This window comes from Deinococcus betulae (assembly GCF_020166395.1).
In the GTDB taxonomy this organism is placed as follows: domain Bacteria; phylum Deinococcota; class Deinococci; order Deinococcales; family Deinococcaceae; genus Deinococcus; species Deinococcus betulae.
Map to the genome: position 1 here is coordinate 1 of NZ_JAIQXU010000012.1, position 111,254 is coordinate 111,254.

Genomic DNA, 111,254 nt, shown 5'->3' on the forward strand with positions numbered 1-111,254 from the left:
GAGCGTGTACGTGCTCTCGAAGGATGAAGGCGGGCGTCACAGCGCGTTCTTCGGCGGGTACCGTCCCCAGTTCTACTTCCGCACGACGGACGTGACGGGTGTGGTGGAACTGCCTGAAGGCGTGGAAATGGTGATGCCGGGCGACAACATCACGTTCATCGTGGAACTGATCAAGCCCATCGCCATGGAAGAAGGCCTGCGCTTCGCCATCCGCGAAGGTGGCCGCACCGTCGGCGCTGGCGTCGTTGCTAAGGTTCTGGAGTAATAGACATGGTTGCCCCGAAAATCCGCATTAAACTGCGTGGCTTCGACCACAAGGCGCTGGACCAGTCCGCCAGCAAGATCGTGGACACCGTGCGCCGCACCGGCGCCGATGTGAGCGGCCCTGTGCCCCTCCCCACCCGCATCCGCCGCTTCTGCGTGCTGCGTAGCCCCTTTGTCAACAAAGACAGCCGCGAGCACTTTGAAATCCGCACCCACAACCGTCTGGTGGACATCATGAACCCCACCAAGAAGACGATTGACAGCCTCATGACCCTCGACCTGCCCACTGGTGTGGACATCGAGATCAAGACGGTGGGAGGCCGCGCATGAAGGGCATCCTCGGCACCAAGATCGGCATGACCCAGATCTGGAAGGGCGACCGCGCCATTCCCGTGACGGTGGTGCTGGCGGGTCCCTGCCCTGTGGTGCAGCGCAAGACCTCGGTTGTGGACGGCTACGAAGCTGTGCAGATCGGTTACGCCCCCAAGCGCGAAAAGAGCGTCACCAAGCCCCAGGCCGGCCACTTCAAGAAGTACGGCGTGTCGCCTGTGCGCTTCCTGCGTGAATTCCGCGGCTTTGCCCCCGAAGGCGACACCGTGAGCGTGGAGATTTTCGCTGAAGGCGAGAAGATCGACGCCACCGGCACCAGCAAGGGCAAGGGCTTCCAGGGCGTCATGAAGCGCTGGAACTTCAAGGGTGGTCCCGCGAGCCACGGGTCCAAGAAGTGGCACCGCCGCCCCGGTTCGATCGGCCAGCGCAAGACGCCCGGCCGCGTGTACAAGGGCAAGCGCATGGCTGGCCACATGGGCATGGAGCGCATCACCGTGCAGAACCTCGAAGTGGTCGAGATTCGCGCCGAAGAGAACATCATCCTGGTCAAGGGTGCAATTCCCGGCGCCAACGGTGGCCTCGTCGTGCTGCGTCAGGCTGCCAAGGGAGGCAAGTAAGACATGGCGCAGATCAACGTCATCGGCCAGAACGGGGGGCGCACCATTGACCTCGAACTGCCGGAAGTGAATAAGGGCGTGCTGCACGACGTGGTGACCTGGCAACTCGCCAGCCGCCGCCGCGGCACCGCCAGCACCAAGACCCGCGCGCAGGTCAGCGCCACGGGCAAGAAGATGTTCTCCCAGAAGGGCACGGGCAACGCCCGTCACGGCGACCGCAGCGTCCCCACCTTCGTGGGCGGCGGCGTGGCCTTCGGGCCCAAGCCCCGCAGCTACAGCTACACCCTGCCCCGCAAGGTGCGTCAGCTGGGCCTGGCGATGGCCCTGGCCGCGCGCCAGGAAGACGGCAAGCTGACCGCTGTGGACGGCTTTGGCCTTGACGGCAAGACCAAGGGCTTTGTGAGCTGGGCCAAGGACAACGGCATGGACGGCAGCGAGCGCGTGCTGATCGTGACCGACGACGCGCAGGCCCGTCAGGCCGCGCGCAACGTCGCCTGGGCCACCGTGCTGCCCGTGGCCGGCCTGAACGCCTACGACATCCTGCGTCACGACCGCCTGGTCATTGACGCCGTGGTGCTGGAGCCCGCGCAGGAAGAAGGGGAAGAGGCATGAGCCACTACGACATCATTCAGGCGCCGGTGGTCAGCGAGAAGGCTTACGCCGGCATGGAGCGCGGCGTCTACAGCTTCTGGGTCAGCCCCAAAGCCACCAAGACGGACATCAAGAGCGCCATTCAGAAGGCGTTCGGCGTTCAGGTCGTTGGCATCAGCACCATGAATGTGCCCGGCAAGCGTAAGCGCGTGGGCAAGTTCATCGGTCAGCGCGCCGACCGCAAGAAGGCCATCGTTCGCCTCGCCGAAGGCCAGACCATTGCCGCCCTTGAGGGCCAGGCCTAAGGAGAGCTGAAGACATGGCCGTCAAGAAATACCGTCCCTATACCCCCAGCCGTCGCCAGATGACGACTGCGGACTTCAGTGGACTGACCAAGAAGCGCCCCGAGAAGGCGCTGACCGAAGCCCTGCCCAAGAGCGGTGGCCGCAACAACCGTGGCCGCATCACCAGCCGCTTTATCGGCGGCGGGCACAAGCGCCTGTACCGCGTCATCGACTTCAAGCGCCGCGGCAAGGCGGGCGTGCCGGCCAAAGTGGCCGCCATCGAGTACGATCCCAACCGCAGCGCGCGCATCGCCCTGCTGCACTACGTGGACGGCGAGAAGCGCTACATCCTGGCCCCTGAAGGTCTGACCGTTGGCCAGATGGTCAACGCTGGCCCCGAGGCCGAGCCCAAGCTGGGCAACGCCCTGCCGCTGCGCTTCGTACCGGTGGGCGCCGTCGTGCACAGCGTGGAACTGGTCCCCGGCAAGGGTGCCCAGATCGCCCGCAGTGCTGGCACCAGCATTCAGGTGCAGGGCAAGGAAAGCGACTACGTGATCCTGCGCCTGCCCAGCGGCGAACTGCGCCGCATCCACAGCGAGTGCTACGCGACCATCGGCACGGTGGGTAACGCCGAGCACAAGAACATCAACCTGGGTAAGGCCGGGCGCAGCCGCTGGCTGGGCCGCAAGCCACACCAGCGCGGCAGCGCCATGAACCCCGTGGATCACCCCCACGGCGGTGGTGAAGGCCGTACCGGCGCCGGCCGCGTGCCGGTCAGCCCCTGGGGCCAGCCTGCCAAGGGCCTGAAGACCCGCAAGAAGCGCAAGAACAGCGACCGCTTCATCATCACCCGCCGCGGCGGGAAGTAAGGAGGGTAGAGCATGCCCCGCAGCCTCAAGAAAGGCCCGTTCGTGGATGACCACCTCCTGAAAAAGGTGGACGCTCAGAACGACAAGAAAGACAAGCGCGTCATCAAGACGTGGAGCCGCCGCAGCACCATCGTGCCTGAAATGATTGGTCACACCATCGCTGTCCACAACGGCAAGCAGCATGTGCCGGTGTTCGTCAACGAGCAGATGATCGGCCACAAGCTTGGCGAGTTCAGCCCCACCCGCAGCTACCGCGGCCACGGCGCGGACAAGAACGCCAAGGGGAGCAAGAAGAAATGACCGCCCCCGCCTCTGAATTCCGCAACAAGAAGCAGCGCAAGCAGCAAGTCAAGCTGCGCCGCCCCGGCTACGCCGTGGCCAAGTACGTGCGCATCAGCCCCCGCAAGGTGCGTCTGGTCGTGGACGTGATCCGCGGCAAGAGCGTTCGTGACGCCGAGGACCTGCTGCGCTTTATCCCCCGCGCCGCCAGCGAGCCGGTGGCCAAGGTGCTGAACAGCGCCAAGCACAACGCGCTGCACAACGACGAGATGCTGGAAGACCGTCTGGTCATCACGGCGGCCTACGTAGACGCCGGCCCGACCCTCAAGCGCCTGATTCCCCGGGCGCGCGGCAGCGCCAACATCATCAAGAAGCGCACCAGCCACATCACCATCATCGTGGGCGAGAAGGGAGCCAAATAATGGGCAACAAGATCAACCCCAACGGCTTCCGCCTGGGCATCACGCGTGGCTGGAACAGCCGCTGGTACGCTGGTAAGAAGCAGTACGCCGGCCTGCTGAAAGAAGACGAGAAGATCCGCAAGCTCGTCGGCAAAAAGCTCAGCGCCGCTGGCATTGCCCGCGTAGAGATTGAGCGCGCTGGCCAGCAGGTCAACGTGATCATCAGCGCGGCCAAGCCGGGCATCGTGATCGGCAAGGGCGGCGAGAGCATCAAGGAGCTGCGCCAGGACATCGAGCGCCTGGTGTCGGCCGGCACCGTTGCGGTGAACGTGGGCGAAATCCCCAACCCCAACATCAGCGCGCCCCTGGTCGCCCTGCGCATCGCCGAGCAGATCGAGCGCCGCTTTGCCTTCCGCCGCGCCATGAAGCAGGCCGCGCAGCGCGTGATGGAATCGGGCGCCCGTGGCGTCAAGATCATCCTGTCAGGCCGCCTGGGCGGAGCCGAGCAGGCCCGCACCGAGATGGTGCGCGAAGGCCGCGTGCCCCTGCACACCCTGCGCGCCGACATCGACTACGGCACTGCCCGCGCCGAGACCACCTACGGCAGCCTGGGCATCAAGGTCATGGTCTTTACCGGTGAAGTTATCGGTGGCCGCACCGAGACCTTCGCGCGTCCCCAGCGCCGCAACGACGAGCGCCGCCGCGAAGACGGTGACCGTCCCAACCGCCGCCGCCCCGCCGCGCGGCGCCGCCCCGGAGGTGAGTGATGCTTCTTCCCAAGCGCACCAAGTTCCGTAAACAGCACCGCGGCCGGATGACCGGTGACGCCAAGGGCGGCGACTACGTCGCGTTCGGCGACTTCGGCCTGATCGCCCTGGAACCTGCCTGGATCAAGAGCAACCAGATTGAGGCCTGCCGCATCGTCATGAGCCGTCACTTCCGCCGTGGGGGCAAGATCTACATCCGCATCTTCCCCGACAAGCCCGTGACGAAAAAGCCCGCCGAAACCCGAATGGGTAAGGGGAAAGGGGCCGTGGAGTACTGGGTGAGCGTCGTCAAGCCCGGCCGCGTGATGTTCGAAGTGTCCGGCGTGACCGAGGAGCAGGCCAAGGAAGCCTTCCGCCTGGCCGGTCACAAGCTGCCCATCCAGACCAAGATGGTCAAGCGCGAGGTTTACGATGAAGCCCAGTGAGATGCGTAACCTGGGAGCTGACGATTTCGCGCGTGAAATCGAGTCCCGCAAGAAAGAACTGATGGAACTGCGCTTCCAGGCGGCCATGGGCACCCTGGCCCAGCCGCACCGCGTCCAGCAGCTTCGCCGTGAAGTCGCTCAGCTCAACACCATCCGCACCGAGCTGAGCCAGAAGCAGGGAGAGCAGGCATGAAAAAGACCTTTACCGGCGTCGTCGTCAGCGACAAAGCCGACAAGACGGTCAGCGTCAAGGTCGAGCGCAAGTTTGCTCACCCGCTGTACGGCAAGGTCGTGACCCGCAGCCACAAGTACGCGGCCCACGACGAGAACAACGAGTACAAGATTGGTGACCGCGTCGAGATCATCGCCGTGCGTCCCATCAGCAAGACCAAGACCTGGAAAGTCACCAAGCTGGTCGAGCGTCCCCGCGGCATTGAAACCACCGCCGTGGAGACTGAAGGCGGTGCCGCATGATCATGCCCCAGTCCCGCCTGGACGTGGCGGACAACAGCGGCGCACGTGAAATCATGTGCATCCGCGTGCTGAACAGCGGCATTGGCGGTAAGGGTCTGACCACCGGGGGCGGCGGCAACAAGCGCTACGCCCACGTGGGGGACATTATTGTCGCCAGCGTCAAGGACGCCGCGCCCCGCGGCACCGTCAAGGCGGGCGACGTGGTCAAGGCCGTGGTCGTGCGTACGTCACACGCCATCAAGCGTGCCGACGGCAGCACCATCCGCTTTGACAAGAACGCCGCCGTCATCATCAACAACCAGGGCGAGCCCCGCGGCACCCGCGTCTTCGGGCCAGTGGCCCGCGAGCTGCGTGACCGCCGCTTTATGAAGATTGTGTCCCTGGCCCCGGAGGTGCTGTAATGCCCCGTCCCAGCGCTGGTAGCCACCACAACGACAAGCTGCACGTCAAGAAGGGTGACACCGTCATCGTTCTGAGCGGCAAGCACAAAGGCCAGACCGGTAAGGTGCTGCTCGCCCTGCCGCGCGACCAGAAGGTCGTCGTGGAAGGCGTGAATCTCGTCACCAAGAACGTCAAGCCCAGCCCCGCTAGCCCCCAGGGCGGCCAGGAACAGCGCGAGCTGGCCCTGCACGCCAGCAAGGTCGCTATCGTCGACCCTGAAACTGGCAAGGCGACCCGCATCCGCAAGGCGATTGTGGACGGCAAGAAAGTCCGCGTGGCTGTGGCCAGCGGCAAGAACATCGACTGACTTTCAGGGGCACCCGCCTAATGGGTGCCCTGCGCGGCCTTTTTCCGCGCGAAGCGAGGCAACATGCAGACCCTCAAGACCAAATACAACGAACAGGTGCGCCCCAGCTTGGTGCAGCAGTTCGGTTACACCTCGGTGATGGCGGCGCCACGCATCGAGAAAATCGTGATTAACGAGGGCCTTGGCTCCAGCAAGGAAGACAGCAAGGCCATCGACAAGGCGGCCAAAGAGCTGGGCCTGATCACCCTGCAAAAGCCCATCGTGACCAAGGCGAAGAAGAGCATCAGCAACTTCAAGCTGCGTCAGGGCATGCCGGTCGGCATCAAGGTCACGCTGCGCGGCGAGCGCATGTACGTGTTCCTGGAAAAGCTGATCAACATCGGCCTGCCCCGTATCCGTGACTTCAAGGGCGTCAACCCCAACGCCTTTGACGGCCGTGGCAACTACAACCTGGGCATCAAAGAGCAGCTGATTTTCCCCGAAATCACCTACGACATGGTGGACAAGGTGCGCGGCATGGACATCACCATCGTGACCACCGCCAAGACCGACGAGGAAGCCCGCGCGCTGCTGCAGGCGATGGGCCTCCCGTTCCGGAAATAAGGAAGCGTTATGGCGAACACCTCGAAAGTTGTCAAAGCAGCGCGCGGCCATAAATTTGCCGTGCAGAACTATAACCGTTGCAGCCGCTGTGGCCGCGCGCGCGGTTACTACCGCTTCTTCGGCATGTGCCGCATCTGCATCCGCGAGATGGCGCACAAGGGCGAACTGCCCGGCGTGAAGAAGAGCAGCTGGTAAGCCCCAGCAATATAAAGCCCCCTCGCATTGGAGGGGGCTTTTGAGTTTCGGACCTGGCTTTCTATTTCAATAGGTCTTTGAAATCATCGATATAGGGCCGGGCGCTGTAATTGCCACGCTCGTAGTAGGCGGTGATGAGGCCCGCCTTGTCGGTTCTGAAAATATCCCAACCGCAGACCCGCTCCGCTTCAGAGAAGTAGCGGCCTGAATAGTCCTGGGTGGTGATTGTTCGGCCGGTCTGACCACAGTATTCGATAAAGTATTCAGTGTAGCCCAGCGTGTGCTCAATGCGCTCAGCGCGGAAACGTGAAGTGACGACTGCGATGTTTTGCCCCACCAACTGCACGAAGGGTTCGTTCTTCCAGGGATTGCCGAATACCTTTCGGAGCGGGCCGGGAGCACACGCCGTAAGGGCGCTGGCTAAAGCAGCAAAGCAGAGTAGAGAAGTCATTTTTTTCATAGGCCTAATCCTCCAGGGTGCCAGTTCAGCTGAACCACCCTAGGCGCCCGTACAGCCAAAGGCTCCAATTGCTTTTTAAGGGCCGCTGCATTACACTCTCCAATTGCCGTGTCTTGACTTCTGTCTTGGCCCGGCGCTGTGCCCCCCGGATACGAACTGGCCCCTTTGGCCTGTCATCGTCTGGTGGAGGAGAAGACCCAACAGGAGAAGGCGCTGCCCAGCAGCCCACATTCGACTTGGGGAGAAGCGTGCCCGTCCGCCAGCCTTGTCTGGGGCCGGGCCACCTGCCGGGAGCAGGCCTGTGTACAGGAACCAGCCCGGATCAACACAAGCCCTGGAGGCTCCATGTTGAGTGACCCTATCGCCGATATGCTCACGCGCATCCGCAACGCGACGCGCACCCACAAGGAGACCGTGGATGTCCCGGCCTCCAAGTTCAAGGAAGAGCTCGCCAAGCTGCTCGTGGCCGAAGGCTACGTGGCGTCTTACGAGCGCACCCTGCCCGAAGGTCAGAAGTTCGACGTGCTGCGCCTGACCCTGAAGTACGGTGCCAAGCGCGAGCAGGTCATCAAGCACATTGAGCGCATCAGCCGCCCAGGCCGCCGCGCCTACGTGAGCGCCGAGAACCTGCCCCGCATCCAGCGCGGCCTGGGCCTGGCCGTGGTGTCCACGAGCAAGGGGCTGCTGCCCGACCGCGAAGCCCGCAAGCAGGGCGTCGGCGGCGAAGTTATCTGCGTTCTCTGGTAATCCCAGCAGGCGCACCTCACCTGACCTCGCGCAAGCGAATTTAAGGCATAAGGAGGACAGCTATGTCCCGTATCGGAAGACAACCCATTGCCGTGCCCAGCGGCGTGACCCTGAGTGCCGAAGGCGGCCTCTTTAAGGTCAAAGGCCCCAAGGGCGAGCTGACCGTTCCCTACAACCAGGAACTGACCATCACGCGCGACGGCGACACCCTGCTCGTGGAGCGGCCCAGTGACCAGCAGCGTCACCGCGCCCTGCACGGCCTGACCCGCACCCTGGTGGCCAATGCCGTCAAGGGCGTCAGCGAGGGCTACACCATCAACCTGGAACTCAAGGGCGTGGGTTTCCGCGCCAAGCTGAGCGGCAAGGCGCTGGAGATGACCATCGGCTACAGCCACCCCGTCATCATTGAGCCTCCGGCCGGCGTGAGCTTCACCGTGCCCGAGCCCACCAAGATTGACGTGAGTGGCATTGACAAGCAGCTGGTCGGTCAGGTGGCCGCCAACGTGCGTAAAGTCCGTAAGCCTGACGCCTACCACGGCAAGGGCGTGCGCTTCGCAGGCGAGAAGATCAGCCTCAAGGCCGGTAAGGCTGGTGCCACCGGCGGCAAAGGGAAGAAATAATGGCGACCCAGACGACCACGCGCCGCAAGCTGCGCGCCCGCCGCAAGGTGCGGCAGGCCGCCGGCGAGCGCCTGCGCCTCAGCGTGTACCGCTCCAGCAAGCACATTTACGCCCAGATTATCGACGACAGCAAGGGCATCACCCTCGCTGCGGCTTCCTCGGCCGCTGTCAAGACGGGCACCAAGACCGACACCGCCGCCGCCGTGGGCAAGGCCCTGGCCGAAGCAGCCGCCGCCAAAGGCGTCAAGACGGTGGTTTTTGACCGTGGTCAGTTCCGCTACCACGGACGCGTGAAGGCGCTGGCAGACGCGGCGCGGGAGGGTGGCCTTGACTTTTAATCGTCGTAATGACCGGAACGCCGAGCGCGAGAGCAGCGAATTCGAAGAGAAGATGCTGTTTGTCAACCGCACCTCCAAGACCTACCAGGGGGGCCGCCGCTTCCGTTTCGCCGCGCTCGTCATCCTGGGCGACCGCAACGGCCGCGTGGGCATGGGGATTGGCAAGGCCAAGGAAGTGCCCGTGGCCATTGAAAAGGCCAAGAGCATCGCCCGCAAGAACATGATCAGCGTGCCCGTGGAAAACGGCACCATTCCCCACGACATCGTGGGCGAAAACAGCACCAGCCGCGTGCTGCTCAAGCCTGCCGGCCCCGGTACCGGCGTGATTGCGGGCACCGTACCCCGCAGCATCGCCGAACTGGCCGGCATCACCAACCTGCTGTCCAAGGAACTGGGCAGCCGCAACAAGGTGAACGTGGCCTACGCCGTGTTCGACGGCCTCAAGAACCTCCGCACCGCCAAGCAGGTTCGTGCCCTGCGCGGCGAGGTGCAGCCCACCGGAGGCGCCCAATGAAAGTTACCCTCAAGCGCAGCGTCATCGGTCGCCCTGGCTACCAGGTCAAGACCGTGCAGGCGCTGGGCCTCAAGAAGATCGGCGACAGCCGTGAACTGCATGACACGCCCGCCGTGCGCGGCATGGTGAACACCGTCAAGCACCTGCTGGAGGTGCAAGAATGAAACTTCACGAACTGACGCCCCACGCGGGCAGCCGCAAGAACCGTAAGCGCGTGGGCCGTGGCCCCGGCGGCACCGACAAGACGGCCGGCCGTGGTCACAAGGGCCAGAAGTCGCGCAGCGGCGCGGGCAAGGGCAGCTTTTTTGAGGGTGGCCGCAGCCGCCTGATCGCCCGCCTGCCCAAGAAGGGCTTTAACAATGTGGGCATCACCTTTGAAGTGGTGAACCTGGCCCAACTGGCCAACATTGAAGACGGCACCATTGACCGCAATGTGCTGGAACTCGCGGGCCTGGTGCGCCGCAAGAACCGCGCCGTCAAACTGCTGGGCGGCGGCGAAATCAGCCGCGCCGTGACCATCCATGTGGACGCGGCCAGCGAAGGTGCCATCAAGGCCGTGGAAGCGGCTGGCGGCAAGGTCATCCTGCCCGAAGCGAACGAAGCCGAGAAGGCAGAGTAAATGCTGCGCGCCTTCCGCGACGCATTCCGGATTCCGGAGCTTCGGCGGAAGATTGTCTTCACCCTGCTGCTCCTCGCCGTGTACCGGCTGGGGAGCAGCATTCCCACACCAGGGGTGAACGGGGCCGCGCTGAGTAACGCAGACTCAGCCGGCCTTTTTGGCCTGATCAGCATGATTTCGGGCGGCAATCTTTCGCAGTTCTCGATCTTCGCGCTGGGCGTGCTGCCGTACATCACGGCCAGCATCGTCATTCAGCTGATGACGACCACCATCCCGGCCCTGGAGAAACTCTCCAAGGAAGGGGAAGAAGGCCGCAAGAAAATCAACCAGTACACCCGCTACGCGGCGGTGGGGCTGGGCGCGGTGCAGGCGCTGTTTTTCGCGCTGTACATCAATGCCAACCCCAGCTTTATTGCTGTGGGCTGGACGCCAGGGCTGTTTACCATCATCGTGATGGTGCTGACCCAGGTGGCGGGCGTGGCCTTTACCATGTGGCTCGGCGAGCGCATGACCGAAGTCGGCGTGGGCAACGGCATCAGCCTGATTATCACCGCCGGGATTATCGCCATGTACCCCGGCGAGATTGCCAATACGGCGGCGCTGGTGCGCGCTGATCCGGACGGCAACTGGCTGCTGCGCCTGCTGGCCTTTGGCGCCGTGGTGCTGGTGACCATTGCGGGCATCGTGTACGTGTACCAGGCCGAGCGCCGGGTGCCCGTCACCTACGCCCGCGCCCGTGGCGGTGCAGCCGGTCAGGCGCGCGGCGCCGGTCAGGCCACCTGGTTGCCGATCAAGGTCAACCAGGCGGGCGTGATTCCGGTCATCTTTGCCAGCGCCATGCTGATTATCCCCAACCTGATTGCCAGCGCCACGGCGGAGCGTGCGCCTCAGGTCAATGCGTTTATCCAGACGTACCTGACTTTTGGACAGCCCGGCTATATCGCGCTGGAAGCCCTGCTGATTTTCGGCTTCACGTACCTGTACAACAGCGTGCAGTTTGACCCCAAACGCATTGCCGAACAGCTGCGCGAAGCAGGCGGGTTCATTCCGGGCGTTCGTCCGGGGACGCCTACCGCCGAATTTCTGGGCACCATCAGCAGCCGCCTGAGCCTGTGGGGCGCCATCTTCCTGGTGGTGCTGACGGTGCTGCCGCAGCTGGTGCAGAGTGCCACGAACATCACGACCTTCCAGTTCAGTGGCACGGGCCTGCTGATCATTGTGGGTGTGGCGCTCGAAACCCTGAAGCAGCTTGAAGCCCAGCTGACCGTGCGCCGCTACGACGGCTTTATTTCGAAAGGCCGCATTCGTGGCCGCATGAACCGCGACAACTGAAGGTGCTGCGTGCGGGCCGTCCCTCCCGGTGGGGGACGGTTTTTTTGGCCTCGTCACCCCTGTGGGAACAGGGGCCAGGCAGATGGGGAGTGGCCCAAACGTGCCCTTTAGACACTATGCTGGAACAGAATGGAGGACGCAGAAGTGACTCAATCCAAACACAACGTCGTTATCTTCCTGGGGCCGCCCGGCGCGGGCAAAGGCACGCAGGCGGAGCGGCTGGCGCAGGACAAGGGCCTGGTAAAAATCAGCACCGGGGACATTCTGCGCGACCATGTGGTGCGCGGCACCGATCTGGGCCAGCAGGTCAAGCCCATTCTGGACGCCGGTACCCTGGTGCCCGACGAGATTCTGATTGCCCTGATTCGGGACAAGCTCGCCGATATGGAGCATGTGCGCGTGATTTTTGACGGGTTCCCGCGAACCACGGCCCAGGCGCAGGCCCTGGACATGCTGCTGGAAGAATTGGGCGCGCCGGTCAGTGCGGTGCCCCTGCTGGAGGTGCCCGATGAGGTGCTGGTCGGCCGCATCGTGGAGCGGGGCCGGCAGGCAGCGGCGCGCGGCGAGGCAGTGCGCAGCGACGACACCGAGGAGGTCGCCCGCAGGCGCCAGCAGGTTTACCGCGAGCAGACCCAGCCGCTGATTGACTATTACTCTGGGCGCGGGCACCTGTACCGGGTGGACGGCGTGGGCGGCCTGGATGAGGTGTACGGCCGCATTCAGACGGGCATGAAGTAAAACCAACCCGGCAGGGACCGGCCGCTGTGGGCAGATGCCCAGGCGGCCGGTTTCATTTGCCCCTGACGGAGAAGCAGAGCCCTTAAAGTAAGAATGCGGTGGGAGAACCCTGCTAGTCTCTTGAGGAGACCTTATGTTTTCTCATTGTGGATGGCTCTTGCGCCGCGCTCTGTCCCTACGTCTGCTGCTCGGTCTGGCGCTGGTGCTGAGCCTCTCGGGGCCGGTGCAGGCCAAGCCGATGGTGCTTGTGTTTCACCAGGTAGGCGCTGGGGGCGGCGCGTCGCTGGGCATTGCTCCAGATGCGCTGCGGCGCCGTGTCGAAACGCTGCGGCGCCTGGGCTACCGCTTTGTGACCTCCAGTGAAGCGGCCCGCGCGCCCGCAGCTGAACGGGTGGCGGTCATCCAGTTTGACGACGGCTTCGAGAGTGTGTACCGCCTGGCCTTTCCGGTGCTGCGCGAGCTGGGGGTGCCCGGCACGACCTATATCATCTGGTCGCGGCTGGGCCAGGCAGGGAGCCTGACCCCTGCCCAGGTCAAGGAGCTGCGCGCGGCCGGCTGGGAGGTCGGCACCCACTCCCAGTCTCACGCGGCGCTGGCCGACCTTAGCCCGCGTGGCCTGCGGCGCGAGCTGGGGCCCGCTGGTGGGGAAGGGCCGGCCCGTGACCCCGCCGCCTCTCCTGAAGCTGGGGTGCGCTGCGTCGCCTATCCGCTTAACCGCCACGACGCGCGGGTGCGCCGTGAAGCCCAGCGGCAAGGGCTGACCTGCGGGGTGGCGGGTGGCCCAGCGCCCCTGACCCGCACCGACCCGATGGCGCTGCCGGCCCCAGCGATTACTCCCTGGGACGACACCCTGCTGCCCATGCGCGCCCGCTGGGGCGTGGACGCGCGCACGCCTTTGCTGGTGGCCGGGGTGCTGGGGCCGGCCCTGGACGGGCTGGGCCGCCCTCACCCGTCGGCGCTGCCCCCACGCACCTGGAATCTGGCCCACCACGAGCTGCTGGGCAACGGTCTGGTCAGTGCGGGCGTGCGGGCTGGCGGGGGTGGTCTGGAACGCGACACCCGCCTGGCCTGGCGAGAGGGCGCCTGGAGTGTCAATCTGGCTGCGCGCCGGGGGGTTGGGCCGGACGGGGGCAGCTACGCAGGCCTGGGCGCGGCCCTGAACCTGGGAGCGCTGAATCTGGCGCCGGTCACGCTGGCCGCCGGGCTGGATTCGGGCGGGCCGCTGCTGGGCGGGGCCGTGGCGCTGGGAGGCTACGGCGAGGTCTGGGGACGGGCCAGCCGCGTGCCGGACGGCTGGACCTGGGCCTGGGGGGCCACCCTGATTCCCGCCGACTACGTGCAGGTGTCGGGCGCACAGGACCGCGCGGGAGCGCAGCTGGGGCTGCGCGCGGCGCTGCCCTGGCAGAGCGGCGAGGGCCGGCCGCTGCGGCTGGGCGGCGGCTACCGCTGGGGCGAGGGCGCCGGTCCCTATGCCGAGCTGGAATACCGGGTGGGCAGTTACAGCGTGACAGCGGAGGTCAGCGGCGCCCGGCGCTTTGGGGTCAAATTCGTCGCGGTCTGGTAAGGGCAGACCTGCTACCGTCAGCAGAGGCGATGAATCAACCGGCCACAGCACAGACCGGGGAGACGGGGCGTGCGGCCCCGGCGCTCCCGCACGCGGCGGGCACCCTCTGGACCACCCTGGGCGGCATTCTGCTGGGGCATACGCTCTCCCTGTGGCAAGGGGCGCTGCTGCCGGACCTGGTCACGCCACTGGACTGGCTGCTGGGGGGCGCAACCCTGATGATCATGCTGGGGCTGGCGCTGCTGGGGGCACTGGGCCAGGCAGGGCGCCGAACGCTGGTGTCGCTCCTGATCGTGGTCAACGCCGTCTTTCTGCTGGGGCGGCTGAGCGTGGCCCTCTTTGTGGTGGCGACGCCCGAACGGGTGGTGCTGGACCTGGCCACGCTGATGGCCTGGACCCTGACGGTGCCCATGCTGGAGGCCAGCATGCGGACCAGTGCCGCTGCGCGCGCGGCCGGCGCTGGCATGCCACTGGCGCTGCTGGTGTTGGCGGTCACGTTTGCCCTGACCCCGCAGGGCGCGCGGGCCGGGCCGGTGGTGTGGTTTGGGCTGGCCCAGCTGTGCCTGGTGTGCGGCACGGTGTACCTGTCGGCGCGCGTGACGCTCCGGCTGCGCCGGGCGCTGCGGTCCACACAGGCCAGCAATCAGGAACTGGCGCGCCTGGCCCTGACAGACCCGCTGACGGGCCTGGGCAACCGCGCGGCGCTGGACGCTGCCCTAGAGGCCAGGGTCGAGACAGGCGTGCCGTTCGTGACCCTGTTTCTGGACCTCGACGGATTCAAAGCCGTTAACGACGCGCATGGCCACGCGGTCGGCGACCAGTTACTCGGGCTGGTGGCTGAGCGCCTGCGGCCCCTGGCAGCGGGCGGCGACCTGACGCGCGTCAGTGGGGACGAATTCGTGCTGCTGCTGCCCCTGTGGCCAGGCGCCGACTCGGTGGCCGAGGCCGCGCAGGCAGCCGCGCGCGTGGTGGCGGCGCTGGGCAGTCCCTTTGTCCTGCGCACGGAGCCGCTGCACCTGAGTGTCAGTGTGGGGGTCAGCCGCTTTCCCGAGGACGGGGCCGATGGCCGGGCGCTGCTACTGCGCGCTGACCAGGCCATGTATCGCGTCAAGCGCCGGGGCCGGGGGGGCCTGCATCTGGCGGGCGACACCGAGGAGCATCCGGGCCTGTTGCCGGGCGCCGCACCCGTGCTGGAGCGCCCGGTCCTGGAGCGTGACCTGCGGCTGGCCCTGGCGCGGGGTGAACTGCAGCTGGCCTTTCAGCCCATCTGTGACCTGCGCAGTGGCCGTCCCCTGGCGGCCGAGGCGCTGGCGCGCTGGGTGCATCCAGCGTCCGGGTCAATTGGGCCGGACATGTTTGTGCCGCTGGCCGAAGCCTGTGGGCTGTCCGGGCCTCTGGGAGACTGGGTCCTGCGCACCGCCCTGGCCGAAGCGGCGCGCTGGCCCGCAGCGGGGCTTGCGGGCCTGACCCTGTGCGTCAATGTGTCGCCAGGCCAGCTGACGCAACCGGGGTGGCCCGAGGCTGTAGGCCGCGCCCTGGCCGAGTCAGGCCTGACGCCGGGCCAGCTTCAGCTGGACCTCACAGGGGATCTGGCTGATTCCAGCCCCGCCCTAAGTGCGCAGGTCATGGCGCTGCGCAGCCTGGGCGTCCGGGTTGGTCTTGACGATTTTGGGGCTGGGCTGGCCGCGCTGGCCCACCTGGGCGAAGTGGCCCTGAGTGACCTCAAGATTGACCGGGCCTATGTACGGGGGTTAGAGGCGTCGGGCGGACGGCCCCCGCTCGGGCAAACGGTGCTGCAAGCGGTCGTGGCACTGGCCGCTGAGCATGGCCTGACCCTGACCGCCGAGGGCGTCGAGACCCCGGCGCAGCGCGCCGCTCTCCTGGCGCTGGGCTGCCAGCGCAGCCAGGGGTTTCTCTTCTCGCCGCCGGTGGATGCCACGCAGCTGGCGGCGACCCTCAGGCGCTTGCAGCAAACGGCGGCCGGGCCACCCTGAAGCCCAGGGAAGTGTATGGCGGGTCATTAACACAGAGGTGCCCTTTCAATCCAGTCGGCCCCTCTGAAGCGTGATCTCATGGAGAGCTGACTTCCCTTAGAGAAGCTGAAGGCGTGAAGACTCTGATTGGACTGAGCGCTGTTCTGGGCAGCGTGGCACTCGCGGCCGCCGCTTACACGCAGGTGGACATCACCATCAAGACCGAGATGTCAGATGGCCAGCTGGGCGCGTCGGCCACCGCGTCGCCTGTGCTGGGGGTGCGCAATCCCACCGTCAAAAATGGGGTGGCCTACGTCGGCATGACGCGCCAGATGGGGGAATACAGCGCAGTGCTGGGCACCAAACTGCCGGTGAACCTCCACCTGAATCTGACGCAGGGGAGTCTGAAAGGGCAACTGACCGGGGTGCCGCTGCGGGGCCTGACCATGACCACCCAGCAAACGGACGTCGCCCTGACCTTGCCCGCCGGCACCTACAGCGGCACCCTGAAGACCCAGCAGGGCGAGGTTCAACTTCGTGTTCCGGCCGGCACCGGCGTGCAGTTCACCCTGCAAAAATTCAGCATGGGCAGCCTCAGCATCAACAACAAGACCGTGGTGGACACGATGGAGGCCTCCGGCACCTACGCCACGCCCAACTTTGAGGCGGCCAAGAACAAGATTCGTCTGACGGTCACCAGCGATCAAACCGACCTCAGTGTCGTGAATCAGTAAAGCCACTGACGCTCAAAGGCGCCGGGTGAACCTAAGAGGTAGGCGCAACAGCGAAGGTGCCCCAGGCTCTTGAAAGACAAGCCAGCGGTCGTCCGAACTTGGACAATGGGTGCCTGACCAGTCCCCTCGCTGCCATCAGGTCTTGCCGATTCCTTGAGCTGCGTGATACCTTTACGTTTGGCTTGTATCAGGCCTGGAGGTTGCGTGGCGAGACGAAAGATGCCGGAACAGCGGGAAAAGCGTAAGAAAGAAGAGTCCGATACCGTGCGGGCTGAGGGCGTGGTGGAAGAGGCGCTGCCGAACACCACGTTCCGCGTGAAGCTGGATACGGGACACGACATTCTGGCTTACATTAGCGGCAAGATGAGGATTCACTACATCCGCATTCTGCCGGGCGACCGTGTGGTTCTGGAAATCAGTCCCTACGACACGACGCGTGGGCGCATCGTCTACCGCAAGTAAGCCCAGGGCCGAAGTACCCAACAGATTCCCTGCCCGCAGACGGCAGACCGGGGGTCGAGCGCTGCCAGCAGCTCCTCATGATGGAGGAGCGGCGCGGCGGCGCGAGGAGGACGCAATGAAAGTTCGCAGCAGTGTCAAAAAGATGTGCGACAACTGCAAAGTGATCCGCCGCCATGGGCGCGTGCTGGTCATTTGCTCTAACGTCAAGCACAAGCAGAGGCAGGGTTAATCATGGCGCGTATTGCTGGCGTTGACCTGCCGCGCGAAAAGCGCATTGAAATTGGCCTGACCTACATCTACGGCATCGGCCTGACCCGCAGCAAGGAAATTCTCGCCCGGACCGGTATTAACCCCGACACCCGCGTGAAGGCCCTGACTGAAGCCGAGCAGAGCACCCTGCGCGAAGCCGTCGAGAAGACCTACAAGGTCGAAGGCGACCTGCGCAGCGAAGTCGGCCAGAACATCAAGCGCTTGATGGACATTGGCGCTTACCGTGGCCTGCGTCACCGCCGCGGCCTGCCCGTGCGCGGCCAGCGCACCAAGACGAACGCCCGCACCCGTAAGGGCCCGCGCAAGACCGTCGCCGGCAAGAAAAAGGCCACGAGGAAGTAAGCCATGGCGAAGAGCACCAAAGGCAAGACCCCGCGCCGCGCCCGGCGCAACATCAGCGCTGGCCGCGCGTACGTGCACGCCAGCTACAACAACACCATCGTGACCATCACGGATCTGGACGGCAACTCTGTCGCCTGGTCCAGTGGCGGCACGATTGGGTACAAAGGCAGCAAGAAGGGTACGCCCTACGCTGCCCAGCTGGCCGCAGCCGACGCCGTGAAAAAGGCTCAGCAGACGTTCGGCATGAACATCGTGGACGTGATTGTGCGCGGCTCGGGTTCCGGCCGCGAGCAGGCCATCCGCGCCATTCAGGCCTCGGGCATTGAAGTGAAGTCCATCATGGACGACACCCCCGTGCCCCACAACGGCTGCCGCCCCAAGAAGAAGTTCCGCGCCTAAAGCGCCAAGCCGCTGCCCACCTGCCCCGCTTCCGCTGCCCCCTTACGGGCATAAGCCTCACCACAGGCGAGGAAGCGGGCTCCAGAGGGCCGCAGACCCGGTGGCCCGCCAAATAAGGCTGACACCGTAAGGAGAGTTTGAACATGGGTCGTTTCCGTGGTTCCATTACCAAGCAGAGCCGCCGCGAAGGCATCAACCTCGCGGAGACTGAAAAAGTCCAGAAGTACCTGGACAAGCGTCCCTACGCGCCCGGCCAGCACGGCCAGCGCCGTGGCCGCACCCGTCCCAGCGACTACTCGGTGCGCCTGCGTGAAAAGCAGAAGCTCGCCCGCCTCTACGGCATTGGCGAAAAGCAGTTCCGCAACCTCTTTGAGGAAGCCAGCAACGTCCCCGGCGTGACCGGCACCGTGTTCCTGCAGCTGCTGGAACGCCGCCTGGACAACGTCGTGTTCCGCATGGGCTTTGCCAGCACCCGCCGTCAGGCCCGCCAGTTCGTGGGCCACGGCCACATTTTTGTCAACGGCAAGAAAGTGGACATTGCCAGCTACCGCGTCAAGATTGGCGACGAGATCAGCGTCTCGGAAGTCAGCCGCAAAATCGGCTTTATTCAGGAAAACATGGAAGCGCAAAAGCGCCGCCGCGTGTCCCCCTGGGTGGAACTGGACGCCGAGAACTTCAAGGGCACCTTCTCCCGCCTGCCCGCGCGTGAAGACCTCGCCCTGCCCATCAACGAGAACTTCATCATCGAGTACTACTCGCGCTAAATCAGGAGGCCCCAGTGGATCAAAAGCGCCCTCAACTCAAGGCCCGCGTGGACGGCGACTACGGCGAATTCGTCCTGGAGCCGCTCACGCGCGGTTACGGCGTCACCATCGGGAACCCCATCCGGCGCATCCTGATGTCCTCGATCCCCGGTACGGCTGTCACCAGCGTGTACATCGAGGACGTCTTGCACGAGTTCTCCACCATTCCTGGCGTCAAGGAAGATGTCATTCAGATCATCCTGAACCTCAAGGAACTGGTCGTGAAGTTTCACGCCTCTGGTCCCAAAACCCTGACGCTGCGCGCGCAGGGTGAAGGGGCGGTGCGCGCCAGCGCCTTTGAAGTGCCCAGCGACGCCGAGATTGTCAACCCCGATCTCGTGATTGCCAACCTCGCCGAGGACGGCAAGCTGGTCATGGAAGTGCGCGTGGAAGAAGGCGAAGGCTACGTGCCCGCCGACAAACACGCCACCAAGGACCGCATCAACTCCATTCCGGTGGACGCGGTGTTCTCGCCGGTGCGCCGCGTGGCCTACCACGTGGAAAACACCCGCGTGGGCCAGCAGACCGACCTGGACCGCCTGATTCTGCGCGTCTGGACCGATGGCAGCACCGGGCCCCAGGACGCGGTGGACAAAGCGGTCGAGATTCTGCGTGACGAACTGACCGTGTTCGGCAACGTCGAAACCCTGCCGCCGGTTGTGCCCGAGTACCAGCAGCCGGTCTATACCCCTGCGCTCAGTGCGCCCAGCGTGTATGACCTGCCGCCGGCGACCAGCAGCGTGAACCTGAATCCCGGTGATTACCCCGCCGAGCTGGACACGCCCCGCGTGACCCTCGAAGGGCTGGGCCTGACCACCCGCGTGCTGCACTCTCTGAAGGAAGAAGGCATCGACAGCGTGGACGCCCTGTGCGCGCTGAGTGACCGCGACCTGAAGAAAGTGCCGGGCATTGGTGAGCGCAGCCTAGACGAAATCAAACAGCAACTTGCCCAGTTCGGCCTCGCTCTGCGCGATTAAGCCGCTGCTGGATCTTTAAGGAGATTTCCTATGCGTCACGGTAAAGCCGGTCGCAAGCTCAACCGCAACAGTAGTGCCCGCACCGCCCTGGCCCGTGCCCAGGCGACGGCGCTGCTGCGCGAGGGCCGCATTCAGACGACCCTGACTAAGGCCAAAGAGCTGCGCCCCTATGTTGAGAAACTCATCACCACTGCCAAGGGCGGCGACCTGCACGCCCGCCGTCTGGTGGCCCGCGACATCCAAGACAACGCCGTGGTGCGCAAAGTCATGGATGAAGTGGCCCCCAAGTACGCTGACCGTCCCGGTGGCTACACCCGCATCCTGCGCGTGGGCACCCGCCGCGGCGACGGCGTGACGATGGCCCTGATCGAACTCGTCTAAAGCCTGTTAAGGCGTGTGGCCCTGCCCTCGTGGCGGGGCCATATTTTTTTGATATGAGAGACTCTTTTGAATCCTCTGGCGTTGCTCTGGTGCGGCCTGGCAGAAGGGTGTCGTTTGAAGGGGAGAACTGCGCATCTCTCAAGTCTATGTGGGGTCGCGGTCTGTGACGGCCAGGCGCTCTGTTCGCCTCAGCGTGATGAAGGGTTGCCTCACTCGGCTTGAGGACCACTCTCAAAACTGACAGGCGCTCTGATGAGTCAGGATGACTTGCCCTCAGCTCGAAGTTGCGGAGAGACACCTGCGGCTCTGACCCGCTGTCAGCCCAGTGGCACGGCAGCCCAGGAAAAGTGGCGCGAGGGTGGGCTGAACTTCGTATGATGAGGCCATGCACGTGCCCCGGCTGCCGCGTGGCCCCTTTGACCCGGCAGAGCTGTCTCTCAGAGAGCGCCGACTGTTTACCCGCCTGATTTTGCCGGGCGGCGCCTTGGCTTTGGCCGTGCCCCTCTGGCTGCATGCCCAGACCCCTTACCTGTGTATCTACGATCAGCAGCTGCTGCCAGTCATGATGGTCGCGCTGCTCCTACTGGGTCTGCTGAGCTGGACGCGGCTGCCCCTGTTTTGGATAGAAATTGCAATGGTGGCGGTGCTGAACAGCTTTATCGTCTCGCGTCTGGGCTATATGCTGGCGGTGCCGACGCTGCATGACCGCGCCGCGCTGCTGTCCCCCACCTTGCCCTGGACCCTGGTGACGCTGCTGCTGAATGCCTGGGTGTTTCCGGGTTCATTGGCGGTGCGCCTGAACTTTGCCCTGCTGTGCAGCCTGGTGCTCTGCATGCTGGCTTGGTGGCCCGCCGAGGCCACTTCAGAGCAGCCGTATCTGATTAGCGCCCTGGTGCAACTGGTGCTGGCGGTGCTGGCCGTGCTGGCGGCGCAGGTGGTGGTCAACCGTCACACCTCGCTGGTCAGCCGCCTGACCCGGCAGGCCCTGCAAGAAGCGCACACCGACGCCCTGACTGGCCTGCCCAACCGCCGCGCGCTGCTGCACGCCCTGGACGGGCTGACCCGTCCGATGACGATGGTGGGGCCGCGGCTGGCGGCGGCGCTGGTGGATGTGGACCATTTCAAGCGCGTCAACGACGAACACGGCCACCCACGAGGCGACGAGGTGCTGCGCGCCCTGGCTGTGCATCTGCGTGCCCAGCAGCCGGCCGGCGGCGTGGTGGGGCGCTACGGCGGCGAGGAGTTTCTGTGTCTGCTGATGGTGCCCGACGAAGCGGCGGCCCTGGAATTCTGCGAGCGCCTGCGCAGCCGCATGACCCGTGAGCCGCTGGCCGGACTGCCCATCACGGTCAGCGTGGGCCTGGCGGTGGTAGGTGCGCCGGTGCATGTGCCGACGCTGCTGGACGCGGCCGACGAGGCGCTGTATCAGGCCAAGCATGCTGGGCGTAACCGCGTGCATCTGGCCGGGTCTGTGCAGAGCCGCGCGGCCGATCTGCCTTTTTTGACCAGCAGCTAAGGCAGATGCAGGTGGCAGGTCCACCACTGGGCGTCAAGCGAATGTGGAGGGTGGTGGCTCCGGATATGGCGTGAGTCAACTGCTGCTCTGGCGTTTTCGTCACGATCCAGATGGCACTTCAGCTTCAGGAGAAGGCCAGTCTAGTAGTCCCTAGCTGAGAGGCCTACTCCAGTTGCCAGAAGTCCAAAAGGGGCGCAGAGCTTGCTATCTGCGCCCCTTTTCTTCTCTTGGCCCTGCTATGGCCCTTCGGTATAGATGCGGCTGGGAAAGTAGTAGCGGTGCAGGGCCAGTTTGCCCAGGGCCACTGTGGGGACTGCCAGCAGCGCCCCGGCAAAGCCCAGCAGAGAGGCGCCGATCAGAATGGCCACCAGGACGGTGATGGGGTGTAGGTCGGTGGTCTTGCTAAGGATGTATGGGCTCAGGAAATTGCCCTCAATCTGGTTGGCGGCCACGAAGACCACAATCACAAAGACAATTTTGAGTAGGGCGCCGGGCATGGTCAGGGCCAGCAAGATGGCTGGTGTGGCCCCAATGACCGGCCCCAGGTACGGCACGATGTTAAACACGCCCGCCAGAAAGCCAATGGCCGCTGCGCTGGGAATGCCCACCAGCGTCAGACCCAGCCACACGAACACGCCGATAAACAGGGCAATCAGCAGCTGCCCGCGCACGTAGCCGCCCACTGCCGTGCCGGTCAGTTCACTGAATTCCAGGACGCGCGGCTGCCAGGGGCGCGGGAAGATGCCCAGCAGCGCGGCGTTAACGCGGCTGTAGTCCAGCATCAGGTAGATGCTCATCAGCAGAATCAGGAGCAGCTGGCCCACCACGCCGCCGATGGACAGCAGGCTGTTCAGGACCGTGCCTGTCGAGTTCAGCGCCCGCTGCAAGATAGGCACGATGTTCTGGCCGATATTCTGCACGTAGGCTTGGGAAGCGGTAATCAGCCGCTCACGGGCATCGTCCAGGCCCGGTACGCCCCGGTCGGTCAGCCAAGAGGTCAGGCGGTCCAGCGAGTCGCCCAGCGTCCCGATCTGTTCGGGCAGGCGCTGAATCAGCGTAATCAGCTGGGCCGAAATGGTCGCCAGCAGCACCCCGGCCAGACTGAGCAGAGCCACAAAGATAAGAATCACAAAAAAGACGCCCAGGCCCCGCTTGACCCGGCCTCTTTCCAGCCAGTTGAGCAGCGGATTGGCCAGGTAGGCGATTAAAAAGGCCACTGCGAAGTCCACCAGGATGCTGCGGACCTGACCTGCAAATCGGTAGAGCAGGTAGAGGGCCATCCCAAACACCACCAGCCGGACCCAGGGGTTGCGCCAGGCGTACTGAAAGGCGTTGAGAGGCGGCGAGGAGGTCAGGGGAGGGGGGCGCCGGGTCACAGTGTGTTCACTGTACGGCAGCTGAGGCCCTGAAGCCGGCTGAGTCTGAGGCCGCCAGCATTAGGGTGATCTTGATGAGTCACCTGCTTCATCGGCCGCGCTGATTTTCGTGCCTATGTCAGTCTTCCATTGCATTGGTAGGAGGACAGCGTCACCGGCTATTTCACGATAGGTGCTGTCTGGTCGCACAGACTCTCTCCGTCCCCAACGCCCCTGAGGATTGGCTCTGCTGCCTCCTGCGGTCACCCCTTCGTTTACCCCAGAGCCGTTGAGTACAGCGGTCCCCTCCACGGCTCTGATGCCCACTCTCAGAACCTGCGGGTCACGACCTGTCCGGTCTGTCCCATCGGGGCTGCTTTGGCGCCTGCCACACTTACCTGCACCGCCGCCGCATTTCCGGTGCGAATGGTCACGCCAGAGGCAAAGCCCTTGACCGTGCCGGCCGCCGGAATGCCCTCAAACACTACGCGCCCCTGCGCGTCGGTCACGCGGGTCCATGACGCGCCGGAAAAGGTCACGGTCACGGCGGCGGTGGGGGCCGGCTTGGACGACGCGCCAGCCTCTGCAGCAGGGGGAGCCGCCTGAGCGGTGGCCTGAGGTTTCGGGACGCTCAGATCAGTCAGCGTGCTGCGGCCGGCGTTGCCTGGGGCCAGGGTGGCCCGCAGGTTGCGGCTGCGGGTGAGCGTCACCGCCTCTTTGAGGGGGGCGCGGCCGGTGTACTCGACCCGGAGCTGCGCCCGCTCGCGCGCCTGCACCGGGAAGGAGCGCACAGGGGTGGGTCCCAGGTCGCGGTTGTCCAGGTAGACACGCGCTCCGCTGGGCACACTGCTGACCGTGAGGCGCACCAGAACGGAGGTTTGAACGGCGGGTTGAGGGGGCGCCGTGACGGTCACCGTGGGGGCCGGCCGCAAGGCCAGATAGGCGGTCACCCCGCCGGCCAGCAGCGCCGCCCCGGCCAGCCCGATCAGCGCCCAGCGCCTCACGGGGGACGGGCGGCGCTGGGCCAGCACGGGGGGCCGCTCCGGCCGGTTGATGGCCGGGGCCTGCCGGTCAAAGTCGGCCAGCAGTGGGGCAGCATCCAGAACCAGCTCGCGGGCGTAGCGTTGCAGGTAGGAGCGCACGAAGGGCCGCTCGGGCAGCAGGTGAAACTGGCCGTCTTCCAGAGCGCGCAGGTAATCGCCGCGAATCTTGGTGGCCAGCGCCAGCTCCTGCACGGTGCGGCCCTGGGCCTCTCTGGCCTGTTTCAGTGCGCTGCCAAACCCCATGCGCCTACCCTACACGCTGCGCGCAGGGCGTGTCTGTGCCCGATTCTGCGTCGGGCCGGTAAAGCACGACCCCCCGCCCTGTGGAGGCGGGGGCTCAGGCGTAGGGGTGAATCTTAGCCGTCGTAGGGGCGGCCCAGCGCCTTGGGCGCGCGGCTGCGGCCTGTAAAGATGAGGGCCAGAATCGTAATCAGGTAGGGCAGGGCGCTGACCAGCGTAGGGGGGAGCAGGTCGGTGCCGCCCAGCGCGATAGACAGCGCCTGCAAGAAGCCGAACAGGAGGGTGGCGGCCAACACGCCAAGCGGTTTCCACTGCCCGAAAATCAGGGCGGCCAGGGCGATGAAGCCCGCCCCCGCGCTGATGTTGCGCACATACGAATCTAGGTTGCCGATGCTAAGGAAGGCGCCGGCCGTGCCTGCCAGCATCCCCGAAAGAATGACGGCGCTGTAGCGCATGCGGGCCACGTTGACGCCCATGCTGGCGGCGGCGCCTGGCTGCTCACCCGTGGCGCGCAGGCGCAGGCCGTAAGGCGTGCGGTAGACGACGTACCATGTCAGCGCGACTGCCAGGAAGGCGAAGTACACAGGGGGCGAGAAACGCAGCTCGCCAAAGCCCCAGAGCGGCAGGGCGCTGGCAACTTTGGGACTCTCGTTGGACACGCCGTACAGCGCGGTGAGCAGCACGGCGGGCACGCCCGTCGCCAGCAGGTTAATGGCCGTGCCGCTGATGACCTGGTCGGCGCGGTAGCGGATGCTCAGGACGGCGTGAATCCAGGCAATCAGGCCGCCGGTCAGGAGGCCAGCCACCCAGCCCAGCCACGGCGCGGCGGCGCCCACACTGCCTTCTAACAACTGCGTGGTGACGGCCGCCGCCAGGGCGCCGAAGATAATCAGACCTTCCAGAGCGATGTTGACCACGCCGGCGCGCTCGCTGAACAGGCCGCCCAGGGCCGTCAGCAGCAGCGGGACCACGCTGCGGATAAAAGTGGCCAGAAAGGCCGTCGTCAGAAGCTGTGCGAACAGGCCGTCCATTACTTGCCCCCTTCACGCGTGTTGTCTTCGCTGGCCTGCCCTACGTTGGGCAGCGGGGTGCCGCGCTCTAAGTGAGCGGCCGAGGGAGAAAGGGCGGCGGCAGCGGGTGCCGTGCCCGTCTCGGCGGCGGCCACCAGGGCCGGCGGGGGTGGGTCGGTCACCCGGCGACTCAGGAAGCCGCCCGCCGCAATAAACAGCACGATCAGGGCCTTGAGGACAGTCACGATGTCGCTGTTGACCTTTTCCAGCTTGGTGGTGACATTCACGCCGCCGGTGTCGATGGTGCCGAACAGCACGCTGGCCGCGACCACGCCGGCCGGGGTGCTCTGGCCCATCAGCGCCACGGCAATGCCGTCAAAGCCCACGTTGACGGGCATGTTGCCGCGCAGACGGTACTGGTCCAGCGCCCCACCGTTGACGTAGTGGGTGCCCGCCAGACCGGCAAACATGCCGGCAATCGTCATGGCCAGGATGGTGTTGCGGGCCACGCTGATGCCGCCGTATTCGGCCGCTTTGGGCGACAGGCCCACCGCGCGCAGGGCGTAGCCCGCCGAGGTGCGCCACATCAGGGTGCCGAACAGGGCCACACACACCAGTGCGATCAGGAAGGCGCCGTTGAGCTGACTGCCCACGATGTTCACCGGAATGCCGATGCGCCAGGTCACGGCTCCCAGCAGCAGCGCGGCGCCGGCCGCAATCAGGCTGCGGTTCTTGTTGCGCCGCAAGGCCAGGCGCGCGCCCACAAAGGCGGCCAGCGCGACCAGCAGCCCAATGCTTAGGGCCACCGTGCCGTTCTGGCCCACATTCAGCACCTCCAGCAGAGGGCGCAGCTGGGCCTGCGACTGAATTAGTTCGCTTTCGGGATTGGAGCCCTCGGCCTTGAAGGGCAGCGAGTAGGTCTTGCCCAGGAACGGAAAGGAATCGTTGCCGATCATGAAGATGAAAATCGCTGAGGCGATGTAATTCAGCATGATGGTGTTGATGACTTCGCTGGAGCCGAAGCGCGCCTTGAGCAGGCCTGGAATGGCCCCCCACAGCGCCCCGCCGGCGGCGGCGGCCAGCACGCTCAGGGCCAGCAGGAAAAAGCCCAGCTCGGCCGGACCGTAGACGCCCACCAGCATGGCGGCGATGGCGCCCATCGTCAGCTGCCCCGGCGCGCCGATGTTAAAGAGGCCAGTGCGGAAGGCAAAGGCCACCGAGAGGCCCGTGAAGATGAGCGGGGTGGCCAGCTTCAAGCTGTCCAGCAGGGGATTGAGGGAGGTCACGGGTGCAAACAGCGAGGAGTACACGAAGTAGATCAGGTCGCTCTTGGCCAGCCAGCCGCCCCACAGGCTCAGGGGCGCGCCGCTGATGTTGACCGCCGGCTGCACCCCCAGCACCACCAGGGCGCCCACCACGATGGCCAGGCCAATGGCGGTCAGGGGCACCAGCAGGCTGCGCAGGCGGTTAAAGGCTTCCCACCACCAGCGCTGGGCGCTCAGGCCGGCGCCCGCCGCAATCAGGCCGGCCAGGGCCGGCAGAAACAGCCCCAGGTTCATGCCGCCGCTGGCGTAGAAGTTGCGCAGCTGCCGCTTGGCCCCGGCGCGCAGGGCGGTGTCGTTCAGGACGCGCGCGGTTTCGTTGTCCAGGGCGCCGCCCAGCGTGACCACCGCCGCCACGACAGTCACCACGCTGAGCAGCGCGGTGATCCAGAACCAGCGGGCGCGGCGCCACGCGCCGAACAGGGTGGCGGCCAGCAGGATCAGTGTGGCCCAGGCCAGGGGAAGGACGGTGCCGGTGGGGGGCAAAGGGGCCTGCTGGTTTCCCGTCAGGTTCAGGACCGAGCCGCTCAGATGAAGCAGGATGGCGTCGGCGTTAAAGCCCCGGCCCAGCGTGGCCAGTGGGGTCAGCAGCAGCCCCAGAATGGCGGCCGTGCAGGCGACCAGGGCAATGCGGGCCGCCACGCCGGACGGGTGAGAAGGAGAATCGTGCGTCACTTTCTTAGTGTACCGGGTGCCGGCACGCTTCCGGTCACGGCCAGCGGGGGCGTCTGGGGGAAAGAAGGGGCGCGGGCGTTTGCTATGCTGCGCGGTGCTATGGAACGAACTTTTGCCATGATTAAGCCCGACGGCGTGCGCCGTGGCCTGACCCCCGAGATCCTGAAGCGCCTTCAGCACAAGGGCTACCGCATCGTGGGCCTCAAGCAGATGACCATCGCCCGCGAAACCGCCGAGGCCCACTACGGCGAACACAAGGAGCGCCCCTTCTTCGGGGAACTGGTGGATTTCATCACGGGTGGCCCCGTGGTCGCCATCGCCCTGGAAGGCGAGAATGCCATCGCCGGCTGGCGCGCCATGATGGGTGCCACCAACCCCGCCAACGCCGCGCCCGGCACCATTCGCGCCGACTTTGCCACCACCACCGGCGAGAACGTGACCCACGGCAGCGACAGCAGTGACAGCGCCGCGCGCGAACTGGCCCTGTTCTTCAAAGACGGCGAACTGCTCGCCTAAGGCTCCCATTGTCTGCCGCCGCGCCGGGCCTGTGTGCCGGGCGCGGCGGTCTTGTGTCTGGCCGCCCCCATCAGGGGCAGGGGGATGGGCGGTTCTGGCGGCTGGCCAGATGCACTACTATGCAGGGCACAGACATTGAGGATTGGGCAGGGCGCGGAGCAGGACACCACTCGGAGCGTGATGGGCAGAGAAGAGCAACAGCCTCAGGCAGACGGTGCGCGGCCGGTGTGGCCTGGCGTGGGCGCGTGACGGCGGATTCACTGCCCCGGCGCCTGCACCGCAGCCGGCTTTTTGCCGTCACGACCGTCAGCCTGGCGTACATGGCCTACGCGCTGCTGACGGCGGTCATTGACCCGCCCGGCGCCTTTCCAGCGGCGTTCGACGTGCCCAAATACTGGGCGGCGCTGCTGGCGCTGGCCACCCTGGTGGGCGTGCTGCTGTTCACGGCTTACCTGCGGCGCATCTACATGGTGACTTCACTGGGTTACCTGCTGGTGGCGCTGGTCGAGATTCCGCGCGCCGTGGCCTGGGGCGAGATGCCCATGCACCTGACCCTGTGGCTGATGATGAACGTGCTGGTGTCGTACGTGGTGTTCGGCTCTCGCTACGGCACCTGGCTCAACGGCATGGCCATTACGGTCATGCTGGTCAGTGTGGTGGTCAACGGCCCGATTGCGGCGCCCAATCTGGTGGACTGGGTGACCGCCAGTATCGTCATGGCCTCCACGGGACTGATCGGCTTTGTGCTGGTTTCGTTTATCGAGAACAACCTGGTGCGTCACCGGGAAGACAACGAGCGGCTGCGCGCCGCGCGGATGGACGCCGTCACTGAGGTCCTGGGCCGGGGCGCCATCGAGGAAGAACTGGAGCGCGCCGCCCAGCACGCCGCGCAGGCCCGCACGCCCCTGAGTATCATCATGACCGATATAGACCACTTCAAGCGGGTCAATGACGATCATGGCCACGCCACAGGCGACGATGTGCTGCGCGCCACGGCCAAACGCCTGCGCCGCAGCGTCAGCGGGTCAGGCGGCTTGGTGGGCCGCTGGGGCGGCGAGGAATTTATTGTCCTGCTGCCGGGCGTGGCCAGAACCGACGCCATGAAGGTCGCCGAGCGGCTGCGCAGTGAGGTCAGCGCCGAGGCAGTGGCTGGGCTGCATATCACCGCCAGCTTTGGCGTGGCGGCCATGCGCGGAGCGCACGACTCGATAGACGAGCTGTTCAGCCGCGCCGACAGCGCCCTGTATCACGCCAAACGCGCGGGCCGGAACGTGGTGCGCTGATAAGCCAGGGGGCTTTACCTGCCTGGCCCACTTCTTTTATCGCCGCTGAAAGGCCGGCAGCAGCGCGGGCTCGTTCTGGGTGACGTAGCCGCGGGTCAGGACGCGCATTCCCTCCTTGGCCGGAAGAATGAGGGCGTCGGCCAGGCGAGAGGTCGCGGCTGGGCGCAGCGCCTCACCGCTGGGGGTCTGGACATGCACGGCGTCCTCACCGGCCAGCGCCTGCGCGGTAAACCGGGGCGCGCGAATCTCCAGCATCCAGCTCAAGGGGCGGGCGTCGCTGTCGTAAATCACCACCACCTGTTCCGCATCCAGCGGGGGCCGCTCGGTCCAGGTGGTGCGCCGCTGACCCGCCGGAATCCGTTCACGCTGGTCGGCCTGGGCGTCGTAAGCCCCGGTGGCGGTAAACAATGTGCGCGACACCAGGTCGCGGCCGCCGGCCGTGTCCGGGCGACAGGCGCTGAGGCTTAGCAGCGCGGCCAGGGCGCAGGTCAGGCGGGCAGAGGCGGGGCGCATGGCATTCAAGGTACAGCGGCGCCCTGAGGGCATCTGTCATGGCCTACCCTGGAGCCATGACCCTGGGGCTTAGGCGCGGCTTGGTGCAATTACGGCCCTCCTCACCGGCATACCCAACACTGTTTGCGGCCGAGCGGGAGCGGGTGGCGCAGGCCCTGGGCCCTCTGGCGCTGGAGACTAAGTATGTGGGCAGAACCAGTGTGCCGGGTATGGTCGCCAAGCCGGTGCTGGACCTCGCGGTGGCCGTTGCTAGGGCAGGCCAGATGCCGCAGTGCCGAGGCTCTCTGACCCGGTTGGGCTCCACCTTCCGGGGCGACCCAGCCGGCCAGGGGGAAGCCTTCTACGCCCTGGGGCCAGACGACGCGCGCACCCACTATCTGCACCTTCTGCCCATCACGCACCTGCACTGGCGGGCGTATCTGGTCTTCCGGAGCGCCCTGCGGGCCGATCCGGAGCTGCGGGGCGCCTACGCCGACCTCAAGCAGGCGCTGGCCAGGGCGCACCCAGAGGCGCGCACCGAGTACACCGCGCGCAAAGGGGAATTCATTGAAGGGGTGTTGCGGCAGGCGGAGACAACTGCGGCCCCCTGACGTGCCACCATGCCTGTCATGTCGCCCCACCACCTGGCCCTGCTGCTGACCGGCGCGCTGCTGCTGGCGCTGCTGGCCCTCGGGGTACAGCTGCAACGGGGTCACCGTCTGGGCCGGGCGCGCTGGCTGCACCACGCGCTGTTTTTTGCGGTGTGCGTGGGCACGGCTCTGAGTGGGACGCTGGCGGTCCTCTCTGGGGCCTTTGGCTGGGCCTTGCTGCCGGCGCTGGCCCTGCTGCTGACCATGCCGCGCACCCGGCCAGGGCGCGCCGACCACTGGCAGCGGGCGCTGGCCTGTGCCGCCGCGTTTGCTGTGGGCGTCTGGGGGGCGTGGGGCTAGACGGGTCTTTTCTATGTTAACCGTCCGAGCAAGTATTAGTTGGCTTCCTCGGCATCGGGCTGCCGCTTGGCCCACGTTGCTGCGCATCCAGATCAGTTCCAGGCAGGGTCAGCTTGTCAGGCGTGATGTCTGGCAGCGGTCGAAAAGAAAAGATGCCTCCCCAACGGCCTCAGCCATCGTTTGCGGCCTCATCCTGAAGGGCTGCCTTGGTCTTTAGTGGCCGCACTGGACTCAGGACCTCCTCACCGGCCACCCCGTAGGCCTCTGTCAGCGGCTGACCGATGCTGTGGGCAAACCAGATGCGCATGGCCGCCTTGGCTTCGGCCAGGTCCCGCTCGCCTCTCTCTGCCTGATCGAGCAGCGGCATCAGCGGCTGGGTGGTCTGCAAAAAGCGGGCCAGCTGGATTTCCACGAAGGCGCTCATATTCATTTCCATCGCGGTGAACACACGCCGGGCTTCCCGGTACAGGTCGGGGTCAATCGTCAGGTTCAGGCGGGCCTTGGTGGTCTTTCCCATCTGTATATTATACAGATAGCATCTGTATGCTTGGATGAGAGCAATGGGTTTTGGCTGGCCGGTAGAGTAGGGAAGTGGCTGCTAGCCTGACCCGCATGAACCTGATAGACGGCATGCTGGCCCGGCGCACCACCAACGGCCCCTTTCGGCCGGACCCGGTGAGCCACGACCACCAGCACCTGCTGATGCGCGTGGCGCAGGCTGCACCCAGCCACTTCAACAGTCAGCCCTGGCGCTTTGTGCTGATTGAGGACCCCCAAACCATCGCCCAGGTAGCGGCGCTGGCGGGCCAGAGCATGACCGAACTGATCGAGGCCGGGGTGTTCTTCGAGCGCTACCGCCGCTACTTCCGCTTTTCCGAGGTCGAGATGCAGACGCGGCGCGACGGCATTCATATTGACCACCTGCCCGGGCCTCTGCGGCCCTTTACCCGTCAGGTTTTCAGCGACGCGGGTCTGAAGCTGATGCGGCAGCTGGGCGTGCCCAAAAAGCTGGGCGAGGACAACCGCAAACTGGTGGCCGGAAGTCCGCTGCTGCTGGCCGCCCTGCTGGACCGCGGCGAGTACCGCCCCGGCGAACTGAGTGGGTTTTACTCGGTGTTTGGCCTGGGGGCCGCGGTGGAAAATGTCTGGAATGCGGTGGGCGAACTGGGCATGGGGATTCAGTTTGTCAGCACCCCTATGGAGATCCCGCGCCACTGGCAGGCGCTAGGCGAGCTGCTGCGCGTGCCGGACGACCTGGAGCTGATGGCAGTCTACCGCCTGGGCTACCTGCCCCAGGAGCAAGCGCGCCCCAGCATTGACTGGAGCAGCCGTCACCGCAAGCGCCTGGACCAGTTCGTGTACCGGGACACCTGTGCCCAACCAGAGCAGGAGACTGCGGCTCCTTAAAGCAAACTCCAGCGACGTTCAGAGGGGTCAGCCCCTCGGCGGCGCCGGAGCAAGTGGCCTGGCTGGCCAGGCTCTGGGCTCAGGCCGCAGGCGACGTGGCCTTGATGGTTGTGCGTTCCGGTCATCCTTGCAGTGAAGGACCGCTCTCAAAGCTGCTCCGCAGGGAGTAGCTCCAATCTCTGCCTTGTCCAAAGCTCAATGAAGGTCGGCGGCCCGGCCTTTTAGTGAGGTGTCATCTGGCGCTCTGAACTGGTGGTCATCATCGGAGATGTCAACGTAAGCCAGCGGCCGCCCGGTCCGCCAGATGGAATCCCCCACGGGGGACCTGGACTGCTGCGTTTCTTCCCCACCGGAGGAGAGCTATGACCCGTTTCCGTGATGACCGTTTTGATGACCGCCGTGACGACCGTCAGCCGATGTACCGGGCAGATGGAGGCCGGGACCAACAAGACTCTGGCGACAACTTCCGCTCGGAGCGTTCCCGCCAGGACACCTACGCCGACCAGTCGGGGCGCGCCTACGAGGGCCGCCTGAGCAGCGGGGCGCAGGGTTACCGCGACCAGGGCACACAGGGGTACATGGACCGTGGTCAGGATGACCGCTTTGGCTCCGGCCATGACCGCTACGGCAGCCAGGGCGAGTACGGCGCGCAGAGCGGTTACGGCGGCCAGGGCCAAGGCGCACAGGGCTACGGCCAGCAGGGGCAGTACGGTATGGCCCGCTCGGGCGACCTGTACGGCCAGCAGAGTGGCGGCCAGTTTGGGCAGTACGGTTCTCAGGGCAACTGGCGCGGCGCCAGCGACATGGGGCAGACCAGCGGCGGCTACCTCCAGTACGGGCGTGACCCGTCTCGCCAGGACCTCTACCGTCAGGATCAGGGCTTCATGGGTGGCCGTGACAGTTATCAGTCCGGCATGGCCTACAGCGGCCGTGACGGAGGCTTAGGTCAGCAGGGCCGGGGCGGCTGGAGTAACGATCAGGGCCAGATGGGCAGCGACCGCCTGGGCAATGACCGCAGCAGTGGTCAGCTGTGGGGGCAGGGCGCCGATTATGGCGGCGCAGGCATGAGTGGTGGGTCTGGAGGCCAGCAGAGCTACCGTGGCCGTGGCCCCAAAGGCTACACCCGCAGCGACGACCGCATCAGGGAAGCCGTGAATGACGCTCTTGAAGACCATCACGGACTGGACGCCAGTGAGATTGAGGTGCAGGTCAAAGACGGTGAGGTGACCCTCACGGGCACGGTGTCTGACCGCATGCAAAAGCGGATTGCCGAGGACTGTCTGGACGGCCTGCGCGGCGTGAAGGATATTCACAACCAGCTGCGCGTGCAGGCGCCAACGGGTCAGGGCCACCAGCGTGATCAGCCCCAGGGCAATCAGACCCAGAGTGCTCAGACGCAAGGCACGAATGCGACTTCGGGCACCACCGCCATCAGCGCCCAGACCAAGCCGGGCACCGACACCACGTCTGGAACGCACCGCAGCTGAAACGGAACTAGAGTTGGGCTGAGTCAAGACGACTATGTGTAGAACCCGGAGAGCTTTTGCCTCCGGGTTCTCGCTCTGAATTGAATTGAGGCTGCTCGAAAGGCCGCCTTCATGCCCTCGCGGTGCCGCCAGCAACTCCCACCTAACGGGGTAGGGCCATCTGGCGCCTGAAGGCTTTACTGCCGCTCAGGCGCGCTTTCCGTCTGTGCAGCGCTGTGGCCGCGGTACTGCTCGCGCAGTTCCCGTTTCAGGAATTTACCGGTGGCCCCAATGGGCAGGCTCTCGGCCATCACGGTGGCGTCGGGGAGCCACCAGCGGGCAAACTTCGGGGCAATAAAATCCACTAGTTCGGCGTGGGTCACGCTCTGGCCCTCTCTGGGCACCACCACGGCCAGGGGCCGTTCGTCCCATTTGGGGTGGTCCATGGCAATCACGGCGCACTGTGCCACGGCGGGGTGGGCCATGATGGCGTTTTCCAGGTCCACCGAGCTGATCCACTCGCCGCCCGACTTGATCAGGTCCTTGGCGCGGTCCTGAATGTGCATGTAGCCGCGGTCATCCAGCGTGGCGATGTCGCCCGTGTCAAACCACAGCTGCCCGTCTATCTCGAAGAAATTGCTCTGGCCCTCGCCCTTGAAGTAGGCGTTGGCCACCCAGGGGCCACGAATAATCAGGCGGCCCATCGTCTGGCCGTCGTGGGGCAATGGCTGACCGGCCTCGTCAATCAGGCCCAGTTCAATCAGGGGCACAGGGCGGCCCTGCTTGGCGCGCAGGGCAAAGCCCTCGTCGCTGGTGGGGTCTACCCCCACGGGCACGCCGCTGGCCGTGCCCAGCGGGTGGGTTTCGGTCATGCCCCAGGCCTGAAGCATATCCAGCTTGTGCCGCTGGAAAGCGCGAATCATGCTCTCGGGCGCGGCGCTGCCGCCCACGACCAGGCGCTCCAGCCCTGACAGCTGGTACGGCTCGCCGGCCGCTGCGGCGCGGTCCAGTTCGGCCAGCAGACCCATCCAGATGGTCGGCACGCCCGCCGTGATGGTCACGGCCTCGTCCTGCAGCAGCGTGGCCACCGTGCGGCCGTCGCTAAAGACCCCGGCGTAGACCTGCTTGGCGCCATACAGCGCGCAGGTGTATGGCAGACCCCAGGCGTTCACATGGAACATCGGCACAATCGGCAGCACGCTGTCGCGCTCGCCGACGTTCAGGGCGTCTTTGGGCGCGCTGACAATCGAGTGCAGCACCGTCGAGCGGTGGGTGTAGATCACGCCCTTGGGGTTCCCGGTGGTGCCGCTGGTGTAACACATGGCCGCCGCGTCGTGTTCGTTCAGGTCGGGGTAGCGCGCCAGCGGCTCGCTGCCCATCACAAAGGTGTCGTAATCCTGCACACCAGGCAGCGGAATCGGCTGCGGCGTCGGCCCCAGAATCAGGATGTGTTCCAGGCGGGGGCAGGCGGCCTTGATGGTCGGAATCATGGCCGCAAAGACGTTCTCAATGAGCAGCACCCGGTCCTCGGCGTGGTTCAGAATCCAGCCAATCTGCTCGGGGTGCAGGCGGATGTTGACGGTGTGCAGCACCAGTCCGGCGCTGGGCACGCCCAGGTAGGCTTCCAGGTGCCGGAACGAGTTCACGGCCAGCGTGGCCACCCGGTCACCCTTTTGGAGCCCCAGACCCAGCAGGCCGCCCGCCAGACGCCGCGCGCGGTCGGCCACCTGGCCGTAGGTGGTGCGGTGCTTGTGGGCAATGGGGTTGCCAGCCTCGTCGCGGCCCGCCACCAGCAGGCTCACGACCTCGCGCGGGGCGTACTGGGTGCGAATGCGCTCCAGAATGGTGGGAACGGTCAGCTGCGTGTCCATCATGGTGCCGTGCATGGGTCTCCTTTGGGGGCGGGCGGCGGCGCCAGCCGGGGTGGCTGGGCCGGTGGACCGCTCGACTGTGAATGCGGGAAGTATAGGCAATAGAGGCCCTGCGCTGGGGCCAAAGAGGCCAGGGGCGGCGCAGAGCGGCGGGCGGCTGTGACGGGAAGGGCTGCCCGGCGACAGGCGAGCCAGCATAGGTCAAATCCATGCTGACAGTGACCCAGGCGCCGGAACTCAGGCCAACGGAGAGGCGTGAAGTGGATTCCCTGGCCACCTGCTGGGGCGCGGTCGTCTGAATAGGTCGTGGCCGCCACGACCAGCATCAGCCTGGAAGCGAGAGCCGCCAGCGCTTCAGGCTCGTCCTGCCCTAGACTCCGGGCATGACCTCCCGAAGTCTGGCCGCGCTGGCCCTGGTGCTGGTCCCTGCCTTAAGTGGCTGCGCGGACCTGGCGTATCTGACCCAGGCGGCGGGCGGGCAGCTGGACCTGCTGCGCCGCGCCCGCCCGCTGGAGACAGCGCTGGCCGACCCCAGCCTCAGTGCGGCCACCCGGCGCAAGTTGCAACTGGCGGCCGACGCGCGCGCCTTTGCCGTGCGCCCTGAAGACGAGGGCGGGCTGGGCCTCCCTGACCACGGCAGTTTCCGCAAGTATGTGGATGTGGGGCGGCCCGCTGTCGTCTGGAATGTCTTTTCGGCTTCGGAGTTCAGCGTGGTGCTCGACACCGCCTGCTTTCCGGTGGCGGGCTGCGTGGCCTACCGGGGGTACTTCCGCGAAGCCGATGCCCAGGCCGACGCCAGCAGGCGGCGCGCGGCAGGCCGCGACGTGAGTGTGGGAGGTGTCAGCGCCTATTCCACCCTGGGTTACCTGAAAGACCCGCTGCTCTCCACCATGCTGGTTTACCCCGACCACACCCTGATTCGCACGGTGATTCATGAACTGTCGCATCCCAGCGTGTACGTGCCGGGCGACACGGTGTTTAACGAGTCATATGCCACGGCCGTCGAAGAAGAAGGCATGCGGCGCTGGCTGGCGGCCCACGGCACCCCCGAGCTGCGGGAGGCCGACCGCCTGGCTGGGCAGCGGCAGGAGGGCTTCGAGACCCTGCTGCTGGCCGCCCGCGCCGACCTGGAGCGGCTGTATGCTGCGAGTGACCTGACCGACGAGCAGCGGCGTGCCCGCAAAGCCGAGGTGCTGCGCGGCCTGAACGAACGGTACGCGGCCCTGAAAACCGAGTGGGGCGGCTACGCCGGTTACGACGCCTACTTTGCGCGGGGCGTCAACAACGCTTCTCTGGGGGCTGTGGCCGCCTACGCGACCCTGGTGCCGGATTTTCAGGCGCTGCTGGCGAGGGTCGGGGGACATCTTCCGGCCTTCGTGGAAGCGGCGCGGGCCTGCGGGAAGCGCCCTCAGCCCGAGCGGGCACCCTGCCTGCGCGGCGAGACGACGGCCCCGTGATTGAACAGAGGTCATTCCTACTCAGGCACGGTTCAGACGACGGCCAAGGCTAGAGTTGAAGCGGCTGGTAGACAATGCATTCTTTCTCGCTGGTGGCAGGCTGCACGGCGATAACGGCAGGCTTCTCGCGTTGTATAGGTGCTCCTATTGATCACGACAGAAGTTGGAGCTGGTCCTACAGAGCTGGAATCCTCACCAGCCGGGTTAACCTCTGTCTTGGAAGGCTCGTAGGCCACCCAGCGGACGCCGGTGGAAGGGATGTCCCCCTACACTCGCCCCGTGACCCTCAAACCTGAATACACGCCCTCGGAGGCTGCCGCCATCCTGCAGACCACCTGCGGGTTGACCGTGACTGACGTCCAGCCACTTGCAGGCGGTCACTTCTCGCAAGCATTCGGGTTCGAGGCAGACGGCCGACGCCTGGTGGCCCGCTTCGGGACTCAGGACGCCGCCTACCGGAAAGATGCGTACGCTGGAGCAACGTTCGCCAGGGTTCTCCCCGTTCCCCGCGTACTTCAGATCAGTGCATTCCAGGGCGGGACCGTCGCCGTCAGCGAGCGAGCCCCGGGCCGGATGATGTCCGAATATTCGAATGACTTTCTCGCGCAGTTCCAGCCAGCCCGGCTGGAACTGCTGGCCTCCCTCGCACAGGTAGACGTATCCACCACGACCGGCTACGGCTGGTTTGACCACCAGGGGCAGGGCGGATTTTCCTCCTGGCACGCGTTTCTCGCGGCCATCATGGACCCCTGCGAGGACGGCTTCTACGCCGACTGGCACAGCCTGTTCGGTGGACCCCTGCTCGACCGCGTCTTCTTTGAGCAGGTGTACGCCCAGGTCATGCGCATGGCCCGCTACCTGCCCGAAGTGCGCGGTCTCGTTCACAACGACCTCAGCCGGGAGAACGTCCTCATGGACGGCACGCACATCACGGGCGTGATCGATTGGGCCAATGCCCTCTACGGCGATCCGGTCTACGAGGCGGCCAAAGCCAACTGGCGGTCCGGCGGCGAATGGGCCGGGGCCCTCCAGCTCCGGTTCAGCGCCTGGCCCGACTACAAGTGGCGCTTACTGACGTATACCCTGCATGTTGGGCTGGATGACCTGCGCTTCTACGCTCGGATCGGCGAGGCTGGTGGCGCAGCACGAACGGCAGACTACCTGCGCCACTTCTCGGTCCTCGCGACCCAACTGGAGGAAGAGCGGGCCTCCTGGTCCTGGGACACCGTCTCAACGGGAGGCGAGCGCGCCGATGCGGACCACGACGCAGCGCTGGGAGATCTAGTGTTCATACGTACCGCCCTTGCTGTGCAACTCGCAGAGGTGGCTCTGGCGGCCCCTGTGTCCGGACACGCCGTGTTGGTCAACCGGAGCGACCGCACGGTGGTCCGAGTGGAGTCTGCCCGAGGCCCTTTCGTGGTCAAACTGGACACGGTCGGTGACGGCCTCACCCGGGAGGCGGAGGCGCGCGAGTACTTGCGGACCTATGGCGTCCTCATAAATCCCCCTACGGCCGGGCCGTCCGGTGAACCGGCTTGGGTGGTGCTGCCCTGGGTGGAGGGTGAGGCGCTGAGCTCGTCCACGCCCGTGCAGGCCCAGCGGAAGGTCGGCGCCCTGCTGGCCCGGATCCATGCCCTGCCTGGAGGCCGCCCCCCACCGCAAAACCAGACCTGGGCCGAGTGGATGCTGGGGTGGGTGCGACACGCGCTGGCGTACTGGCAGGCCTCGGGTGCGGCGCCCGAGAACGTGGGGGGCCGCTTGAGTCGCTGGTGGCAGGGGATTGAGCCTCTGCTGCGCGCTCGCGGTCACCACCTGATCCTGTTCGACGGCAAACCGGAGCACCTGATCGTCACGTCGGCGGGAGAGCTGGAGCTGATCGATGTCGAGGACCTGCGTGCGGGAGACGGGCTGATGGACCTCGCGGTCATTGCCCTTCACGAACCGGAGGTGCTCCAGGGTGTCCTGGAGGGCTACGCGTCCCTCTCTACGGATGAGAAGGCCGTGTTGGCGTTCTACCAGGTACTTCGGGCGCTCGCCGCCGCCGAGTGGGATGAATCGAGGCTCACGGGCGAACGTCGCGATCACTTTCTACAGCTGGCGTCACGGTACCTGCCCACCTGAGGGAGAAGCACCGAGGGCAGCGACAGCTCATATGTAAGGTCGTGCCCTGGTCACCGGGGCCCATCGTGGTTAAGGAAGCAGGTGCGATTGGTTACTGCGGCCTGTGGTTTGCACTGGTCAAGCCATTCTGTTTCGTATATCAGGCCGGACTTATGTCGTTATCAATAAATCGTAGTGCCACTGGGTCTGACCCAGTGCAGCCTCTTAGAGCAGGCCCGAACCCTACAGGCCTAGAGCTGGCTTTTCTCAAGGTCTCTCTGGCGCTGCACCGCTTTTCCGACAAAGATAAATAATTTCTAAGATCGCTTGATGGACCTCGCTCAACGGCACGGCATTAGATTGTGAGGGCATCACAAAGAAGAGCTCCAGGTGCGGTCGGCGGGAACTCTGCCCGCTGCTTGGCTTCTCTTGCCGTTGTTCAGACCAGCAGAACAGGTCCATCAGCCTGGGTCGTCATCTTGAAAGGAGTCACTATGGTTCGTCTCAATGTGGGCTGCGGCCGCACCATTTTACCCGGCTGGCTGAATCTGGATATTCAACACCTCCCTGGTGTGGACGTGGTTGCTGACCTTGAAGCTTGCCGCACCACGCCTCTGCCCCTGGAAGACGAGTCCGTGGATGAATTCCTGCTCTCGCACGTCATCGAACACATCCGCGATTCGCTGGCCATGATGCAGGAGCTGTACCGGGTGGCCACGCCAGGAGCCCGGATGGTCATTCGCGTTCCCCATGGGGCCAGCGATGACGCCTTTGAAGACCCGACCCACGTGCGCCAGTTCTTCCAGCAGAGCTTCGGGTATTTTTCTCAGCCGTATTACTGGCGGGCGGACTACGGCTACTGTGGAGACTGGGAAGTCGAGCAAATCCAGCTGTTTGTCAGGCAAGCAGACTGGCCAGACACCACGCGAGTGTCGCCCACCGACATGCTCCACAGAATCAACCGGGAACGGAATCTGGTGACTGAGATGGTGGCCACCCTGTACCCTGTCAAACCCATGCGGCAACCGCTGCGCGACTTGCAGCAGGTGCCCACCATCATCATCCAGCACACAGAATGATGCCTGACTAGGGTTTGCATGTGATTGACCACCTGCTCTGGCCTGTGTGTGCCGTCTGCCAGGCGACTTCCCCTCTTAGCTTGAGCTGCTCAGCATCAACAGCATAGAGGCTTGCACCTTTAAGAGGATTCAGCCGGAAAGGGCCATTGTTCTTGGCAGCAGAAGGCGTTCATAGTTCTCTGTGAACGTCTTCACTGCCTCTGCTTGCTGGTGCTAGAGGCGTTATCAATTCCACTGATTGACACGGCAGCCCCACCTCTCTGGAGGCTGGTTCCAATACCCCCAGCCATCACATCGCTCCCTTTGAGTGGAGTGTTTGCCGGTAGGGACAGGGTCTCTGTCTTTCTCCACAACTCGTCACATCTGCTGTGGTGTACCTACGAACAACTTGGCCATTTGGGGTATAGCCCCAAAGCGGCAAATCCCCTCATTCACCCCATGAGGTCCGTGAGAACCTTCTTGACCGTCACTTGGCTTTGTGCCGATGTTCTGGAGTCACCTGCGCCCCATCTGGTAGCGTTTCCAGCATCCAGAGCGGTGCAAGTGGCCCCGTTGAACTTGGCCCACCGCTTTACCCTGCCCTCACCTCACGCCGCCCCCTGACAAGGAGTCTGTCTTTTCATGACCACCCTGATTGCGCCGCCCACCCCTGTGCCCATGCGCCCTGGCCGCCCCTACCCGCTGGGCGCCACCTGGGACGGCAAGGGCACCAACTTTGCCCTGTACTCCGAGAACGCTTCTGGCGTGGAACTCTGCCTGTTTGATGCGGAGGGCACGGAAACCCGCGTGCCTTTGCGGGAGCAGACTGCCTTTGTGTGGCACGCCTACCTGCCCGCCGTGAGCCCAGGCCAGCACTACGGGTACCGCGTCCACGGCGAGTACGCCCCAGAGCGCGGCCTGCGCTTTAACCCCAACGTGGTGCTGCTGGACCCCTACGCCCGCGCGCTGGACGGCACCGAGCAGTTTGACCGGGGCGTGTTTGGGTATGTCATGGGCGGCGACGACAGTGTGCAAGAAGAGCAGGAGCAGCGCGGCGCGCCCCTGGGCATCGTGACAAATGACAGAGCCTTTGACTGGCAGGGCGACGAGCGGCCCGGCGTCCCCTTTCACCAATCGGTGATTTACGAGGCGCATGTCAAGGGCCTGACCATGACCCACCCAGGGGTTCCCGAAGAGCTGCGCGGCACCTACGCAGGCGTGGCCACCGAGCCAGTGCTGACCTACCTAAAAGACCTGGGCATCACGGCCATCGAGTTCATGCCGGTGCATCAGCATGTAGACGACCCTTTCTTGCTGGACAAGGGTCTGACGAACTACTGGGGCTACTCCACACTGTCCTTTTTCGCGCCGGACGTGCGCTACTCCGCTGAGGCCCGCAAAGGTAACCCAGCTGGCGCTGTAGACGAATTCAAGGCCATGGTGCGGGCGCTGCACGCCGCCGGCATCGAGGTCATTCTGGACGTGGTCTACAACCACACCGCTGAGGGCAACCATCTGGGGCCCACCATGTCCTTTAAGGGCATTGACAACCCCACCTATTACCGCCTGGTGGCCGAAGACCCCCGCTTTTACTTTGACTACACCGGCACGGGCAACAGCCTGAACGTGCGGCACCCCCAGACGCTGCAGCTCATTATGGATTCGCTGCGCTACTGGGTCACCGACATGCACGTGGACGGCTTCCGCTTTGACCTGGCCTCCACGCTGGCGCGCGGCCTGCACGAGGTCGACCAGCTCTCGGGGTTCTTCACGATCATTCACCAGGACCCGGTTATCGGCCAGGTCAAGCTGATTGCCGAACCCTGGGACGTGGGTGAGGGCGGCTATCAGGTGGGCAACTTCCCGGTGAACTGGGCCGAGTGGAACGGCATCTACCGCGACGACATGCGCGCCTTCTGGAAAGGGGAGGGCGGCCTGGCCAGCGAAATCGGTTACCGCCTGACCGGCTCGTCGGACCTCTACCAGAGTGACGGGCGTAAGCCCTCTGCCAGCATCAACTTTGTCACCGCCCACGACGGCTTTACCCTGCGTGACACCGTGACCTACGAGGGCAAGCACAACGAGGCCAACGGCGAGGGCAACAACGACGGTCACAACCACAACATCACTTGGAACTGTGGCGTCGAGGGCGAAACCGACGACGAGGCCATCAACAAGCTGCGCCAGCAGCAGATGCGCAATTTCCTGGCCACCCTCTTGCTGGGGCAGGGCACACCCATGCTGCTGGGCGGCGACGAATTTGGGCGCACCCAGGGCGGCAACAACAACGCCTACTGTCAGGACAACGCCATCAGCTGGTACGACTGGACCGCCATTGACGAAGACCTGCTGGCCTTCACCAAAAAGGCGATTGCGCTGCGTAAAGCCCATCCGAGCCTGCACCGCCGCAAGTTTTTCAGTGGGCGCAACATCCGTGGCGAAGACGTCCGCGACATCGTCTGGCTGCGCTTTGACGGTCAGGAAATGACCGATGAGGACTGGGGTAACCCCCAGACCCAGAGCATGGGCATCTTTCTGGACGGCGGCGGCCTGGACGACACCGACGAGAAAGGGCGGCCCCTGGTGGACGACCACCTGCTGCTGCTGCTCAGCGCCTCGCACGTTGATCTGGACTTCCGCCTGCCAGAGCTGGCCGGCTGCGAACAGTGGGAACTGCTGCTGGACACCACCGACGACCACGCAGGCGGCGCCGAAGCGGCGAGCACGGCGACCACCCTCGCGGCCCGCAGCGTCAAGCTGTACCGCTGTCAGAAGGTCGAAGAGTAGGGGAGAGTGGGTCTTGGGAAGTGGAGACCATCTGATGGGGTGAAGTGAGCCGTACGCGGAGCCCCTCTGGAAAGGTTCTGTTCAAAGCGCTTAACCCTTTGCTGACACTCAAAAAGAGCGGCGCCTGAGGTCCTGTCCCCTCGGCGCCGCATTATGCTGCCGGGCATGGACATCGCAGAGCGGTACATCCGGCTGGCCCACGCCATTGACGCGCATTCGGACGGCTTTATTGACGGGTATGCGGGGCCCGCCGAGTGGGCGGTGCGGGAAGCGCGGGAACCGCACGCCCTGCAAGACGAGGCCGCCGCCCTGCTGGATGCGGTGGCGGGCGTGGCCGACAAGGCTCGCCGCGCCTGGCTGACCGTTCAGGGGCGCGCCATGCACACCATGACTCGCTTGCTCGCTGGCGAGGCGCTGCCCTACGCCGATGAAGTGCGTGGTCTCTACGACATCGAGCCGCGCCGCGCTGACGAGGGCGAGTTACGCGCTGCCCTGGCTGAACTGGACGCGGCGCTGCCGGGCAGCGGCACCCTGCTGGAACGTGACGAGGCGCTGCGTGCCCGCGTGGCCGTCCCCAGAGACGACATTCTGCGCGTGGCCGACCCCATTCTGAACGAGCTGCGCGCCCGCGTTCAGGCGCAGTTTGGGCTGCCTGCCGGCGAGAATTTCCAGATCGGTCTGGTGCAGGACAAACCCTGGAGCGGCTACAACTGGCCACTGGGCAACCTGCAAAGCCGCATTGACATCAATACCGACCTGCCGGTGCTGCTGCCGGCCCTGCCTGACCTGATGGCCCATGAGGGCTATCCCGGCCACCACACCGAACACGCCACCAAAGAGCAGCGGCTGGTGAGGGAGCGCGGCTGGCACGAGCACGCCATTCAGCTCATCAATGCGCCCGAATGCGTGGTGTCAGAAGGCATCGCAGTGAACGCCCTGCGCGCGGTCATGTCGCGTGAGGAGGTCGAGGCGTGGCTGACCGGCGACCTGGCGGCGGTGGCTGGCCTGGACCCGGACGACGTGCGCGCCTTTCTGGCCGCCACCCGCGCCCGTGAGGGCCTGCGTGGGGTGAGCGGTGAGGCCGCCATGCGCCTGCACGCCGACGGGCAAAGCGAAGCCGAGGTGCTGGCGTTCCTGCAGGCCCACGTGCCGGCCAGCGAGGCCCGCGCTCGCCAGAGCCTGCGCTTTATCTCGCAGCCCAACTTCCGGGCTTATATCTTCACCTACAGCGTGGGCGGCGACCTGGTGCGCGGGGCCCTGAAGCGGGGCGGCGCCGAGGAGTACGTCCGCCTGCTGAGAGAACCGGTGACACCGGGGCAGCTGCGCGCGGCCGGGACCGCTGAGGGCTAAACTGCCCGCAGATGCCGCTGGACACCGGGTCACAGCTTGCTGGGCGCTACGACCTCCTGACCCTGCTGGGTGAGGGGGGCAGCGCCCGCGTGTTCCGCGCCAGCGACACCCTGCTTTCGCGCGACGTGGCCGTCAAGGTGCAGCACGCGCATGTGCCGCCCTCTGACCGCGAGCGCTTTTTGCGTGAGGTCCGCACCCTGGCCCGCCTGACCCACCCCGGCGTGGTGCCCGTGCTGGACCTGGGCATAGAACCCGAGGGGGGCCGGCCCTTTTTCACCATGCCGCTGATGACGGGCGGCCCGGTGACCGCACTGGGGCCTCTGGAAGACGCCCCGGCGCCGCTGGCCCGCTTCCTGACAGCGGCCGCCTTCGCCTCGCGGGCGCTGCACTTTGTCCACGAGCAGGGCATCACCCACCGCGACCTGACGCCGGGCAACATCCTGCTCGACGACGCGGGGCTGCCGCGCATCATGGATTTCGGGCTGGTGGCCCTGTCAGAGCAGACCCGGCACCTCACGCGCAGCGGCGTGACCCTGGGCACCCCGGCGTACATGGCCCCGGAACAGGCGCGCGGCATCGGGGTGGGGCCGCAAAGTGACCTGTACGCGCTGGGTGCTGTGCTGTACCGCGTCGCCTGCGGCAGTCCGCCCTTCATGGGCGACAGCGACCAGAGCGTGCTGTACCAGCATGTCTACGAGGCCCCCACCGACCCGCGCGACCTGAACCCAGCGGTGCCGGACGCGGTGGCGCGCGTGCTGCTGGCGCTGCTGGCCAAACGTGCGGAAGACCGCCCCGAAAGCGGCGAGGCCCTGGCCCACCTGTGGGCGCTGGCCCGGCGCGACGTGTGGACGGCCCACGCGCGCGGCCAGTACCGGGGTGGCCGGGCGCGCAGCGGCGAACACCCGGACGGCCCGGCCCAGGTCTCGCGCCTGCGCGAAGCCTGGAGCGTGCCCCTGCCCGGTGAGGTGACCTGGCCCGCCGCCGTGATGGGCGAGGGCGACCTGGTCGCCGTGGGAACGCGCGGCGGCCAGCTGGTGCTGACCCACGCCTCTGGGCGGCCCTTTGCCACCTACGCGGCGCGCGACGAGGTCACGGCCCCGCCCACCTTCCAGGGCGGGCACGTGCTGTTTGGGGCCTGGGACGGCACCTTGCGGCGGGTCAACCTGCACACGGGCGCCCAGGTGTGGCAGCATCAGGCCCGCGCCGAATTTACGGGCGCCCCGACCCTGTGGGGGGGGCAGGTGCTGGCCAGCAGCCGCGACGGTCACCTGTACGCCCTGGGGGCCCACAGCGGCGAACTGCGCTGGGCCTACCGCGCCGGCGGTCCGGTGGCCGCCAGTCCGGTGTTGTGGGCCGGCGCGGCCCTGATTTGCGATGAAAACGGCTGGCTGCACGCCCTGGACGCCCGCAGCGGCCACGCGCTCTGGAAGGTCGAGGTCGGCACGGTTCACGGCACCCCGGCCCTCTACCCTACCGCTCCCGGCGAGGCCACGCTGGTCGTGGCGACCTGGGAAGGTGAGGTGCATGCCCTCGCCCTCAGCGCCGCGTCGGGCCGCGTGGCGCTGCAGCCCGAGCCGACCCTCTGGTCCTACGATCTGGAAGATGAGGTCTGGGCCTCCCCGGCGCTCTCGGGTGGGGTAGCGGTGCTGGCCGGCTGGGGCGGCGAGGTCCGCGCGCTGCGCCTGGCGGACGGGGAAGACCTGTGGTCGCACCGGCTGGCGGGCCGCGTGACTGCCAGCCCGGTCATCAGCGCGGGCCTGGTCTTCCTGGCCTCGGAGGAAGGGCAGCTGTGCGCGCTGGACCTCCGCAGCGGCGCCGCGCGCTGGCAGCACCGCGAGGCGACGGGCGTGCAGGCCACCCCGCTGGCCGCCGACGGCACGCTGTACGTAGCCTTTATGAATGGGACTCTCCGGGCCTACCGAGCTGGGCCGGAGAGCACAGAAAGGGTCTGAAGGAAGGCGCAGCGGGACGAGAGGCTTCTTAAGTTGAGAGAAGGTCCCTGCTGCTTCTGTCACTGACACAGGAGATTCAAGCAGATTTGGCGGCAAGGCCCCGAAGTCAACAGTAGAAATAAGAGGATTTGCTCCTAGAGGCAGCCTCCCGGCCCTCCCGCTGTGGGTCTGTCCTCCCTGCCGTCGGTGCGATCTGGGGTGCCTGTTCCAACTCGCCTTTGCCCCCTCACTGACATTTCGTTTAACCCACGCGCCTACACTGGGGGCGTCCGGCTCCGTGCCCTGCGGCGCCCCACCCAAGGAGGAAGTCTCATGCCAAATATTGGCCCCGCTGAACTGATTGTGATTTTGCTGGTCGCCCTGGTGGTCTTCGGGCCGCGCAAACTGCCTGAACTGGGCAAGAGCCTGGGCGCGGGCCTGCGCGAATTTCGCCGCAGCACCCAGAACCTGAAAGAGGACTTTGAAGGCAGTGTGCGCGACACGCCCCCCGCCCCGGTGCAGACCATTGCGCCGGCCCCGGCCGCCAGTCAGGCCGCGCAACCTGCTGCTCAGGCTGCCGTGCCCGCTGACGCGGTGGCGGTGCCCACCAGCAGCGACCCCCGCTAAGGGCTCTCCCGCTTCGCCGTCTCTGTCAGCCGCACTTGCGGCGGCAGGGGCGGCGATCAGCTGTTAGCCTGCCAGCTGTGAAGTGTCTGACGATCTTGGGGCGCCCCTGATGCTGGCCCGCGCCCGCAGCGTGGCCCTGATTGGCGTGGACGCCGTGCCCGTCGAGGTTGAGGTCGATGTATCGCCGGGCCTGCCGGCTTTTGCCATCGTGGGGTTGCCGGACCAGGCTGTCAGCGAGGCCAGAGAGCGGGTGCGGGCGGCCATTCGCAATGCGGGCCTGCCTTTTCCAGCGGCCCGCATCACCGTCAATCTGGCGCCCGCTGATCTGAGGAAAGAGGGGCCGCTGTACGACCTGCCCATCGCCCTGGGGCTGCTGGCGGCTCAGGAGCTGTTACCGGCGGCCGCGCTGGACCGCACCCTGATGGCCGGCGAACTCGCCCTGGACGGCAGCCTGCGCCCCATCGCCGGAGCGGTCAATCTCGCCTTACTGGCAAGCGACCTGAACCTCAGTGCCCTGCTGCCAGCAGGCAATGCCCCGGAAGCCGCGCTCATTGAGGGCGTGCCGATTTTTGGCGCCCGTCACCTCATGGACGCGGTGCGGCACCTCAGCGGCGAGGCCGTCCTGACGCCCGCCGATCCCCCAGCCCCGGACGCCCCCGAGACAGCCCACCTGGACCTGGCCGACCTCAAAGGCCAGGCGGGGGCCCGCCGCGCGCTGGAGATTGCGCTGGCAGGGGGCCATAACCTCCTGCTGGTGGGGTCTCCAGGCAGCGGCAAGACCATGCTGGCGCGGCGGGCGCCGGGACTTCTGCCGCCCCTGACCCGCGCCGAGGCGCTGGAAGTCACGCGCATTCACTCGGCGGCGGGCCTGCTGACGGCGCGGGGCCGCCTGAATCTGGCTGCGCCGTACCGCTCGCCTCACCACACCGTTTCGGACGTGGGCCTGATTGGCGGAGGCAGCGTGCCGCGCCCCGGTGAGGTCAGCCTGGCCCACCGCGGCCTCCTCTTTCTCGACGAATTCCCAGAATTCTCGCGCAAGGCGCTGGAAAGTCTCCGCCAGCCTCTTGAGGACGGCACGGTCTCTATCAGCCGGGCGCGGGCCAGCGTGCAGTATCCGGCGCGGTTTCAGCTGATCGGGGCCATGAACCCGTGCCCCTGCGGCTTTCAGTCTGACCCTGAAAAGCCGTGTGTCTGTACGCCCGCCCAGCGAACCCGCTACGCCGCGCGCCTGAGTGGGCCGCTGCTGGACCGCCTGGACCTGCTGGTGAGGGTTCCCCGGCTGACGGTGGACGAACTGACCCGCGCCCCGGAGCCCGAGCCTTCGGCGCCAGTGCGGGCGCGCATTCTGGCGGCGCGGGACCGGATGCAGGGCCGTCAGGGCGGGCGCAACGCCGATTTGACCGGGCAGGCCTTGCGGCAGGCAGCGCCACTGGCCCCTGGGCCCCAGGCGTTTGCCCAAGCCGCCGCGCGGCAACTGGGCCTGACCGGACGCGGCTTTGACCGGGTGCTGCGTGTGGCGCGCACCGTGGCTGACCTAGCTGGCAGCGACGACATCCGGGAAGCACACCTCGCCGAAGCGGTGACCTATCGGCCCCGCGACCTGATGGCTGGCTAGGGGTCTGCTGACGGGCAACGTTGACAGCTCAGAGCGGCGGCCGATCCCTCCCTGAAGCCAGAAACATCCCTCAAGGTCGCCTACGCCGCTGTCTCTAGCTGGCCCTTAGGGCGTTCCCCCAGAGTGATGGAGGGTCGTCACCATCGGCTGCTCTGGGTTCCGCAGTGAGCTGGTGCATCTGGGCATTCGCCTGAGCAGTCAGTGCGTAGGCCACCCGACAGATTCGCGGCGCCCAGCGCCCCTCTAGGCTGCTGCTCATGCCGAGCAAGCGACGAACAGCACAGCGCCAGACCAATCTCGTGAGGTCGTGGCGAGAAGCCTGGGCGAAAGTTGGGCAGGGGCTGGGGAATGTTGGCGTCGCTCTGAATGGCTTGTTCGGTCAGGGCACACTGCCGCCACCACTCACACCACCTGTCCATCGCTGGAGTGCGCCGCCCCTGCCTGAAGACGAGCTGAGCAGCGCTTTCCGCCGCGTTCAACAGGGAGATCACCCGAGGCCGGAACAGGCTGCGGCTCCGGAAGAATCAGGTCCATCGTCTGAAGAGCGTCAGCCCACGCCTCAATCAGGCCATTAGTAGCGAGGGGTCATCGGTCATTTACTGGCAGCAAGTCAGATGGGCCACCCTCTAGGCCAGAGCGTCCCAGGGAAGTGGCCGACACGGTGACCGGGGCTGGGCAGCACCATGAGACAGCTATAGATATAGAACACAGAGGCGTCAGAGGCTCTCTCGCCTGACGCCTCCGTGTCCTGGACATAAGAAGGACCGGGCAGTTCAAGGCCCAGTCCTGCGGTCACGTGTGCCTACACTTCTTCGCTGCTGTCGCGGTTGGTGACGGTGCGGCCGTCGTCGGCGCCGCCGCTCTGGTCAATCAGAACGTCGGGGCGAATCACGGCGGGCACCCCCGAGGTCGTGCCGTTGACCACGGCCGGCACCACCGCCGCCTCGGCCCGGCGCACCGCCTCGCCCTCGCGGGGGTCGTTGGTCAGGTTGCCGCTTTCCTGCTCGATTTCCTCCACGCTTTTGCCAAGGGGTGCAGCGCCGTACCGGGCGTCGTCTGTCATGAGGGCAGTGTGCGTCTCCTTGGGGCGCAGCGGGGTGAGAGGGCCGGCGAATTCTCTTCATGCCGCCCATGAGACGCGCCTCCAGCCGCTGTTCATGCGCGTGCCCAGCGTGGGCACGCGGGGGCCGGGGGCAGGTATGCTGTGCGGGTTAAACGGCGTGTGGCGGCCCGCTTCCGGCATCCAGCTGAGAAGAGGCCGCGCCGCGCCGGGGAGGACTTCATGACCCAGCGTGTCCCAAGTGAGCGCGCCCTGCAAGCCGTGCAGGCCGCCGGAATGACCGAGCCGCCCCTGTCGGCCCTAGAACGCGACGACGCGCTGTTTGCCCTGACGGCCGCCACACTGCTGTATCAGGACGGCGCCGGCACCCGCCGCGTGACCCTGCGCGACCTGACCCGCATTCACAGCGACCAGGAAGGCCTGCTGCGGGTCGAAACCCCGGCCGGGACCGCCCTGACAGCCAGTCTGCTGGGCTTTGATCCGGCGGGCGTGCAGGCGTTTTTCGGGCAGGTGCGCGACGCCACCGCCCGCGCCAAGGAGCAGCCGACCACGCCGCTGCCCCAGGCGGGCGGCGCCAAGACCTTTGCGCCCAAATCGGTGACATCGGCGGCGCAGGTGGCGCCCACGCCTGCGCCGGTCCGGCCCGCTCCCCCTGAGCCGGCGCCCACCCTGTCTAAAGCGCCTCAGCCTGAACCTGCCGCGTCTCCCAAGACGGCGCCGGTGCCAGCGGTGGCCCCCGCAGACCCTGCACCGGCCGAGCGCCCAGCCACGCCGGTCGTGATTTCCTCGTCGGGGTTCAGTCCCAGCCGCACCGAGCCGCGTCCGGCCACCACCGCTGCCCCAACCACCGAGCCGGTCCCGTCGCCGGGGCTGCTCCTGCGTGGGTCGGCGGGGGCGGCGGCGGCCCTGTTCCGGCAGGCCGAGGTGGTGGCTGGCCTGACCGGGCGCCTGCGCGTGCTGGGGGCCTTGCTGTTTTTGGGCGCGGTGGCGTTGGCGTTTTTTCAATTTCAGGCGGGCGAGCGGCTGGGCGGGTTGTGGACCCTGCTGGCCGGCGGTGTGGGCACCATCGCCCTGATGGCCCTGGCGGACCTGGCGCGGCTGCTGGCCCTGCTGGCGCGCGCCTCGGGTGAGGGGGCCGGCGTGATGGACGTTGAGTGACCCGCTAACCGCCGCTGCCCGCGAGTTGGTCACGCAGGCAGTGGCCATTCCCTCGCTGTCCGGGCAGGAAGTTGCGCTGGCCGAATACCTGCGTGACTGGATGACGGCGCGCGGCTTCACCGCCCACATTGATGAGGCCGGCAACGCCGTGGGTGAACGGGGGCAGGGGCCGCTGACCGTGGCGCTTTTAGGCCACATGGACACCGTGCCGGGTGACATTCCGGTGCGGGTCGAAGGGAACGTGCTGCACGGGCGCGGCAGTGTGGACGCCAAGGGGTCGCTGTGTGCCTTTCTGGCGGCGGTGGCGGCCCTGCCCGCCGAGGCCCTGGCGGCGGCGCGTTTCGTGGTGGTGGGCGCCACCGAGGAAGAGGCCCCAAGCAGCCGCGGCGCTCATCACATCGCGCGCCGCCTGACGCCAGATGTGGTCCTTATTGGTGAACCCAGCGGCTGGGAAGGGCTGACCCTGGGTTACAAGGGGCGGCTGGTGGTCCGGGCGTCGGCGGAATGCGGCAACTTCCATACGGCGGGCGAGGGCCACAGCGCCGGGGATGACCTGACCGAAGCGTGGTTTCGGGTGCGGGCCTGGGCGGCGCAGGCCGGCGAGCCGGGCAGCATTTACGGCAGCGTGCAGGCCACGGTGCAGGCGCTGCACTCTGACAGCGACGGGCTGACCCAGCGCGCCGAGGGCACCTTCGGTCTGCGGTTGCCGCCTGCTGTGCCGCCGGCCGAGGCCGAGGCGGACCTCCGCACGCTGCTGGCCGACCTCAGCAGGGTGTCGCTGACATTTGTGGGTCACGAGAGTGCCGTGCGTTACCCCAAAGACAACGCCCTGACCCGCGCCCTGCGGGTGGCGATCCGGGCGCAGGGCGGTTCGCCCGTCTTTAAGGTCAAGACCGGCACCAGCGACATGAACGTGGTGGCCCCGCACTGGCCGGTGCCCACCCTGGCGTATGGCCCCGGCGACAGCGCCCTGGACCATACGCCCGACGAGCACCTGGACCTGGCTGAATATGACCGCGCTGTGGCGGTGCTGACCACCGCCCTGACCCGGCTGGCCCTGGGAGCGGCGCCGCTGCCCAGCTGATCCTTGAAGTGGGGAGAAAACTTCGGGGGGTGTCTTCCTGCGTTCGCCTCAGGCCGGACCAGAGCTGCAAAAGAGAATGATGCTGGCTCTGATGCAGCTCAGCTGGGCGCCTATTCTCTAGTTTCAGGTTGAGTTCGTCTCGCTCGTTCACACTAGGAAAACGCCGTTTTGCGGAATTCGCTCTGCTGCTGTTCGCTCTCCGACGAAGTTCTCCCAGGTTGCAGCGCCACTTCTTGGGTCTATTCGGTTTGAACCGGCGGGCTGACCGCTTTGGTCAGTGTTGGTCACATGCCTGCTCAACAACACGCCGCCGCTGAAGAATTGGACTTCAGCGGCGGCGTGGGCCGGTGGGGAAGACCCCTGGCTCAGATAAACAGGGGTGCGTCAGGGTCGTCGGGCAGGGGGCGGTCTTTGCGGGCCAGCAGCGCGGCGGTCGTACCAATCCCGATGATCGCGCCCAGGGCAATCACGAAGAGCGCCCAGGTGATGCGGGCGTGCGAATCAGGGCGGCGGTCTGAAACCATAACGGCAGAATATCAGCCTCCCTTGTCACGCGGCCTTTGCACCCTGTTCAGACTGCCGGGCGTCCCTGAGCGGCGTCTGTGCCGGTCAGACGGCGCGGCAGGCGTCCCCACAGCGCCAGCAGGGCAAGGAGCCCCAGCCCGGTCAGCACCAGGAGACCCCAGCGCGGTCCCAGGAGGCCTTCCCGGCTAATCAGGGTGCTGGCGATCAGGGCGCCGGGCGGGCCCATGCCCACCAGCACAAAGGAATACAGGCTCATGACGCGCCCGCGCAGGGCGTCGGGGATGGTCAGCTGCACAGTGCTATTGGCGCTGACCAGCAGGCTCAGCATGCCAAAGCCGCAGGCGGCCAGCACTGGAAAGGCCAGCACCGGCCCCGGTGTCAGGGCCAGAAGTGCGGCGCTGACCAGCAAGATGGCGGCCCCCACCCGCAGGTTGCGCAGGGGATTGGGCCGGCTGGCCTGCCACAGTGCCCCGGCCATCGCGCCGATCCCAAAGGCGGCGGACAGCGCCCCGAAGGTGGCTTCCCGCGCGTTAAACACCACACGGGCGTAATAGGGAATGATGACATTAAAGTTGATGATGGTCAGGCTCAGTGCCCCCACCAGCAGCATCACGTCACGCACGGCGGGGGTGCCGCGTACGTAGCGCAGTCCCTCTTTGATGTCGTCGGTCATGCGGCCACGCACGCCCTGTTCGCGCTCGGGAAAGGGCAGGGTGGCAATGACATACAGCACCACGAAAAACGAAGCCACATTCAGGTAAAAGGGCAGCGCCAGCCGGGCCACATTGTCGGTGTTGCCCCCAGCCAGCAGACTGACGCCCAGCGCCGCCACCACCCCAAACAGCGCCTGGCCCAGGGTGCGGCTCACGTTAAACGACAGGCTGTTCAGCGCCACCGCGTTGGGCACGTCGCTGCGCGGCACAAAGTCCACGACCATGCTCTGGCGGGCCGGCATGTCAAAGGCGTTGGCCACGCCGCCCACGAAGGCAATCAGCATGACCAGCGGTAAGGTCACGACGCCCAGGTGCGTGGTGACCGCCAGCGCCGTGGCCGTCAGCAGCAGGGTGATCTGTGTGGCCAGCAGCACCTGCCGCCGGGGCACCCGGTCAATCACGGCTCCGGCGAACAGCGACAGCAGCAGGCTGGGGGTAAACTGCGCCACCGTCACCCAGCCCAGCGCCGCGCTGGACCCGCCCGACAGTTCCAGCACCAGATACTGCTGCGCGGTGGCCTGCATCCACGACCCCACCAGCGACAGCAGCTGCGAAAACCAGTAGCGCCGATAGTTCGGGTGCTGCAGCGCACTGAAGGTCCGGGAGCGCCAGGCCTGAAAGCCAGCCGTCACGCGCCCAGGTCCAGCAGGGGCCAGGCGCGCGCCACCGGGGCCACCTTGATGCCTGGCCCTGCCGCCTGCCCTCTGGGGGTCACACGCGGCCCCTCGGCCGACCTCTGTTTCAGACGTTCACTGCCTGCCCGGCGCCTTTTTCTCACGCGCCCACCATACGCCTGCGGCTGGCGGCAACCGTGTGCGGGGTTCCACCCACTGGCCTAGTGTCCGGGAGGCTTGCACCGGTCAGGGGCGCGTGTTACGGTGCTCTGGTTACGTTCCTGTGATTGTCTTGATGCGCCTCTCATGGGCGCCCTGTGCTTCTGTGCCCTGACCTGATGAGCCTGCCTTCCTGTCCCTTGCCTGCCCTGCGCGCCGCCCTGCTGGCGGGCTTGCTGCTGGGCGCTGGGGCCCAGGCGCAGGGAACTGGCAGCGCCGACCTGCGCGGTCAGGCCAGCGTCACAGTGCAGGCAGGAGACACGGCTTATGGCCTCGCGCGCCGCGCGGGCCTGACCCTGGACGCCCTACTAACCCTGAACAACCTGAGCAGTTCCGCCCTGAAGGTGGGGCAGGTGCTGCGCCTGCGGCCTCCAGAGGCGCCTGCGCTAACGCCGCCGCCCCTGCTGTCGGCGCAGGCACTGCCCACCCAGATCAGCGCCGCGCCGGCCCTGGCCAGTCAGGCCCATCTGGTGCAACCCGGCGACACCCTGTATGCCCTGGCCCGCCGCTATGGGGTCACAGTGGACAGCCTGCTGGCAGCGAACGCCCTGCCCGTCGGCGCCACGCTGAAGGCCGGGCAGGTGCTGAAATTGCCGCTGGCGTCAGCCAGTCCTGCTCCGGCGGCGGGCCCAGGCGTCTCTGGCATCGGCGGCTCGCCGTTCTTGCCGGGTGCCCCTGTCCCCGCCGCGCCGACCGTGCAGCCCGGCGCACCCATGCCCCGCGCTGGCCTACCCGGCGAGCCGGGACATGACGTAGTAGCGGCCCCGGCGCTGGTGGACCCGCCAGCCCTGTCATCCCCTTTCCCGCTCCCCGAGTGGCGCCGCGCCGCGCTGGCCCTGCTGGACACTCCCTATGCGTACGGCGGCACGACCCGCACCGGCACCGATTGCAGCGGCTTTGTGCTGCAGGTCTTTACGCCTCTGGGTTTTGCCCTGCCGCGCACCAGCGCCGAGCAGGCGCGCGTGGGGACTGCCGTGGCCTCCAGCGACCTGCAACCCGGCGACCTGGTGTTTTTTGACACCGAAGGCGGCGGCCGTGTGTCGCATGTGGGCATCTACCTGGGAGACGATCAGTTTGTCAGTGCCAACAGCTATCAGGGCCGCGTCACGGTGGACAGCTTGCTGACCGACCGGTACTGGGCCCCGCGTTTTCTGCAAGGCCGCCGGATTCTGGACGCCCCACTGGCATCCGCTCGTCCCTGACCGATCAATGGAAAAGGCGGCCTGCTCTGGCCTGGCCGCCCTATAAATCCTTATGTTTTGCCGTTCACCGAATGGGCTTAGACGAACTTCGGTCAATCTGCCTGGCTTCACCAGATACAAGTGAGACTTAGACGCCCTTAAGGCTCGTCACTCAGGTCTTCGGTCTCTAGAATGGCCCGGTATTCCTCGATGTTCTCGCCCTCACCCAGTTCGCGGGCAATTTTCTCGATGGCCAGGCGCACCACTTCACTTTTGCTAATCAGTCGTTCGGGGCTGGACAGTTCGTAAGCGGTGCGGGTCAGCAGAGCGTCCTGCTCGTCGCTAATCACCACCTGCAACCGTTTGCGTTCCTTCTTGGGCATGACTCTCCTGAAGAGTGGGACGCGGACACCTGCTCACCGGCAGAAAGTGAAGTGCTGGGGCGGGCTTCGCAGCGGCAGCGTATCACGCACGGTGAGGCGCCTCAACATGAGCCTCATGGTCAGCGCCGGCGCATGGCCCGCCTCATCCGCCGGGCAGGCCCAGCCTGTATGGTCGCTCTGGACACACGTTGAGGTAGATGTGTAACATGCACCAGTACTGCGCACGCCTCTCGGCGCTGGTCCGCGACTTCTCCCACCCAAGGATGACCCCACCCATGCAATTGACCCCACTGCACCTTCAGGGAGGCCGCGAACTGCGCGGCGAAATCGCCGTTCAGGGCAGCAAGAATGCCGCGCTGCCCATTATTGTTGCCAGCCTCCTGAGCCGCGAAAAGGTCACGCTGCACGGCGTGCCGCGCCTGAGCGACGTTCACACCATTCTGGAACTGCTGGCGCACCTGGGCACCCAGCACGTCTGGGCCGGCGACAACACCCTGGAACTGCACACCCCCGAGATTCTGAACACCGACGCGCCCTACGCCCTGGTGAGCAAGATGCGCGCCAGTTTTATCGTGCTGGGCGCCATTCTGGCACGCGCTGGACAGGCCACGGTGTCTATGCCGGGCGGCTGCGCCTGGGGCCCGCGCCCAGTGGACCAGCACGTCAAGGCGCTGCGGGCGCTGGGCGCCGAGATCACCGAAGACGCCGGCAACTTTGACGCCCGGCGCAGCGGGAGCCTGAGCGGTCACTTCATTTTCGAGCTGCTGACGGTGGGCGGCACCCACAACGCCATCCTGGCGAGCGTGCTGGGTGACGGCGTGGTCACGCTGGAAAACGCCTCGATTGACACCGATGTCGTGGAACTGGTGGGCTTCCTGAACAGCATGGGCGCCGATATTCAGGGCGCGGGCACCAATATCCTGACCATCCGGGGCGTGCCCAGCCTGCGCGGCGGCGAATACACGGTGATTCCCGACCGTATCGAGGCCGGCACGTTCATGATGCTGGCGGCAGCCACCCGCAGCCGCCTGACGGTGACCAACGTGCGCCCGGAGCACCTGCGCGCCGTCACCGGCAAGTTGCAGGAAATGGGCGTGGAGATTCTGGAAAGCGGCACCAGCCTGGTGGTGGACGCGCGCGGCCGCGACCTGAAGCCGGTCAATATCACCACCCAGAGCTACCCCGGCTTTCCCACCGACCTTCAGCCGCAGATGAGCGCCCTGCTGGCGACCGTCGCCGGCACCAGCGTGGTGCAGGACCCGGTGTATCCCGACCGCCTGACCCATGTGGCCGAACTGCACCGGATGGGGGCCAACATCACCGTCAGCGGCTACACCCAGGTGATTCAGGGTGGACCGCTGCGCGCCGCGCCGGTCAAGGCTGCCGACCTGCGTGCTGGTGCCGCCCTGTTCATCGCCGGCCTGACCTGCGAGGGCGAGACCGTCATTGACGGCGTGCAGTACCTCAACCGGGGGTACGAGCGCCTGGCCGACCGCCTGCGCGGCGTGGGAGCCAACGTGGCCCAGAACGACCTCGCGCTGGCGATGGACTAAAGCCCAACGGGCAAGGGCGCCCCGGCAAATCAGCCAGGGGCGCTTTCGTTTGGTTCTGATACGGACCCCGACCCTTCTCAAGCAAACTGCCGGGTGGAATCCGAGCGGACTTGGAAAGCCGCGCAGCAGGGCGAACAGGAGAGGGTACGGATTGCCACGAGATGGAAGCGCAGAGGTGCCTTTCCTTGCTGTGCTTCAACTCAGCGGAAGGCGTACTACGCGCTGATGCCCTTGCTGCCGTGCAGCGTCCGTTCCACGGCGTCCGTGACCTCGCGCTCAAAGCGGCGCAGATGTTCGCGCAGGCGGTCCAGTTCGGGGGCGCCCAGGTCGGGCAGCCACAGCACGCTCCGGCCCAGCACGGCAAAGGTCAGCGGCGCGCCCTCGTCCAGGTCATCTTCATCCACGGGGTCCAGGTTCAGGGCGCCGTAATCCAGGCCCTGGTTGAGCAGGTTCATGCCCATCAGGATGTCTGGGAGGCTATCTTCCTCGACATACAGGTCAAGGTCAAGGTGCAGGCGCACCACCACGCCGCCCTGCGGGTCGGCCTCGGCAAACAGGGCCACGCGCGTCTCACCGTCCTGCACCAGAGCGCCGTCCTCGACCGCTTCGACGGTCAGACCACTCTGTTGCAGCGCCGTCATGATGCGCCGCAGTTCCGTTGAAGCTGTCATGCGCCGGAGTATAGAGCGCCCCTGCGCTGGGTCATGGTCAGGTGCGCACGGTCAGCCGGAGCGGTCAGAGGCATCTGGGGCACGAACGAGCTGTGCGTCAGGCGGTGTTGTGGCCCACGCCGCTGTTCAGCCCTACAGCAATCGAATGAAGGTAACCAGGGCTGAAGTTGATGCCGTGCTCAGCGCAGCAGCGCGGCTCAGGGACAACACCAATGAGCCGAAGAGACTCCTCAAGCGGCAAAATGGGCCAGCCAAGGTCATGCTTCTGCACTGACCCAGAAGAACAAAGGGCGTATGTTCCTTTAAGCGTGGTAGACCCAGGCGCCCTGGTCTTCCTGCCAGGTGCGGTAGAGCTGCCCCAGCAGCCGCAGATGTTCGAGGTGGGCCAGGGTTTCGGCCAGGGCAAAGCGGCGCCCACTGATGTTCAGGTCGCGTGGAAACATGGCCAGCGACAGGTCATACGCGGTGCGCGGCGCACTGGCGGCCTGGGCCGCCATAAAGTCCAGGCGCTCGTGGTGATGGGCGCGCAGTTCGCGGGCGCGGGCCTGCACGCCGATCATCAGCGGGCCGTGGTGACCCACCACCGCGCGGGCCGGGTTCAGGGCTTCCAGTTTGCCCAACGTTTGCAGGTAGTCGCCCAGGGGGTCAGGGCGGGTGTAGGCGTACAGGCCCACATTCGGGCTGATGCGCGGCAGGATGGCGTCTCCGGCAATCAGGACGCTGTCCTGTTCGCTCCAGAGCCCCAGGTGCCCGTCAGCGTGGCCGGGCAGCCACAGCACCTCCCAGGGGCGGCCAGAGAGCGTGACCTCCTGGCCCTCACGCAGCGGCTGCACGCGCCCGGCGGGCTGCACCCGCTCACGTGTGCGGCGGCTGTCAGCTTCTAGGGTGGCCAGAGTTTCAGGCGGCAGGCCGTGGTCGCGCAGGTGTTTGATGTGGCCCGGCAGCCACTCTTCCCACAGGTGCCAGTAACGTTCTCCCCGGCCAATCTCGACATCCAGCATGAAGACGGCGGCGCCGCTACGTTCCTCGACCACCCCGGCCAGGCCATAGTGGTCCGGGTGATGGTGCGTGATGACGACGCGGTCTATATCCGGCCAGTGCAGCCCCAGGGCGGCCAGGCCGGCCTCAATGGCAGCCCGCGCCTCGGGGGTATCCAGGGCAGTGTCAATCATGGTGACGGGGCCGCCCGGCGGGGCGTCCAGCAGCACCGTCACAAAGCCCATGGGGTAGGGAATGGGCACCTGAAGGGCGTACAGGTCGTTCAGCACCGGCGTGAGGAGGGAAGGGGCGCTCATGCCCGGCAGGCTAGCACCGCGTCTGGGGCACCTGAGGAGGTCGCCGCTCAGCCCTGGGTGAACGGAGCTGAGCGGGCCGCGCCGTCCTTAGCGCACGATGCAGGTGTAGGCCCCCGCCGTCAGCGCACACTCGACCAGGCTGACCTGCGCGTCGCTGACCCGCACCAGCAGGGCCTGGGCACTCAGGGCGCGGTCGCGCGGCGTCACGTTGACCGCCAGCACGCCAGGGCGCACGCTCAGGTCCAGGGGTTGTCCTGGCAGTGCGGCGCCCACCACTTGCCGCTCCACACTCACCTCGGCGGCAACGGGGCTTTGTACGCGCAGGGTCCCGGCCAGCGGGCGCAGGGTCAGGTCAACCTGGGTGACGCGGTCCCCGCTCACAGTGACGCGCTGCGTGGCCGGACGGTAACCCTCGCGCGCCGCACTGACCTCCAGGGAACCGGGTGGCAGGTCATTCAGGTCCAGCGGCGCGGTGCCGGCCAGGCGGCCCCCCACCCGGAGCTGAGTGCCGGGCACATTGGTGGTCACGCGCAGGCTGCCCAGGCGTTCGGCCCGGTAAACGGTGGTGGCGACGGTGTAGGCGCTGCGGGGCGCCGCGCTGGTGGCCTGCTCGACCGCCCGCGCCACCTCGTTCACGCTGCGCGCGTCCCTGACGCCCTGCAAGTTCAGCGGCCCCAGACTGGCCACCGTGAACACCTGGGTAAACCCCTCGGCCGGGGGCAGCGGCAGGCGGGTGGCCTGGCCCGGCACAGTCGTGACCGTTTCACTGAGCGCCGCGCCGCCGCTGGGCGGCACCACAATCGCCGTCACCTGGGCCGTGCGGTCGGTCTGAACGATCAGGCCGCCGGGCCCCGGCACCCGGTAAAGGTTGGATTCACCTGTGATGGGGCGCAGGGGCGGGGTGTCCAGCGCGGCGCTCAGGCGCACCCCGGCGTCGGGGTTGGCGCGCAGGGGGGCGGGGACACAACTGCTCAGCAGACCGCCAAGGGCGAGAAAGACCGCAAGCCGTTTCATGGTTTCAGGGTAAGGCGGCCCAGACCCGGCGCGGAAGAGAGCGCCTGACGAGACCTTGAACTTCTGGCTGTCACAGCACACCCGCCCGGCACACTGGGCACCGGGCGGGCAAGGCTAAAGAAGAGTTCTTTACTGCAGGCGCTGCATGATGGCCTGGAGGCTGGCGCTGTCGGCCCAGCTCATGCCCTTGTCCACGTACATGCGGGCCATGGTGGTGTCGCCGCGCTGCAGGGCCAGGTACGCCAGTTTGGCCGCGCTGAGGGAAGCCCACTGCTTTTCCTGGTCGGTCAGGTCACCCAGACGGGTCCAGGCGTTGTAGGCGTTGATCCACCACTGGGTCTTGGTGTACAGCTGGGCCAGGTAGGCGCTGTAGTCACGGTTGCCCGCTTCCATGCTGGCGGCGTAGTACGCCGAATCCACAGAGGCCTTCCAGAGCGTGCGGTCATAGAAGGGCACGGGGTACGCCACGTCGGCCTGCACCGCGTATTCCTGCGCCTTGGCGAAGTTATCACTGGCGCTCATGGTCATCGGGCCCGACATTTCCATGGTGTCGGTGGTCGTCGTGGTGGTCTCCATGGTCGTGTCCGTGGTGGTTTCGGTGGTGGTCTCCGTGGTGGCCGGTGCCGTGTCAGTCGTCGTGGTGTCCTGAGCGGCGGCCAGGCCTGCCAGGGCGAACGCGGTCAGCATGAGAATCTTCTTCATAACAGTTCGCATCTTAGGCCGTACCCTGGGCAGCGTCCATACGCCGCCTCGCGCCAATCCCTGACCGTAAAGGGTCCGTAAAGGAGTACACGTTTAGATGAGGAACAGCCACGTTTTGCCCTTGCTCTCCCTGATGACACTGGCGGTTTTCTCGGGCGCCGCTGCCCAGGGGACCCCCACGTTCGCCGCACCAAAAATTGATGTTTTCAAAGAGCTGCGCGTGATTTCTGGCGTGTCAGTGGGCGCCAGCGGCGACCTGACCTTCGTGGGGTCAGACGCCCGCGTGCACCGCACCGACGCCAAGGGCAGCGAGAAGTGGTCCTTTCTCATGGGGGACCTGGGGCGCGCTTATCCAGTCGTGACGCCGCAGGGCACCACCATTGCCGCTTCTTACGACGATACGGTCTACGCCATTGACGCGGCTGGCAAGCTGCTGTGGAAACTGAAGCTGGACGGCGACATCTTTGCCACGCCCGCCCTGCGGGCCGACGGCAGCGTCGTGGTGGCCACCGCCGGGGGCACCGTTCACGCCATTGACAGCGCGGGCAAGGCGCTCTGGAGTTATAAGGTAGGGGCGCCCGTGTTCAGCAGCCCCGCCGTAGGCGCGGACGGCACCATCTACTTTGGCGCCCAGAACAACCGCATGCACGCCCTGACGCCGGACGGCCGCCTGAAATGGACCTATCTGGCCGGCTCGCTGGTGTTCAGCAGCCCGGCCATCGGCCTGGACGGCAGCGTGTACTTCGGCTCCAGTGACCGCCGCATCTACGCCTTGACCCCCGGTGGTCAGTTGAAATGGCGCGTGCAGACGGGCCTCTTTGTCAATGCCAGCCCCATCATCACCAGTGGTGGTGTGGTCGTCGTGGGCAGTTACGACGGTTCGCTGTACGCCCTGAATTCAGGCGGCGAAACCGAGTGGACCTACAAGGCGGGGGCGGCCATCGCGGCCTCGGCAGTGGAGCTGAGTGACGGCACGGTGGTCGTGCCGGACCTGAGCGGCACCGTGCATGCCGTGGGCAAGGCGGGGCAGGCGCTGTGGCAGATCAAGACGGGCAAGAAGATCGACACCGGCCTGAGCGTCAGCGACCAGGGCAGTCTGTATTTCACGACAGACGGCGGCGGCCTGAACATCATTCAGAAGCAGCGCCCGCTGGCTGTGGGCCCGTGGACGACTTTTCACGCCAGCCCCTCGGCCTGGGGCCGCGTGCCCACGCCCATTGACCTGCAGGCCCAGACCCAGGCCCGGCGCGCGGCGGCCACAGCGGTGCTGGCGGCGCTGCCGCCCGGCACGCCTACGGCGCCGGCCCAGCCCGCGCAGCCGCCAGCGCCCACCCAGGGCACCAAACCGCCCCAGCCTGGGCAACCTGCCGTTCAGCCTGGACCGGCGACTCCTTCCCAGCCGGCGCAGCCCACCCAGCCCGCCGCCCCGGTGCTGACCCCAGCCCAGCAGGCCCAGGCCGCCGCGCGTAAGGCCCGCAGTGAGGCCGGTCAGGTGTGGCTGCCCCTGACCGAAGCGGCCGCTGCGCTGCGCTTGCCCGTGCTGAACGTCACGGCCCGCACCGCCACGCTGCGGGTGGGCACGGCGCGGGTGCCGGTCACCGTGCGGCGCTTTGCCCGCGAGGTGTATGTGCCGCTGGCCGCCCTGAGCGAGCTTCCCGGTGTTCAGGTGCGGCTGGGCCGGGCGCCCGCCGCCGTTCTCCTGAGTGTAGGCGGGCAGCAGATCAGCTTTCCTGTCAATCTGTCTCAGCTCGTTCCGCTGACTGGTCAGGTGGAATACAGCCGCGTGCTGCGGTAGGTTCACAGGTCAAACACAGTCCCGCCGGTTTAGAGCCGGCGGGACTGTCTGTTGGTGGAGTCGAGGGGGATCGAACCCCTGACCTCGTCATTGCGAACGACGCGCTCTCCCAGCTGAGCTACGACCCCAAGAGGCGACCAGGACTGTAGCATGCGCCCGGAAGCCAGCGCAAGCAAATCTGGACACCGCCCTGGCCGGTGCCGAGTGCCAGGGCGTACACTCGCGCCATGAGTGCGCCCGCCACGCCCGCCCCTGCCGCGACCGGCAGCACAGAGGACCGTTTCGCCTACAAATTTGGCCAGGAAGGCATCACCTTCGATGACGTGCTGCTGCAGCCCCGGCACTCTCAGGTGCTGCCGCACGAGGTCAGCTTAGAGGCGCAGCTGACGCGCCGGGTGCGGCTGAATATTCCCTTCGTGTCGGCGGCCATGGACACTGTCACCGAAACCAGTATGGCGGTGGCCCTGGCGCGTGAAGGCGGCATTGGCGTGCTGCACAAGAACATGCCCATTGACGCACAGGCCGAGATGGTACGCAAGGTCAAACGCAGTGAGAGCGGCATGATCGTTGATCCCATCACGCTGCCGCCCCATGCCACGGTGGGCGAGGCAGACCGCCTGATGGGCGAGTACCGCATCAGCGGGGTGCCCGTCACGGACCCGGCGGGCCGGCTGCTGGGCATCATCACCAACCGCGACATGCGCTTTATTGACGACCTCAGCACGCCCATCCGCGACGTGATGACCAGCGAGAACCTGGTCACGGTGCCGGTGGGCACCACCCTGGAAGAAGCCCAGGAGATTTTCAAGCGCCACCGCATCGAAAAACTGCTGGTGGTAGACGGCGAGCAGCTGCGCGGCCTGATTACCATCAAGGACCTGACCAAGCGCGTCAAGTATCCCCGCGCCGCCAAGGACGCGCTGGGCCGCCTGCGCGTGGCCGCCGCCATTGGCGTGGGCGCCGACCTGATGGACCGGGCAGGCGCGCTGGTGCAGGCCGGGGCCGATGTGCTGGTGCTGGACAGCGCCCACGGCCACAGCCAGGGCATTCTGACCGCCCTGGAGCGCGTGAAGAACACCTTTGACGTGGACGTCATTGCCGGAAACGTGGCCACCCGCACCGGAGCGCGCGACCTGATCCTGGCCGGTGCCGACGCGGTCAAGGTGGGGATCGGGCCTGGGTCCATCTGCACCACCCGCGTCGTGACGGGCGTGGGGGTGCCCCAGATCACGGCCATCTTCGAGGCGGCCTCGGCGGCGCTAGAAGCGGGCATTCCCGTGATTGCCGACGGCGGCATCAAGCAGACCGGCGACGTGTCCAAAGCCATTGCGGCCGGCGCCAGCGTGGTCATGATGGGCAGCATGCTGGCCGGCACCGACGAGTCCCCCGGCGAGACGATTCTGCGGGACGGCCGCCGCTACAAGAGCTACCGGGGTATGGGCAGCCTGGGCGCGATGGACCAGGGCAGCGCCGACCGTTATTTCCAGAGCGGCAGCCGCAAGTTTGTGCCCGAGGGTATTGAGGGCATCGTGGCCTACAAGGGCACGGCCGGCGAGGTGATTTATCAGTTCGTGGGCGGCCTGCGCAGTTCCATGGGCTACTGCGGCGCGCCCGACCTCCAGACCCTGCGGGACACGGCGCAGTTCGTGCGGATTACGGGGGCCAGCCTGGTGGAAAGCCACCCCCACAGTGTCACCATTACCAAAGAGGCGCCCAACTACGGGGGCCGGTAACCCTACAGGAGATACCTGAAGAGGCGGTCCTTCCCTAGTGCAGCGGGCGCTGTATGGGGTTGGGGCCGCCTCCAGTGATTCCCTAGCTATTCGGTGGGTCAGTTCGCATGATGCTGTAGAGCATGACCGTCTTGTGTGGCCCTAGCCGGCCGCCGCGCCGGAGCCGCCGGCCGATTCAACTGGGCCGGGCCGGTGTCTGATGCTGCCCTGGCGGGGTCAGCGGGATCCCTTGACCGGGCTGTGGCAGCGTGCCGCCCTGGAGACCCTGCCCCAGCCGGGCCCCGGCGCCCTGGCCCTGGTGGCGGTCAATAGCCTGCAGCACATCAACGAGGAGCGGAGCTGGAAGGCCGGCAACCGGCTGATTCGCGCCGCCGCCCTGCACCTGCGCCGGGCGCTGCCGTCCACTGCCCTGCTGGCGCGCTGGAACGGAGACACGCTGCTGGCCGTCGTGCCGGGGCTGTCCCTGGTGGGCCTGGACCTGCGCCTGTGCGAGCTGCCCCGGCGCGTGCCCACGCCGCTGCCGGACCAGCCCGCCGTGGTGTACGGCCTGAGTGAGTGGCGGGGCGGGGCCGACCTCAGCCGCGCGGTGACGGTGGCCGACCACGACCTGTACCTGGCCAAAGGAGCAGGTGAGGTCTCAACCCAGGCGCTGGGTGAGGAGCGGGGGCTGTTTGATTTCTCGGTGGAGCTGGCCCACCTCACCGATCCCGAGGACATCATCCGGCGTGGTCTGCGCCTGACCCGGCAACTGCTTCAGTTTGAGGGCGCCATCTACACGATTCTGGAAGGCGAGAGCTTCCGGTCGGTCTATCAGGAGACGGACCCGGCGCTCGCGTTCACCACCTTTGAGGTGGGCCGGCTGTATCCGCTGACGGGCCTGGGTCTTCAGGCGGTGCGTGAACGGCGCACGGTGGTCAGCGTGGACCTGCACAACGACCCTCGCACCGCTGGGCGTGCCCGGACCAGCCAGCTGCGCAGCCTGATGGTGACCCCGGTGGAATGTGGCGGCCGGGTGGTGGGGATGCTGGGCCTGTTTCAGATCAGCACCTGGCGGGCCATGCCGCCGCGGGTGCAGCGGGTGCTGGAACTGGCGGCGCTGCGGCTGGGGCACGCCCTGGAACTGAAAGGGGCCGTCTCGGCGGTGCGCCGCACCCTGGAAGGGGGGCTGCTGGGGCTGGGGGTGGCCCTGGAAGCCCGCGACCTGGAAACCCACGGCCACACGCGGCGGGTGGTCGAGGCCAGCGTGCGGCTGGGGCAGGCGCTGGGCCTGGAAGGCGAGACGCTGGATCAGCTGCGTCAGGGGGCCTACCTGCATGACATCGGCAAGCTGTCCATTCCAGATCGCATCCTGCTCAAGCCGAGCCGCCTGACTCCAGAGGAGTGGCGGGTCATGCAGAGCCACGCCCTGACCGGGGCGTCCTTTGCCGCCCACATTCCCTCCCTGTCGGCCGGTGCCCTGCGGGTCATCTGTTCCCACCACGAGCGCTGGGACGGTCAGGGCTATCCCGAGGGGCTGGCCGGCGAGCAGATTCCGCTGCTGGCCCGTATTTTTGCCATCTGCGATGTCTACGACGCCCTGACCAGCGAGCGCCCTTACAAACACGCCTGGACCACCCAGGCCGCCTGCGCTGAAATTGCCGCCCAGGCGGGCCGCCAGTTCGACCCCCAGGTGACGGAAGTTTTTCTGCGTTTAAGTGCCTCTTTGTCTACCTTCTGGGACCTGCGCGCGGAGGCCGCTGACCTCGCGCGGCCGGGTCAAGCCGACTGACCTTAGGCCGGTGGGGAATAGAGACGGGGCGCCGTCTTGCTGGCAGTTCCTGCGTGCCCTGGTGCCTGCGGCGCAGCTTCATCGGTCACATGTGCGCTCTCTGCCCTTTTCCTGGTTTGCACCGTGTTCCCGGAACAGACCCCCGTCAGCGCTGGGGCGTAGCCTGTGGGGGTGAACCGCCTGCTCCGTGCCCCCCGTGAACCTGTCAACGCCCTGACCCACTGGGGCGGCGCGCTGGCTGCGCTGCTGGTGCTAGGGCCGCTGCTGGCCTGGGCGCATTCGCGTGGGCTGGCGCTGTGGCCGTTCGTGGTCTTTAGCGTCAGCATGGTGGCGCTGTACGCGGCCAGTGCCAGTTACCATTCCTTCCGGCCAGGCGAACGCGGGCTGGTGTGGCTGCGCAAACTGGACCATGCAGGCATCTTTCTGCTGATTGCCGGGAGCTACACCCCTGTCGCCTACTACGGCCTGGACGGGGTGTGGCAGGGCGCGGTGCTATGGCTGATCTGGGGCATTGCCCTGAGTGGCGTCGTGCTGAAGCTGGTGACCATGCGGCTGCCGCGCTGGGTCAGCACCGCCCTGTATCTGGGAATGGGGTGGCTGGCGGTGCTGTTCCTGCCGCAACTGGCGCGCGGCCTCAGTGCCGGCGCGCTGGCCTGGCTGGCGGTGGGCGGAGTGATGTATTCCCTGGGCGCCGTCATTTACGGCACCAAGCGCTGGAACCCGCGCCCTGGCGTGTTTGGCTTTCACGAAATCTGGCACTTGTTTGTTCTGGCTGGCACCGCCGCCCACGTCGCCATGATGTTTCAGCTGGGGTAGGCAGCAACAAAAGAGAGGAGGCCAGGGGCACCCCCTCTGGCCTCCTCTGCTGTTCAGTTCAGCTAAATGCCAATCAGGCCCACGACCCAGCCCTGCACCGTGCGGATGATCCCGCCAATTTGCCCGCTGAACAGAAAGATAAAGACCATGACCAGCACGAAGCTAAACGGCTGGGCTTCAAACTGCGCCAGGCTGCGGCCCAGCGACGGCACCAGGGCGCCCAGAATGCGGCTGCCGTCCAGCAGCGGAATGGGAATCAGATTAAAGACCGCCAGCACGATATTGATGCTCAGGACGGTCATCAGAATCAGAAGGGTGAGCGAGGTCAGGGGCAGCAGTTTGAGGAGCACGGCGCACACCACCGCAATCAGGACGTTGCTCAGGGGGCCGGCCGCCGACACCCACAGCGTGCCCCAGCGCCCCAGGTTGTTCGGGTTGATGGGCACTGGACGGGCAAAGCCAAAGCCCACGAACAGCAGCAGCAGCGTGCCAAAGGGGTCCAGGTGCTTGATGGGATTCAGGGTCACGCGCCCGTAGCGCCGGGGCGTGGGGTCGCCCAGCCGGTCGGCGGCCCAGGCGTGGGCAAATTCGTGAAAGGCCAGAGACAGCACCAGCGCCAGCGCCACCACCACAAACGCCAGCGGATTTTCGCTCAGCAAAGACAGAAGACCCATAGACCCTCAGTGTAGGGGGTTGGTCTGGGCCTGCTGCGCCACAAAGGCCCGGAGGGCGGCGCGTTCATCCTCGGCGCTGCGCAGTTGCCCGGCGCGGCGCCCGGCGGCCAGGTGCGCCAGCGCCTCGCCCACAGCCCGGCCCGGCGGCACGCCCAGCGCCAGCACATCCTTGCCGGTCAGGCCCTCGTAGGCGTCTGGGCGCAGCAGCGCGCGCAGTCGGCGTTCGGGGGTGCCGGCCGGGTAAAAGGTGTCGCCCAGCGCGCGGGCCAGCAGCAGGCCAGGCCGGTCGCCCAGGCCCAGCCGGGTTGCCAGCGCTGCCGGGTCGGGGGCTGCGTGAAGGAGGGCCGCCGCGTAGACTTGCGGAGAGACTGTGGCCCCCTCATCCTGCTGGGCGTCCAGCGCCAGCAGCAGGGCTGGGTCGGGCAGCAGGGCGCCTGCGCCCCACTCCCGCAGCAGGGCCGCCGCCCGACCTGGCCGGGGTTCGTGGAATAAGAGGTTCAGCTCAGCCCATAAGCGCGGGGTCTGCCCGGCCACCGCCAGGGCAGCGGGCACTTGCAAGAGCAGCTCGGGGTGGGCGCTCAGACCCAGCCGGGCACCCAGCCGCGCCCCACGCACCAGGCGGCTGGCGTCTTCATGGAAGGAGTGGAGGTGCAGGGGCCGCAGCACCCCCGCATCCAAGTCCTCTAGGCCTCCAGTTGCGTCCAGCAGGGTGGGCGCTGCGTCCGCCCGCACCCGCAGGGCCAGGGCGTTCACGCTGAAGTCGCGCCGCCGCAGGTCGTCCTCCAGAGAGCCGGGCTGCGGCACCGGATTGCCGCCCGGCACCGGGTAGGTCTCCCGCCGCGCGCGCACAAGGTCGGCGGCGCGTCCACCCGGCAGGGTCAGGGTGGCGTTGTCAAAGGCTGGATGGTGAACGAAGGGCAGGCCCGAAGCGTGGGCCAGCGCCGCCACCTCGCCGTCCGGCACGACCACATCCAGGTCCAGCGGCGAGCGGCCCAGCAGGGCGTCGCGCACCGCCCCGCCAACCAGGGCCACGCCCGCTGAGCCCGCCTGAGCGGCCAGCGTGGACAGCCAGGCGCGGTCCTCTGGTCTCAGCTGTGCCCAGACCCGCTGGGCCGCCTCGGTCACGGCTCCTGCGTCTGAAACGACGAGGCGTCTAGGGTCAGCCCGACCTCGCGCTTCTCCTCGCCGCGCACCACTGTCAGGGTCACGGTGTCGCCCTGCGCCTTGTCAATCAGGGCCGCCTGCAGGTCTTCAATGGCGTCCACCGTCTGACCGTCTACCGCCGTGATGACGTCGCCGCCCAGCACCACGGCGCCGCCTGGAAAGCGCTGCGGCTGGGTGCCCGCCCGCAGGCCTGCGCGGGCGGCGGGGCTGTTCGGTTCGACCTCGCCCACCACCAGGCCGCGCTCGGGGAGCTTCAGCTGCCGCTTGCCGGACGAGGACAGGACGCTCAGGCCCACGGGCAGCTCGCCCTGGCGACTTTGCACCAGCAGGCCCGCCCTGACCCCGATGACCGGCGCGTACACCGTGCCGCCGCTGGCGGCTTGCAGGCGCGGCAGCAGGCTCCTGGCGGTGTTGATCGGAATGGCGAAGCCCACACCGGCGCTCTGGCCCACCCCCGTACTTTGCCCGCTGGGCGAATAGATCTGGGTGTTGATGCCAATGACGCGCCCGCCGCTGTCCAGCAGTGGCCCGCCGCTGTTGCCAGGGTTGATGGCGGCGTCGGTCTGAATGGCCTTTTGCGTGATGCCCTGGCCGCCGCTGGCCGAAAAGCCGATGGGAATCTGGCGCTCGGTGCTGCTCACGATGCCCTCGGTCACGCTGAAATCCAGGCCGAAAGGTGCGCCCATAGCAATGGCCTTCTGGCCGGGGCGCAGCGCGGCGCTGTCGCCCAGCGGAATAGGGCGGATAAGACTCCTGGCCAGCTTCGGCGCCCGAATCAGGGCCAAGTCGTACTGTGGGGCCAGCCCAATGACCTCGGCTTCCACGCTGGTGTCCTGGTCCATAACCCGCACGGTGATGCGGTCGGCGGCGCCTTGCCCTGACTCATCGGCCACGACATGGTAGTTGGTCAGGATGTCGCCGGCCTGATTGACAAAGAAGCCGCTGCCCAGGCCCTGCCGCACCTCGTCCTGTTCGCCGCCCATCATCATCATGAAGGGGTCCTGCGCCACCACGTCCTCGGTGCTGATAAACACCAGGCCCGGCTCGAAACGGGCCACCACGTCGATGGTGTTCTGTTCGTTCTGTAACTTCGCGGCCGCTTCCTGGGCCGGGGTGGTGGCGCTCTGGGGCTGCGGGGCCGTCTGCGCGCCTCCGAGCGGCACCTGGTCGCGCAAGAAGGTCGCGCCCAGACCCAGCCCAATCAGTACCAGCACGATGCCAACGCCTCTGCCCTTCATGGGGGCCATTATCCGTCAGATGGCGCAGGCGACCTGAAGCCCCGGTGTGGTCTGCTTTAGGGATGGCTGATCTGAAAGAAGCGGCCCGCACCCTGCGCGCCGCGCTGGGGGATTTTTTGGAGCGGGACCGGACCGAGGGCGTCTTTCATCTGGCCCAGGGTGGTCCCGGCGCGGTCCCTACCCTGGCGGACCTGGACATGCCCGAGGTGCATCTGGACCTGCTGCCCGAGGTGCCCACAGCGGCCCAGGCACAGGTGCTGACCACGCTGGGCTATGGGCGGGCGGGTCCGGGCGTCTGGACCCATCCGGGGGGCTGGCGCCTGGTGGTGTGCGGCCACAGCACCAGCTGGCGCGCCGAGCAGGCGGCGCTGCTGGCCCTATTGCGGGCCGACCCGGCGGCTGCCCAGACGTACCGCGAAGTCTTTGGGCGTGCGGCTCGCGTGGCCGCTGACCAGGCGCTGGCTCCTTCGGCCCTGGCCCTGTATGCCCGCACCACGGGGCAGCGCGTGGTGCAGCAAGTGGCAGCGCTGCTGGCGCCTCTGAACACGCCGTGGATGTTCGCGGCAGGCGTGGCGCTGGACCTGCATCTGGGCGAGGTGACCCGGCCCCATGACGACGTGGATGTGGTGGTCGATATGGGGGCGCAATGTGAACTCCTGCCGCTGCTAGAAGGCTGGCGGCTGGATGTGCCGGTGGACGGCATGTACCAGCCGCAGACCGGTCCCCTGCAGCCGCCCCAGCATCAGTTCCATGCCCGGCATCCCTGCCTGAGCGGTGTGCTGATGCTGGACGTGCTGCTGACGGACCTGAGTGACGGCCTGTGGCACTACCGACGCGACCCGCGTATCACGCTGCCGCTGGGCCAGGCCCGCCGCCTGACCCCAGCTGGCCTGCCGTACCTGGCCCCTGAGGCCGCGCTGCTGTTCAAGGCGGGGGCGCCGGGCCGTGAGGTGCGGGCGAAAGACCAGGCGGATTTTGAGCGTGTGTGGCCTACCCTGAGTGTAGAGGGGCGGACGTGGCTGCGTGTGGTTCTGGAACAAACGCAGCCGGGGCATGGCTGGCTGGAACAGTTGGGATGAAAAAACCGCCCCCAGGGGAGGGGGCGGCGAGGGAAAATCTTTGCTTAGCGGCTCCCGAGCCCGTCAAACGTGTCAATGGGGAAACCATCCCATTCTACGGAAGGGTCAAAGGCGTCGCTGCCGTTGACGTCGCCTGTGGTTATGTTGGTCTTCCGGCGGAGAGTGCGGTCAAGTGTGCTCAGGCTGCCACCTGTCCAGGCCGATCCAGGATCATTTCCGATTTGGCCGAACGTGTCGACAACGGTGCCGTTGAGCACCAGGGAGAGGGCGTCATCTCCATTGAAATTGGTCACGTTGCTGGTGGCATTAGATTTGGCGGCCAGCGCAGTCCCAGCGCTGGCGTTGGTGATAACGAACGTCTGCCCAGGATTCAGCGGAACGGCGATGGTGTAGGTGTTCCCCACAGTGGTTGCCCCGTTGCTGTAAAGGTTCACGACCACCTGGTTGGCTGGAATGGTCTGGCCACTGCCGTTGTAAATCTCAATGGCCTTGTTGTTGGATGTGCCCTCAACATATTCACTGAAAAAGACACCTGCGTTCGTCGTGACACTGTTGACGGACACCGTAAACGTCGCCGTCGTGTCGCTTACGCCTGTACCCGTGCCGCGCACCGTCACCGTGTAGGTGCCGGCGGTTGCGCCTGTGGCATTGACGCTCAGGGTGCCGCTGTTGCCTGCGTCAGGCTGGGTGGTCACGGTCACCACAGGGGCTGTCCCGGTGCCCGTCACGCTGTCTACCCCCAGGGTGACGCTGCCCGTAAAGTTCGTGCGGCTGACATTGATGGTGTTCGTGGTGCTGGCGCCGGCCGTCACGCTGACCGTGCTGCTGGCAGGGGTGAGGCTGATGCTGGTCGTCTGCCCAGGTGGGTTGATGGGCGCCTGTGCGTTCAGGTTCAGGCCCACCAAGATGGGGTCGTGGTCACTGCTCCGGAAGGGATCAGCGCTGTAGAAGCTATTGACCTGCCCAGGCGTCTTGAACTCCTTGTTGTAGTCCAGAACGATGGGCTCGTCGGCGTTGATGTGCCACTTGGTCTTGCCAACCACCTGCGACGTCATGCTGGCTGAAGCAGTGGCCTGGTCCAGGCTGCCCCACTGGCCGTCAAACTGATACGAGTAGACGTTGTTCTCAAAGAGGTTGGCGTACCCGCCGCTAGCCAGGATGGTGAGTGGTTCTTCCTGCGCGTAGGCGTTGTAGTCGCCCAGCAGGATGCGGTCGTCTTCAGTTACGCCCGTGGGATTGGTGGCCAACCAGTTGACCAGCGCCGTCGCGGCGTTGCGGCGGGCAATATAGCCGTTGCCCTGGCCATCGCCAGTGTCGGCGTCGCTGGTGGCGGCGCAGGCGCTGCCCTTACTCTTCAGGTGCATCATGACGGCGGTAAAGCGCCCGCCGTTGGCCTTACTCTGGAAAGTTTGTGCCCAGGTAGGACGGTTGCAAGTATCGGCGTAAGTGGCACTGAACGTGTTGTCCAGAATAGCCAGTGTGCCCACAGCCTCCACGGCCGCCGCCTTATAAATCATGGCGACGCTGATGGCGTCGGTGCCGATATTGCGGCCGGGGTTGATGTAAGCGTAGGTGCCTGCGCCTGCTTCAGCATTGAGAGCATTGACCAGCAAGGCCACCGAGCTGTTGGCGCCCTTATCAAAGTCGTTCTGCGCTTCCAGAATGCCCAGCACATCGGTATTCAGCCCCAGAATCGCCTTGACGATCTTGGTCTGTTGACGCGTAAATTCGTCGCAGTCGTTGGCCCCGCGCGAGATGCTGCCGGTGCCGTTGGGGGTGCAGCCGCTGTTGCTGGTCAGCAGGGTCGTGAAGTAGTTCAGCACGTTCATGCTGCCCACGCGCAGGCCGACCTGGCCGTTCGTTGGCGCAGTGGTCAGCACGTTGTCCGGCGCGTTCTGACGGGGGTTGGTGTCCGTAATCTGCACGCCCGCCTGCGTCGCGTGAATGCGGTAGGTGTCGAGGCTGCCGCCTGAGCCAGCGTTCGCGCCGTCGTTGCTGAAGGTCAGCACGCCAGTGGCCGTGACGGTGTCGCCGCCGCGCAGGGTGTTGGCTGCACTCAGGGGCTGCCCGCCACGCGCAAAGATTTCAGGATCAGGGTTCTGAGCACGGGTACCGTCGTCAATGCGGATGTAGCGGTCCTTGGCGGCGACCTGATAGGCCGCGTTGGCCGCTGCGTTGGGCGCATTCAGCTGCGTGAAATTGGTAATTCGGGCGTCAGCGATATCAAAGCTGCCAAAACGGCCCAGAGGAAAGTTGTTGGTGACTTTCCCCGAAACCGTGACGCGCATCCCTTCGTATTGCTCACGCTGGGCAAAGGGTAGAGGCAGCGTCAGCGCTTGGGTGTCGGGCAGGGGCGCGCCAGTGCCCAAACGGGTGACGGTCAGGGTGCCACCAATCTGAGTGGCTGTAGAGAATTCGCTGGCGGTGCCAGTCACCCGCACCCGCTCACCTACGGCCAGATCGGCGGGGCAGGTGGTCGCGCAGTAGACGAACACGCCGTCACTGGTGGTGTTGATCCCGTCGCTGTCCACCACTTCTTCCTGAATGAAGAAGCCTTGCAAGGACCCCGTACCGCTCGCTGTGTTGACCGACGTGACCACGCCTTCCACCGTCACAGCCTGCCCTGACAGTGGCGTGGCCACGTTCCCACTGGGCGTGCTGCCCTGCACCTCGTAGATGCCGCGCAGGCCTGCCACGGTGCCGGGGTTATCGGCCACCGCAAAGACCAGGTTGAAGCTGAAGGGGTCGGCGTCGCTGATCTGGGTGCCCTGCAGCGGCACGCGCGCGGCAAAGGTGACCAGCTGGGAGGCCCCGGCCGCCAGGCTGGCGCTCTGCCAGCCCCGGTGGCTGATGTTGGGGGCGGTGGTGTCGGTGGGCAGGTTCAGGGTCACGCCAGCGCTGTCCAGGTTGGTCAGGAACGGCGTGGCAGTGGGGTCGGGCGCAATGGTGCCGCCCGAGTTGGTGTGCGCGACTTCCACGGCCATGCCGGCGGCGCTCACGGGCGCGCCGGTGCGGGTCTTGACCATGCGGAACGCGCTGCTTCCGTCGGTGGCGTAGCTGCCGTCCGTATCCACCGGAATAAAGGTGGGCAGGGTAATGGCGCTGCCGGTGTTGTTGGTCACGCTAAAGGTGGCGGTCATGTGAACGACCTTGTTCACCTCGTCCACCAGATTCACCATGTTGGTGCGGGTAAAGCTGAGCTGCTCGAAAGGAATCTCGGCGGCCTGGGTGTCCAGGGCGGAGCCGGCGCGGTGCACGCTGGCCTGGCCCTGGCCGCTGAGGCCATTGACGCGCAGTTCGTACAGGCCAAAGCTCCTGGCGGGATTGGGCTTGGTGGTTGTGACAGGCGCGGGGGCGGTGGGCGGCGTCACGGCGGTCGGCGCGCTACAGGCGCTCAGAGCCAGCAGGCCAGCCAGCAGCAGGGCGTTAGCGGTTTTCATACTCGCCTCCGGGCAGCGGCAAACCAGGCATGCCGTTAAAGGGAACAGACCCCACTAGGGTCACAGCTTCCCAGGCGCCCAGGGCGGTGACCTGCGGCGGAGTGTAAGCGGGGGCAGAGGCGACAGGCGAAACTTCAGGGGCACGTTGCTGCACGAAACTCCTTGACCTACAGGGGTGAAATCTGTCTGGTGACATTGATATGAAAATGAGACGAGCGCAAATATAGGCGAAAGATGTCAGCTTTTGTTAAGCAGGCAGAACTGGCGCAGGGAACAGCAGTTGTGCGCTCAGGTGCTGCCCTGCCGGTCAGGTACACGCGCCTCATGTGGCGTCTTCAGTCGCCTCAGGCCTTACCCTGAGCGGCATGTGGCAGGTGGCCGACGGCGTACTGGTAACGGATTTAGAGGATGAACTGGTGCTGATGCACGCGGGACAGGGCGAGATGTTCAGCCTGAATGCGTCGGGCCGCCTGCTGTGGCAGGCCCTGCCCGCCACCGAGGCCGAGTTGGCCGATCTGCTGACGCGCACCTTTGCGCTGGATGCTGGCCAGGCCCAGGCCGACGTGCAGGCGGTGCTGGTTGCCTTGCAGGCGCGCGACCTGATCCGGCAGGGCTGAAGTGCGGCCGTCTTCGGCTCCGCCTCTGCGGATATGGGCCTCGCTGGGCGCGCAGGTTCACTGCTCGCCCGCCGTCCCCGAGGGCTGGGTCAGCGCGCTGCGGCACGACTGGGCCAGTAGGCCGCTGGCGCTGGCCAGCGCCACGCGGCAGATTCAGATAGAGGTGGGGCCGCTGCCGCCCGTACCAGCAGGAGCCCGCGTGCAGCCCGTCGTGTTGCCCGACTGGACAGTGCAGGCCCAGGTGGCCGGCGCTGAGGTCTGGCTGGAGGACCGTCTTCATGTGCGCGTGGGCACAGCCACCCAGATCACTGTGACCGAAGACGGGGCGGGGCAGGACCTGTGGGCCGTGGCCCTGACCGAAGCGCACCGCGCGGCTGGCTGGCTGCCTCTGCACGCCGCGGTGGTGGCCGGGCCCGCCGGGGCAGTGGCCATCAGTGGCCCCAGTGGGGCTGGCAAAAGCACTGCCTGTCTGCGCCTGCTGGCTGCCGGGCGCCCCGTGATAGCCGAGGACCGGGCGTGGTGGGGGCCAGCGGGCGAGGTTACTGGGCTGGACCGGGTGCTGCGTGCCTTTGACGACAGCCTGGTCCAGTTTGCCCCGCATCTGCTGGGCGGGCCGCTAACGCGTGACATCAAAGGCAAGCGCGTGCTGCCCTTGCCGACGACTGGAGAAGGCGGGCTGCTGCTTGCCCTGTTGCTGCTGGGCCATACCGGCGACCTGGGTCCCGCTGCGCGGGTGCGCCTGGCCTGGGAGGCCACAGGCGTGCCGCTGACCTCGGCCGCACAGCAGGCGGCGGCAGCGGCGGTCCAGCGGCTCCTGCGCCTGCCCCTGCGTGCTGTCACGCGGGAAGAAGTGCTGGACGTGGTGGCCGAACTCGTGGACGAGCGTGAGGGTGGTTAGGGCCGTAGCCAGGAGAAGTCTGCTGCTGACCTCCATGCCCTGCTGCCGACATTAAGCGAGCGGGCGCACAACGGGCTCTAGATTGGCGCAAGAATGCCTCTAGCTCATCTCTGGGGCATTAACGTTCAGGCGTGCGCTCTGGAAAGGCCGGGGTCTCGAACAGCACCTGAAAATGCTGGCGGTTAAACGGTTCACCGTAGAGTTCCAGGGTGCCCCGGTCGTCCTCAATCCAGGCGTGGCCTGTCACGCCTGCGCCGCTGCGGGCCACGCCGCTGACAAACACTGCCGGGTGCCCCAGGCGCCGCAGCGCCTGATAGGTGGCGTAAGCGCGGGGCACGCATACCCCGTCCCGCCGTTGCCGGGGGTGCAGCCAGTGGGTCAGCAGCCGAGCCGCGCTGACTGGGCCGTCCAACCGAGGCCCGTGCAGCCGCGTCTGCACCGTAACAGGCGGGGTCCACCTGGCCAGGTGGCTGCGGGGGTCGCCGCCGCGCCGCATGGCGGCAGCAGCCCGCAGCACATCCGGCAGGGCGGCGGCCAGGTGAGGTGCCAGGGTCCAGGCCCGGCTAACCTTGCGCCACGGGTGGGGCCGGGACTGCACGCCGTCACGGGCGGCAGCGGGCACCACTTCGGCGCGGGTCCGGGCAGGGCGTAGCTCTAACTTGCGGTGGGCCGGGTCGCACAGGCGGCGAAAGGCGGCCCAGGTGTGCGCCGCGCCCAGCTGGGCCGCGTGCGCTGTTAGCGTCTCTTCGCTGGGACCATGCGGCAGCAGGCACGCCAGGTCCAGGTAATCCGCCGGTTTCAGCCCGCCCAGGTCGCCGCCCCAGCACCGGCCCAGGGCCAGCGTCAGGACTAGTTCGTCGGCTGGCGACGGGCGCAGCACCGGCACGCCTTCCCAGTCCACCGCCCGCGCCCGCTGCCACAGCCCCGTGGTCAGCTGAACGCTGCGGCTGACCGGCACATACGCGGTGGACAGCACGAAGCGGTGAATGTCCAGCCGCACCTGGCCGTCTGGGCTGTACAGGTGTGCGCTTTCGTGGGTCCAGTTCTCTGGCCAGGCGTGCTGACCGTCGCTGCGCCAACCGCGCGCCAGGGCCAGGTGAACAGCGCGCGTCACCGTCGCCTCGTCGGGGGGCAGCAATACGTCCACATCGCCGTAAAAGCGCTCGCTGGGTGTGGCGTACTCAAACTCGCTCAGGGCAAAGCCCTTGAACAGCAGCGCCGGAATGCCGGCCGCCGCCCACACCGCCACCAGGCCGCGCACCGCCGCACGAATCCGGGCGTGACGAACACCCAGGGCCAGCGCGTCGGGCCGCAGCGCCGCGCGCCAGGGATGCCCCTGCGGCAGCCGCGCGCGCAAGGCGCCGCCCAGCCCCGCCGCCCGCACCGGGGAGAGCCACGCGGCTTGCAGGTCGGCGGGGTCAGAGGTCAGGGCGCGCTGCACCACAAGAGGATCGGGGGCCATCTAGCGCATAGCCTAGAGCAGAAGCCAGGTCTAACTAAAAGGTCTAGCAGAGAGGCAGAGGAGACGGAGTTCCTGGAAGTGGCCTTCCGAAGCGCCACAAGCACAGAACATCCAAGAAACCACCGGATGTTTCAGAGCTGGACGGAATCCGTCTAAAGCCTCTTGGCAAAGCTGCCCTCAGGCGCGGGCATGAACACCGCCCTGATCCAGCGCCTCGATTTCCTCTGGGGTCAGCTGATAATGCTCGCCGCACCAGTGGCACACGATCTCCTGGCCGCCCGCCTCAATCATCTCCTGACGCTCGGCGGCGCTAAAGAATTTCAGGCTGTCGGCGGCCTTCTGGCGCGAGCAGCGGCACTCAAAACGGGCCGGCTGGGCTTCGGGGGCCAACTGCACGTCCAGTCCATCGGTGACGCGCTGGATGGTGTCCAGCAGACCTCCCCGGCGCAGGCTATCGGTGATCTGGCCCAGAGCGCGGATGTTCGCTTCCAGGCGGGCCAGCGTTTCGTCGGTCACGCCGGGCATGGCCTGCACCAGCAGCCCGCCGGCAAACGCCACCTGCTCGCCCTGCTCGTAGACCCCCAGCAGCACCGCATTGGGAATCTGTTCGGACACGCCCAGATAGGTGCTGACATCTTCGGCAATCTCGCCGCTGACCAGCTGCGCGCTGCCGGTGTATGGTTCCCCGTTGTCCAGCAGGCGGGTCACGGCCAGTTCGCCGTCCATGCCCACAATGCCGCGCACGTCCAGCTTGCCGTCGCTTTCCCGCAGCGGCAGGTCGGCCCCTGGCTGGCGCACGTAGCCGCGCACCCGCCCGTCCACGCTGCCCTCGGCCACAATCCAGCCCACCGGGCCGCCGCCTTCCACACGCACCGTCACGCGGCTGTCGGTCTTTTTGCCCAGCACCACGGCCAGCAGGGCGCTGGCGGTCAGGGTGCGGCCCAGGGCGGCGGTGGCCGTTTTGCTCAGGCCGTGGCGCAGCCGGGCGTCTTCGACGATGCGCGCCGAGTCCATGCCGACCAGGCGCAGGGTGCCGCCGGCCGCCGTGCCGCGCAACAGGTAAGAGGAAGACAAAGGTGCAGTCATCCCGCCACCTTACCCGGCGGCTGAGGGGGGTGGCTGTGGGTCGCCCCCCATTTTCGGGCAGGTGCTCACAGCCAGGAGCCCCAGCTTAATACTGCCCAGCCACCTTTCAAGTTGCAGGTGTCAACCCCCCACTTCCCCCCGAACCGTCTTCAGTGTTCAGGACAAAAGTTCTCACTTGAGCGCCCTAGCATAAACAGTCATGCTCTGCTGCCTCATTTCTGCGGAGCAGCACCCAGATGCACTTGCCCTGAACACGCCGCTGGCCCAGACGGCCACGCGGTGAAGGAGTTTCCATGAAGTACACCCGTCCCCTGGGCGCTGCGGCGCTTGCCACCTTGGCCTTGACCCTGGCCGCTTGCAACAACCGCAGCGGCAACGCTGGAAACGGCACGGCCGATACGCTGGTCGTGCAGGAATCGGCCGACATCCCCACCCTGGACCCCGGCACCACCTACGACACCGCCAGCGGCCAGATTGTCGAGAACCTGTACGAGACGCTGCTGACCTACGACGGCAGCAGCATCAGCGAACTGGCGCCCCAGCTCGCCACCGAATGGAAAGAGGAGAACGGCGGGCGCGAATACCGCTTTACCCTGCGTGAAGGCGTGAAGTTTCACAGCGGCAACGACATGACCTGCGCCGACGCGGAATACAGCTTCCGCCGCAACCTCGTGACCAACACGGCCGACAGCGGCAACTGGTTTATCGCCGAGTCGCTGCTGGGCACCGGCGCCAACGCCAACGACGACAAGAGCATCACCTGGCAGCGCATCACGGACGCTGTGCGCTGCGACGACCAGACCCTGGTCTTCACGCTGCCCAAGACCGACCCGGCCTTCCTGGCCAAGCTGGCTTACGTGGGCCAGAGCATTGTGGACAGCAAGCACGCGGCCGAGATTGGCGAGTGGGACGGCACCGAGGCCACCTGGAAAGACGCGGTCGGCAAGGACCTGGCCGGCAGTCCCCTGTCGCAGAAGCCCAGCGGCACGGGCGCCTACAAACTGGTTGAGCGCTCGGCCACCGCCGTGACCGCCACCGCCTTTGAAGACTACTGGGGCGAGGCGCCGAAGCTGAAAAACGTGCTGATTCAGAAGGTGCCCGAATCGGCCCCGCGGATTCAGGCCTTCCTGGCCGGAGACGCCGACCTGATTGAAACGGGCGGCCGCGCGATCATCGAAGAGCAGCTGCGTGATCAGGACGGCGTGGTCGTCGTGGATGACCTGGCGGACACCACCGCTGCGGGCATCAGCCTGAACCAGAACATTAAGAAGGGCGGCGCGCTGGGCAGCGGCAAGCTGGATGGTCAGGGCATCCCCGCCAATTTCTTCAGTGACGCCGACGTGCGCCGGGGCTTCGTGGCCGCCTTCGACGTGCCCAAGTACATTGAGCAGGTGCAAACCGGTAAAGGCGAGGCCCGCAACTTCCTGCTGCCCGAAACCTTCCCGGGCTACGACGGCTCGGTGGAAACGGCCAGCTTTGACCCCGAAATCGCCCGCGCGGCCTTCCAGCGCGCCTGGGGCGGCCAGGTGTGGGAAAACGGCTTTATCCTCAATGCGTCCTACCGCGCGGGTAGCACCGCCAACCAGACGGCGATGGAACTGCTGAAAACCAACATTGAAGCCCTGAACCCCAAGTTCAAGGTCAACCTCACGGCCAAAGAGTGGAGCGAGATGATCAAGTCGGGCACTGCCGGCACCGAGGCCATGATGCCCACCGCCTGGGCGCCCGACTACGCCGACCCTGACAACTTCGTGCATACCTTCTATGCCTCGGAGGGGTACTACAACCCCCGCATCGGGGCGGGCGACGCCCAGATTGACGGCTGGATTAATGAGGCCCGCGCCACCACCGATACGGACCGCCGCAACGACCTGTACTCGCAGATTGCGGCCCGTGCCCAGGAGCAGGCGCTGTACATCATCATGCCCAGCAACCCCACGGTCTTCGTGCACCGCGACAACCTGCAAGGGGCGGGCGAGGCCACCTTCAACCCATTGAGCGCCTTCATCACCGGCACCCTCTGGAAGAACCTCAGCAAGAGCTGAGGGCTGGACCTCACAGCGCCACGCGTCAATCTCCTGGGTGGGGGTTGGCGCGTTTGTCTTGGCGCCGGGCTATGCTGCGGCCATGCTGGACGAACACACCCTGGAGGCTTCTGCCCGCCCCATCACGCTGCTGCTGGTGGATGACCACCCGGTTGTGCGCAAGGGCACGCGCGAGCTGCTGGAGAGCGAAAGCGACCTGCGGGTGGTAGGCGAGGCCGGCAGCGGCGAGGAAGCCATCGTCAAGGCGCGCGACCTGACCCCCGACGTGATTCTGATGGACGTGTCCATGCCCGGCATGAATGGGATTGACGCCACCAAGGCCATCAAGGCCATTCAGCCGGGTGTGGGCGTGCTGGTGCTGACCAGCTATGACGACGACGCGTACGTCTTTGCCCTGCTTGAAGCGGGGGCCGCAGGTTACCTACTGAAAAACGCCAGCGAGGACGACCTGCTGGGCGCCGTGCGCGCCGTGGCGGCTGGCGAAAGCGCCCTGCACCCCAGCGTGGCCCGCAAGGTGCTGGAACGCTTTTCGACCCACACCACCCCCACGCCCCCCGAGGATGACCTCTCGCCGCGTGAGCTGGAGGTGCTGCGCGTGGCGGCCACCGGGCGCACCAACAAGGAGATTGCCCGCGACCTGGACATCAGCCCCCGCACCGTGCAGGTCCATCTGGCCAACATTTTTTCCAAGCTGGGCGTGGGCAGCCGCACCGAGGCTGTGCTGTACGGCATCAAGCGCGGCTGGATTGACCCCAAGAATCTGTAAGGGACAGTAGGGAGTGGACCAGAGAAAGGGCGAAAAGCGTGGTGGGCAGCTGGCTGTAACTTGAGGCGCTTGAACAGTCCAGAAGGGCAGGAACTGAGATGACAGACTGGCGGGGCGACGCAGCAGAGGCGGGGGAGGGCGCGGCAGCTGGCCCGCCTGTCCGCCTGGCACCTGCCCCTGCCCTGCCCCCTTTTCCGCCGACGCTGTCGGCCGCCGCCAGCACCGCCCAGTTTGGCGAGGGGCTGGCCGCCTACGCCTGCCGGGTCACCCACGCCCACGGGGTGCGGGTCTGGGTGGTGACGGGCGGCGCCCTGACCCCGGTGGCCGAGGAAGGGCGCGGCCTGGGCTTAAGTAACGGTGAGCTGGCCCAGGCCGCCCTGACGGTGGGCGCCCTGCAGGAAGAAGGCATGCTGTGCGCCCTCCCGTTTGGCTGCGGGGTGCTGGAGTTTGTGGGGGCGGCGCCGGAGGGGGTGCAGGCACTGCTGGGGGCCTCGCCTCTGCTGGCCCTGGCCGTGGAGGGGGTGCAGGCGCGGGAAGCCCGGCGCGGTCACGGCCGCATTGCCGAGACCGTGGAAGGCCTGGTGCGCCGCCTGGGCGGCAGCCTGAACCTGGCCGAGGTGCTGACCGTGACCGCCCAGAGTGCCGCGCTGGCGCTGGGCTTCCGCCGCGCTTTCGTGGCGCTGTTCAGCGAATTGCGCGACAGCGGCGCGCGAACTGGCGAGGTCTTTACCTACGGGTTTGCCGAGCCGTTTAGCGGTGGGATCGGCGTGGGGCCGGTGACTTTTGAGGCATTGGTGGGCCGGGGCGAGGCCATCCGTTTTGAACGCAGCCGCGACGCGCATACGCCACTGGCGCGCGGCCTGGCCGAACTGAACCCAGGGGCAGCTGTGATTGCGCCTCTATCGGCGCGGGGGCAGGCGCTGGGGCTGCTGTACGTGGACACCAGCGCCCCCGGCGCCAGCGCCAGCGAGGACGACGCCCGGCTGGTGCTGGCGCTGGCTGAACAGGCGTCCCTGGCCATTGACAACGCCCGCCTGTACGGCATCGAAACCCGCAAGCGCGAGGCCGCCGAGGCGCTGCGGGAGGCCGGGGCCGCGCTGGCGGGCAGCCTCCACCTGACCGAGACTCTGGAACGGGTGCTGGAACGCGCCGTGACCCTGTTCCGGGCCGACGCCGCCGCCGTCTACGAGCGCCAGCCGGACGGCCGCACCGTGAACATCCGCAGTGCGCTGGGGCTGCCCAGCGAGTACATGTTGCGGGTGCGCGCCAAGGTGGGCGTGGGCGTCACGGGCCGCGCGATTGCCGAGTGTGCGCCGGTGGCCGCCCGCGACCTGAACACCGAACACCTGGGGGGCAGCAGCCGCTACACCCGGCAACTGCTGGCCAGCGGCCGCTACCCCTACCGGGGCGTGCTGAGCCTGCCCCTGACCACCCGCGCAGGCGTGTTCGGCGCCCTGACCCTGTACTGGGAAGCGGCCTTACCGCTGGACGGCGACGACCTCGCGCTGGCCGCCGTGTTCGCTTCACAGGCGGGCCTGGCCATTGAAAACGCCCGCCTGTACGAGGAAGAACTGCGCCGCGAGAACGAGGCGGCGGCCCTGCTGAGCGTGGCGCGGGTGCTGGGCGAGAACCAGAGTGACGCCGCGCTGGGCGACACGGCCCGCCTGGCCACCCACGCCCTGAACGCCACGCGCGGGCTGATTGCGCTGACCGATGAGGGAGGCGAGTTCACGCGCTGCGCGACCTACAACCTGCATGTGCCCACGCCCGCCGATCTGGTGGCGCTGGCCGCGCAACTGGGCCGGGGGCCGCGCGCCCTGACCCGCCGCCATACCCTGCCAGTGGCGGGCAGCGCGCTGGTGGTACCGCTGCTGGGGCCGCTGCCGCCGGGGAGCGCGGGTTCCGCCGGGCCGCCACTCCTGGGGTTTCTGTATCTGGATGACCCCGGCACGGACCCACCCGGCGAGCACCTGTTGCTGCTGGCGCGCAGCATTGCCGAACAGATTGCCCAGACCCTGACCAGAGAGCGGCTGCTCTCCGCCCTGGCGCGCGAGGAAGCCCGTTACCGCCAGCTGGCCGAGGGCGCCCACGACCTGATCGTCTCGACGGATGACCGGGGCGTGATGACCTACGCCAACCCGGCGGCGCGCGCGCTGTTAGAGCCGCTGACCGGGCCACTGGACGGCGCCAGTTTCCTGACTCTGCCCACCCCCGACACCCGCCCCGCCCTGGAGGGGGCCTGGCGCGCGGCCCGCACCCAGCCGGGGGGCAGCCGCGCCGACATTCAGGTGGGGTCGTACCGCCTGGAGGTGCGTCTGAGTTCGGTGGACGGCGGGCGCGGGGTCCTGACTGTCAGCCGCGACCTCTCGGAGTTGCAGACGCTGGCCGATGAGATTGCCCGGCGCGGGCAGGCCCTGGAAGCCGCCGCCAGCCGCACGGTCGAGATGCGCGCCTTCCTGACCCTGTTCACCCAGGCGCAGGAAGAAGAGCGGCGCCGCATTAGCCGCGAGCTGCACGACGACACGGCGCAGGTGCTGACCGCCACCACCCGCCGCGTGGCCCGGCTGGCCCGCGACCTGAGCGGCGAGCAGCGCGCCCGCGCCGACGACATTCAGCAGGACCTCAACGCTGCCATTGACGGGGTGCGCCGCTTTGCCCGCAATCTGCGGCCCAGCGTGCTGGACGACCTGGGGCTGCTGCCCGCGCTGGAATGGCTGGCTTCGGCGGCCGCCACGCCGACCCGCCTGGAAGTCAGCGGCCCCGAGCGCCGCCTGAGCCCTGCCACCGAACTGACGCTGTTCCGGCTGGCGCAGGAGGCCCTGAACAACGTGGACAAGCACGCCCGCGCCCATACCGCCGCCATCCGCGTGCTGTTTGAGGGCGCGCTGGTGCGTTTGGCCATCACCGACGACGGCCAGGGGTTCACGGCGGGCCAGGCCCAGGCCCGCGCCGAGGCCGGGCACCTGGGCCTGATCGGCCTGCGTGAGCGCGTGACCCTCACGGGCGGCACCCTGGACGTGGACAGCAGGCCAGGCGAGGGAACAACGCTCACGTTTACCCTGCCGGGGTAAGTGGGGCCACCCTGCACCCGAGGCCGTTCGCTGGGCGCCGCTCTGTTAGCCTCCCCCAGTGCAGCTCCTCCTCATTCGTCATGGCCAGTCCAGCAACAACCACCGGGAGCAGACAGGCGGTGACCTCCAGGGGCGCCTGCCCGACCCGCCATTGACGGCGGTGGGCCATGAGCAGGCGCGTCGCCTGGCTGCGTGGGCGGCGCAGGACCCCTGGTGCGCCCGCATCACGCACCTGTACACCAGCCTGACCACCCGCGCCGTGCAGACAGCTGCGCCGCTGGCTGAGGCGCTGGGGCTGGAAGTGCAGGGCCTGGAACACGCCTACGAGTGTGGCGGTCTAACCACCGGGCCTGCTGGCGGATTCACGCCGGTTTTGGGGCGAGACCACGCCTCGCTGCAGACCGACTGCCCCGCGCTGCGGTGGCCAGCTGCTCTGGAAGGTCAGCCTTGGAGCGGCGGCGCGGAACCGTGGGATCACGGGCATTTTGCCCAGCGCGCGGCCCAGGTGGCTACCGACTTACGGCGCGCCGCTGGAGAAGCTGATGTGCTGGCCCTCATCACCCACCACGATTTCGCTCCGTTCTTGCTGGCCGAGTTGCTGGGCCTGCCAGCGGCAAGAGGTGAACAGCTCAGCTTCCGCCTGAACAATACCGCCACGGTCAGGCTGGAACTCGGGACGGTGGCACCTGGGTCGGCCCTTCTACACTGGCTCAACCGCACCGACCATTTAAAGCCTGACCTCATCACCCTCTGACACTTACCCGTGCAGCCTCAGGAACGCCTCTCTGGAGAGCCAGGCCATCTTGGGCTCACCTTCACTGGGGGCGCGGCGGGTGCCGTAGGCTGCACGCAGCAGCCGGAAGCCCAGGCCGTACCAGCGGGCGCGCAGGGGCGGCAGGTCCAGCAGCTCAAAGCCCGCCTGCGCCAACGGGCCGTGAAACAGCGTCACCGCAAAGACCGCCTGCGCGTCCGCCAGCTCGGGGCGGGTCTGTAGGGCGTGGGCCACGTCCTTCAGGCTGCGGCGGTAGGCGCGGTAGGCCACCAGGGCGCTGCGGGCCGCCAGGCCCACGATGCGCGGCGAGTGCAGGTGCAGTTCGGCGGTGGGGGTCTGGGGCGGCAGGGGCAGCGGCGGTGGGGCATGGTCCAGGGCCGCCACCCGCATCACGGCGTCGGCGCGCAGGGCCAGGTCAATGACCGCGTGCTGGCGTGCAAAACGGTCCTCGACCAGCCGGGTGTAGACCCACTGAAGCAGGTCGCGCGGCTGCCCAGGGCGCAGGTCCGGCACGTCGCGCACCGGGACAGGCTGGTAGCCCAGGGCCTTCAGGTGGGTGAGGGCCGCCGCCAGCTCTGCTGGGGCCACCTGAAGCAGGGCTCCAGGGGCAGCCCGCGGAGCAGAGACGGGGAGGGCGTGCAGGTGCTGCCGGCTTAGTGCGCTCAGGCCGCGCAGCCGCTCGGGTGTGGCCCACAGCGTGACTGGGCGGCCGGCCGTCACCTCCAGCCCACTCAGGCCCGCCGGGTCGCCCAGGCCGCCAATCTCGTGCTGGTTTGCGGCAGCCCGTACCGCGTCGGGCGCCCGGAAGGCCAGGGCAGGCGAGAGCAGCAAGGTGGCGTGGACCCCCGCGTGGGCCAGGGTGGTCAGGGACAGTGTCAGGTCGGCGCCCGAGGCCACCGGTACCGCCAGCCCCACGCGGGGGTCGCCGGGGTGCCCGCCGTGCTGCGCACCGCCCAGGCCCGCACGCAGCGCCGCGCGCAAGAGAAGAGAACGCGGAGGGGCAGCAGACATAGCCGCGACTGTAGAGCATGGCCAGGGCTGGGGTGACAGATCGCTGGCTTTCCGAGTGGTGGGATGAAACAGGGCAGTCACAGCAACGAGGGTGCGGCCCAGTGCCCTGACGGTGTTGTCTTGAAGCGGAGCTGTCCCGTATCCGGCGTTGTATCGCGGCTCCAGACCGCGCCACGGGTGACCCTCCCCCTTTGGTGGGGGCAGACACCTTAAGTCTGATGTACCTCTCATCCCGAACGTCGTATGCTCCTGGGCAGTGATGCTTCAGGAACCCTTAAACTTTCTCGGAAGCAGTGCCCTGGGCCAGCGCGCATGAAGCCGCTGCGGATTGGTCTGTTCACCGATACCTTTCTGCCTGACCAGAACGGCATCGTGACCAGCGTGGGCCTCCTGAGCGACGAACTGCGCGCCCAGGGGCACCACGTGGAGGTGGTGGCCCCGGACTTTCCGGAGCATGTGGACACCCGCCCGGACGTGGTGCGCGTGGACAGCGTGCGCTACATGTTCCTGCCCACCTACCGCCTGGCGTGGCCCACCCGCAAGGACTTCACGCACAAGTACGACGTGGTGCACACCCACACCCCGCTGACGCTGGGCATGGCCGGCGCGCGGCTGGCCCGCAAGTGGAACGTGCCGCATGTGGCGACCTACCACACGCACATTGAGGCCTACACGCACTATGTGCCCGGCGTGACGGCCTTGCAGCGCCATACAGGCGTGGTCACCAAGGCCATGAGCCTGCTGTACGGCCGCGCCGACGCCGTGATTACCCCCACCGCCGGCATGCTGGACGTGCTGCGCGCCATGCGGGTGCGCCGCCCGGTGGTCATTCCCACCAGCATTGACCCGCGCGTGCTGCGCGCCGCGCCGCCCATTCAGAACCCCTGGCCCGAGGGCAAGCGGCGCCTGCTCAGCGTGGGCCGCCTGGCGCGCGAAAAGCGCTTTGACCATGTGCTGGACACCCTGCCGGGCCTGCCTGACGCCCACCTGGTCGTGCTGGGCGAGGGCCCAGAGCGTGACCACCTGGAAGCGCACGCGGCGCGCCTGGGGGTGGCCGACCGGGTGACCTTCCTGGGCGTGCGCCCCTGGACCGAGGTGGGCGCCTACTACCGCCTGGCCGAGCTGTTCGTGTTTGCCAGCGACACCGAAACCCAGGGCCTCGTTTTGCAGGAAGCCCAGCTGATGGGCGTGCCGGTGGTGGCGGTGGGCGCGCGCGGCACGCTCAGCGGCGTGGCCCATGAGCGCAGCGGCTATCTGGTGCGCCCGGCAGACGTGAACGCCCTGACCCACCACAGCCGGCAGATTCTGGCTGACCCTGGGCTGTGGGCGCGGCTCTCGGCCGGCGCGCGCGCGTTTGGGGCCTCCACCACCCCGGCGGGTGTGGCCTCACAGGTGCTGGATGTCTACAGCCAGGTGCTGGGCATGCCGCGCGAGGTCGCCTTCCCGGAGGGCACTACCGGTCATCCCCGAAGTAGCCTCGTGTATGACCGGTAATGTTTTTCAGGTGCTGCCACAGAAACGGCCCCAGGCCCCGGTCCAGGCGCCGGGCACTCGTTTCGACCAGCGCGCCGCGCACATAGGCCACGCGGCCCAGCCTCGCCAGCGCCTGCCCCAGAATCACGTCCTCGTAGGCCTCGACGGCCGGATACCCGCCCGCCAGCAGCGCGGCCTCACGCGAGAAGGCCATGTTGGCGGCGGCCAGGTTGGGGCGGCCCACCACGCGCGCCAGGTGCAGAAAGCCGCTGTAACTGACGCCCGACAACCGCGCCCAGTGTGGGGCCACCCCCGAAAAGCGCATGGGGCCGTACAGGGCCACCCGGCCCGGCGCAGCCTCATGCAGGCAGTCCAGCCACCCCGGCACTGGCAGAGAGTCGGCGTCGGTGGTGGCCACCCAGTCGGTCTGGGCGGCGTCCAGCCCCATCTGCCGGGCCAGCGCCACCCCACGCGGCTCGCAGCGCAGCACCTGGGCGCCCCAGGCCTGGGCAATCAGCACGGTGTCGTCGCGGCTCCCGTTGTCCACCACAATCACGGCCTCAGGGGCGCGCGTTTGCCGTTCCAGGGCCCGCAGGGTGTGGGGCAGATACCTCGCCTCGTTGCGGGCTGGAATCACGACAGTAAACGCGGGCACGGGCACAGGCTAGCAGGACTTCAGGTTTCTTCTGCCGCAGGAGGCCGCCCGTGACCCGCCGGCCCCTGCGTGACCGCCTGCCCCTGCGCGCCGACATGCTGCCACCTGTGGGCGCGGCGGCGCTGGCGCTGGCGTGCGCCGAATTTGTGCGCAGCGGGTTTTACGGCGCCTACCTGACGCAGGTCGTGGACACCCAGTTTGGCCTGCCCGTCACTGCGGCGGCGGGGGCCTGGACCGCGCATTTCGTGGCCGACACCCTGATGCGCGGCCCAGCCGGCGCGCTGGTGCTGCGCCTGGGGCTGCGCCCCGCCATGGTGGGCGGCGCCCTCCTGAGCGCCGGGGCCCTGGCGCTGCTGCTGCTGCCCATCAGCGTGTGGGTGCTGATTGCGGCGGCGGTACTGCACGGCCTGGGCTTTGCCGCGCTGTGGCCCGGCACCCTGAGCCTGGTGACCGAAGCCGCCCGCGAGGGCTACCAGGGCCGCGCCCTGACCCTGGTGACCACCAGCGTGATGGGGCTGTCGGGCCTGGGCTTTTTCGTGTTCGGGGCGCTGGCCGCGCGCGGCGACAGCTTTGCCCTGGGGCTGGCGCAGGGGCTGCTGCTGCTGTCGCTGGTGCTGACCCTGGCGGTGCCCCGCCGCCTGGCGCTGGCCACACCCGCCGGGGCCGAGGCAGCCAGCGCCGCCCGCCCCCGCTCGTTTGTAGCGGGCCTCCTGCCGCTGCTGCCAGCCGCCTTCATGCAGACTCTGACCCTGACCCTGCTGGGGCCGTGGCTGTTCCGTATCGCGCCGCAGATGGGGCTGTCTTACTGGGGGCTAGTGGGCCTACTGGTCGTGGGCGGCGGCGTGGCCTACGGCCTGATGCCGCTGACCGGCCGCTTTGCCGACCGGGGCCGCGCCCGCACCGGGGTCATGCTGGGCTACGCCCTGGTGAGCGCCGGTTTCGTGGGCTTTGCCCTGACCCCGGCGCCCTGGCTGCTTTACGGCCTGGCGCTGGTGGCGGGCCTGGGCTACGCCTTCCTAACGCCGGGCTGGGCCGCGCTGGTCTCGCAGGTGCTGCCGCCCGCGCAGCGTCCCGCCGCCTGGGGCATCTTGATGACGGCCGAGAATGCCGGTCTGACCCTGGGACCACTGGTAGGTGCGCTGGCCCTGAAACAGGCGGGCGTGCCTGGTCCCTTTATGGTCGGGGCGGTGCTGGCGGCCCTGACGGCGAGCGGTTACGTGGTGTTTCGCCGGGCCTTTCATGCCGCGTCTACTTAGGCGACTGGCGGTGCTGCTGGCCGCATGGGGCGCCGCGGCCCTACTGGCCGAAGTCGTGGGCCGCGCCGCTGGTCTGGGCGCCCTGGGGGGCGGCGACCCTACCCGGCGGCGCGTCGCCTTGACCTTTGACGACGGCCCCAGCGAGAGGACGCCGCAGCTGCTGGCGGTGCTGGCCCGGCATGGGGCGCGCGCCACCTTTTTTGTGACGGCGCCGGCCTGCGCGGCCTTTCCCCAGCAGCTGACGGCCCTGGAGGCCGCCGGACACCGCCTGGAAGCCCACGGCCGCTGGCACCGCCACGCGCTGCTGCTGCCCCCCTGGCAGGAGTGGGCGCAGGTGCGCTGGCATCCCCGTCCCCAGCAACCCGTCCCGCTGCTGTACCGCCCCCCCTACGGCGGCCACAGCCCCCTGACCCGTCTGCTGGCCTGGCTGTCGGGGCGCCGGGTAGCCCTGTGGGACACCGAAGGCCGCGACTGGACCAGAGCAGAAGCCTCCACCCTGGCCCAGCAGACCCTGGCCCGCGCCGGGGGCGGCAGCGTGGTCCTGCTGCACGACGGCCCTACCGTGACCCCGCCACTGCTGGACGAGCTGCTGGCTGGCCTGCGTGAGCGCGGGCTGGAGGTGGTGCCTCTGCACGAACTGCCTCCCCGCCGCATTGGCTGGCGCGAAGGGCTCCGGCGGCTGAAGGGCAGTTACGGGAAATAAGCCCGGCTTCCGTCTGGTTGAGGACTGGTGGGGCTTCGGCGGCCGACTGCCTCAGTCTTCAAGGGAGCTTGCACAGCAGCGAAACAAGGCCAGCGGCGACAGGCGTGCGGTCATGGGAGGACACCAATGTCTCTCGAAATGAGGGCAAGTCCGCCGGGAATGCCCATAACCAGAAAATTGCCGGGCTTTATGCTGCACTCGGCGAATCGTTGTCATGAAAAAAGGCCGCCTCTTCATGCTGGAGGCGGCCATTGGGTTCAGCGCTCAGTTCGGCTTGGTGACTCGCGTTCGGCCCGCCAGGGCACGGCCCAGCGTGACCTCATCGGCGTATTCCAGCGCGCCGCCCACTGGCAGGCCGTAGGCGATGCGGCTGACCACTGCGCCCAGTGGCTCTAACAGGCGCTGCAGGTACAGCGCGGTGGCGTCGCCCTCCACGGTCGTGCCCGTCGCCAGAATGACCTCCAGACCCTCCTGCACGCGCGGCAGCAGCGGCTTGATATGCAGGCGGTCGGGACCGACGCCGTTCATGGGGCTCAGGACGCCGTGCAGCACGTGATACAGCCCCCGGTACTCGCCGCTGCGCTCGATGGCGATCACGTCGCCGGGTTCTTCCACGACGCAGATCACGGCCTGGTCGCGGCTGGGGTCGCTGCACACGTCGCACTTCTCGGCGTCGGTGATGTTAAAGCAGATAGGGCAGGTGTGCAGGTCGCGCTTGGCGTCCAGCAGGGCGCGCGACAGGCGGTCAATGTCCTCGCGCGGCTGCTCGAACAGGTAAAAGGCCAACCGCTGCGCACTTTTGGGGCCGATGCCGGGCAGGCGCGACAGCTCGCGGATCAGGGCCACCAGAGAGGGCGGGTATTTCACTGGTGTCCCCTCATGAGCGCAGAAGGCCTCACCCAGGCACGCGGCCGGGTGACAGGTGCGGGGCCGCGCATCAGAAGCCGGGGATGCCCAGGCCGCGTGTGGCGTCTTGTTGCAGGGCGTCGGCCTTGGCGCTGGCGTCCTGCAGGGCGACGAGCAGCAGGTCTTCCAGCGCTTCCACGTCGTCTGCATCCACCGCTTCAGGCTTGATCTTCAGGGCCGTGACCTTGCCGTGGCCGTTCATGGTGACCGTGACCAGACCGCTGGCGGTGCCTTCGACGCTCTTGGCGGCCAGGTCCTCCTGAATCTTGGCGGCGGCCACCTGCGCCTGCTGCATCTGCTTCATCAGTTTCTTCATGTCCATAGCCCCCGCAGTCTACCGGGCCAGGGCCGGGGAGAAGGTGCCAGCAGGTGGGGGAGTCAAAGAGAGATGGTCACGGCTGCGCCGTCGGCCTCGGCGGCGCTTAGAAAGTCGTCCAACTGCGCCAGATACACTTTCAGGTCGCCGTCAGCAGTTGCGCTGGCCTTCGCCACTTCCTCGCGCACAGTGCCCAGGTCGCTCACCTCCACATCATGCAATTCCAGCAGTTCAAACGTCAGATGCAGGCGCTGGCCCACTGCTTCCCAGAGGGCCGCGAAGGCCTGTGCCTTGACCTCTTGCGAACACGCCAGGAAGCGAGGGTCAGCCGCCGGGTCCTCTGGCCAGCCCTGTTCGTCTACATCGGCTCGGTAGACCAGGCCGATTTCGCCGTCGTCGGTCATCATCTGCGCAGTCTAAAGAGGCCTTCTGGCGCGCCGCTGCCTTTGAACGCTTAGCCCTGAAGACCAGAGATAACGTCAGTCTGAGCCAGGTCAGCTGGCTGCTCTGTGCGGCGGCCCCAGCGCCAGAGCAGCCAGCCCAGGCCCTGGGCCAGCGCGGCGAGGCCAAACCACAGCCCCAGGGGCAGGCGGTCCAGCAGGGGCGACACCAGCAGCAGACTCAGGGGCATGCCCAGGCGGGACACCATGCCCAGCACGCCAAACACGCGCCCCAGATACGCCTGCGGCACCTGGCCCTGAAGCAGCGTCTGGAAGGCGATATTGCTCAGCCCAAAGCCAAAGCCCAGCGTGGCGGCGCCCGGCAGCAGCACCCCGGTCACGGGCCACAGCCACAGGGCGGCGTAGGTCACGGCCGTCAGCAGGAGGCCGGCGCTGATCAGGCGGCTGGGGGCGGCGCGCTCACTCAGCTGAACCACCAGGAGGCCAGCGGCCAGCAGCCCCGCGCTTTCCAGGGCCAGAAACAGGCTGTAGCCGGTGGCCGACGCCCCCAGGGCGCCAAACAGTTTGGGTAGGATGGCCGTCACGGGGGCCAGGCTGGCATTGAGCAGCAGCGCGATCACCGGCGCCAGCACCAGCAGCCGGGACTGTCCCATGACCCGCAGCCCAGCGCCCAGGTCGGCCCAGAGGCCGGGGTGGGGACCGGCTGGCGCGGGCCGGCCAGGCAGCGTCACCCAGGCCAGCAGCGCGGCCATCACCAGAAAACTGGTGCCGTCAGCCAGAATGGCCACAGGCGGCGACCACGCGATGACCAGCCAGCCCCCAGCCAGCGTGCCCAGCAGCCAGGCGCCCCGGCCCACACTGCCCAGCAGGCCATTGGCGCGGGCCAGTTGCGCCGGAGCCACCAGGGCCGGCACCGCCGCGCTACTCGCCGGTTCGGCCAACAGGCCTGCCAGGCCGGTGAGCAGCGCCGCTGTGTTTACCAGCCACAGCGGCACCTCGCCCAGCATCAGCGCCGCGCCCCCCACCCCCAGTTGCAGCGCGCCGCGCAGCAGGTTGGCAGCCAGCAGAGACACTTTCAGCGGCCACCGGTCCACCAGCGTGCCGGCCAGCGGCATCAGGAGGTTGGGCAGCAGGGTACAGGCCAGGGTCACGGCCATCAGGCCCGCCGAGCCGGTCTGGTGCAGCACCAGAAAGCCCAGCGCGATGCCCGCCAGGGCGCTGCCAAACTGCGACTGCGCCGTGCCCAGCAGCCAGAGACCAAAACTGCGCGTCCAGAGAGAAGGCGACATGGCCTCAGTGTCTGGACAGTGCTACCGGAAAAAATACCCCGATCTTCAGGTAGAAAGTGGCTACAGTCGGCGGGTGCCCCCTCACCATGTCGCCACAGCCGCGCAGGCCGCCCTGCTGATCCGCCCAGACCTGCGGCCTCTGCTACAACTGCTGATGCAAGGGGCGCGCAGTGCGGCTGAGGTGGCCCGTGAACTGGGGATGCCCCTGGCCCGCGCCTCGTACCTGTTGGGCCAGTTGCAGCGGGCCGGGGTAGCGGGCATTGAGCGGGTAGACGCCCGCGCGGGGCGGCCCATCAAGCGGTACCGCGTGGCCCCGCGCTGGTTCATTCCTTACGGCGTGACGGCAGCCGCCACCCTGGACGACCTGTGGCTGGGGCAACTCGCGCCGCGCATGGCCCAGCTGGCCACCCTGGCTGCCCGGCAGACCCAGAGCTACGCTCCCGTGTGGGGCCTGTGGCTGTCTCAGGGCGACACCGACAGCAACCTGGAACTGGGCGACGAGACTGGCCCGGCCCACGCCCTCTTTGCTGGCGATGAGCCGCTGATGCTGACCATTGCCACCCTCAGGTTGGGCGACGAGCAGGCGCGGCGCCTCAAGGGGCGGATGCTGGCGTTGCTGAAGGAAGCGGCCGAGTGGGAAACGCCTGGCGCCGCGCCCCATACCCTGAGCCTCCTGCTGGTGCGCGGCGCCGTGGACTGAGAGAGCAATGCTTCGGTGGCAAACCACCGCGGTCTCTGAGTGGGCCATCGCAGCGGCGGAGGGCGGCGCTGGACGGGCCTCAGCGTGCTCTGGCATCAGAGCAATAAGCCTGATTCAGCCGTTGTTGCCCATGGTTCTACTGGCGCGGACTCGCAGAGTAGCCGTACAGCTTGAGGCAGTTCCGCTTTGTGGGTGTGACAGACGGATTGTGTCTGAGATAGATGCTGCCGGCAACGGAGGTAACCGCGATCTAGCGCAGATGGCCGGGCTTCATTACAGCGCGGGCGTCCGTGTGCCCTTGGCGCGGCGGTAGAGCTGCGCAGGCCTGCCCACACCGCTGCGCCGCTCGCCGCTGGGGGTCAGGGTGCCCTGTGACAGAAGCCGCTTACGAAAATTTCGCTTGTCCAGTTTGCGGTTCAAGATGGCTTCGTACACGCCCTGAAGTTCCGGCAGCGTAAAGGTATCGGGCAGAAATTCCAGCGCCAGATTGGCGTATTCCAGTCGCAACTGCAGGCGGCCCAGCGCCCGGTCCAGAATTGCCCGGTGGTCAAAGGCCAGGGGCGGTGGCTGGTGAGCACTCTGCCACGCCGCGCCCAGGGTGTGGCCGCCGCCGCTGACTTCCACAGTGCCGTGCGGCAGCACCGCCAGATGTGCCACGCTGACAATGCGCCCGCGCGGGTCGCGGTTGACCTCGCCGAAGGTAAAAAACTGTTCGAGGTGGCGGGGTTCCAGTTCGACGGTGGTCTCGGTTCTCAGTTCGCGCAGCGCCGCCTCGTGCAGCTCCTCGCCGGGGTGGACAAATCCGCCCGGCAGCGCCCAGTCGCGGGCGTGGGGCAGGGCGCCGCGCTGCACCAGCAGCACCCGCAGTTCGCCGGCGTGCATGGCAAAGGCCGCCACGTCCACCGCCAGCCCCACCTGCGTGGCCTGGGGGGGCAGCGTCAGGTCGCTCACAGCCTGACCCCGGCGCAGGTCAGGAAGGGGCGGGGGGCGTGCATAGCCCGAATCCTAGATTTTGTGTCCTGGGAACGTCAAGTCAAAACGTCTGTGGCCGGGCCTTGGTGTCAACTGGGCTGGCCGGCTGCGGCCACCTGCGCCTCGGCCTGCGAGACCAGCACGTGTGCCCGCAGCAGTTCGGCCACGCTCCAGGCCTGAAAGGGGCAGCCGCCGGGCCGCAACTCGTCGCCGCTAAACACTTCCGAGACGTGGCCCAGCCCGGCTTCCCAGACATGCCCCATCAGGCCGGTGAGGGCCGCGCGCGCCCGGCGCACCTCGCCCTGCGAGAGCAGCAACTCCACAAACGCCGTCAGCGGCCACGGCCAGACCGTGCCCTGGTGATAGGCCGCGTCGCGCAGGACCTGCGGCCCGCCGTAATTGCCCCGGTAGCGCGCGTCCAGTGGCGAGAGGGTGTGCAGGCCCACGGGGGTCAGCAGCTCGGCCTCGGTCACCGCCACCGTGGCCGCCACCTGCGCCGGGGTGGTGAGGGTGTCGGGCAGGGCGAGTGCCAGTGGCACATTGGGGCGCAGGCTGCGGTCGGGTTGACCCTGGGCGTCCAGCGCGTCGGCGTAGGCGCCGCTCTGCCAGAAGGCCGGGAAGGTGGCCTGGGCGCGGGCCAGTGGGCCGCCAAACTGCGGGGCCTCACCCAGCGCCGCCGAGAGACGCCCTTCGGCCCCCAGCGCGGCCAGCCACAGCCCCTGAATTTCAATGGGCTTGCCGTGCCGGGGAGTGACCACCCAGTCCTCGATCTTCACGTCCATCCAGGTGAGCTGCACGCCAGCTTCTCCGGCCAGCAGCAGGCTGTCTCGCTCGTCCATGCGGACGCCGTGGTCGGTGCCGCGCACATGCCAGCCCAGCAGGTCGCGTAGGTGGGGCAGCGCCTCTCTGGCAAAGGCCAGGTCGCCGGTGGCGCCCACATACCGTTCCAGGGCCACGGCCAGCCACAGGGCGCCGTCCACCGTGTTGTAGCCGGCCCCGGCGCCGTCGTCCCGGAAGTTGTTGGGAATCAGGCCCCGGCGCGTAGTTTGAAGGAAGGTGGCCAGCAACTCGCGCGCCTCGGCGTGGCGGCCGGTCAGCAGGGTCAGGCCGGTGAGGGCAATCATGGCGTCACGGCCCCAGTCGGCAAACCAGGGATAGCCGGCAATGACGCTGCCGCCCTGGGGCTGGGCGCGGCGCACCAGGTAGGCATCGGCGGCCACGGCCAGAGTGGCCACCAGATCGTCGCGCACACCCGTCACGAGCATGGCGCGTTCAGCCAGTTCGCGGCGCCGGGCGGTCTCCTGGGCGTAGGCGGCCCAGGGGTCGGTGACCTCGGCGGCGCTGGCGGCGGGGGACAGGCCCTGCACCACCAGCGCCGCGCGCCCGCCGCCGGCTGGAAAATTCAGCTCCCACAGGGCGGCGCCCAGGGTAAATTCATGGTCGGGCTCGCCGCGCGCCGCGTCGTGGCGGTAGTAGACCCGCTGCGGCGTGGGCTGGGGCGTCAGGGCGTCAATGACAGCACCCGGCGCATGAACGGTCACGCGGGTCAGGCGCTCGCCCTGCACACTGACCACACGCCCGGTCTGGGTAAAGGTCAGGTCCGGTGTGCGGCGGTGAACGGCGTGCATGTCACGGTCCACGAAGTAGCCGCCTAGGCTCAGGTTCACCGGGTCGCGGCTGATGACGTCGTACAGAAACACCACGGCCCCGGACCCGCGCGGCGAAAAGTTGCGGCGCCGCACCCGCACGCCCGCCACCACCTGCTCACGTTCGGGCAGCAGGTCAAAGAGGCTCGCGCCGCTCAGGGTTTCCAGCCCCTGGCCCTCAAAGACCCCTGGCGCCAGTTCCAGGGCGTGCAGGGCGACCTCGCGCACGCCGCTGCGCGTGGCCACGCGCAGCACTTCTCGCGGCGAGACAAAGTGCGTGTGCCGCTGCACCGGCGGCAGCGCGCTGACTACTAGCCCCGAGTAACAGCGGGTGGGCACCCCGGCCAGGCTGCTCAGGGCAAAGCCGCCCAGGCCGTCGGTCAGCAGCACTTCCAGGTCGGGGTTGCGGGCCGTCAGGGGGCCAAAAGTGGCGGCGGCAGGCCAGCTGGGCGCGGTCATGCCGGTCAGCATGGCAGAAGCCGGCGGCGGGTCAGCCTCGCCGTGGTAGACTGGGGGGTCTCGCGCCCTGCCTTTCTTTTCGTATGGGCGCAGCCGCCCGGTGAGCCAGCGTGCCCCGGAGCGCGGCGGAGGTGATGAACATAGCGAAAGAACACAAGGTCAACGAGCAGATTCGCGTGCGCCAGATTCGACTGATTGGCGCGGAAGGCGAGCAGGTGGGCATTATTGACACGCGCGACGCCATGCAGATGGCCCGCGAGGCGGGTATGGACCTCGTAATGGTCAGCCCCCAGGCCGTGCCCCCTGTCTGCCGCCTGCTCGACTATGGCCGGTTCCGCTACGAGCAGCAGCAGAACGAGAAAGAAAACCGCAAGCGTGCCCGCGCGCAGGAAGTCAAGGCCATCAAATTCCGCGTGAAGATTGATGACCACGACTTCAACACCAAGACCGGGCACGTGCGCCGCTTTCTGGAAGAAGGCCACAAGGTCAAGGTCACCATCATGTTCCGTGGCCGTGAACGCACCCACCCCGAACTGGGCGAGCGCATTCTGGTGCGCGTGGCCGAGACCCTGGCCGATATCGGCGCCCCGGAAAGCAACCCCAGCATGATGGGCATGGACATGAACATGATCATGACCCCCAAAGCGGCGCCTGCGCCCAGAAAAGAGCGCCCAGCGTCTGAAGAAGCCGGCGCCGCTCCCGAAGCAGAAGCGGCTCCCGCGCCTGCCGCCAGCGCCTGAAGCGACGTTCCTTTACAGCTCACCCCCGCCGTGGGGTGGGCTGTTCCCATGACGCGGACAGCTGAAGGCATCTTCATGCTTTATTTTATAAACTAGGTGTACCGGCAGAACGTCATCTGTCCAGGAGGTTCCCCATGATCAAGATGTACACAACCACTTGGTGCCCCGACTGTCACGCCGCCAAGCGCGCCCTGAGCAGCAAGGGCCTGGCTTTCGAGGAAATTAACATTGAGCAGGACGAGAGTGCCGCGCAGTATGTCATGAGCGTTAACGGCGGCAAGCGCAGCGTGCCCACGCTGGTTCACGGCGACGTGGCGGCCAGCCTCAGCGGCTTCCGGCCTCAGAAACTGGACGCCTTTCTGGCGCAGGCTGGGCTGTAACAGCAGGAAGGTAGTGCTCGGTGTGCGGAGGGAGTAAAAACCCTTCGCGCATTTTTTTGGTGTGTGGTTGGGTTAATCCTCTAGCGGAGGCCTGGTGGCCCATCGGTAGGGGCTCCAACCGTTTCTGACGTGAATTTCTTTTGTGGGCAGCTCTGAAGGGCCTCCAGGCCGCACCTTTGGGCGTTGTGCCGAAGCTGTGGCATTTGTACAGCGTACTTCGGACTGCTCCTGCGCCAGCTGCTGACTGCACATTCAGTTACATCTGTCCCATTCGCAGCTTAGACTGTCCTCACGTAACGCGCACAGGGGGAAACCACATGAACGAGTATCTGAATGTCATTCGTAACAACTACGCCAACTTTACGGGCCGTGCCCGCCGCCGTGAATACTGGATGTTCACGCTGATTAACGGCATTATTCTGATTCTGCTGCAAATTCCAGTACAAGGCGCAGCGCTGGCTATGGTGGCCCAGATGCAGGCGCAGACCAATGCTGGGGTGGAAGCCACCCCCAACTTGGGGTTCACCGGCATCACGCTGATTTTTGCCCTACTACTGTTTATCTACTCGCTGGCCGTCCTGGTGCCGAGCCTGGCGGTGACGGTGCGCCGCTTGCACGACACGGGCAAAAGTGGCTGGCTGATTCTGCTGAACCTGATTCCCTTCATTGGCGGCCTGATTCTGCTGGTGTTTCTGGTCACGGACAGCGAAGCCGGCGCCAACAAATGGGGCCCGAACCCCAAAGGGCTGGGCCAGAACGCGGCCGCCCCCGCCAACAACTGGTAAGAGCGGCTACAAGAGAAGCCCGGTCAAACCTGACCGGGTTTTTTTCATGCTCCATGACCAACCGTGAGGCGAGCAGAGTGACCACAGCGTTGGGAACGTAACGGGGCAGGGTGGTTTGAGTGGCCAGAACGGAGCGACACGCTCGTTCGGCATGCTGAACTGAAAATCCACGGTCAAACCTCGTCGCGCTGCCGGGCCATCTGGGCAGGTCAGGACAGCAAAGGGCATGCGCACGGCCTCCCCCATCCCCATGCCCCAATTGGCCGAGGCTGCTCTGCACCGCCACGCCGCAGACTTGGCTCTATGCCTGTTACCGTGCGGCCTCTGGATCCAACCGACTTTGCTCAGCTACGCCCCATGCTGCTGGACATGGGCTTCGTCGAAGATGAAGCGGCGCTAGCGGCACGCTTTCCGGCCTTCTGTGCAGCTCCAGCCTGGGTAGTCCTGGGAGCGTTTGAAGACGACACCTTGCTGGGCTACGCCGCTGCTCAGGACGCCGGAGCAGACCTCCGCTCGGGAAACTCGCACCGCACGGCTAAACTGCACGACCTCTATACGTTGCCCCAGGCGCGGCGGCGTGGGGTGGGCCGCGCGCTAACGGGGGCCGTGGAGACCTGGGCATATGAGAGTGACCTGCGTTATCTGTACTGGTATGCCAATCTGCACGAAGCCAGCCCTGCCTATGTGGGGATGGGCTACGTACCCGGTGCAGAGGTGCAAGAGGGATACCATTTCTTCAAGCTGGACTTTGAAGCAGCGAACACCCGCCGGCCCCACCCGGAGCGCGGCCAGTGAGTCTGGAAGTGCAGCTCACGCCGCGCGCCGAAGTCACGCCACTGCTGGAAGGCCGCCTGTGCGCCCTGCTCCAAGCGGCCTATCCCCAGTGGGCCGATTTCTGGGAGGGCACATCGTTCTGGGGCAGCGAGCCGGAATGGCATCTGTGGCTGGCCGGGCCGGGAGGGCAGCCGGTGGCGCAACTGGGCTTCGGGCGGCGTACGGTGACCCTGGGCGAGCAGGTCATCCATATAGCAGGGGTGGGTGGGGTCGCCACCCACCCGGCCTGGCAGGGGCGGGGAGTCGGGCGCCAGCTGCTGCGTGCCCTGGGGCAGACGCTGAAGGCACAGTCAGACGTGGACTACGCCTTCTTGCAGTGCCGGGAAGAGGTGGCGCCGTTTTACGAGCGCAGCGGTTTTGTGCGTGTGCCAAACCCCGCGCATTTTCTTGACCCTGACGAGGAGAAGTGGGTGACGAACGCCGGGCCCACCCTGGTTTTGCCGGTGCGCTTGGCCCTGGATGACTGGCCACTAGAGGAGACGGTGGAGCTGCGGGGGCTGCCGTGGTAGGTAGCTACGCAGGTCCCTCAAACCAAGCGGCCAGGGCGGCGGGATCCTGGGGTGTGAGGTAAAAGGTCTGGCCTCCGTGGGTCAGCAGCAGGGCCTGGGCTGGGCGACTGGACCCGGCGGCAGCCTGCACGTGGCCGCCCGACGCGCCAGCTGAACTGAAAGTGCCGCTGTAGTACCCCGCAATGGCCGTGCCAAAGAGGCGCAGGCCCAGCGGTGCCGCCGTCAGCGTGGCTGTCGTCCCAGTACGGGGAAAGCGGGTGCTGCTGGCCCAGGTGCGCACCACCAGGGCGTCGCCGTCCTGGGCGTAGCGCACGCGGGGTTTGGACAGGAAAAAAGCCAGCAGGGGCACGAGCGGGAGCAGCACCAGGAGCTCGGGCCAGCTCAACTGTGCAGGTCGGGCTGGGCGAAAGTCCCCCGACCCGCCGCTGCGCCAGACCCGCACCAGGGCGTCCGGGTCGGCGGGAGTCAAGACGGTTGGGGGCTGAGTGGCGAAGATCAGGGCGCCCCTGGCCTGCGAGCCGTCGCTGTAGACCGCTGCGCGGCTCTGGTCCAGCCGAAAGGTGCCTACCGTGTACCCCGGCAGGTCCGAGCCGATCAGCTTGCCGCGCAGCGTCACTGGTCGGCGCTGGACGGGCGTCCCCGCCGGAATGCTGGTGCGCGAGGCCAGGGAGCGGGCGGTCATTTGCCCGCCCTGCACCGTATACACCGGCAGCCTGAGGGCCTGAGGAGCAAGGAGGAGGACCGGCACCAGCAATAAAGGCAGCAAAAGTAGCGGCAGGAGAAACAGGGTGCGCGCCCAAGGCCACCAGCGCGGTGTCTGTTCGGTGTTCACAGGCAGGGCAGCGGTGGGGGGCATACTCAGGCATACGCGCGGAAGGCGCCCGGTTGCTCCTACCCCCCTCACCCCGCTATCCTGCCCATATGAAGCCCTCGCCCCGTCACTCCGGTCTGGTGATGCGCGGCGCGTGGCGGCAGCGAATGCCTGCACAGCCCAGTCTGGTCACGCGAACTCTGAGCGCCTGAGAACCCTGACGCGGTTTTCAGGCGCTCTCTGCTGGACACGCGGCCAGACCGGGCTCCTTTTTTGCTTAACGAGGTTTGACATGCACGTAATTCTTCCCGATGGAAAACAGCTGGATTTGCCCCAGGGGGCCACGGCCCTGGACGCCGCCGGGGCCATTGGCCCGCGCCTGGCCAGTGACGCCCTGGCCGCCACCGCCAACGGCGAACTGGTGGATCTCCACACGCCGCTGCCTGACGGCGCCCACATCACGCTGATCACCAAAAAGAATCCGGGTGACGCCGCGCCGCTGTTCCGCCACTCGCTGGGCCACGTCATGAGCCAGGCGGTCGGTGAGTTCTACCAGGGCAAAGGCTACGCCCCGGACGCCATCAAGCGTGGAGTGGGACCCAGCATTGAAAACGGCTGGTATCAGGACTTTGACCTGCCCGAGCCTCTGCGGGAGGAGGACCTGCCGGAAATCGAGCGCCTGATGCGCGAGATCATTGGCCGGAATCTGCCCTTTTCCCGCCGTGAGATCAGCAAGGCCGAGGGGCTGGCGCAGTTTCCCCACGACCCGTACAAGCAGGAGCTGATTGCCGGTCTGCCCGACGATGAGCCCATCACCTTTTATCAGCAGGGCGACTACGTGGACCTCTGCCGGGGGCCGCATTTCCCCAATACGGGCCGCCTGCCGGGTAGCTTCAAGCTGATGAGCACCAGCGGCGCCTACTGGCGCGGCAACGAGAACAACCCCATTTTGCAGCGCGTCTACGGGGTGGCTTTCGCCACGCAAAAGGAACTGGACGACCACCTGCATGCCCTGGAAGAAGCCAAGCGGCGCGACCACCGCAAGCTGGGCAAGGAACTGGAACTGTTCACGATTGACCCGCTGGTGGGCCGGGGCCTGCCACTGTGGCTGCCCAACGGCACGGTGCTGCGCGAGGAACTGGCCGCCTTTCTCAAGGCCCAGCAGTTTCAGCGTGGCTACCAGGGCGTGATTACGCCGAACATCGGCAATCTGGACCTGTACAAGACGAGTGGGCACTACCAGAACTACAGCGACTCCAACTTCTCACCCATCACGGTGGATGACGAAGAGTACATGCTCAAGCCCATGAACTGCCCGCACCACATGCGGATTTACGCCAGCAAGCCGCGCTCCTACCGCGACCTGCCGGTGCGCCTGGCCGAATTCGGCACGGTGTACCGCTACGAGCAGTCCGGCGAACTGAACGGCCTGACGCGCGTGCGTGGCTTTACGCAGGACGACGCCCATATCTTCTGCCGCCCCGATCAGCTGAAGAGCGAGTTCCTAAACGTCCTGGACCTGACGGTGCTGGTGCTGCGGACCTTCGGCATGGAAGACGTGCGCTTCCGCGTGGGCACCCGTGACCCCGAGAGCGCCAAGTACGTGGGCGAGGACAGTTACTGGGAGATGGCCGAGGGCCAGATTATCCAAGCGGTGGAGGAGGTGGGCCTGCCGTACTCCATCGAGCCCGGTGACGCCGCCTTCTACGGCCCCAAACTGGACTTCGTGGTCAAGGATGTGCTGGGCCGCGAGTGGCAGCTGGGCACCATTCAGGTGGACCCCAACCTCCCCGAGCGCTTTGACCTGACCTATGTGGGTGAGGACGGTCAGGACCACCGCCCTATCGTGATTCACCGCGCCCCTTTCGGGAGCCTGGAACGCTTCGTGGGCATCCTGATCGAGCACTATGCCGGGGACTTCCCGCTGTGGCTGGCGCCCCGGCAGGTGATGATTATTCCGATTGCTGACCGGCACAACGACTACGCCGAGCAGCTGCGCGGTGAGCTGCATGCCGCCGGCCTGCGCGCCGAGGTGGACGACAGCAGCAACCGCATGCAGGCCAAGGTGCGTCAGGCCGAGCTGAGCAAGATTCCGGTCATGCTGATCGTGGGTGACAAGGAAGCCGAGGCCCGGCAAGTCAGCACCCGCGAGCGCTGGCCCGACGGCCACAAGGAGCGCAAGGGCCTGCCTTTCGACGACCTGAAGGCTGAACTGCTGGAGCGGTACAAGCTGCGCGCATAAAGCAGAGCGAAAAGGGGCCGCCGGGCTGTGCTGGCGGCCCCTTTTCGCTTCCGTTCCTAGCGCAGGGTCTTCAGGCGCGCGTCGATCACGCTCCGGGCCGAAGGCGTGGCGGTTGTGATGGCGCGCACCAGCGCCAGTTCAGCCGCGTCGCTGTAATCCAGCAGCTTAATGCCGTTCAGAAAGACGGTCGGCGTGCCCCGCACCCCGAGGGCCATCCCCGCTTTGATCTGCGCTTCGACGCTGGCCTTGAACGTGTGCTGGCCCAGGCAGGTTTTGAAGGCGGCTGTGTTCAGGCCCGCTGTCCCCGCGTAGGCGCTGAATTTGCCCGGTGCGTCAGGTGTGTCCAGGCGGGTCCAGGTGCTGAACTGAGCAAACAGGGTGTCGGCGTAGGGCCAGAACTTGCCCTGCGCGCCTGCACATTCGCTGGCTTCGGCCGCGCCGTAAGCGTTTTTGTGAAAGTCCAGCGGGAACTGGTAGTGCGCCGTGCGGTACAGCGCAGGCTGCCGTTCCCAGGTCTGGAGGGCCGTGTCCCACAGCTGTTTGCAGTAGGGGCACTGAAAGTCGCTGAAGATACTCAGGGTGTTGGGCGCCGTGGCCGCGCCGCTGACATTCTTGGTGGCGGGGAAGGCGCTGGCCGGCCACACCTGCACCGCCTGGTAGGCGCGGTAGCGTGTCTGGGTGCCCTCGCCAGTGACCTTGATGACCAGGAAGTCGGTGGCGTTGTCGTCACTGAAATCCTGGTAACCCTCGCGCGCACTCTCCAGAAATTGCGGGGCTGCCAGATTGTTGGTCAGCCCCGCAAGGTCGGCCTCTTTCATGCCCCAGCCTGCGGCAATGCCGCGCGCCAGGTCAGGCACGTTGTCGGTTTCGGTCAGCACTCCCACCACGGCGCCGCCGGCCAGGTCCAGCGTCAGGGTGGTGGCGCCCCGGCGCAGGGTCGCAAGGCCGTCCGGCGTAAAGCCCCTAAGAATCGCCTGCCCAGTCGTCTGCTGCGGTGTAGAGAACAGTTGCGCCTGGGCGGCGCTGCCCAGGGTCAGGGCGGCAAGGGTCAGAAGCCGGGCAAGAGGAACATTCACCTGCACAGTGTAGAGGTCGGGCGGTCTGGCCGACGGCTGTTATGAACGCCGACGGCCCTGGGGGCAACCGTCATTCACTGCGACCAGTGGGGGATGCGGGGCCGCGCGAAGAAGCCTCCTGGCGGCCTCGCCTGGCCCAGTGTGGCTCAGACGGCAGACCCTCTTAGCGGGCCTCGGCCAGCACCTCTTTCAGCAGGTCAGGCCGGTCAGTGATGATGCCGTCCACGCCCAGCGCCACCAAGCGCCGCATCTCGGCCGGGTCGTTGATGGTCCAGACCTGCACGGCCACGCCACGCGCGTGCATGGCGCGCACAAAGGCCGGGGTCACCACCTCGATTCCCCCAGAGCGCACCGGCACCTGGGCCACGCGCCCGGCGGCCGGGGCCAGGCCCGCCAGCCCCACCTTGCTCAGCAGCACCAGGGGCCGCAGTTCGCGTTCGGTCATGCTCGTCATGACTTCGGGGCACGCGGCGCGAAACTCATTCAAGGCCGCGTCGCTGAAACTGGCCACGACCACCCGGCTGGCCGCGCCCGCTTCCCGCAGGGTCTTGCAGAAGGGAGCGGCCACGCTGGGCTGCGCCTGTTTGATCTCGATAATCAGTGGTGTGTTTGGAAAGGTGGCGAGCACCTCGGACAACTGCGCCACCTGCACGCCCTGCGCCCGGAAAGGATAGGTGGCGCCTCCGTCCAGCGACAGGGTGTAGCCGGCGTCGGCCGCCAGGACCTCGGCTAATGTCAGGTCGGCGATACGGCCCTGGGTGTTCGTCAGGCGGTCCAGTGTGCCGTCGTGCGACAGCACCAGCTCCCCGTCGCGCGTGGCGTGCATATCCATTTCCAGCATGTCCACACCCAGCGCCGCGGCGTTCCGGTAGGCCAGCATGGTGTTGCTGGGCCAGAGCCCTTCGCCCCCCTGATGGGCAATGTTCAGCGTCTGTCCCGTGATCAGTGCATTGGCCGGCGTTCCTTGCCCCTGACAGGCCACCAAACCCGCCGCCAGCCCCAGCCCCCATACCCAGCTCCAGCGTTGTCGCATAGGTGTCAGGGTACTGTGCCGGTGTCTGCGCCGCTTGATCTCTGTGCGGCCCGGTTTACAGCCTGCCGGGGCCGTGCTAACATTCCTTCCGCTGGAAGAGGAAAGACCTGCCAGCCGCCCGCAAGGGACAGCTGAAGCCCCAGTGGCGCTGTAGCCAAGTGGTAAGGCAGAGGTCTGCAAAACCTCCACCACCGGTTCGAGTCCGGTCAGCGCCTCCAAATACCCCCATCAGGACAGAACCGTAGCTCAGGGGTAGAGCACTACCTTGACACGGTAGGGGTCAGGGGTTCAAATCCCCTCGGTTCTACCAGCAGATGCCCTCTCAGAGGGCATTTTTCCTTTTCTGATTTAGCCACTTTTTCGCCGGGTGGCAACGCTGGCAGCAGCTCACTTTTTTAGAAGCCCGGCGGGCCACTGTTCCGGTTCGACTTTGAGGTTGGGGTGCTCAGGCTCAACGCAGTCCGCTGCTCTTCAAACACGTCGCCGTAACTGTCCAGGCTGATGCTGGTCCGGCAGCGTTCCATTCTGGCGGCCAAGACCTTAGGGCCCTGAGAGAGCGTCAGGGAAGCGCAGGTGTGGCGAATGTCGAGAAGGCGGTGCTACAGTGGCGCCCCTGTGCCGAGAAAGCGCCGCCGTAACCGTTCTTTTCCACATCCAAATCCCTGGGTGACGCGCCTAAGTACCCTGCTGCTGTGGGTGGACCTGGGCCTGCTGCTCATCTTTCTGAAGCAGGCAGGCTAAGCGCGTAAGCTGCGCGGATGCTGTATCTCAACGCTCTGCTGTCGGCGGCCTTCGTGGCCTTCTTTTCCTGGGAGGAAACACAGTGGCTGCCCGTCAATGAACCCTGGCACATTCTCGCGGCTGGCCTGGGTGGTCTTGGGGCGCTCCTGCTGCTCCTGAATACCCTACGCCCGCTCTTTATCAGATCAGGGCGATAAAGGCCTAGCTGAGAGTGGTGCTGTTGGGTTTGGGTGCAGCGCCTAAAGTGGCTACGCGGAGAGAGGAGAGGCCGCACTGCTAGCGATCTTACTGGGTTGGCGTTGGATTCCAGGTGCGTCCTACACAGGGAAATAGGCTCTACTGGGTTCCAGTTGGGTGAAGCTGGACAGATTCAACGAGGTTGACACTGAATGGGACAGCGGTTCAGATTTCCTCGGTTCGACCAGAAGACCCTTACGCAGGCGGGATTTTTCTCGCTCTCCTCTCGGTACTGAACCGCCAGTGACAGCAGCGCTTGTCTGTGGTGCATAAGATTGCTCGCCCAGAAATTTCTCTGCCCCTGTCTGCTATGCTCCTCTCTTGCGGGGGAATGCTTCGGCCGCGCCTGTGAACGCAGGTGAGGAAAGTCCGGGCACCGCAGGGCCAAAGATGCCAGCTAACGGCTGGTCGGCGAGTCAAGTGCCCAGTGCCTGCGTCCGGGGCCTGGGTGGCGGCGAAGCCGAAGGACAGTGCCACAGAAACGAGACCGCCACGCGCTAGCGTGCAGAACGTAAAGCCCCGGCGTGGGCGGGCGCGTGGTCAGGGTGAAACGGTGCGGTAAGAGCGCACCAGGCCCTCAGGAGACTGGGGGCGTCTGGTTAACCCCATCTGGTGCAAGACCCGACAGTGCGGTAGGGCTGGCCCGCCCGATGACCGCCAGGATGGTTGCTTGAGGCGCGCAGCGATGCGCGTCCCAGAGAGATGGCCGAACAGTCGCGTCAGCGACAGACAGAACCCGGCTTATAGTTCCCCCGTACAGGGCAGGCCGCCTCAGATTGAGGCGGCCTGCTTGTGAATAGGCAAAAGGACTGGACAGACTGACCCTTTACCCTCCCTTCCCGGCGTCTATCGCCGCCAACACAAACCCCGCGATCAGCAGCAGGCCGCCCACTGGCGCCACAGCCCCCAGCACGCTGATGCCGCTCAGCGCCAGGAGATACAGGCTCCCACTGAAAATGACGCTCCCGGCCAGCAGCACCGCAGGGGCGCGGCGTTGTCCTGACTGGGTGCCCAGGGCCAGAAGCGTCAGGGCGGCGTACATCTGGTAGCGGGCCGCCGTTTCAAAGGTGGCCAGATGTTCGGGGGTCAGGCGGCCCTCCAGGCCGTGCGCCGCAAAAGCCCCCAGGGCCACCGCCAGCGCCGCCAGCACAGCGCCCACCTGCAGAGTCTGAATAGAACGCATCCCCTGAGGCTAGACCAGTGCAGGGGTGCCGCGTGTCCCGCCAGAAGGCCCGTCGTGGGGAGAGGGGGGGTGCGGTGGGGGAAAAGTGGAGGCCAGGTGGGAATCGGTGGTAATTCGTGGAAACGGCTGTTACACTCCCCCCATCAACCAAAAGGCGTTGAGCGCGTGTTCATGGTTGAGGTGGGCTGCCCAGTGCCCCCACCGCCAGGTGGGACGGGGTGGGAAAGAGGAGACGTGTGTGCCGTTTGGCGAATACCCATACACCATTGATGACAAGGGCCGCGTGGTCATGCCCCCCGCGTTCCGTGAATTCGTGGAGGACGGGATGATTCTGACGCGCGGCATGGAAGGCTGCCTGTACGTGTTTCCCCTGGCCAGCTGGAAGCGCGTCGAAGAGCAGTTGGAGGGCCTGCCCCTCACCGACGCCGAGTCGCGCGCCTTTGTGCGCTTCTTCTATTCCGGGGCCAATAAGGCCCGGCTGGACAACCAGAGCCGCGTCTCGGTGCCGCAGACCCTCAGGGGCTTTGCCGCCCTGGAGAGCGAGGTCATCGTGGCGGGCGCGCCAGGCCGCCTGGAACTGTGGAGTCCGCCGCGCTGGGACGCGGCCATTGGCGCCGTCCAGAACAACCCACCCAAACCTGACCTTCTGGCAAATTTTGTGGCCTAACCATGACTGACAAGCTGTCTCCTGACCCTGATTCCACCCAGAGCCCGGCTCTGTCTGAACTCGCCTCCACGCCGCCTCTCTCGCACGTACCCGTGCTCGCTGCCGAGGTTCTGGAAGCGCTCCAACCAGCCCCAGGGAAGGTCTTTGTAGACGGCACACTGGGCGGCGCTGGTCATACGGGCCTGCTGCTGGCCGCAGGCGCCTCGGTATACGGCATCGACCAGGACCCCTACGCGCTGGAACGTGCCCGCGCTGCCCAGCCGGAGCGCCTGAGCGTCTTGCAGGGCAACTACCGCGACATGACGGCGCTGCTGGCCGCGCAGGGCGTGACCCAGGTGGACGGCATTTTGCTGGACATCGGCGTCAGCAGTTTTCAGCTGGACGACGCTGGGCGCGGCTTTTCCTATCATACCGAGGCGCCGCTGGACATGCGCATGAGCCAGGCCGGCGAGAGCGCCGCCGACGTGGTGAATACCTACGAGGAAGAAGACCTCGCCGCCATCATCTACGAGTACGGCGAAGACCGCCTCTCGCGCCGGATTGCGCGCGGCATCGTCTGGGCGCGCGAGCAGGCGCCTATTGAGACCACCGTGCAACTGGCCGACATCGTGAAGCGGGCCTATCCCGGCTTTTCCAAGGGCATCCACCCGGCGCGGCGCACCTTCCAGGCCCTGCGCATTCACGTCAACGACGAACTGGGCGCGCTGCGAGACGGTCTGGAAGCCGCCCAGACCCTGCTGGCCCCTGGTGGGCGGCTGGCCGTGATCAGTTTTCATTCGCTGGAAGACCGCATCGTCAAACGCTTCTTGCTGGGCAGCTCCAGCCTGCGCCCCCTCACCAAACGCCCAGTGGTGGCCGCCGAGAGCGAGCAGGCCACGAATCCCCGCGCCCGCAGCGCCAAACTGCGCGCCGCCGAGAAGGTGGAGGCCGCGTGACGCGCCTGAAGGGCAGCCGTTGGTCGCTGGCGTGGTATATCCCCCGCTGGTCGGCGCTGGACACCAGCTTGCCCACCTGGCGGGCGCGGGCCGTGCGCTACGTCCTGATTTATCTGGCGCTGGTCACCGCCCTGGTCAGCGTGCGCGCCCTGACGCGCGACGTGCGCCCAGCCCTGAAAGCGGCGCAGGCCAGAGAAGCGGCGCTGACGACCCAGAGTGCAGACCTGTCAGTGCAGCTTCAGACTCTCGAAAGTCGGCGGCGCCTGCTGGACTGGGCTGCCCAGAACGGCATGCGCCGCCTGACCGACGTGCCCAGAGAAACCGCGACCTTTCAGCCTGTTCCGGCGGCGCCCGTTGCCGCGCCCCCCGCTCGCACCGTGGAGGTGAAGACGCTTTGGAAGTAAAGATTCGCAACCGCTCCTATTTCATGCGCTTCATGGCGCTGCTGATGTTCCTGACCCTGGTGTGGGCGTATGCCCAGCTGGAGTGGGGCGTGCCGCAGGCCGCAAGGCAAACCGCCGTGCAGTCGCGCGGCCCGGTGCTGTCGGCCGACGGGCGGGTGCTGGCCACCAGTGTCAAAGGCAAGCGCGTCTACCCGCAGGGCAGCCTGGCCGGCCAGCTGATCGGCATGATGGGCGCCACCGAGGGCCTGGAGGGTCTGGAGCACGCTTACGACGGTCTGCTGACGGCGGGGCAGCCCCTGAAATTGACCATTGACACTGGGGTGCAGGCCTCGGCTGAGGCGGCGCTGGCCCGCGCCGTGCCCGAGCATCAGGGGGAATACGGCGCGGTGGTGGTCCTGGAAACGCGCACCGGGCGCGTGCTGGCCGCCGCCAGCTATCCGCCCTTTGACCCCAACACCTGGCGCAGCCACAGTGAGGGTGCGCGGCGCAACCGGGCCTTTCTGGACCGGTTCGAGCCAGGGTCCACGGTCAAGGCCCTGGTGGTCGCCGCCGCCATGAACGAGGGGCTGACCACGCCCAGCACGGTCTACGACACCCCCATGAGCCGCTTTGTGGGCGGGCGCTGGGGCAGCCGCATTGGCGACAGCGTGGCGCACCCCAAGAGCCTCTCGACCGTGGGTGTGCTGCAGTACAGCAGCAACGTGGGCATGACCCATATCGTTGAGCACTTTCCCAAAGAGCAGATGCGCGGTTACCTCCAACAGTACGGTTTTGGGCAGGAGGTCGCGCTGCCGACGGTGCCGGCGGCCAGTGGACAGCTGCAACCCCTGAGCCGCTGGAGCGACCTCGTGCGCGCCACCAACGCGTTCGGCCAGGGCATGAGCAGCACCACCCTGCAACTGGCCGCCGCCTTCAACGTGCTGGCCAATGACGGCCGCTACATCTCGCCGCGTCTGGTCGAGGGCGAGGCTGGCATGGAAAAGCGCGATGTCCTGCGCCCCGAGGTGGCCCGCGAGACCCGGCACATGCTCAAGAGCGTCATTGAGCGCATCGAGACCAACACGATTAAAGGCTACGACCTGGCCGGCAAGACCGGCACGGCGCAGGTGGTCATTGACGGCCGCTACTCCAGCACAGTGTATGACAGCGTGTTTGCGGGCTTCTTTCCCGTCGAGTCTCCGCGAATCACGATTGCCGTCATGGTTCGGGGCGCCAAACGTGAGTATCACGGCTCACAACTGGCCGCCCCACTGTTCCGCGCCATTTCGGCAGACACGCTGTCGCGTTGGGGCGCTGTACCGGTGCCCGATCAGAAAGATGATCAACCATAGGTAGTCCTGAATGAGTAAAAAATGAGACGGCCTGAGAAGATGGGTGCCCGGTCAGCAAGAGGTTGGGCACTCTCTCAGGCCATCTCACGTCTGAAGTGTCAGCCTGCACCCTATTGCCTCCTGTTGGTCGCCTGACTGGGCGTGAAATAAGCCACTTGGCCGACCCAGAACTCATTTTCCGATGAGAAACTAAATGAGACGATTAGAACATGTCTCATTTTTGATACTGTCTCTTGGTCGAGATTTTTCTGTCAATTTGAACTCATCTACCGAATATTTCAAAATTTAAATGAGAGTCGATCTATCTGGTTCTTAGAAAACTGCCATCTCGTCCCATTACGCTCATGCACGAAGAGACCTGAGCTTCATCTGCTCCCAACCCAACTTCTGACGACAACCGGGCGCGTGCCTTGACGCTGCGCTCGTTGGAGTGTGCATGTCTTACACCATTTTTCAATCCATCTGCGCCGCCGCCCTGTTGGCGGGCAGTGCCTGCGCTACCCCCGCGCTGCCCGATAGCAGCGTGGCGGCCGGCGCCGTCCGTGACGCCCTGACGGTTCGCCCAGCTGTGCCGGCCGCCCCCAGTGCCGCGCAGCAGGCGGCCCAGAACCGCGCCGCAGCTATTGCCAGCACCCAGGCGGTGCGCGAGCCCGTGGCCCTGACGCCTATCCGGGGTAAGACGGCCATTGCCCGCTCCACGGCCTACAACAGTGTGCCGGGACAGACCGACGCCACGCCCTTCATCACAGCCACCGGAACCCGCACCCGCCCC

At 66.8% G+C, this 111,254-nt stretch carries 116 protein-coding genes, 3 tRNA genes and 1 other RNA gene (1 of these 120 running past the window's edge); 84 read left to right on the forward strand and 36 right to left on the reverse strand.

What is annotated here, in order from left to right; genetic code table 11:
• From K7W42_RS10400 to K7W42_RS10475, 16 genes are all read left to right on the forward strand, one after another.
• The coding region (locus K7W42_RS10400; RefSeq protein WP_500786056.1) for an EF-Tu C-terminal domain-related protein at positions 1-265 on the forward strand (265 nt) is incomplete at its 5' end.
• A 5-nt stretch (positions 266-270) separates the two neighbouring features.
• Positions 271-594: a 30S ribosomal protein S10 gene (rpsJ, locus tag K7W42_RS10405; protein ID WP_014685998.1), complete on the forward strand. Its 324-nt coding sequence runs from the start codon at positions 271-273 to the stop codon at positions 592-594.
• Positions 591-1,211, forward strand: coding sequence for a 50S ribosomal protein L3 (gene rplC / locus K7W42_RS10410; protein ID WP_157458808.1), 621 nt, complete (start codon positions 591-593; stop codon positions 1,209-1,211). The genes rpsJ and rplC overlap by 4 nt, the downstream gene beginning before the upstream one ends.
• Before the next feature lie 3 nt (positions 1,212-1,214).
• Positions 1,215-1,823 carry a 50S ribosomal protein L4 gene (gene rplD / locus K7W42_RS10415; RefSeq protein WP_157458807.1) on the forward strand — a complete coding sequence of 203 codons (609 nt, stop codon included), beginning with the start codon at positions 1,215-1,217 and terminating at the stop codon, positions 1,821-1,823.
• A complete protein-coding gene (locus K7W42_RS10420; protein ID WP_157458806.1) occupies positions 1,820-2,107 on the forward strand; it encodes a 50S ribosomal protein L23 in 288 nt (95 codons plus the stop codon). The genes rplD and K7W42_RS10420 overlap by 4 nt, the downstream gene beginning before the upstream one ends.
• A gap of 14 nt (positions 2,108-2,121) precedes the next feature.
• Positions 2,122-2,955, forward strand: coding sequence for a 50S ribosomal protein L2 (gene rplB / locus K7W42_RS10425; protein ID WP_157458805.1), 834 nt, complete (start codon positions 2,122-2,124; stop codon positions 2,953-2,955).
• A gap of 12 nt (positions 2,956-2,967) precedes the next feature.
• Entirely contained in the window at positions 2,968-3,255 is a 288-nt protein-coding gene (gene rpsS / locus K7W42_RS10430; RefSeq protein ID WP_157458804.1) for a 30S ribosomal protein S19, read from the forward strand.
• The gene (gene rplV / locus K7W42_RS10435) at positions 3,252-3,656 is read left to right on the forward strand and encodes a 50S ribosomal protein L22 (RefSeq protein WP_157458803.1); all 405 of its coding nucleotides are present in this window, start codon (positions 3,252-3,254) and stop codon (positions 3,654-3,656) included. Before rpsS ends, rplV begins: the two co-directional genes overlap by 4 nt.
• On the forward strand, positions 3,656-4,402 hold the full coding sequence (gene rpsC, locus K7W42_RS10440) for a 30S ribosomal protein S3 (protein ID WP_157458802.1): 747 nt from the start codon (positions 3,656-3,658) through the stop codon (positions 4,400-4,402). The genes rplV and rpsC overlap by 1 nt, the downstream gene beginning before the upstream one ends.
• Positions 4,402-4,827 carry a 50S ribosomal protein L16 gene (rplP, locus tag K7W42_RS10445; protein ID WP_046843208.1) on the forward strand — a complete coding sequence of 142 codons (426 nt, stop codon included), beginning with the start codon at positions 4,402-4,404 and terminating at the stop codon, positions 4,825-4,827. Before rpsC ends, rplP begins: the two co-directional genes overlap by 1 nt.
• Entirely contained in the window at positions 4,814-5,020 is a 207-nt protein-coding gene (rpmC, locus tag K7W42_RS10450; protein ID WP_157458801.1) for a 50S ribosomal protein L29, read from the forward strand. The genes rplP and rpmC overlap by 14 nt, the downstream gene beginning before the upstream one ends.
• On the forward strand, positions 5,017-5,301 hold the full coding sequence (gene rpsQ / locus K7W42_RS10455) for a 30S ribosomal protein S17 (RefSeq protein WP_157458800.1): 285 nt from the start codon (positions 5,017-5,019) through the stop codon (positions 5,299-5,301). The genes rpmC and rpsQ overlap by 4 nt, the downstream gene beginning before the upstream one ends.
• Positions 5,298-5,702, forward strand: a complete 405-nt coding sequence (gene rplN, locus K7W42_RS10460) for a 50S ribosomal protein L14 (RefSeq protein WP_022800312.1) — start codon at positions 5,298-5,300, stop codon at positions 5,700-5,702. The genes rpsQ and rplN overlap by 4 nt, the downstream gene beginning before the upstream one ends.
• Complete coding sequence (gene rplX, locus K7W42_RS10465) at positions 5,702-6,049, forward strand: 50S ribosomal protein L24 (protein WP_157458799.1); 348 nt, start codon at positions 5,702-5,704, stop codon at positions 6,047-6,049. Before rplN ends, rplX begins: the two co-directional genes overlap by 1 nt.
• Positions 6,050-6,112: 63 nt before the next feature.
• Positions 6,113-6,652: a 50S ribosomal protein L5 gene (rplE, locus tag K7W42_RS10470; protein WP_157458798.1), complete on the forward strand. Its 540-nt coding sequence runs from the start codon at positions 6,113-6,115 to the stop codon at positions 6,650-6,652.
• A gap of 9 nt (positions 6,653-6,661) precedes the next feature.
• The gene (locus K7W42_RS10475; protein WP_157458797.1) at positions 6,662-6,847 is read left to right on the forward strand and encodes a type Z 30S ribosomal protein S14; all 186 of its coding nucleotides are present in this window, start codon (positions 6,662-6,664) and stop codon (positions 6,845-6,847) included.
• A 61-nt stretch (positions 6,848-6,908) separates the two neighbouring features.
• On the opposite strand, the gene K7W42_RS10480 is transcribed toward K7W42_RS10475, so the two are convergent.
• Positions 6,909-7,307 (reverse strand): hypothetical protein, encoded by a 399-nt coding sequence (locus K7W42_RS10480; RefSeq protein ID WP_224574498.1) that lies wholly within the window; start codon positions 7,305-7,307, stop codon positions 6,909-6,911.
• Between the two features lie 345 nt (positions 7,308-7,652).
• Between K7W42_RS10480 and rpsH the strand changes: the two genes are divergently transcribed.
• The 19 genes from rpsH (at position 7,653) to K7W42_RS10575 (ending at position 21,636) form a co-directional block, all read left to right on the forward strand.
• Positions 7,653-8,054: a 30S ribosomal protein S8 gene (rpsH, locus tag K7W42_RS10485; protein ID WP_157458795.1), complete on the forward strand. Its 402-nt coding sequence runs from the start codon at positions 7,653-7,655 to the stop codon at positions 8,052-8,054.
• A 62-nt stretch (positions 8,055-8,116) separates the two neighbouring features.
• The gene (gene rplF, locus K7W42_RS10490; RefSeq protein WP_157458794.1) at positions 8,117-8,674 is read left to right on the forward strand and encodes a 50S ribosomal protein L6; all 558 of its coding nucleotides are present in this window, start codon (positions 8,117-8,119) and stop codon (positions 8,672-8,674) included.
• The gene (rplR, locus tag K7W42_RS10495; protein ID WP_157458793.1) at positions 8,674-9,012 is read left to right on the forward strand and encodes a 50S ribosomal protein L18; all 339 of its coding nucleotides are present in this window, start codon (positions 8,674-8,676) and stop codon (positions 9,010-9,012) included. Before rplF ends, rplR begins: the two co-directional genes overlap by 1 nt.
• Complete coding sequence (rpsE, locus tag K7W42_RS10500) at positions 9,002-9,526, forward strand: 30S ribosomal protein S5 (RefSeq protein ID WP_157458792.1); 525 nt, start codon at positions 9,002-9,004, stop codon at positions 9,524-9,526. The genes rplR and rpsE overlap by 11 nt, the downstream gene beginning before the upstream one ends.
• Positions 9,523-9,690, forward strand: coding sequence for a 50S ribosomal protein L30 (gene rpmD, locus K7W42_RS10505; RefSeq protein ID WP_157458791.1), 168 nt, complete (start codon positions 9,523-9,525; stop codon positions 9,688-9,690). The genes rpsE and rpmD overlap by 4 nt, the downstream gene beginning before the upstream one ends.
• Positions 9,687-10,145, forward strand: coding sequence for a 50S ribosomal protein L15 (rplO, locus tag K7W42_RS10510; protein WP_157458790.1), 459 nt, complete (start codon positions 9,687-9,689; stop codon positions 10,143-10,145). Before rpmD ends, rplO begins: the two co-directional genes overlap by 4 nt.
• Positions 10,146-11,477, forward strand: coding sequence for a preprotein translocase subunit SecY (gene secY, locus K7W42_RS10515; protein ID WP_157458789.1), 1,332 nt, complete (start codon positions 10,146-10,148; stop codon positions 11,475-11,477).
• Positions 11,478-11,621: 144 nt separating this feature from the next.
• Entirely contained in the window at positions 11,622-12,215 is a 594-nt protein-coding gene (locus tag K7W42_RS10520; RefSeq protein ID WP_224574499.1) for an adenylate kinase, read from the forward strand.
• 157 nt (positions 12,216-12,372) lie between these two features.
• Positions 12,373-13,779, forward strand: coding sequence for a polysaccharide deacetylase family protein (locus tag K7W42_RS10525; RefSeq protein WP_224574500.1), 1,407 nt, complete (start codon positions 12,373-12,375; stop codon positions 13,777-13,779).
• Positions 13,780-13,808: 29 nt separating this feature from the next.
• Positions 13,809-15,773, forward strand: a complete 1,965-nt coding sequence (locus K7W42_RS10530) for a putative bifunctional diguanylate cyclase/phosphodiesterase (RefSeq protein WP_224574502.1) — start codon at positions 13,809-13,811, stop codon at positions 15,771-15,773.
• Positions 15,774-15,886: 113 nt separating this feature from the next.
• A complete protein-coding gene (locus K7W42_RS10535; RefSeq protein WP_224574504.1) occupies positions 15,887-16,486 on the forward strand; it encodes a hypothetical protein in 600 nt (199 codons plus the stop codon).
• A 219-nt stretch (positions 16,487-16,705) separates the two neighbouring features.
• Positions 16,706-16,948 carry a translation initiation factor IF-1 gene (gene infA / locus K7W42_RS10540; RefSeq protein WP_012693978.1) on the forward strand — a complete coding sequence of 81 codons (243 nt, stop codon included), beginning with the start codon at positions 16,706-16,708 and terminating at the stop codon, positions 16,946-16,948.
• Between the two features lie 115 nt (positions 16,949-17,063).
• A complete protein-coding gene (gene rpmJ / locus K7W42_RS10545; RefSeq protein WP_012693977.1) occupies positions 17,064-17,177 on the forward strand; it encodes a 50S ribosomal protein L36 in 114 nt (37 codons plus the stop codon).
• A gap of 2 nt (positions 17,178-17,179) precedes the next feature.
• Entirely contained in the window at positions 17,180-17,560 is a 381-nt protein-coding gene (rpsM, locus tag K7W42_RS10550) for a 30S ribosomal protein S13 (RefSeq protein ID WP_157458783.1), read from the forward strand.
• A gap of 3 nt (positions 17,561-17,563) precedes the next feature.
• Positions 17,564-17,959, forward strand: coding sequence for a 30S ribosomal protein S11 (gene rpsK / locus K7W42_RS10555; protein WP_046843186.1), 396 nt, complete (start codon positions 17,564-17,566; stop codon positions 17,957-17,959).
• Between the two features lie 143 nt (positions 17,960-18,102).
• Entirely contained in the window at positions 18,103-18,723 is a 621-nt protein-coding gene (rpsD, locus tag K7W42_RS10560; RefSeq protein ID WP_157458782.1) for a 30S ribosomal protein S4, read from the forward strand.
• Between the two features lie 14 nt (positions 18,724-18,737).
• Positions 18,738-19,739 (forward strand): DNA-directed RNA polymerase subunit alpha, encoded by a 1,002-nt coding sequence (locus K7W42_RS10565; RefSeq protein ID WP_224574505.1) that lies wholly within the window; start codon positions 18,738-18,740, stop codon positions 19,737-19,739.
• Between the two features lie 30 nt (positions 19,740-19,769).
• On the forward strand, positions 19,770-20,120 hold the full coding sequence (rplQ, locus tag K7W42_RS10570; protein WP_157458781.1) for a 50S ribosomal protein L17: 351 nt from the start codon (positions 19,770-19,772) through the stop codon (positions 20,118-20,120).
• Between the two features lie 385 nt (positions 20,121-20,505).
• A complete protein-coding gene (locus K7W42_RS10575) occupies positions 20,506-21,636 on the forward strand; it encodes a GGDEF domain-containing protein (RefSeq protein ID WP_157458780.1) in 1,131 nt (376 codons plus the stop codon).
• Between the two features lie 236 nt (positions 21,637-21,872).
• Here K7W42_RS10575 and K7W42_RS10580 read toward each other — a convergent pair whose 3' ends face one another.
• The 4 genes from K7W42_RS10580 to K7W42_RS10595 all read right to left on the reverse strand — a co-directional run bounded on the left by K7W42_RS10580 (position 21,873) and on the right by K7W42_RS10595 (position 27,281).
• Entirely contained in the window at positions 21,873-23,012 is a 1,140-nt protein-coding gene (locus K7W42_RS10580) for an AI-2E family transporter (RefSeq protein WP_224574506.1), read from the reverse strand.
• 308 nt (positions 23,013-23,320) lie between these two features.
• Positions 23,321-24,277 carry a RodZ domain-containing protein gene (locus K7W42_RS10585; RefSeq protein WP_224574507.1) on the reverse strand — a complete coding sequence of 319 codons (957 nt, stop codon included), beginning with the start codon at positions 24,275-24,277 and terminating at the stop codon, positions 23,321-23,323.
• 113 nt (positions 24,278-24,390) lie between these two features.
• Positions 24,391-25,305 carry an ABC transporter permease gene (locus tag K7W42_RS10590; RefSeq protein ID WP_157458778.1) on the reverse strand — a complete coding sequence of 305 codons (915 nt, stop codon included), beginning with the start codon at positions 25,303-25,305 and terminating at the stop codon, positions 24,391-24,393.
• Positions 25,305-27,281, reverse strand: coding sequence for an ABC transporter permease (locus tag K7W42_RS10595; protein ID WP_224574508.1), 1,977 nt, complete (start codon positions 27,279-27,281; stop codon positions 25,305-25,307). Before K7W42_RS10595 ends, K7W42_RS10590 begins: the two co-directional genes overlap by 1 nt.
• Before the next feature lie 99 nt (positions 27,282-27,380).
• On the opposite strand from K7W42_RS10595, the gene ndk reads away from it, so the two are divergent.
• Complete coding sequence (gene ndk, locus K7W42_RS10600; RefSeq protein WP_224574651.1) at positions 27,381-27,797, forward strand: nucleoside-diphosphate kinase; 417 nt, start codon at positions 27,381-27,383, stop codon at positions 27,795-27,797.
• A gap of 245 nt (positions 27,798-28,042) precedes the next feature.
• Positions 28,043-29,080 carry a GGDEF domain-containing protein gene (locus K7W42_RS23265; RefSeq protein ID WP_224574509.1) on the forward strand — a complete coding sequence of 346 codons (1,038 nt, stop codon included), beginning with the start codon at positions 28,043-28,045 and terminating at the stop codon, positions 29,078-29,080.
• 36 nt (positions 29,081-29,116) lie between these two features.
• On the opposite strand, the gene K7W42_RS10610 is transcribed toward K7W42_RS23265, so the two are convergent.
• Positions 29,117-29,593 carry a DUF5641 domain-containing protein gene (locus K7W42_RS10610; RefSeq protein WP_224574510.1) on the reverse strand — a complete coding sequence of 159 codons (477 nt, stop codon included), beginning with the start codon at positions 29,591-29,593 and terminating at the stop codon, positions 29,117-29,119.
• Between the two features lie 56 nt (positions 29,594-29,649).
• Between K7W42_RS10610 and K7W42_RS10615 the strand changes: the two genes are divergently transcribed.
• Together K7W42_RS10615 and K7W42_RS10620 are read left to right on the forward strand one after the other, a co-directional pair.
• The gene (locus K7W42_RS10615; RefSeq protein ID WP_224574511.1) at positions 29,650-30,183 is read left to right on the forward strand and encodes a GrpB family protein; all 534 of its coding nucleotides are present in this window, start codon (positions 29,650-29,652) and stop codon (positions 30,181-30,183) included.
• A gap of 18 nt (positions 30,184-30,201) precedes the next feature.
• On the forward strand, positions 30,202-30,522 hold the full coding sequence (locus K7W42_RS10620; RefSeq protein ID WP_224574512.1) for a hypothetical protein: 321 nt from the start codon (positions 30,202-30,204) through the stop codon (positions 30,520-30,522).
• Positions 30,523-30,691: 169 nt separating this feature from the next.
• Here K7W42_RS10620 and K7W42_RS10625 read toward each other — a convergent pair whose 3' ends face one another.
• Positions 30,692-31,039 (reverse strand): type II toxin-antitoxin system CcdA family antitoxin, encoded by a 348-nt coding sequence (locus K7W42_RS10625; RefSeq protein ID WP_224574513.1) that lies wholly within the window; start codon positions 31,037-31,039, stop codon positions 30,692-30,694.
• A 95-nt stretch (positions 31,040-31,134) separates the two neighbouring features.
• On the opposite strand from K7W42_RS10625, the gene K7W42_RS10630 reads away from it, so the two are divergent.
• Together K7W42_RS10630 and K7W42_RS10635 are read left to right on the forward strand one after the other, a co-directional pair.
• Positions 31,135-31,929: a nitroreductase family protein gene (locus K7W42_RS10630; protein WP_224574514.1), complete on the forward strand. Its 795-nt coding sequence runs from the start codon at positions 31,135-31,137 to the stop codon at positions 31,927-31,929.
• Positions 31,930-32,291: 362 nt separating this feature from the next.
• Positions 32,292-33,416: a BON domain-containing protein gene (locus K7W42_RS10635; RefSeq protein ID WP_224574515.1), complete on the forward strand. Its 1,125-nt coding sequence runs from the start codon at positions 32,292-32,294 to the stop codon at positions 33,414-33,416.
• A gap of 176 nt (positions 33,417-33,592) precedes the next feature.
• Here the strand turns inward: K7W42_RS10635 and K7W42_RS10640 are convergent, their stop codons facing one another.
• Entirely contained in the window at positions 33,593-35,281 is a 1,689-nt protein-coding gene (locus K7W42_RS10640; RefSeq protein WP_224574517.1) for a long-chain fatty acid--CoA ligase, read from the reverse strand.
• 368 nt (positions 35,282-35,649) lie between these two features.
• Here K7W42_RS10640 and K7W42_RS10645 point away from each other — a divergent pair, with 368 nt between their 5' ends.
• From K7W42_RS10645 to K7W42_RS10680, 8 genes are all read left to right on the forward strand, one after another.
• Entirely contained in the window at positions 35,650-36,723 is a 1,074-nt protein-coding gene (locus K7W42_RS10645) for an aminopeptidase (RefSeq protein WP_224574518.1), read from the forward strand.
• A 279-nt stretch (positions 36,724-37,002) separates the two neighbouring features.
• Positions 37,003-38,844, forward strand: coding sequence for a phosphotransferase (locus tag K7W42_RS10650; RefSeq protein WP_224574520.1), 1,842 nt, complete (start codon positions 37,003-37,005; stop codon positions 38,842-38,844).
• A gap of 473 nt (positions 38,845-39,317) precedes the next feature.
• A complete protein-coding gene (locus tag K7W42_RS10655; protein WP_224574523.1) occupies positions 39,318-39,902 on the forward strand; it encodes a class I SAM-dependent methyltransferase in 585 nt (194 codons plus the stop codon).
• Positions 39,903-40,523: 621 nt separating this feature from the next.
• Entirely contained in the window at positions 40,524-42,668 is a 2,145-nt protein-coding gene (glgX, locus tag K7W42_RS10660; RefSeq protein WP_224574525.1) for a glycogen debranching protein GlgX, read from the forward strand.
• A gap of 165 nt (positions 42,669-42,833) precedes the next feature.
• Entirely contained in the window at positions 42,834-44,018 is a 1,185-nt protein-coding gene (locus K7W42_RS10665; protein WP_224574527.1) for a DUF885 domain-containing protein, read from the forward strand.
• An 11-nt stretch (positions 44,019-44,029) separates the two neighbouring features.
• The gene (locus tag K7W42_RS10670) at positions 44,030-45,970 is read left to right on the forward strand and encodes a serine/threonine-protein kinase (protein WP_157458766.1); all 1,941 of its coding nucleotides are present in this window, start codon (positions 44,030-44,032) and stop codon (positions 45,968-45,970) included.
• A gap of 312 nt (positions 45,971-46,282) precedes the next feature.
• Entirely contained in the window at positions 46,283-46,576 is a 294-nt protein-coding gene (locus tag K7W42_RS10675) for a Sec-independent protein translocase subunit TatA/TatB (protein WP_157458765.1), read from the forward strand.
• A gap of 82 nt (positions 46,577-46,658) precedes the next feature.
• The gene (locus K7W42_RS10680) at positions 46,659-48,191 is read left to right on the forward strand and encodes a YifB family Mg chelatase-like AAA ATPase (protein ID WP_224574529.1); all 1,533 of its coding nucleotides are present in this window, start codon (positions 46,659-46,661) and stop codon (positions 48,189-48,191) included.
• An 802-nt stretch (positions 48,192-48,993) separates the two neighbouring features.
• Here K7W42_RS10680 and K7W42_RS10685 read toward each other — a convergent pair.
• Positions 48,994-49,254: a hypothetical protein gene (locus K7W42_RS10685; RefSeq protein ID WP_157458764.1), complete on the reverse strand. Its 261-nt coding sequence runs from the start codon at positions 49,252-49,254 to the stop codon at positions 48,994-48,996.
• A gap of 219 nt (positions 49,255-49,473) precedes the next feature.
• Between K7W42_RS10685 and K7W42_RS10690 the strand changes: the two genes are divergently transcribed.
• Together K7W42_RS10690 and K7W42_RS10695 are read left to right on the forward strand one after the other, a co-directional pair.
• Positions 49,474-50,409, forward strand: a complete 936-nt coding sequence (locus K7W42_RS10690) for a hypothetical protein (RefSeq protein WP_224574531.1) — start codon at positions 49,474-49,476, stop codon at positions 50,407-50,409.
• A complete protein-coding gene (locus K7W42_RS10695) occupies positions 50,402-51,493 on the forward strand; it encodes a [LysW]-lysine hydrolase (RefSeq protein WP_224574533.1) in 1,092 nt (363 codons plus the stop codon). Before K7W42_RS10690 ends, K7W42_RS10695 begins: the two co-directional genes overlap by 8 nt.
• Positions 51,494-51,858: 365 nt before the next feature.
• Here K7W42_RS10695 and K7W42_RS10700 read toward each other — a convergent pair whose 3' ends face one another.
• From K7W42_RS10700 to K7W42_RS10710, 3 genes are read right to left on the reverse strand one after another with little or no spacing between them, the layout of a single operon-like run.
• A complete protein-coding gene (locus K7W42_RS10700; RefSeq protein ID WP_198170525.1) occupies positions 51,859-52,017 on the reverse strand; it encodes a hypothetical protein in 159 nt (52 codons plus the stop codon).
• 47 nt (positions 52,018-52,064) lie between these two features.
• Positions 52,065-53,363 (reverse strand): MFS transporter, encoded by a 1,299-nt coding sequence (locus K7W42_RS10705; protein ID WP_224574534.1) that lies wholly within the window; start codon positions 53,361-53,363, stop codon positions 52,065-52,067.
• A complete protein-coding gene (locus tag K7W42_RS10710) occupies positions 53,360-53,509 on the reverse strand; it encodes a hypothetical protein (RefSeq protein ID WP_224574537.1) in 150 nt (49 codons plus the stop codon). The genes K7W42_RS10705 and K7W42_RS10710 overlap by 4 nt, the downstream gene beginning before the upstream one ends.
• A 174-nt stretch (positions 53,510-53,683) precedes the next feature.
• On the opposite strand from K7W42_RS10710, the gene K7W42_RS10715 reads away from it, so the two are divergent.
• Positions 53,684-54,766, forward strand: a complete 1,083-nt coding sequence (locus K7W42_RS10715) for a C40 family peptidase (RefSeq protein WP_224574539.1) — start codon at positions 53,684-53,686, stop codon at positions 54,764-54,766.
• Positions 54,767-54,903: 137 nt separating this feature from the next.
• Here the strand turns inward: K7W42_RS10715 and K7W42_RS10720 are convergent, their stop codons facing one another.
• Positions 54,904-55,128: a transcriptional regulator gene (locus K7W42_RS10720; protein WP_157458757.1), complete on the reverse strand. Its 225-nt coding sequence runs from the start codon at positions 55,126-55,128 to the stop codon at positions 54,904-54,906.
• 275 nt (positions 55,129-55,403) lie between these two features.
• Here K7W42_RS10720 and murA point away from each other — a divergent pair, with 275 nt between their 5' ends.
• Complete coding sequence (gene murA / locus K7W42_RS10725; RefSeq protein WP_157458756.1) at positions 55,404-56,681, forward strand: UDP-N-acetylglucosamine 1-carboxyvinyltransferase; 1,278 nt, start codon at positions 55,404-55,406, stop codon at positions 56,679-56,681.
• A 215-nt stretch (positions 56,682-56,896) separates the two neighbouring features.
• Here murA and K7W42_RS10730 read toward each other — a convergent pair whose 3' ends face one another.
• The 4 genes from K7W42_RS10730 to K7W42_RS10745 form a co-directional block, all read right to left on the reverse strand.
• On the reverse strand, positions 56,897-57,352 hold the full coding sequence (locus K7W42_RS10730; protein WP_157458755.1) for a hypothetical protein: 456 nt from the start codon (positions 57,350-57,352) through the stop codon (positions 56,897-56,899).
• A 302-nt stretch (positions 57,353-57,654) separates the two neighbouring features.
• The gene (locus K7W42_RS10735) at positions 57,655-58,647 is read right to left on the reverse strand and encodes an MBL fold metallo-hydrolase (RefSeq protein WP_224574540.1); all 993 of its coding nucleotides are present in this window, start codon (positions 58,645-58,647) and stop codon (positions 57,655-57,657) included.
• Positions 58,648-58,734: 87 nt separating this feature from the next.
• Complete coding sequence (locus tag K7W42_RS10740; RefSeq protein WP_224574542.1) at positions 58,735-59,661, reverse strand: PEGA domain-containing protein; 927 nt, start codon at positions 59,659-59,661, stop codon at positions 58,735-58,737.
• Between the two features lie 129 nt (positions 59,662-59,790).
• Positions 59,791-60,363, reverse strand: a complete 573-nt coding sequence (locus tag K7W42_RS10745; RefSeq protein ID WP_224574544.1) for a hypothetical protein — start codon at positions 60,361-60,363, stop codon at positions 59,791-59,793.
• A gap of 133 nt (positions 60,364-60,496) precedes the next feature.
• Between K7W42_RS10745 and K7W42_RS10750 the strand changes: the two genes are divergently transcribed.
• Positions 60,497-62,158, forward strand: a complete 1,662-nt coding sequence (locus tag K7W42_RS10750) for an outer membrane protein assembly factor BamB family protein (RefSeq protein ID WP_224574546.1) — start codon at positions 60,497-60,499, stop codon at positions 62,156-62,158.
• 52 nt (positions 62,159-62,210) lie between these two features.
• On the opposite strand, the gene K7W42_RS10755 is transcribed toward K7W42_RS10750, so the two are convergent.
• Positions 62,211-62,286 (reverse strand) — tRNA-Ala (locus K7W42_RS10755).
• A gap of 99 nt (positions 62,287-62,385) precedes the next feature.
• Between K7W42_RS10755 and guaB the strand changes: the two genes are divergently transcribed.
• The 3 genes from guaB to trhA all read left to right on the forward strand — a co-directional run bounded on the left by guaB (position 62,386) and on the right by trhA (position 66,475).
• Positions 62,386-63,891, forward strand: a complete 1,506-nt coding sequence (gene guaB / locus K7W42_RS10760; protein WP_224574548.1) for an IMP dehydrogenase — start codon at positions 62,386-62,388, stop codon at positions 63,889-63,891.
• 199 nt (positions 63,892-64,090) lie between these two features.
• The gene (locus K7W42_RS10765) at positions 64,091-65,659 is read left to right on the forward strand and encodes an HD domain-containing phosphohydrolase (RefSeq protein ID WP_224574550.1); all 1,569 of its coding nucleotides are present in this window, start codon (positions 64,091-64,093) and stop codon (positions 65,657-65,659) included.
• Between the two features lie 171 nt (positions 65,660-65,830).
• Positions 65,831-66,475 (forward strand): PAQR family membrane homeostasis protein TrhA, encoded by a 645-nt coding sequence (gene trhA, locus K7W42_RS10770; protein ID WP_224574552.1) that lies wholly within the window; start codon positions 65,831-65,833, stop codon positions 66,473-66,475.
• Positions 66,476-66,537: 62 nt separating this feature from the next.
• On the opposite strand, the gene K7W42_RS10775 is transcribed toward trhA, so the two are convergent.
• The 3 genes from K7W42_RS10775 to K7W42_RS10785 are packed head-to-tail and all read right to left on the reverse strand — an operon-like array spanning position 66,538 to position 69,551.
• On the reverse strand, positions 66,538-67,149 hold the full coding sequence (locus K7W42_RS10775) for a site-2 protease family protein (protein WP_157458749.1): 612 nt from the start codon (positions 67,147-67,149) through the stop codon (positions 66,538-66,540).
• Between the two features lie 6 nt (positions 67,150-67,155).
• Positions 67,156-68,274: a tRNA nucleotidyltransferase/poly(A) polymerase family protein gene (locus tag K7W42_RS10780; protein WP_224574554.1), complete on the reverse strand. Its 1,119-nt coding sequence runs from the start codon at positions 68,272-68,274 to the stop codon at positions 67,156-67,158.
• Positions 68,271-69,551, reverse strand: a complete 1,281-nt coding sequence (locus tag K7W42_RS10785) for a S1C family serine protease (RefSeq protein WP_224574557.1) — start codon at positions 69,549-69,551, stop codon at positions 68,271-68,273. Before K7W42_RS10785 ends, K7W42_RS10780 begins: the two co-directional genes overlap by 4 nt.
• 62 nt (positions 69,552-69,613) lie before the next feature.
• Between K7W42_RS10785 and K7W42_RS10790 the strand changes: the two genes are divergently transcribed.
• On the forward strand, positions 69,614-70,630 hold the full coding sequence (locus tag K7W42_RS10790; protein ID WP_224574559.1) for a nucleotidyltransferase domain-containing protein: 1,017 nt from the start codon (positions 69,614-69,616) through the stop codon (positions 70,628-70,630).
• A gap of 44 nt (positions 70,631-70,674) precedes the next feature.
• Here K7W42_RS10790 and K7W42_RS10795 read toward each other — a convergent pair whose 3' ends face one another.
• Complete coding sequence (locus K7W42_RS10795) at positions 70,675-74,070, reverse strand: ExeM/NucH family extracellular endonuclease (protein WP_224574561.1); 3,396 nt, start codon at positions 74,068-74,070, stop codon at positions 70,675-70,677.
• A gap of 365 nt (positions 74,071-74,435) precedes the next feature.
• Here K7W42_RS10795 and K7W42_RS10800 point away from each other — a divergent pair, with 365 nt between their 5' ends.
• Both K7W42_RS10800 and K7W42_RS10805 read left to right on the forward strand, forming a co-directional pair.
• Entirely contained in the window at positions 74,436-74,687 is a 252-nt protein-coding gene (locus K7W42_RS10800; RefSeq protein WP_224574564.1) for a PqqD family protein, read from the forward strand.
• Between the two features lies 1 nt (position 74,688).
• Positions 74,689-75,585, forward strand: coding sequence for a hypothetical protein (locus K7W42_RS10805; protein WP_224574566.1), 897 nt, complete (start codon positions 74,689-74,691; stop codon positions 75,583-75,585).
• A 118-nt stretch (positions 75,586-75,703) separates the two neighbouring features.
• Here the strand turns inward: K7W42_RS10805 and K7W42_RS10810 are convergent, their stop codons facing one another.
• Complete coding sequence (locus tag K7W42_RS10810; RefSeq protein WP_224574568.1) at positions 75,704-77,047, reverse strand: lasso peptide biosynthesis B2 protein; 1,344 nt, start codon at positions 77,045-77,047, stop codon at positions 75,704-75,706.
• 177 nt (positions 77,048-77,224) lie between these two features.
• Positions 77,225-78,133: an Hsp33 family molecular chaperone HslO gene (gene hslO / locus K7W42_RS10815; RefSeq protein ID WP_224574569.1), complete on the reverse strand. Its 909-nt coding sequence runs from the start codon at positions 78,131-78,133 to the stop codon at positions 77,225-77,227.
• Between the two features lie 293 nt (positions 78,134-78,426).
• Between hslO and K7W42_RS10820 the strand changes: the two genes are divergently transcribed.
• The 4 genes from K7W42_RS10820 to K7W42_RS10835 all read left to right on the forward strand — a co-directional run bounded on the left by K7W42_RS10820 (position 78,427) and on the right by K7W42_RS10835 (position 84,769).
• Complete coding sequence (locus K7W42_RS10820) at positions 78,427-80,178, forward strand: ABC transporter substrate-binding protein (RefSeq protein WP_224574571.1); 1,752 nt, start codon at positions 78,427-78,429, stop codon at positions 80,176-80,178.
• A gap of 82 nt (positions 80,179-80,260) precedes the next feature.
• Positions 80,261-80,944 (forward strand): response regulator, encoded by a 684-nt coding sequence (locus K7W42_RS10825; RefSeq protein WP_224574573.1) that lies wholly within the window; start codon positions 80,261-80,263, stop codon positions 80,942-80,944.
• Positions 80,945-81,042: 98 nt separating this feature from the next.
• Entirely contained in the window at positions 81,043-84,015 is a 2,973-nt protein-coding gene (locus K7W42_RS10830; protein ID WP_224574575.1) for a GAF domain-containing sensor histidine kinase, read from the forward strand.
• Positions 84,016-84,073: 58 nt separating this feature from the next.
• Positions 84,074-84,769, forward strand: a complete 696-nt coding sequence (locus K7W42_RS10835) for a histidine phosphatase family protein (protein WP_224574577.1) — start codon at positions 84,074-84,076, stop codon at positions 84,767-84,769.
• 3 nt (positions 84,770-84,772) lie between these two features.
• Here K7W42_RS10835 and K7W42_RS10840 read toward each other — a convergent pair whose 3' ends face one another.
• Positions 84,773-85,798, reverse strand: coding sequence for a YkoP family protein (locus K7W42_RS10840; RefSeq protein ID WP_224574579.1), 1,026 nt, complete (start codon positions 85,796-85,798; stop codon positions 84,773-84,775).
• Between the two features lie 312 nt (positions 85,799-86,110).
• On the opposite strand from K7W42_RS10840, the gene K7W42_RS10845 reads away from it, so the two are divergent.
• A complete protein-coding gene (locus K7W42_RS10845) occupies positions 86,111-87,292 on the forward strand; it encodes a glycosyltransferase family 4 protein (protein WP_157458738.1) in 1,182 nt (393 codons plus the stop codon).
• On the opposite strand, the gene K7W42_RS10850 is transcribed toward K7W42_RS10845, so the two are convergent.
• Complete coding sequence (locus K7W42_RS10850; protein ID WP_224574581.1) at positions 87,252-87,926, reverse strand: glycosyltransferase family 2 protein; 675 nt, start codon at positions 87,924-87,926, stop codon at positions 87,252-87,254. The two genes, K7W42_RS10845 and K7W42_RS10850, sit on opposite strands and share 41 nt — an antisense overlap.
• A gap of 50 nt (positions 87,927-87,976) precedes the next feature.
• Here K7W42_RS10850 and K7W42_RS10855 point away from each other — a divergent pair, with 50 nt between their 5' ends.
• Together K7W42_RS10855 and K7W42_RS10860 are read left to right on the forward strand one after the other, a co-directional pair.
• Positions 87,977-89,182, forward strand: a complete 1,206-nt coding sequence (locus tag K7W42_RS10855; RefSeq protein ID WP_224574583.1) for an MFS transporter — start codon at positions 87,977-87,979, stop codon at positions 89,180-89,182.
• Positions 89,166-89,885 carry a polysaccharide deacetylase family protein gene (locus K7W42_RS10860; protein WP_224574585.1) on the forward strand — a complete coding sequence of 240 codons (720 nt, stop codon included), beginning with the start codon at positions 89,166-89,168 and terminating at the stop codon, positions 89,883-89,885. The genes K7W42_RS10855 and K7W42_RS10860 overlap by 17 nt, the downstream gene beginning before the upstream one ends.
• Before the next feature lie 264 nt (positions 89,886-90,149).
• Here the strand turns inward: K7W42_RS10860 and recR are convergent, their stop codons facing one another.
• The 4 genes from recR to K7W42_RS10880 all read right to left on the reverse strand — a co-directional run bounded on the left by recR (position 90,150) and on the right by K7W42_RS10880 (position 92,797).
• Complete coding sequence (recR, locus tag K7W42_RS10865) at positions 90,150-90,752, reverse strand: recombination mediator RecR (protein WP_224574587.1); 603 nt, start codon at positions 90,750-90,752, stop codon at positions 90,150-90,152.
• Between the two features lie 70 nt (positions 90,753-90,822).
• Positions 90,823-91,113, reverse strand: a complete 291-nt coding sequence (locus K7W42_RS10870) for a YbaB/EbfC family nucleoid-associated protein (RefSeq protein ID WP_157458735.1) — start codon at positions 91,111-91,113, stop codon at positions 90,823-90,825.
• A 56-nt stretch (positions 91,114-91,169) separates the two neighbouring features.
• Positions 91,170-91,514: a hypothetical protein gene (locus tag K7W42_RS10875; protein WP_224574589.1), complete on the reverse strand. Its 345-nt coding sequence runs from the start codon at positions 91,512-91,514 to the stop codon at positions 91,170-91,172.
• Between the two features lie 47 nt (positions 91,515-91,561).
• Positions 91,562-92,797 (reverse strand): MFS transporter, encoded by a 1,236-nt coding sequence (locus K7W42_RS10880; protein WP_224574591.1) that lies wholly within the window; start codon positions 92,795-92,797, stop codon positions 91,562-91,564.
• Positions 92,798-92,870: 73 nt separating this feature from the next.
• Between K7W42_RS10880 and K7W42_RS10885 the strand changes: the two genes are divergently transcribed.
• Positions 92,871-93,497: a winged helix-turn-helix domain-containing protein gene (locus K7W42_RS10885; RefSeq protein WP_224574593.1), complete on the forward strand. Its 627-nt coding sequence runs from the start codon at positions 92,871-92,873 to the stop codon at positions 93,495-93,497.
• A 273-nt stretch (positions 93,498-93,770) separates the two neighbouring features.
• Here the strand turns inward: K7W42_RS10885 and K7W42_RS10890 are convergent, their stop codons facing one another.
• On the reverse strand, positions 93,771-94,448 hold the full coding sequence (locus K7W42_RS10890) for an NUDIX hydrolase (RefSeq protein ID WP_224574595.1): 678 nt from the start codon (positions 94,446-94,448) through the stop codon (positions 93,771-93,773).
• 110 nt (positions 94,449-94,558) lie between these two features.
• Positions 94,559-96,574 (reverse strand): amylo-alpha-1,6-glucosidase, encoded by a 2,016-nt coding sequence (locus K7W42_RS10895; RefSeq protein WP_224574597.1) that lies wholly within the window; start codon positions 96,572-96,574, stop codon positions 94,559-94,561.
• Positions 96,575-96,705: 131 nt separating this feature from the next.
• Here K7W42_RS10895 and infC point away from each other — a divergent pair, with 131 nt between their 5' ends.
• From infC to K7W42_RS10920, 5 genes are all read left to right on the forward strand, one after another.
• The gene (infC, locus tag K7W42_RS10900; protein ID WP_224574653.1) at positions 96,706-97,314 is read left to right on the forward strand and encodes a translation initiation factor IF-3; all 609 of its coding nucleotides are present in this window, start codon (positions 96,706-96,708) and stop codon (positions 97,312-97,314) included.
• Positions 97,315-97,448: 134 nt separating this feature from the next.
• Positions 97,449-97,694, forward strand: coding sequence for a glutaredoxin domain-containing protein (locus tag K7W42_RS10905; RefSeq protein ID WP_224574599.1), 246 nt, complete (start codon positions 97,449-97,451; stop codon positions 97,692-97,694).
• 317 nt (positions 97,695-98,011) lie between these two features.
• Positions 98,012-98,479, forward strand: coding sequence for a DUF805 domain-containing protein (locus tag K7W42_RS10910; RefSeq protein WP_157458728.1), 468 nt, complete (start codon positions 98,012-98,014; stop codon positions 98,477-98,479).
• 303 nt (positions 98,480-98,782) lie between these two features.
• Positions 98,783-99,274, forward strand: coding sequence for a GNAT family N-acetyltransferase (locus tag K7W42_RS10915; protein ID WP_224574601.1), 492 nt, complete (start codon positions 98,783-98,785; stop codon positions 99,272-99,274).
• Positions 99,271-99,822, forward strand: coding sequence for a GNAT family N-acetyltransferase (locus K7W42_RS10920; RefSeq protein WP_224574603.1), 552 nt, complete (start codon positions 99,271-99,273; stop codon positions 99,820-99,822). Before K7W42_RS10915 ends, K7W42_RS10920 begins: the two co-directional genes overlap by 4 nt.
• 4 nt (positions 99,823-99,826) lie before the next feature.
• Here K7W42_RS10920 and K7W42_RS10925 read toward each other — a convergent pair whose 3' ends face one another.
• A complete protein-coding gene (locus K7W42_RS10925) occupies positions 99,827-100,678 on the reverse strand; it encodes a hypothetical protein (protein WP_224574621.1) in 852 nt (283 codons plus the stop codon).
• Between the two features lie 247 nt (positions 100,679-100,925).
• On the opposite strand from K7W42_RS10925, the gene thrS reads away from it, so the two are divergent.
• The gene (gene thrS / locus K7W42_RS10930) at positions 100,926-102,875 is read left to right on the forward strand and encodes a threonine--tRNA ligase (protein WP_224574623.1); all 1,950 of its coding nucleotides are present in this window, start codon (positions 100,926-100,928) and stop codon (positions 102,873-102,875) included.
• 56 nt (positions 102,876-102,931) lie between these two features.
• On the opposite strand, the gene K7W42_RS10935 is transcribed toward thrS, so the two are convergent.
• Positions 102,932-103,951 (reverse strand): DsbA family protein, encoded by a 1,020-nt coding sequence (locus tag K7W42_RS10935; protein ID WP_224574625.1) that lies wholly within the window; start codon positions 103,949-103,951, stop codon positions 102,932-102,934.
• Positions 103,952-104,114: 163 nt separating this feature from the next.
• Positions 104,115-104,984 carry a glycerophosphodiester phosphodiesterase family protein gene (locus K7W42_RS10940; protein ID WP_224574628.1) on the reverse strand — a complete coding sequence of 290 codons (870 nt, stop codon included), beginning with the start codon at positions 104,982-104,984 and terminating at the stop codon, positions 104,115-104,117.
• 144 nt (positions 104,985-105,128) lie between these two features.
• Between K7W42_RS10940 and K7W42_RS10945 the strand changes: the two genes are divergently transcribed.
• The 5 genes from K7W42_RS10945 to rnpB all read left to right on the forward strand — a co-directional run bounded on the left by K7W42_RS10945 (position 105,129) and on the right by rnpB (position 106,722).
• Positions 105,129-105,202 (forward strand) — tRNA-Cys (locus K7W42_RS10945).
• A 17-nt stretch (positions 105,203-105,219) separates the two neighbouring features.
• Positions 105,220-105,294 (forward strand) — tRNA-Val (locus K7W42_RS10950).
• Between the two features lie 305 nt (positions 105,295-105,599).
• Positions 105,600-105,725: a hypothetical protein gene (locus tag K7W42_RS22965; RefSeq protein WP_255639198.1), complete on the forward strand. Its 126-nt coding sequence runs from the start codon at positions 105,600-105,602 to the stop codon at positions 105,723-105,725.
• 17 nt (positions 105,726-105,742) lie between these two features.
• Positions 105,743-105,922 (forward strand): hypothetical protein, encoded by a 180-nt coding sequence (locus K7W42_RS10955; protein ID WP_224574630.1) that lies wholly within the window; start codon positions 105,743-105,745, stop codon positions 105,920-105,922.
• A gap of 363 nt (positions 105,923-106,285) precedes the next feature.
• An RNA gene (rnpB, locus tag K7W42_RS10960) (RNase P RNA component class A) lies at positions 106,286-106,722 on the forward strand.
• 66 nt (positions 106,723-106,788) lie between these two features.
• Here rnpB and K7W42_RS10965 read toward each other — a convergent pair.
• Positions 106,789-107,145 carry a DUF423 domain-containing protein gene (locus K7W42_RS10965; protein WP_224574632.1) on the reverse strand — a complete coding sequence of 119 codons (357 nt, stop codon included), beginning with the start codon at positions 107,143-107,145 and terminating at the stop codon, positions 106,789-106,791.
• A 238-nt stretch (positions 107,146-107,383) separates the two neighbouring features.
• Between K7W42_RS10965 and mraZ the strand changes: the two genes are divergently transcribed.
• From mraZ to K7W42_RS10990, 5 genes are all read left to right on the forward strand, one after another.
• Complete coding sequence (gene mraZ / locus K7W42_RS10970; protein WP_224574634.1) at positions 107,384-107,812, forward strand: division/cell wall cluster transcriptional repressor MraZ; 429 nt, start codon at positions 107,384-107,386, stop codon at positions 107,810-107,812.
• Positions 107,813-107,814: 2 nt separating this feature from the next.
• Positions 107,815-108,747, forward strand: a complete 933-nt coding sequence (rsmH, locus tag K7W42_RS10975; protein ID WP_224574636.1) for a 16S rRNA (cytosine(1402)-N(4))-methyltransferase RsmH — start codon at positions 107,815-107,817, stop codon at positions 108,745-108,747.
• Positions 108,744-109,151 (forward strand): hypothetical protein, encoded by a 408-nt coding sequence (locus K7W42_RS10980; RefSeq protein WP_224574637.1) that lies wholly within the window; start codon positions 108,744-108,746, stop codon positions 109,149-109,151. The genes rsmH and K7W42_RS10980 overlap by 4 nt, the downstream gene beginning before the upstream one ends.
• Complete coding sequence (locus tag K7W42_RS10985) at positions 109,142-110,482, forward strand: peptidoglycan D,D-transpeptidase FtsI family protein (protein ID WP_224574638.1); 1,341 nt, start codon at positions 109,142-109,144, stop codon at positions 110,480-110,482. Before K7W42_RS10980 ends, K7W42_RS10985 begins: the two co-directional genes overlap by 10 nt.
• A 436-nt stretch (positions 110,483-110,918) precedes the next feature.
• Positions 110,919-111,254, forward strand: the 5' portion of a protein-coding gene (locus tag K7W42_RS10990) for a 3D domain-containing protein (RefSeq protein ID WP_224574639.1). The gene runs 228 nt beyond the window's last position; the window shows 336 of its 564 coding nt (coding positions 1-336); the start codon lies at positions 110,919-110,921; its stop codon lies beyond the right edge, outside the window.

Coding starts and splice junctions, on each gene's coding strand:
- rpsJ (WP_014685998.1), top strand. CDS start 271: ATGGTTGCCCCGAAAATCCGCATTAAACTGCGTGGCTTCGACCACAAG.
- rplC (WP_157458808.1), top strand. CDS start 591: ATGAAGGGCATCCTCGGCACCAAGATCGGCATGACCCAGATCTGGAAG.
- rplD (WP_157458807.1), top strand. CDS start 1,215: ATGGCGCAGATCAACGTCATCGGCCAGAACGGGGGGCGCACCATTGAC.
- K7W42_RS10420 (WP_157458806.1), top strand. CDS start 1,820: ATGAGCCACTACGACATCATTCAGGCGCCGGTGGTCAGCGAGAAGGCT.
- rplB (WP_157458805.1), top strand. CDS start 2,122: ATGGCCGTCAAGAAATACCGTCCCTATACCCCCAGCCGTCGCCAGATG.
- rpsS (WP_157458804.1), top strand. CDS start 2,968: ATGCCCCGCAGCCTCAAGAAAGGCCCGTTCGTGGATGACCACCTCCTG.
- rplV (WP_157458803.1), top strand. CDS start 3,252: ATGACCGCCCCCGCCTCTGAATTCCGCAACAAGAAGCAGCGCAAGCAG.
- rpsC (WP_157458802.1), top strand. CDS start 3,656: ATGGGCAACAAGATCAACCCCAACGGCTTCCGCCTGGGCATCACGCGT.
- rplP (WP_046843208.1), top strand. CDS start 4,402: ATGCTTCTTCCCAAGCGCACCAAGTTCCGTAAACAGCACCGCGGCCGG.
- rpmC (WP_157458801.1), top strand. CDS start 4,814: ATGAAGCCCAGTGAGATGCGTAACCTGGGAGCTGACGATTTCGCGCGT.
- rpsQ (WP_157458800.1), top strand. CDS start 5,017: ATGAAAAAGACCTTTACCGGCGTCGTCGTCAGCGACAAAGCCGACAAG.
- rplN (WP_022800312.1), top strand. CDS start 5,298: ATGATCATGCCCCAGTCCCGCCTGGACGTGGCGGACAACAGCGGCGCA.
- rplX (WP_157458799.1), top strand. CDS start 5,702: ATGCCCCGTCCCAGCGCTGGTAGCCACCACAACGACAAGCTGCACGTC.
- rplE (WP_157458798.1), top strand. CDS start 6,113: ATGCAGACCCTCAAGACCAAATACAACGAACAGGTGCGCCCCAGCTTG.
- K7W42_RS10475 (WP_157458797.1), top strand. CDS start 6,662: ATGGCGAACACCTCGAAAGTTGTCAAAGCAGCGCGCGGCCATAAATTT.
- K7W42_RS10480 (WP_224574498.1), bottom strand. CDS start 7,307: ATGAAAAAAATGACTTCTCTACTCTGCTTTGCTGCTTTAGCCAGCGCC.
- rpsH (WP_157458795.1), top strand. CDS start 7,653: ATGTTGAGTGACCCTATCGCCGATATGCTCACGCGCATCCGCAACGCG.
- rplF (WP_157458794.1), top strand. CDS start 8,117: ATGTCCCGTATCGGAAGACAACCCATTGCCGTGCCCAGCGGCGTGACC.
- rplR (WP_157458793.1), top strand. CDS start 8,674: ATGGCGACCCAGACGACCACGCGCCGCAAGCTGCGCGCCCGCCGCAAG.
- rpmD (WP_157458791.1), top strand. CDS start 9,523: ATGAAAGTTACCCTCAAGCGCAGCGTCATCGGTCGCCCTGGCTACCAG.
- rplO (WP_157458790.1), top strand. CDS start 9,687: ATGAAACTTCACGAACTGACGCCCCACGCGGGCAGCCGCAAGAACCGT.
- secY (WP_157458789.1), top strand. CDS start 10,146: ATGCTGCGCGCCTTCCGCGACGCATTCCGGATTCCGGAGCTTCGGCGG.
- K7W42_RS10530 (WP_224574502.1), top strand. CDS start 13,809: ATGAATCAACCGGCCACAGCACAGACCGGGGAGACGGGGCGTGCGGCC.
- infA (WP_012693978.1), top strand. CDS start 16,706: ATGCCGGAACAGCGGGAAAAGCGTAAGAAAGAAGAGTCCGATACCGTG.
- rpmJ (WP_012693977.1), top strand. CDS start 17,064: ATGAAAGTTCGCAGCAGTGTCAAAAAGATGTGCGACAACTGCAAAGTG.
- rpsM (WP_157458783.1), top strand. CDS start 17,180: ATGGCGCGTATTGCTGGCGTTGACCTGCCGCGCGAAAAGCGCATTGAA.
- rpsK (WP_046843186.1), top strand. CDS start 17,564: ATGGCGAAGAGCACCAAAGGCAAGACCCCGCGCCGCGCCCGGCGCAAC.
- rpsD (WP_157458782.1), top strand. CDS start 18,103: ATGGGTCGTTTCCGTGGTTCCATTACCAAGCAGAGCCGCCGCGAAGGC.
- rplQ (WP_157458781.1), top strand. CDS start 19,770: ATGCGTCACGGTAAAGCCGGTCGCAAGCTCAACCGCAACAGTAGTGCC.
- K7W42_RS10575 (WP_157458780.1), top strand. CDS start 20,506: ATGCACGTGCCCCGGCTGCCGCGTGGCCCCTTTGACCCGGCAGAGCTG.
- K7W42_RS10585 (WP_224574507.1), bottom strand. CDS start 24,277: ATGGGGTTTGGCAGCGCACTGAAACAGGCCAGAGAGGCCCAGGGCCGC.
- K7W42_RS10590 (WP_157458778.1), bottom strand. CDS start 25,305: ATGGACGGCCTGTTCGCACAGCTTCTGACGACGGCCTTTCTGGCCACT.
- ndk (WP_224574651.1), top strand. CDS start 27,381: ATGGAACGAACTTTTGCCATGATTAAGCCCGACGGCGTGCGCCGTGGC.
- K7W42_RS10610 (WP_224574510.1), bottom strand. CDS start 29,593: ATGCGCCCCGCCTCTGCCCGCCTGACCTGCGCCCTGGCCGCGCTGCTA.
- K7W42_RS10615 (WP_224574511.1), top strand. CDS start 29,650: ATGACCCTGGGGCTTAGGCGCGGCTTGGTGCAATTACGGCCCTCCTCA.
- K7W42_RS10620 (WP_224574512.1), top strand. CDS start 30,202: ATGTCGCCCCACCACCTGGCCCTGCTGCTGACCGGCGCGCTGCTGCTG.
- K7W42_RS10625 (WP_224574513.1), bottom strand. CDS start 31,039: ATGGGAAAGACCACCAAGGCCCGCCTGAACCTGACGATTGACCCCGAC.
- K7W42_RS10630 (WP_224574514.1), top strand. CDS start 31,135: ATGAACCTGATAGACGGCATGCTGGCCCGGCGCACCACCAACGGCCCC.
- K7W42_RS10635 (WP_224574515.1), top strand. CDS start 32,292: ATGACCCGTTTCCGTGATGACCGTTTTGATGACCGCCGTGACGACCGT.
- K7W42_RS10640 (WP_224574517.1), bottom strand. CDS start 35,281: ATGCACGGCACCATGATGGACACGCAGCTGACCGTTCCCACCATTCTG.
- K7W42_RS10645 (WP_224574518.1), top strand. CDS start 35,650: ATGACCTCCCGAAGTCTGGCCGCGCTGGCCCTGGTGCTGGTCCCTGCC.
- K7W42_RS10655 (WP_224574523.1), top strand. CDS start 39,318: ATGGTTCGTCTCAATGTGGGCTGCGGCCGCACCATTTTACCCGGCTGG.
- glgX (WP_224574525.1), top strand. CDS start 40,524: ATGACCACCCTGATTGCGCCGCCCACCCCTGTGCCCATGCGCCCTGGC.
- K7W42_RS10665 (WP_224574527.1), top strand. CDS start 42,834: ATGGACATCGCAGAGCGGTACATCCGGCTGGCCCACGCCATTGACGCG.
- K7W42_RS10670 (WP_157458766.1), top strand. CDS start 44,030: ATGCCGCTGGACACCGGGTCACAGCTTGCTGGGCGCTACGACCTCCTG.
- K7W42_RS10675 (WP_157458765.1), top strand. CDS start 46,283: ATGCCAAATATTGGCCCCGCTGAACTGATTGTGATTTTGCTGGTCGCC.
- K7W42_RS10685 (WP_157458764.1), bottom strand. CDS start 49,254: ATGACAGACGACGCCCGGTACGGCGCTGCACCCCTTGGCAAAAGCGTG.
- K7W42_RS10690 (WP_224574531.1), top strand. CDS start 49,474: ATGACCCAGCGTGTCCCAAGTGAGCGCGCCCTGCAAGCCGTGCAGGCC.
- K7W42_RS10700 (WP_198170525.1), bottom strand. CDS start 52,017: ATGGTTTCAGACCGCCGCCCTGATTCGCACGCCCGCATCACCTGGGCG.
- K7W42_RS10715 (WP_224574539.1), top strand. CDS start 53,684: ATGAGCCTGCCTTCCTGTCCCTTGCCTGCCCTGCGCGCCGCCCTGCTG.
- K7W42_RS10720 (WP_157458757.1), bottom strand. CDS start 55,128: ATGCCCAAGAAGGAACGCAAACGGTTGCAGGTGGTGATTAGCGACGAG.
- murA (WP_157458756.1), top strand. CDS start 55,404: ATGCAATTGACCCCACTGCACCTTCAGGGAGGCCGCGAACTGCGCGGC.
- K7W42_RS10730 (WP_157458755.1), bottom strand. CDS start 57,352: ATGACAGCTTCAACGGAACTGCGGCGCATCATGACGGCGCTGCAACAG.
- K7W42_RS10735 (WP_224574540.1), bottom strand. CDS start 58,647: ATGAGCGCCCCTTCCCTCCTCACGCCGGTGCTGAACGACCTGTACGCC.
- K7W42_RS10740 (WP_224574542.1), bottom strand. CDS start 59,661: ATGAAACGGCTTGCGGTCTTTCTCGCCCTTGGCGGTCTGCTGAGCAGT.
- K7W42_RS10745 (WP_224574544.1), bottom strand. CDS start 60,363: ATGAAGAAGATTCTCATGCTGACCGCGTTCGCCCTGGCAGGCCTGGCC.
- K7W42_RS10750 (WP_224574546.1), top strand. CDS start 60,497: ATGACACTGGCGGTTTTCTCGGGCGCCGCTGCCCAGGGGACCCCCACG.
- guaB (WP_224574548.1), top strand. CDS start 62,386: ATGAGTGCGCCCGCCACGCCCGCCCCTGCCGCGACCGGCAGCACAGAG.
- K7W42_RS10765 (WP_224574550.1), top strand. CDS start 64,091: ATGCTGCCCTGGCGGGGTCAGCGGGATCCCTTGACCGGGCTGTGGCAG.
- K7W42_RS10775 (WP_157458749.1), bottom strand. CDS start 67,149: ATGGGTCTTCTGTCTTTGCTGAGCGAAAATCCGCTGGCGTTTGTGGTG.
- K7W42_RS10785 (WP_224574557.1), bottom strand. CDS start 69,551: ATGAAGGGCAGAGGCGTTGGCATCGTGCTGGTACTGATTGGGCTGGGT.
- K7W42_RS10790 (WP_224574559.1), top strand. CDS start 69,614: ATGGCTGATCTGAAAGAAGCGGCCCGCACCCTGCGCGCCGCGCTGGGG.
- K7W42_RS10795 (WP_224574561.1), bottom strand. CDS start 74,070: ATGAAAACCGCTAACGCCCTGCTGCTGGCTGGCCTGCTGGCTCTGAGC.
- K7W42_RS10800 (WP_224574564.1), top strand. CDS start 74,436: ATGTGGCAGGTGGCCGACGGCGTACTGGTAACGGATTTAGAGGATGAA.
- K7W42_RS10810 (WP_224574568.1), bottom strand. CDS start 77,047: ATGGCCCCCGATCCTCTTGTGGTGCAGCGCGCCCTGACCTCTGACCCC.
- hslO (WP_224574569.1), bottom strand. CDS start 78,133: ATGACTGCACCTTTGTCTTCCTCTTACCTGTTGCGCGGCACGGCGGCC.
- K7W42_RS10820 (WP_224574571.1), top strand. CDS start 78,427: ATGAAGTACACCCGTCCCCTGGGCGCTGCGGCGCTTGCCACCTTGGCC.
- K7W42_RS10825 (WP_224574573.1), top strand. CDS start 80,261: ATGCTGGACGAACACACCCTGGAGGCTTCTGCCCGCCCCATCACGCTG.
- K7W42_RS10830 (WP_224574575.1), top strand. CDS start 81,043: ATGACAGACTGGCGGGGCGACGCAGCAGAGGCGGGGGAGGGCGCGGCA.
- K7W42_RS10840 (WP_224574579.1), bottom strand. CDS start 85,798: ATGTCTGCTGCCCCTCCGCGTTCTCTTCTCTTGCGCGCGGCGCTGCGT.
- K7W42_RS10845 (WP_157458738.1), top strand. CDS start 86,111: ATGAAGCCGCTGCGGATTGGTCTGTTCACCGATACCTTTCTGCCTGAC.
- K7W42_RS10860 (WP_224574585.1), top strand. CDS start 89,166: ATGCCGCGTCTACTTAGGCGACTGGCGGTGCTGCTGGCCGCATGGGGC.
- K7W42_RS10870 (WP_157458735.1), bottom strand. CDS start 91,113: ATGGACATGAAGAAACTGATGAAGCAGATGCAGCAGGCGCAGGTGGCC.
- K7W42_RS10875 (WP_224574589.1), bottom strand. CDS start 91,514: ATGATGACCGACGACGGCGAAATCGGCCTGGTCTACCGAGCCGATGTA.
- K7W42_RS10880 (WP_224574591.1), bottom strand. CDS start 92,797: ATGTCGCCTTCTCTCTGGACGCGCAGTTTTGGTCTCTGGCTGCTGGGC.
- K7W42_RS10895 (WP_224574597.1), bottom strand. CDS start 96,574: ATGACCGCGCCCAGCTGGCCTGCCGCCGCCACTTTTGGCCCCCTGACG.
- K7W42_RS10905 (WP_224574599.1), top strand. CDS start 97,449: ATGATCAAGATGTACACAACCACTTGGTGCCCCGACTGTCACGCCGCC.
- K7W42_RS10910 (WP_157458728.1), top strand. CDS start 98,012: ATGAACGAGTATCTGAATGTCATTCGTAACAACTACGCCAACTTTACG.
- K7W42_RS10915 (WP_224574601.1), top strand. CDS start 98,783: ATGCCTGTTACCGTGCGGCCTCTGGATCCAACCGACTTTGCTCAGCTA.
- K7W42_RS10925 (WP_224574621.1), bottom strand. CDS start 100,678: ATGCCCCCCACCGCTGCCCTGCCTGTGAACACCGAACAGACACCGCGC.
- thrS (WP_224574623.1), top strand. CDS start 100,926: ATGCACGTAATTCTTCCCGATGGAAAACAGCTGGATTTGCCCCAGGGG.
- K7W42_RS10940 (WP_224574628.1), bottom strand. CDS start 104,984: ATGCGACAACGCTGGAGCTGGGTATGGGGGCTGGGGCTGGCGGCGGGT.
- K7W42_RS10955 (WP_224574630.1), top strand. CDS start 105,743: ATGCTGTATCTCAACGCTCTGCTGTCGGCGGCCTTCGTGGCCTTCTTT.
- K7W42_RS10965 (WP_224574632.1), bottom strand. CDS start 107,145: ATGCGTTCTATTCAGACTCTGCAGGTGGGCGCTGTGCTGGCGGCGCTG.
- rsmH (WP_224574636.1), top strand. CDS start 107,815: ATGACTGACAAGCTGTCTCCTGACCCTGATTCCACCCAGAGCCCGGCT.